Below are 115,343 nucleotides of genomic sequence, written 5' to 3'. Positions count from 1 at the left end.
TTCAGCTTTGACGTAATCAGGTAAAGAATTACGCAAGCGATCGCCATAGAGAGCTAGAGCGTTACCGCCTAACAATAATGCTAGGTGCTCGCGGTCGTACTCAGTGGCTGTGGCTGCATCCTTAACGCAATCCTTGAGGACGCCATCCCAGTGGCCGTAGTCACCAGAGAAGCAAGGAATGTGCTTGCCTGCTTCACCCATTGCCTGAGGCATGTAGGAGGGGCCTGGGTCATCCGACTCATAGGACGCAAAGATCTGCCCCCGTTTGAAGTAGTCCATCGGGTCGCGGTGACGCAGATCGTAGTGCTCATACAGGCTGGCGTCATCAATCTTGGCAGGGTCATGCTCAGCACTCCACAGCAAGTCGAACAGATTTTTTGCCTGGTTGAGCAAATTAACGTTTTGCACACCCCGCTCTTGGATCATCAGTTTGGTGAAGTCCATGAGGGAGGGGCGATATGGGTTCTTAGGATCGAAGTCACGAATTCGCTTCTCCCAGTGCTCATGGAAAGCATGGGCGAGGTCAGGAATCCAGCCGCAACCTCCTTCGAGGAAACCAACCCGTAGGGTGGGGAATTGCTCAAATGCCCCATCGAAGACCATGCGCGCCATTGCCATTTGCTGCTGGTTGCGCTGCACGAAGATGTGGCTTAGGACAAAGGTTTCCATGTGGTCAGCAATGCCGCCCACCATGTAGGAACCAGGACCACCGTGGATGCCCAAAGCAATATCCAAATCCACCGCAGTTTGTAGGAGGGGGCGGAAGTCTGGATGGCTGATGTTCTTGCAGGTGCGGATTTCGGGGAAGGCGTCTGGCGCTTTGGGATGAGGAATGGGCAGGTTGGGAGCCACCGCTATACCGACCATGCCGAGTTCATTGATGCAGCGCTTCATCTCCGCGATCGCAGCGTCTACATCTTGAAGTGGCAGAACCCCAATGGGCTTGAGGCGGTTGTCATAACCACGGCAGTCATCTGCCATGTAGGTGTTATAAGCGCGGCAGAGGGCGATCGCAAAATCTTTATCTAAAATGCTGGAAAAAATCAGATTGAGCGTGCCGTAGATAACTTGGACATCCACACCTTCGCGGTCCATGTGCTCAATGCGGACCCGGTTGAACATGGCACCGAGAGTCGTCTCAGGATGCAGGTTGCGGAAGCCACCTTTGCCTAAGCCTTGGGGCTGGGGGAACATCCGCACATAATCGTTTTTGCCAGTCGCAGGATTAAAGTCAATCAGCTTCGCGCGCTGATCACCCAAACTGTCAATCACTAGACCAATGCGATCGCGATACTGTGGCTCTATATAATCCCGCAGCAGTAGCGGATTTTCGAGCTTGTGGGCATCCGCATCGATTACCAGTAAACCTTGATACATGAACGCTCCTCAGTGGATAGCCTGTAAAGCGGAGACAAAACAGCCAGCAAGTCTGGAAACAGTTGCCGACGTTGGCTCCAACAAACTTTGAATCAAAGAAATTATTGAGTTTGTGTACAAGTGTAAACGCTAAGCCGTCTTGCGCTGTAAGTAAGCCAGAATTTGGCGCAGACCAAACCAATTCTCAAAGGACCAAGTGAAGGAACTGAGAATAGTAATGCCAGGGTACTTGACGAAAGCAGGCTGATTTTTCTCAAAGACAGCATGGCCGCCTAGGGCAAACACTTGGGTGAATACTAGGCAAACTAAGGTCAGCCGCCAATCGTAAAATAGCAAGATTACCGCTGCGATCGCCAAAATATTGGTGAGATGGTGCAGAGCCTGGTTAATGGGGTTTTGATGACTGGCAACAAAGTGGGCTTTCGATTCTTGCAACAACTGTCGAAATTCGCTCAAGGTGGAATCCTCACAGACTAAGAATTCATGCCAGGGATCGGAAACTATTGTTTAAGCAATAAGCAACTGTTTAAGCAACATAGCACTAGGCTTCTGGCTTAGGCGAGGGCGATCGCCAGTTTTTGGCAAAAATCACCCAGTTGGGCTGCTTCTAAGCTAGCGCTACCACCACCGGAGTTGCAGATAACTCCGTTCTGGTTGGTTCAGTTCTTGCTCGCTCAGCCACTCCACAGGCTTGTAAGTGCCAAAAATATGGTCCCACCAATCTACAGCTAAGCCGAAGTTGTGGTCCCACATGCCGTATTTATGATGTACGTAATGCACAGGCATCTTCATCCAGAAGCACTTAGTGGGGTTTTCGTGCTGGAGCTGATGGGCATAAGCTGAGAACGCCGCATAGGCGATCCCACCTAGCAGCCACCCGCTACCCGCAGGGATCGAGACAAAAAACATCAAGCCCAGCACAATAAACGTGCCTCTGACGTAGTCACGGAATTCCCACAAAACGCCTTGGCCTTCGTTACGCCGATGGTGGTCGCGATGGCGCTCGCCCACCCGAGGGGACGCATGCATTAGGCGGTGCATCCAGTACTCCACCAAGCTGGCCAGAATAAAGGCGATGATGAAACAGGCAATGCCGATGGCGATCGGCTCTAAGGTCAGCATGAACTCTCCTTCCTCACACGGTGCCCGCAAAGAACCAATAACGACTATTTTGACATCCTCTTCGTGGCTCAGGAGCTACTAAAGGAGGTTTGTGGCACTGATTTCTAGAGAGTGAGGGTCTAACGAGGCGATCGCTCAGCATAGAATTTAGAGCTTTTTCGCGGCTTGAGAACCATTTGGTGCTGCTGGTGTCTATTTGAACTCCAGCGGTAGATCAGCTTTAATCGAAATCCAATGCATCTGTGCGGATGAGCGTGAGGGGAAGGGGAATGTCGATCTTGTTACCGATTCTGGCGACTGTGAGTCGTCAAGTGAAAAATAGCTTTGTCAAAAAAACTCGGCGCACTTTAGCGGTGCAAGAGCAGTTCCTGAAAGAGTTGCTGGTTGCCTATCAAGACACTGCCTTGGGGCGAGAGTATGGTTTGCGCGACATCAAAACCATTGACCAATTTCGCGATCGCGTCCCAGTTTTACCCTACAGCAGCTACGAGCCTTACACGGAACGCATCGCCCAAGGCGAGCAAAACGTCTTAACTCCCGATCCGGTGGTCTATCTCAACCTCACCAGCGGTTCGACGGGGCAAAAAAAACTAATTCCCGTCACCAAGCGATTTCAGAACTCTCTGCGGCAGGCGAATCTCACCAGCATTGGGTTTTTGAGTGATGCATTACGCGATCGCGGCTCCCAGTTTGGCAAACTGCTTGCTACCAACTCGGTACAGCTTTTGGGTCGCACTCCGGGCGGTATTGAGTATGGGCCTGCCAGTGTTGGCGTGCTGCGGATGGGCAAATTTCTCTACGAACAACTCTTTGCGCATCCCTACGAAACGTTGCTGCCCGATGACAGCTTGACTCGGCACTATCTCTGCCTCCTATTTGCGCTGTGCCAGCCTGAGATGCGGGGTTTAGGAGCTAACTTTCCCATGCTGGTGTTGCGGATCTGCAATTATTTGGAGCAATACGCCGAGGAGCTGATTCACGATTTAGACCAGGGCACGATCGCGCCTTGGTTGAAATTAGCGCCAGACGTGCGCACGAAACTAGAGCGACAATGGTCAGCCAATCCAAGCCGAGCGGCCCAACTCCGTGAGGTCTGGAAGTCGGAAGGGCGGCTGATCCCAAAGCTCGTTTGGCCGCAGCTTTCCTATGTGGCAACTGCACGGGGCGGCACTTCGGACTTCTACTTTGAGCGCTTTCCGCAGTACTTTGGCGACACCCCAGGGTATGGCGCGGTCTATGCCTCTGCCGAGGGCACTTTTAGCATCTATCCGGAACTGGGCCAAGATGGCAGCATTCTGGCGATCGAGAGTGGTTTTTTTGAATTTATCCCGGAAGATCAATGGGAGGCTGAACAGCCCCAAACCTTGCTAGCACCGGAAGTGCAAGTGGGCGATCGCTACCGCATTTTGATGACCAACTACAGCGGTTTCTATCGCTACGACATTGGTGATGTGGTCGAAGTGACAGGCTTTTACGAGCAATCGCCATTGATTGTTTTCCGCCATCGTCGGGGGGGTCTGCTCTCCTCAACCACCGAAAAGACCACCGAATTCCATGTGACTCAAGTGATGCAATCGCTGCAACAAGAGTTCGGCCTGCCCCTAGAAGATTTTTGTGTCACTTTGGCTGAAGATGTGATTCCAGCCCACTATCTAGTAAACATTGAGCTGCTGCCTGGTCAAGCACTCGATAATCCGTCAGCTTTCTTACATCGGTTCGACCAAAAACTGAAGGAAATTCACACTTCCTACGAAGTTAAGCGACGAGATGCTGTGCCCGCACCGCGACTTCGGATTCTGGCTCCAGGCAGCTTTGCGATCGTCCGCCAGCGGCAGCTTAAGAAAGGTGTGCCAGATTCTCAGCTCAAGTTTCCTCACATCAGCGAGGACCGCAGTTTCTTGGCAGGGTTAACCGTGGCCCAGGAAATTCGACTGCCAGAAGTAGCGAATCGGGAATCTTATTAGTGGGAGCCGGCGTCCCAGAGAACAGTTGCCAAACAGTCAGCAGCCACCAAAGCTGTAGAGTTATTAAAGATCCGGAGTGGGTACTCTCAAAGGGTGAAATGATTAGTCATATCCCCCTTTAAGCTGTGGCTAGAGCTTATAGCAGGCACTAACGTAAGGGGCGATCGCTTAAATCGATAGCATCTAGACTCTCACTGTTCATTCTTCATGCTTGACGCTTTCCACTCTCTATCTGAATTCTCTCGGACTCACTGCATCGCCATTTGTGCGTTTTTGGTGCCAGCTAACTTACTCGCCACCATGCTGACTCTGGGACTCACGGCCTTGCGTCGTCCAACGGTGCAAATTCAACGAGCCGTGGGCTTAGCCAGTTGCTTCGCCTTGGTAATGGTGTTGCATGTCTTAACTTGGTTGGCCGTTGGCATCGTGATGCCTCCCACCTTTATTCTGTTTTGGTTGGCTAGCACTTGCCTATTGATTAACATCTGGGCGATCGCGTATCCTGCCAGCCTTAATCGCATTCTGGATGTGCTGCTCGCTTGGTTCAAGCGGAGACAGCCAGAACTTCACCAACCCGAATAGCTACCTCTGCCACAGGCTTCTAGGCAGCATCTTCAGCTTGGGCCAAGGCTCGCTTGGCGACTCGTGTCGTGTAAATCGCAGTAGCTACTGTGGCCAACAGTCCACTAAGTTGCAGTAACAGATTTTGCGGCGAACCCTCTCGACCCATCATCCTGAAGCCAAAAGAGCCGAGGTAAACGTAGAAGGCGATTACGGGTAACATTCCGATCCACGTAAAGATGAAATAGTCTCTAAATTTGACCTTGGTACAACTGAAGCCGTAGTTAAGCACACTCGAAGGCAGCACTGGCGAGAGGCGAGTCAGTAAGATAATTTTCCAACCCTTACGGGCGATCGCTTTGTCAATCTCGAGAAACTTGGGATTTTTAGCGAGCCATTTCTTTATCTGTTTGCGAGCAATGGTTTTACCCACGACATAACAAGCCGTCGCCCCCAAAATATCTGCGATTGAGGCGTAAAGTACTCCTTTACTAAACCCGAACAAAGTACCGGAACCGAGCATCAGCAAGGCATTAGGTAACCCCGCTAGGGTCATGAGGACATAAACAGCAATAAACATCGGAATAGACCACGGTCCTAAAGTCCGCAGCCAGCTCCTCAAATTGATAAACCAGCCCTTAAGAAAGAGCACGCTAATTAAAGTAATTACAGCGATCGTAGCCACGAATAACCAAAACCTTTTACGCCGCAACAATCGCATAATCGTATCCAGAGACCTCGGTGATTTGAAAGCCTTAGGATACGAGACCCTGACTATCGCTCGCATCTCACTACGGGTATGGAACTAGTAAGTGGTTACCACTACTTGTTGCCCGCCCAGGCTACCAAGACAGTCGAGCGATCGCGCCAGCAATTTGATTGAGTCGGTTAAGCGATCGCAGCAACGGCAGACAACAAGCCGTGAAACAATTTCATGCCATCGGTGTTACCTAAGATGGGTTCAGCAGCTCGCTCTGGGTGGGGCATCATGCCTAAAACGTTGCCCCGATGATTACAAATGCCAGCGATGTTGTTGAGGGAGCCGTTGGGGTTGCTGCCATTTTCAGCCTCTCCCGCCGCTGTGCAGTAACGGAACAGCACCTGACCATTGGCTTCAAGCTCAGCCAGGGTGTCGGGGTCAGCGTAATAACTACCTTCACCGTGGGCGATTGGTAGGGTAATCACCTCTCCTGCCTGATATCCCTGCGTCCAAGGCAAATCATTGCGCTCCACCTTAACCGGGACGCGATCGCAGACAAAGTGTAGGTCACGGTTACGGACCAAAGCTCCAGGCAGCAGTCCTGCTTCCGTCAACACCTGGAAGCCATTGCAAATGCCCAGAACTAGCTTGCCCTGCTCAGCGTGCTTGATCGTAGCTTGCATGACAGGAGAGAAACGAGCGATCGCCCCGCAGCGGAGGTAATCGCCGTAGCTAAAACCACCGGGAACTACTACCACATCTAAATCGGAAATGTCGCTTTCCTCATGCCAAACCATGCGCGTTGGCTGCTGAAGTAAGCCTTCGGTAACGGTGGCAACGTCGCGATCGCAATTCGAGCCAGGAAATACAACAACGCCAAACTTCATGCGGTTACCCCTGAGTTGAGGGTGGCTGATTCGGTGAGTTCGAAGCGATAGTTCTCAATCACCGGGTTCGCTAAAAGTTGATCGCACACTCGATCCAACTGCTGTCGAGCTGCGGTTTCATCTGCTGCCGTCAGGGTCAGTTCCACATATTTGCCGATTCGGACTTGCTCCACATTGTCGTAGCCCATGTGGAGCAATCCAGATTGCACTGCCGTCCCAGCTGGATCTAGTACGGAGGGACGGAGGGTAACATAGATTCGAGCCTGATACTTTCGAGTCACAGCAGCGCCTTAACTAAAAGAGTGAATAGACGGTTTGTACATCACAGCCTTCCTATTCTAAGGCTGCGATTTCCCATTTGTGCAGTCTATATGGTTTAGCTTGAAGGAAAGGACAAACTGCGTCCCTACCCAACATAACGCTTGAGAATTGTTTGTATATGAAAGCTCAACGCACCCGCAGTCAGGAGCGTATTTTAGCCCTATTGAAGACCCTGAATCGAGCCGTTTCTGCCCAAGATCTCTACGTGGAATTGCGGGGTCAAAGTCAGAGCATGGGGCTTGCTACGGTCTATCGCTCCCTAGACGCTTTGAAATTAGAGGGTGTGGTACAGGTACGCACGTTAGCAAGTGGTGAATCGTTGTATAGCTGTTTGCAGCAAGATAAGCACCACCTCACTTGCTTACAATGTGGTGCCTCAATTCCCATTCATGAATGTCCGGTACACGAGCTAGAGACGCAGCTCCAGCGATCGCATCAGTTTAAGATCTACTACCATACCCTGGAGTTTTTTGGCCTCTGCGATCCCTGCCAAGCGGCTCACAGTGCTAGCGGGGTGGTTAGTTAGACAGCGATCGCAGGGGTGCTACTTGAGGTTATGAAAGCCCTAGATTAGCAGCAGGATCAAGCTTGGAGTTGTGGTTGTTAGCATGAGTGCTGCCATCCCCCACGATCGATCGCATCCCTTCTAAAGTGGCAGGAATACTCCGTGGGTCCATAAACATCACCTTGCTGCTGCCGCTGCTGCCAATGGTGGTGCCCATTTCTAGATAGTGTTGCGCTAGTAAAAATTGCAGCGCTTCGTGAGCATCGGGGTCAGTTTTAAGGGTTTTGGCCACAATCTGAAGTGCTTCGGCAGTGGCTTGAGCCTTGAGCACTTGCTGTTGCCGCTCCGCTTGGGCTCTGAGGATAATGCTTTTTTGTTGAGCTTCCGCTTCTAAGATGACTGCTTTTTGTCTGGCTTCCGCATCCAACACTTGAGCTTCTGCCTTACCTCTGGCAGAGTTGACGGCTGATTCTCTTTCGCCTTCTGATGTCAGGATAGAGGCGCGTTTCCGTCGCTCTGCGGACATTTGCAATTCCATCGATTCCTGGACGGCTTTGGAAGGCACGATGTCTCGCAACTCTACCCGAGTGACCTTCACACCCCACGGGTCAGTAGCAATGTCTAGCTCCCGAAGCAGCAGTTCACTAATTTGCGATCGCGCCGTAAAGGTGTCGTCGAGTTCCAGCTTGCCCATTTCGGCCCGAATCTGGGTCAGCACCATGTTTACCATTGCCGACTTGAGGTTCTCCACCTTGTACCAGGCCCGCTCCATGTCGATAATGCGCCAGTAGACTACAGCATCCACGGTGATGGATACGTTGTCACGAGTAATGCATTGTTGAGGAGGAATGTCTAAAACCTTTTCGCGGATGGTTTCTTTGAACACCACGCGATCCAAACCAGGAAAGACGAAATTTGGACCTGGTTTGAGTTTTTTGCCGTTGTAGCGTCCCAGGGTTTCAACGAGCGCTTCATTCCCTTGACTCAGAATTCTGACGCCGGAAAGCCCCACACCCCCTAGGGCGAGAACGAGCATTAAGATAAATTGGTTCATTTTGGATTCTCCTGAAGCTTGAAAAAGCAAATCAACCGAATGCAGATTCGGCTCTAGTGATGCAGTAAGTTTTCTGGCATGACCAGCAGAGTCGTGCCTTTACGACCGACTACACAGACTTTTTGCTGAGGCGCGATCGCCAGCGTTTCATCATCACACTGGGCCTGCCAGGAATTGCCTTCGTAGAGCACCCGACCCGTTTTTCCGGGCAAAATCTCGGTTAAAGTTTCTGCCTCTGTGGCATCTGCGATCGCTGAGGCCTTCTGCTTGGGTACCCAACGTTGCACCAAAACTACCAGCGCTACCGAAATGACCATCCAGAGGATAATTTGCCAACTAAGCTGCGGCAAAACCAATGAAATCAGGGCGACGATAAACGCACTCACACCCATCATTGAGGCGACAAATGCAGTCGGCAGCAATAGCTCTACTAAACAAAATCCGACTCCTGCCAGCAACCAAATCACTGTAGGACCGAAAGGCATACCCATATCCTGTGCAGCGCGATAAAGATAGATTCAATTGCACTGATCCCAATTCCAGCTTGGTTGCCGCGATCGCAAATGTCTGGTAGCCCCTAACCCTGCTATGATTGCTGTCTTGTAACTTCAACCTCGGATTCCGCCGCATTAATTGTGCTGCTTGGGGTTGAGTGGGGTGGGTCTCGCCTGCCCCACTCAACCCTGAAAATCTAATTTAGTGAAGTACTAGGCTTAGATAATGATGGGGTAGGCTGGTGGGATTAGTGTTGTCACAACCAATCTATCCCAACCTTTTAGGCCTCTAGCCCTTTGATCCACTTAGCTTTAGGGTGTGCGAACGCATGAGCAATTCTGAGCTAAAAATTTCTTGCCCTAACCTAGCCTGTGCTAACCCGCAGAATTCGCTAGGCCAGAAGCTTTGTGCCCATTGTGAAACACCGCTCATCTATCGCTACCTCTGGGCCAGTGGCAGCAGCGCGACTCAGCGATCGCCACAGGAGTTGGTTCTAGGCAGATACTACGTTTTGACCCCACAGATTTGGCTAGACACCCAACCTGGATTGCTGCCGCACCTCCCTCCTGCCTGGCCAGATGAGTTGCTCGCTTATCTGCATCTCTATCCTCAACGGTTGCATGTGCCAGAGTTGTACGGGTTCGCTTCCAGCCGAGAAGAAGCAACCCAGTGGGATATTGTACTGCTGGACAACGCCGCCATCGACTCAGGCGGGAGCTTACACCCCTCAATGGCCGAAGTCTGGCCGCAAACCACCTCCCTGCGCCAAGTCTATTGGCTGTGGCAATTGCTGCAATTGTGGCAACCGTTAGCTGAGCAAGGCGTGGCCTCCAGCTTAATGATTCCAGAGAACTTACGAGTAGAAGGTTGGCGCGTTCGACTGCGCGAGTTGTATGCCGACCAACCTGAATCAGATGCCCAACCGCGATCGCTCCTCAGCCGCAAGTTGCCTCAGCCTCCCACCCTAGAAGAATTTGGCGAATTTCTCTTTGCCTGGGCTTCGGAAGCTCAAGTGGTCGTGGCTCAACCGCTGCAAACCGTCTTGCACCCGTTACGCACAGCGGAAGCCTCGCTTGCCAGTGTGGTCACGCAACTCAACCAGTTATTGCTAGAACAATCTTCTCAATTGCCGCTCCAGCTCAAGTTACTCGGCGAGTCGGATACAGGTAAGCAGCGATCGCTGAATGAAGATGCTTACTTCCCCACCGTGCCCGACTTGCGCGAAGGCCAAGCCCGCCCCAAAGAGAAATTAGTGCCTCACCTGGCGATTGTGTGTGATGGCATTGGTGGGCACGAAGGCGGGGAAGTAGCGAGTCAGTTGGCAGTGCGATCGCTCAAGCTCCAAATTCGCGCCTTTTTAACAGAGGTAGAAGAACAGGAAGAACTGCTGTCACCAGAGCTGATTATGGAACAGCTAGAAGCAGCCATTCGCGTCGTGAATAACTTGATTTGCGCTCAAAACGACACCCAAGGGCGAGAATCGCGACAGCGCATGGGCACAACCCTAGTCATGGCGCTTCAGTTGCCGCAGCGAGTCAAACTGACTACAGGTGCAACTGCCGACAATGCCCATGAGCTATACATCGCCAATGTCGGAGATAGCCGTGCTTACTGGATCACCCCTCACTACTGCCATTTGTTGACCTTGGACGATGACGTAGCTACCAGAGAAGTTCGGTTGGGCCGTAGTTTGTATCGCGAAGCGCTACACAGACCTGATGCAGGCGGCTTAACACAGGCCCTAGGCACTAGAGATGCCGAATTTCTTCGACCCACTGTGCAACGCTTCATTGTCGAAGAAGATGGGTTGCTTTTGCTCTGCTCCGATGGCCTCAGTGATAACGGCTTGATTGAGCGAGCTTGGGTTGATTACGCCGAACCTGTACTGCGAGGTAAATTGTCTCTGTCAGCCGCAGTTCAAGCCTTGATCGATTTAGCCAACCAACACAACGGCTACGACAACACCTCTGTTGTGTTGATGCACTGTCGAGTCTCCTCCGACTTCCAGCTCAACTGGTTTGATCCCAAACGAGCAACCAATGCAACGAGTGGTTGGCCCGCAGATATGTCCGAAGCCTCCAAAGCGTTGCTCTATGGCGAATCAGATGAAGCCGAAACCCCCGCCACTGCTGCTCCGGTCAGTACAGTAACTCGCAAACGCAACCGCTTTGTCGTCGTCCTCAGCTTATTAATCTTGTTAGCTGGTGGCGGTACCGCTGGTTTAATTGCTTGGTCACAACTCAACCCGCAAGGCTTCCAGCAATTGCGTCAACGTCTACCCAACCCCCTCAACCAAGCTTTACCCCCCGGTTCCCCGACTAATTGATAGGAAAGTGCCACTCTATGTGAAGATAAAAAGGTTGTCTGCAAGCGCTACCTACCGTTGAGCGCTGCATTGGTTCAGGTTGTTGAAGAGGAAACACGAGGATTATGAAAGTTGGCGATCGCGTTCGCGTCAAAGAATCCGTCATTGTGTACCATCATCCTGACCATCGCAATCAAGCATTTGATATCAAAGGTCAGGAAGGCGAAGTAGTAGCTGTCGTCAAGGAGTGGCAGGGCCGACCCGTCAGTGCCAACTTACCCATCCAAGTCAAATTTGACAAAAAATTCCGCGCTCACCTGCAAGAAGTAGAACTAGAAGTAACCGCATAGTTCTGTTCCCAAGAGAAAGCCTCCTACGCCAGCTCAAGCTCAGAGATAAAACTCATCACCTTGCTAACCCCTGATTGATTTGTCATTGCTAGAAACATCAGGGGTCTTTGCTTTTTCCCTTCTCCACCAAAAAATCTTACGAAAACCTTCTGGAGGGAGGCTGGGGAACGCAGCTCTCTCAGCGGGGGTTTGGGGGCAGGTGCGCTCAAGCTCTTGGTTCTAATAGGAGACTGGATACTAGCGGATACCGATACTAGCGATCGCGCCGACTAAACCAGCCAAAAATATTCACATCTCCCCGCATCTTCTCAAACTCGCGGCGGTGAGCAGCAGCCGTTTGTTCGTACCATTCGTAATACTCCTCCAACGCCTCTCGATGTTGTGCTTCCCGATAAAACTCATGGGTGGCTCGATAGACCGCAAAGAATTCAGTGTCGGGTGGAGGAGCTGGGACGACCCAATGTAAAGGCTGAGACATCTAAATAACTAACTCTAGAAGTTTTAATTTACTTTGAATAAATAATTTGTTAACTTTGTCTGAAATTTCTGATAGAGATAAAACCATACTTTTATAGTTTAACCACTCCAGCCCTAGACGACAGGCTCGCTGAGAAAAGCGCTCGTTTACCAAGCCCTCCTCCAATACGCATATTGGCAGACAAAGTTTCAAACTAACTATCTTAGGGCTGAGCAATTACCCGGCTGAAATCAACAAAATGGTAGTCAAAGGTTAACAAAAATTCGATAAGATTTTCCATTCTGATAATTCTTTGAGTTGTAACGAAGCGATATGAAAATCCAGACACCTGTCAGAGCAGCGACCTTGGGGGAATATGCTCATCAAGCCATTCAGCAGCACTTCAAAAAATCTGTAAAGCCCGAAGCAGCAGTACTGCAAGACTCAGAACCAGAGCATTTACATCAAATGCGAGTTGGCATGCGCCGTCTCCGGACTGCCCTACAAGTGTTTGGCCCTGCCTTAGATTTACCCAAGGCAGCTAATATTCCTCAAATTAGTAAAATCGCCAAGAAATTAGGAGCAGTACGAGATTTAGATGTTCTGCAACCAGAGTTAAAAAATCGTTACTATCCCTCACTTAAAAAAGCAGAGCAAAAAGAGTTAGATGCCGTTTTTAGAAAACTACAAAAGCAGCGATCGCACCACTTCGCTGAATTAGAAAAAACCTTACATCGCGGCCACTACCAAAAGTTCAAGAAAGCCTTTTCCCGTTGGGTTAAACACCCTGAGTATCAAGCGATCGCTGAGCAACCTATTCTCAAAGTGCTGCCTGATTTATTACTGCCGCTAATCAGTCAACTGCTGCTGCATCCCGGTTGGCTAGTCGGAGCGAATCTAGCTCAAAATCAATCCTCATCAAAGTCAGATACCAAAGTCATTCAAGCGTTATTGGCAGACCAAGAAACGCAACTGCATGACCTGCGTAAGCAGCTGAAGCGAGTACGCTATCAAACGGAATTCTTCACCGACTTCTATGATCCTGCTTATGCCGCTCAAGTCGAAGACTTTAAAAATATTCAGGAAGTGCTAGGTCAGATTCAAGATTACTCAGTGTTGAGCGAGTTTCTGAGTGCTGAGTTAGAGTCAGACTTAGCGACAGCGCTACCGAGTTTAGATGAGCAAATTCAACAACGAAAACTGCAACTGTGGCAAAGTTGGCAACCCATTCAGCAACGCTACCTCGCTCCTGAATTCCGCAATACGCTGCGGCTGCAAGTAATGTGTCCTGTAGTATCCGACCTCAGTTCTACTTCAGAAGTGGTCGTGACTGTAGGGACTAATGGGAGAGGGTAGTTAATTTGTCACCTACAGCCAACCGCGTAGCCGATAAATTGCTAATCCTAAATACTCCTTCAGGACGCGAGAAGATTGTTGCAGCCGATCAGCATCAGGGATGAGATTGAGCAAGAGTGCTTCTGGGCTGCTCTGTAACTCTTGCATTTCTAGCTCAGTGACCAAGAAGTCAGTGGGTGCAGGAATTGCTTCAATGCCTTGGCGCTGGAAAATGAGTCGCGATCGCGGCATGTGCATGGCCGAAGTGACGAGCAAAACTCGCTTAATCTGGTGCGATTCTAGAATTTGCTTCACATTAACGGCATTCTCATAGGTATTCAGCGATCGCGGATCTTGCAGAATCGCCGACTCAGGCACGCCCCAACTCTTCACTAATGCCGCCATATCCGCTGATTCTGGAGATCCCCCACCCCGCCAGTTAATCCGCCCGCCACTCAGAATCAAAAGTGGCGCTTTCCCCTCGCGATACAGTTGCGCCCCATAGACCACGCGATCGCCTGCTTCACTCAAATCCACGCCAGGTCTGGGTTTGGCAACAGACTTAGTCGCACCCCCTAGCACCACAATCGCATCTGCTTGAGGCAATTCTGCCGCTGGTAAATTTTGCCACTCCAGCGATCGCACTAACTGATTGGCAACCCAACCATTGCCCCCTAACAGCAGAACGGTGAGGGCCAGAGCGATTGCACCAGCTGCAATTCGAGGCCGCTTCCAAAACGTCAACAAGGCCACCACCAACAGCAAGCAACTCAGCCCTAACGGGTATAGGAATAAAGGCAGCAACTTCGACAGAAACAAAAACATAGGCAATCGATTGAATTGATCAGGGCGAAGCCTTGGACAAGCGACCGTGCAACCCTCCAACGAACCTTTGCGAATCTTTGCCCCTAAGAGCGAGGATCTGATTCTGCAGGAGTTAGCTGCATGGGATTGAAATTGGACGGCTCCAGTTCGCGGCCATTGTCTTCTGGAACAGGTTGGAAGCTAATATCTAAAAGACTTTTGATCGAACTGGCAATGGGGACAGCAATCAGGAGACCCAGTAAGCCACCCACTTTTGTGCCAATGACCAAGACAGCAATCACCCAAATGGGGCTTAGACCTGTAAAGCTGCCGATTAATCTTGGCGCGATCGCTTGGTCAATCACTTGATCGACCACCACAGCCACTCCTAACGTTCTGGCACCCAACCAAAAATCGTGCGAAGCCACCAAGAGGCCCACCAGCACAAAACTTAGGACATCGCCAAAGGGAATCAAGGTCATAACGCCGATCCCAAGGCCGAACAACAAGCCGAATTTCAGTCGCAGTGCTAAAAAAGCCAGAGTCATAGCAGTGCCGACGAGGGCCGCAAGCGTAACCTGACCGAGAAAATAGTTTTGAAAGTTTTGTTGGAGCGATCGCTGAATAGGCACCCCAAACCGACTCGGCAAGCGACGAAACAAACCGTTCCAGAGGCGATCGCCATCTAGCAATAAGTAAAACGTCAGCACAGCCGTCAGTAACACATCGGAGACGCTGTTGACGGTGTCCAAAGCTAAGGTAAGCAATTCTTCGGCTAGGGCTTGTACCTCATCTGGGAAGCGATCGGTCAACTGAGTGGCCAAATGACTGAAGTCGATGGGCAAATTGCGAGTCTCTAGCCATTGGTTCAAGCGCTCCAGTTTAGTACTGCCTGAATTAATCCAACTCGGCAAAACTCTGATCACTTCGCTCAGTTGCTCTAGCACAATGGGAATCAGCGTCACCCCCACCCCAATCACCACAAGGAGCGCCACGGAGAACGTTAAGAAAACGGCTCGATTGCGTTTCATGCCGCGTTGATGCAAAAAACGCACGGGGTAGTTTAAGACGAAAGCCAACAAAACACCGAGGCCAACTACGGTCACGAGTGGCTCAAAATACTCAAATACCTGAAGGGCAACCCAAGCATTAAGCACAATTAGCGGAAAAGGCAAGCCCCAGGCTAACCATGGCTGTACTTTATTGGGGGAGTTAGTCATGAGCTTGATTCTACCTTTTGCCAAACGGCCACTTTAATCTGGGGAGACGCCTGCGATGAGTGCCAGTGGCTCGTTGCCATTTTTCAGCGCGGGTCAGGACTCGTTCTGCTTTAGGCTGATTCGCTTGGTTGCCTGCGGCATCTGAAGTTGTCGCAGGTTGAGGATCAGCTTTAGCATTCCACCAATCTGTGATCAAGCTAGTGGCAAATCCTCCCATTGAGGCGAGAAGGACACTAAAGACGGCGGAGTAACCCAGGATGAAAAAGCAGAGCAGAAAGAATAAAGACCACTTCAGTCCTACTGCAAATCCGCCTGAAAACCTAGAAGACTTGGCCACCGTCTTTTTCTCCTATCCCTATGGGGATTGCAGAGCCTGCGTGAGCAAGGATGTTAAGTCCTTCGTGGTGTCCAGGGTGGTCACGAAAGCTTGCTCATCCGCCGTAAAGGGGTCCATCTGCTGTTGAGCGAGTAAATCTGCCGTGGCATCCGCGATGTCGTTGCTGCGTTGCTGCAAGCGATCGCGCAACACAGCTTCTGGAGCCGTGCAATAAAGAATTTGCAGCGGTAATTGATGAGCTTGAGCTTGAGCGATCGCCTCAGCTCGTAAAGCTTGGCGATCGTACTTAGCATCCAGAATCACCGGGAAGCCTTGCGCGGCTAAGGTCGTGCCAAGTTTGAGTAGGCGATCGTAGGTTTTCTGGGTCATCTCTGGCGTATAAAGATCAGCGCCACCCCGTTGCTGGAGGGGAATGCCGCCCAAATGTTTCCGCACCGCATCAGAGCGAATGTGAATACCACCAATTTCACCTGCCACTTGCCGCGCCGTAGTACTCTTGCCAGAGCCAGACAACCCAGACATCAAAATCAATCGCCCCTGCTGCGGTTGGGTATACTGCCAAGCTAAACGGTAATAGCGGGCGGCGGTTTCAGCAGCGGCTTGCTTCTCGGCTTCTGGGACTGCCGGATCACCCAGCAAGAACGAAGTGACTTTGGCCCGGACATAAGATTGCCGACTGAGATAGAAAGGTAGAACTTGCAACCCTTCCCAGTCTCCTGTTTGCTCTACATAAGCGTTTAAGAAAACATTGCTTAAATCGGAGCGATCGCGGGCATCAAGGTCCATGACGATGTAAGCGACATCGAACATGACATCAACAAAGCGAAACGGCTCGTTGAACTCAATGCAGTCGAACAGCAAAATCTTGTCTTGCCACAGGCAAATATTCCGCAAATGCACGTCCCCGTGACACTCACGAATCCAGCCGTTCTGAATACGACTGTCGAACAGAGTTTTCTGTTCTGCAAACAAGCGATCGGTGTAGCTGCGAGTTTCGTCGAGCTGCTGCTGAGTTTGCGGCCCGCCTACATAGCCTTGGGTTTGGTCGTAGTTTTCATCGATCGCCACTCGGATCTGGTCTACCTCACCAAAGCTGCGGATATAGTCGCTACTAGCTGCTTTAGCATGAAAACTTGCGAGTTCTTGGGCTAACTCTACCAAACGGGTTGCGGTTAACTCTCCGCGATCGAACAAGTTCGTGAATAGCGTTTCTTGGGGAAACTGCCGCATCTTGATCACGTACTCGACCGGAGCGCCGGAGCCACCTAGGGTATAGCGATCGCCACTCTGCGTCAAGGGCAGAATCTCGATATACAGCTCTGCCGCACCGCGTTGATTGAGGCGCAGTTCTTCTTCGCAGAAGTGATGGCGTTTTTCCAGCGTATCGAAATCTAAAAAGCCAAAGTTAACGGGTTTTTTGGCTTTATAAGCATAGTCACCCGTCAGCAGTACATAGGAAACGTGAGTCTGAATTAGCTGGATCGGCTCTACGACAGGATGGGGATAAAATCCTGGCTCCAGCATCTGTTGAATAAAAGGGGGAAGAGAAGTGTCTGTCATACTCTCTAATATCCAGTAAATTCAGCCCAAAACAACCTACCCAATCAAAAAGCTCCCACAAAAAAGCCAGGTGTAACCCTGGCTCTTATAACTCTGTTTGGCTTGAAACCTGTATTTCAGACTTATGTGGCGGCAGCTGATTCCGTAGTTGTTGCTTCGTCTTGCTCTGCTGCAGCAGTGCTTCTAGGTCCGATGACGATCATGACTACCTGGGCTGGATCTTCTAGTGCAACGGCACCATCAGGCAATTTTAGATCGCTGATATGTACCATATCGCCCACATGAAGCTCGGAAATATCCACTTCAATAAAGTCAGGAATACTTCCAGGAGGGCATTGGATCTGCACTTCCGTTAAAACTGTATCCAGAGAACCTTGCTCCAGCTTGACTCCTGGGGCTTCACCCGTGGGATGGATAGGTACCTGAACGTGAATGCTAGATTGCGACTCAATCGCAAAGAAGCTGAGGTGATAAATTGACGGCTTCCAAGCGTGAGTTTGAACTTCGCGGAGCAACGTCTTGCCACTCCACCCTAAGCTGGGAATGCTCAGCTGCACCAATGTATTGTTCAGAGTGGCTTTATCAACTAAGCTTTCCGCTACTTTAGCATCCAAGGTTAAGGAAATTGACTCTGCCCCTTTATGTCCATACAAAACAGCAGGAGTCTTGCCAGCACGTCGTAGCGCTCCCGGCTTAGTTCCAGACTCCCGTTTTTGACACTCCAGGTTCAGTAGCATAAAAAAACTGTGCTCCGCTATGGCCCTTTAGGCTAACGCAGAGCACAGTAACTTAAATCCTGCTAACGGCAGGTGTATAGGTGCCCATAAAGTGCAGTCATGCTAGAAAGCGTGTGTTCTAGACCTCAGCAGCAACAGCCGCACCGTTAGCGTAGAGCAAAGCTCGCTTCGGTCCGTGAATGGGGTCTTCCACAATGATGGTTTGGTCGCGACTTGCCCCTAGAGATACGATCGCGATCGGCACTTCCATCAACTCAGCCAAGAATTTCAGGTAATCTAAGGCTTGCTTCGGCAGATCTTCTAAAGAGCGGCAATCAGCCGTTGATTGCTTCCAACCAGGGAGGCTCTTGTAGATAGGTTTGCAGTGAGCAAAGCGACGAGCACTACTGGGGAAGTCTTCGCAGCGTTGACCTTCAATCTCGTAGGCGACGCAAACTTTGATTTCGTCTAGCTCGTCCAGCACGTCTAGCTTAGTGATAGCCAAGCAGTCTAAGCCGTTGATGCGAACGGCGTAGCGACCAATCACGGCATCAAACCAGCCACAACGCCGCTTCCGACCCGTGGTGGTACCAAATTCTGCACCGCGATCGCAGAGCAACTCACCCACTTCTCCATCGAGTTCAGTGGGGAAAGGGCCTTCACCAACGCGAGTTGTGTAAGCTTTCGCCACCCCAATCACGCGATCGATCATGGTGGGACCAACCCCAGCACCCACACAAGCGCCACCCGCCACCGGATTGGAGGAGGTGACGTAAGGATAGGTACCGTGGTCAAGATCCAAGAGTGTGCCTTGGGCACCTTCAAACAAAATATTGCGACGGCGTTGAATCGCATCGTAAATCTTAAGCGAGCAATCAACGACATGAGGCCGCAACCGCTCAGCGTATTCCAGATACTCAGCGATCACTGCTTCTGGATCGAGCGGTGGCAAGTTATACAGCTTTTCTAAAATGACGTTCTTGTAGTTGATCGCCCAATTGAGCTGCTTCCGGAGGGATTCTGCATTCATCAAATCCATCACCCGGATGCCTGTCCGCTCGGACTTATCAGCATAAGTGGGACCAATTCCACGCCCCGTGGTGCCAATTTTGTGACTGCCGCGCCGCTCTTCCGATGCTTGATCAATCAAGCGATGGTAAGGCATCGTTACATGGGCAGTTTCGGAGATCAGCAGATTTTTAGTTGAAACATTCAACTTATCGAGCTGATCCAATTCCTCAATCAAGATTTTGGGATCAATAACCGTACCCGATCCAATAATGCATTCTGTGTCGGGATAAAGGATGCCAGAAGGGATCAGATGCAGCTTAAAAGTTTTGTCCTTAACCACCACGGTGTGCCCAGCATTGACACCCCCTTGGTAACGTACAACAACATCTGCTGATTTGCTGAGCAGGTCGGTAATCTTACCTTTTCCTTCGTCGCCCCACTGGGCCCCAATTACAACTACGTTAGCCAAGGGTTTTTCTAGTGCTAGACTTCACACAAATTACGATTATCGGCAACCAACGTAACAAGTGTCAACCTCAAGATAGAAGTTGAAAAATCTGTTGAGAGCCATTTTAGAAACCCTCCGGTCTCCCATAGATTTGTCTATAGTTGAAGAAGGATTTACACAATTTAATGGCAGCTGCTGACTGGGACCAGAGGGGTGCAGTTAGCTGATTTAATCTAACTGTGCTCTTTATTCCTAAGACAGGCAGGCGATTGTCAACTTATTTTTTGAATGAGGTTGCCGTGTCTTTATATGCTGAGCTACACCGTCACTTAGGCGGTTCAGTTGTCCCCCGGGTGCTCTGGCGCTACTTTCATCGCAGTCAGTCGGATTTAGCTCAACGCTTTCCAGAGTACCCAGAGTTTGAGGAATTCTACACTCGGCCTCGTAAAACCCTAGATGAGTATCTAGAATTACATACGCTGGTAGAAAATGTCCAGAGTGCCAAGACATTGCCTTATTTTATCTACCGCTTGATTCGGGGCGCTTATATCTTTGAGAATCTCGCGTATTTAGAGTTACGCTATACCCCTTATTTGCGAACACCCGACCATTTGCCCCAAACTGAGCGGATCGACCAGATGGCTCAAATTGTCGAGATTGTGGGGCAGGCTAGTCAGCTGAGTGAATACCCGATCGTGACGAGCCAGATCTTGTGTATGCACTCCCGCTTACCCTATGCCGTGAACCGAGCCATTGTGGAATTAGCGGCTCAAAATCACACGTATGTTTGTGGCATTGATTTAGCGGGGGGTGATGCCTATTATGCAGAGCGGCTTGATGAGTTTACGGAGTTGTATGCCTACGCGCGATCGCTGGGACTCAACACTACTGGGCATGTGTACGAAACCACAGATGGCAGTTACCCAGAACTACTACCTTATTTGATGCGGATTGGTCACGGAATTCAGATTCCGCTGCGATATCCAGAACTTTTGCCAGAGTTGGCTCAGCAAAATCAATGCTTGGAAGTCTGTCCGACCACGTATCTCAAGACGGGCACTCTAGAGGACATTCGGCAACTCAAACTAGTGTTCGATCGCTGCTTTGAAGCAGGGGTAGATATTGCTATCTGCACAGATAATGCAGGGTTGCACAATGTTCGCTTGCCGTTCGAGTACGAAAATCTGTTGACCTACGATGTGATTGGTTTTAAGGAACTTCAAGCTTGCCAAGATGCAGCTTTCAAGCACGCCTTTGCTTGGCCCCATCGACAGCGTCCAGCTTCCATCTTGACTGAGGTGCTACGGGAAGACGAGAAGGTTTCTGAGCCTGCTCAAAGCGTCGTCAACTGAAGACTGCCAACTTGGGTTAAACCTGAGAAATCAAAATCGCCTTAGATCCAAAGCCAACTCGGATCTAAGGCGATTTTATAGTGAGAATGAAATGATGCCAAAAATTGCGATCGCGCGACGTTAACTAACGGAAGATCTTAAAATCTGCTGCGAAAGTTACGATGCCAACTGGGTCTGCTGAAGCTGAAAAATTAAGCACCTCGGTTGAGAGCCGTTTCGACTTGGGTCAACTCCTGCTGCAAGCGGTCTCTAAGCTTTTGTGGTAGCGGGCGATTGGGGTAAGAGCTATAGTGCCCTGCCAGAGCATTCAAAGCAGTTCTCATAGTCGTAAAAGAACTCAGCTTGGTTACAGAGTCATCCCGGCGATACCGTGAGGCGAAGTCATTAATTTTCTGGCGAGCTTCTGTTTGAAGAGAGACACGATTGGGAGCGTCTTGAGGCAATTCAATGGTTTCTCGCAAACTGTTAACGAGCGTAAGAGTATCTTGCCGATAGTTGCCGCTGAGCTGGTCGCCACTGCATCCTGCCAGACCAACCGTAACCACTAGAATCAGAGCTAGCAAACGTGACAGATAGCGTTTCATAATGTATTACCGAAAAAGAACAGGATTAAATCAGAAAATTAACGTTAATCCTATCTTGTATCGGTACTAGGGGATCACCTTCCTAAGAGATAGGTATTGAGAGCAAAGACGAAATTGCTCTCAAAAAAAATAATCCAGACAAAAAGGATTGCTGGATACAGTTAAACGCAAATATTTAATCTCGTTAGGGCTGAAGCTTGGCGCTAGCAAGGATTAATGATTACCCGAAACGACCGCTCACGTATTCTTGCGTAATCTGCTGTTGTGGACTTTGGAAAATGATTTCGGTGCGATCGTATTCAACTAGATAACCACTGCGTCCGCCTTTCTCGTTTTCCTCAACGTTGAAAAAAGCAGTGCGATCGGAGGCCCGAGACGCTTGCTGCATATTGTGCGTCACAATTACGATTGTGTATTGCTGCTTCAACTCCTGCATTAAATCTTCGATGCGGAGGGTTGAGATGGGGTCCAAGGCTGAAGCAGGTTCATCCATCAAAATAATATCTGGTTGCACCGCGATTGCACGGGCAATACACAACCGTTGTTGTTGCCCACCCGATAAAGCTAAGCCGCTCTCTCGCAGTTTGTCTTTAACTTCGTCCCAAAGCGCTGCCTGCTTGAGAGATTGCTCAACCAATTCATCCATATCCCCTTTATAGCCAACGAGCCGAGGACCAAAGGCGACGTTGTCGTAAATTGATTTGGGGAAAGGATTGGGCTTCTGAAATACCATGCCAATTCGCCGTCTCACTTCGACCGGATCGACTTCAGAGGCATAGAGGTCTTGAGCGTGGTAGTAAACTCTACCATCGGCCTTAAATCCCTTAATTAAGTCGTTGAGACGGTTGAAGCAGCGCAGCAAGGTGCTCTTACCGCAGCCAGAAGGGCCAATAAGAGCTGTAATTTGGTTTTTGGCAATATCCAAGGAAATATTGCGGAGGGCGCGGAAGCTGCCGTAATAAACGTTCAGGTTTTCTGCACGTAAAACGGTATCCGTCTGACTGGCAATGGGACTATGAGTATGCATAAAGTTAACCCGAATGGATTAGTTCGCCTCTAATTAGTTGAAATGATTCAGAATGTTTCTATTCAAATGCAAGCTAGCAACTTACCTCGCACTGTCAGGCGTTGCCACCAAATGTAGTTATCCAATTAAGTCATAAACTTGAAACCCAAATTTCCGGGTATAGCCAACTCTTAAAGCAGGCGATCGCAAACATTCCTGAGGACGCACAGATATCTTACATTCTATTCAACCTTTCTTTTCGTGTGGCTGAGTAAAATTCATCAATCTGGGGTTAAGCCTTACGTCGAGTCAGCCAACGAGCCAAGATGCTAGTGACTAGTACCAAAGCCACGAGGACTAGGGAGCCTGCCCACGCTAGCTCTTGCTGATTCTTGTAAGGCGTAATGGCATAGTTGAAGATTAGAACAGATAGGGTGGGAGTTGGTTGCATCACGCCCCGCGCCCAATACTGACTAAATAAGGCGGTGAAAATTAGGGGTGCGGTTTCTCCGGCAGCCCTAGCCACCGACAGCATCACCCCAGTCAAAATTGCTGGGATCGCCGCGGGCAAGACGACACGGGCTACAGTTTGAAATTCAGTGGCTCCTAACCCCACAGCAGCCTGGCGAATTTCATTCGGCACTGATTCTAGTGCCTCAGCTGCAGTTCTAACCACGATTGGCAACATTAGAACGGCAAGAGCGACACCTCCAGCCAGGGCAGAGAAAGTGCCTGTAGTCAGCACCACGACACTGTAGGCAAAAACCCCAACCACAATTGAAGGGACACCACTGAGGACGTTGTTAAAGAAGTCAACCCAAGAAGCGAGGGTGGTATCTCTAGCAAATTCTGAGAGAAAGATCGCGCCTAAAATTCCGGCAGGGATGCTAATGGCGGCTCCAATGCCGACAGTGAGCAAGGTGCCCAGAATGGCATTGCCAAATCCGCCGCCTTTGACGAGTGGTGGAGGTGGCAATTGGGTGAATAAATCTAAGCTCAGGCGATCGGCTCCATTGAGAATGACATAGGTCAGCACTGCCACCAAAGGCAATAAGGCGATCGCGGCGGCAATAAACACCAACCCAGTCATGGCGGCGGAGAACAAAGTCCGAGGTGAGGTCCGAGACCGCATCAAGCTGCGAGGCGAAAATGGAGGCGGTGGAGTTGGGAAATCAGCCATATAAGCGACTACTTGCTAGATCTCGATTTTGACTAAATCTTTAAGTGAGCCAATTCAGTCTCAATACTAAAGACTAAAGGCTCTGCCTCATTGAGCGGACCAAGAGTTCAGCCAGAATATTGACTACCAGCGTTAAGGCAAACAAAATTAAGGCGGTATACATCAGTGACGAAATTTGCAGCCCTGATGCCTCAGCAAATTGATTCGCCAAGAGTGAGGCGATCGTGGTGGCTGGAGAGAAAATTGATGGGCTGACCGTGTTGGCGTTGCCAATCACCATCGTGACCGCCATTGTTTCACCCAAAGCCCGACCCAATCCCAGCATCGTCGCCCCAACAATGCCAGAGAAAGCGGAAGGCAGCATGACTTTGAAAATGGTTTCCCAGCGAGTCGCGCCCAAACCATAGGAAGCTTGCCGCAACTCAGAAGGCACCGCCACTAAAGCATCACGGGAAATAGCTGCAATGATCGGCAGAGTCATAATAGCCAGGATGACTCCTGCTATGTACATCCCTGGTCCGCGTGGAGGGGTGCTAAAGAAGGGAACCCAGCCCAAGTGCTGGTGCAGCCAAAGAGCCAGTTTGCCGACCAAAGGAATGAGGACAAAAATGCCCCATAAGCCATAAACAACACTGGGAATGGCTGCGAGTAGCTCAATAAGAAATACCAAAGGCTGCTGGATGCGGGGTGGCAAAAAATCCTCGCTAAGGAACAGAGCCACGCCTACACCGATGGGTAACGATAGCAACAGAGCAATAAAGGAGCTGACTAAAGTTCCGTAGATCGATGGCCAAGCTCCGTACTGATCTTCAACCGGATTCCAGGCGCTAGAGGTCAGAAAACCCAAGCCAAATTGCTGGATTGCAGGCCAGGACTGGTTGGCAACCTGCCAGGCGATCGCCAATAGCGTTAAACCAATTGCCACTGCAAAGAAGCCAGTGAGCCACTTAAAGCCAATATTCACATACCGGGAGATTGGAGACCGTTGATGAATTGTCTCCTGAGAATCTCTGACCAGCAAAGTCATGATTTCCTCTACTAATTAAAGACGTTCCGTAGGTACTGCAGAGCTACCTACGGAAACTAAATAGCACCAAATAGCTTATTGTGCCGGAGTTGCAGCGGCAACCTTAATGGTATCAAGAGTTGCGACAACTCGGTTGGCCAGCTCATCGGGTAGAGGCACATAGCCTAACTCCTGAGCATACTGATCTCCGTTAGAGAGTGCCCACTTGACCATGTTTTTCAACGCATCTGCTTTGGCTGGATCGTCGTACTGGCTGTAAACCAGCAACCAGGTCAAACCATTAATGGGATAAGCGTCTTTAGCTTCTGGATCAGGAATCACCAGAGAAAAGTCTTCTGGAACGGTCACGCCAGCAAATGCTTTTGCAGATGCTTCAGGGCTAGGTGCAATAAATTCACCCCCCTTATTTTGTAGCGTAGCTGATTTGAGGTTGTTCTCTTTGGCGTAGGAGTACTCGGTATAGCCAACTGCACCGGGAGTTTGCTGCACCTGAGCGGTGACACCTTCGTTGCCTTTAGCACCGACAAAACCAGCGGGCCACTGTACAGCTTTAGAGGCACCCGCAGTCCAATTGGGGCAAGCTGCTTTCAGGTGAGTCGTAAAGATGAAGGTGGTACCGCTACCATCAGAGCGGTGAACAAAGGTGATGGGGTTGCTGGGTAGATTTACACCAGGGTTGTCTTGAACAATCTTGGGATCATTCCAGGTTTTAATATCGCCTTGCACAATGCCGCAGTAGGCTTCGCGCGATAGCTTGAGGTTGTCAACGCCATCTAGATTGTAGGCAAAGACAACAGCACCACCTGTCATAGGAATTTGAATGGCTTGGCCCCGCTTAGCCGGAAATCCTTGCCGCTCATCTTCTTTGAGGGGTGCGTCTGATGCCCCGAAATCTACTGTTTCGGCCAAAAACTGCTTAACGCCAGCACCACTACCAACCGACTGGTAGCTGATTTCAACAGTGGGGTTTTGCTTCTTGTACTCAGAGAACCAGCGCTGATACAAGGGGGCGGGGAAGCTAGCGCCAGCACCACTTAAAGCAATGGTTTGACCACCACCTGCATTGCCGTTGGCGGCAGTATTGCCACCAGGTGCGGGGCTGCTACCTTGAGGACCGCTGGGAGGAGTTTGTTGGCAGGAGGCCAAACCGACCGTCAGGGCGATCGCGGAAGTCAGAAAAGCTCGATGAGCAAAGTTAAAGTGAAGCGCCATTGTCAGGTTCTGAGTAATTTTGCTGGACTGCTTATTTAGCAAACGAGAAAAGAATACAACTAAAGCGTAAAGATAAGGTTAACAAGGGGATTGAAATCTCTAGAAGCTTGCGATGGAACTAAAAATCAGCTTTTGTTTTTTGGCCTAGCTGGTGACAGTTGGAGAGTTGTTAGATCTGTGGCTTTTGAATTTATAACTCAGCGAAGGAGTGAGCTAGCCTAAATGAATTTGCTCTTTAAAGATTTCTCTAAAGGGATAAATTGAATTCCGCAACTCAGTGTTCTGGCACAAGGATTCCTAAAATGGTGAATTAATTAATATTGGAACAGATGTGTTGAAATAAAACCAGAAGAATCAAATCCTAGTTAAAGAAAATAATTCCAGTTTAACAAGGATGTAGACAAAGAACTCTTTGATTAATCCTGATGGATTTAGATCTGATTTAAGGCTAGCGGAAAGCTAGGAAATGCGATCGCTTTGACGTGAATCATTTCTTATTTCTAGATCTGTAGAAGAGCTGTAAATTGTTGCTTGATTGGTGCTGGATAGCGTTAAGGAATCACCTTGCCCTTGCACAATATTGCTAGCACAATGCTCTTACAGAAGCTTTGACTGTCAAATTAAGCCTAAAAACATAGAATTTGCCTGTGGTGCTTGTGGCAAAACAGCATTCGTTCCTTGCTCCGATGAAGAATCAGTCTGTTTAGCTGCCACAAGACGTAGTAAAGCCAGTTAAACTAATAAATCTTGGTAATGCTATTTACCTGGCGAGCAGAAATCTTTAAGAAATATTTGTTAACTGACTCAGATTGAGGCGTTTAGTTGAGAGATTGTTAAGCTCAAAGTCGTTACTATAGGCAGCACGATTGAGCTGAAGCTGACGATACATACCCAGTCAAAACTGTCTTCCGCATCCCACTCGCACCTCTTATGCGAACTAGTGAACAAATTCAAGCAGAAATAGAAGAACGGTTAGGTTTTTTTCCACCTTTCTTTGCCGCTGCTCACTCAACCCCTGAGATCCTGGAGACGCTTTGGCAGCAGACTTTGTCTGCCTATCTGAATAATCCTTTGCCGACTTTAATTAAAGAAAAACTTTCAGCTTATCTGTCACGTTACTGTGCCGTACCGTATTGCCTGATTTGCCACAGTTGCAGCTTGCAGCCTTTAGGCATGTCCGCCTTAAATATCCTTCAGTTATTAGAGTCTCCGCCTCCCACAGAAGCAAGGATTCAGTTTTACATTAGTGTTCTAGAAGCCCAGCCTGCGGCTTTAATAACTTGGCCTGATCCAGGCTCATTGTTGGAAGAGAGCATTTTTAGCAGTGCAGTTTATATATTCCTCAGCTTGGATGCTTCTAAGGCTTGCTGCAACCAAATGCAGCGAGTGTTGGGAACTCAGTACTACAACCACTTGAGTGCGTTTTTGGCTTATTTGAAGCTGTGCCATGTTTGGGTAGAAGCGCATCCCGAAGTGACGTATGAGCTTGATCAACGGGCGCAAAAATATTTAGCTGCACTTTTGCAGGACGCTCCCCGCCTGAATCGGTTTTTTCGGCAGTATCGCCAACAGGTCACGACCGAAACCCAAAATCATGAGCAGCAGCTTTTGATCGAGATTACTCAGCGGCAGCGCATTGAGGCGGTGTTACAGGAAACGAATCAGGTGTTGCAGGCCTTGATCCATGCGGCACCCTCAGCCATTATTGCCTTGGACCAAAGGGGAAAGGTAAAGCTTTGGAATGCCGCTGCGGCAGCTATGTTTGGCTGGAAAGGGGCAGATGTTGTAGGTCAACCACTGCCGATTGTGTCTGATGCTGGACAAGCAGAATTTCAACAGCTTTATCAAGATATCTGCCGAGGAAAAACGGTCACCGGGTTACAGGTGCGCCGTCAACGACAAGATCATTCACAGATAGACTTGAGCCTCTCTGCGGGACCGCTTTATGACGCTGAGGGGCAGCTCAATGGGACGATCGCGGTGATTTCAGATGTGACGGAGCAAAAGCGATCGCAGGAGTTGCTAGAACGCCTCAGTCATCAGAACCACTTGATTCTCAACTCAGCGGGAGAAGGGATCTATGGCTTAGATCTGCAAGGTCACGTTACTTTTGTGAATCCTGCTGCTTCCCGAATGGTCGGTTGGGAAGTAGAAGAGTTGATTGGTCAGCCGATGCATGCCACGATTCATCACTCTAAGCTAGATGGCACACCTCATCTAGAGAGTGACTGCCCCATTTATGCCGCTTTCAAGGATGGGATGGTGCGACAAGGCATAGAAGATATCTTTTGGTGTAAGAATGGCACTTCATTTCCGGTGGAGTACACCTCCATGCCCATTCGTGAGCATGAAGTATTGGTGGGTGCGGTAGTTACATTCAAGGACATCACCGAACGCAAACGGGCAGAAGCCCAACTTCAACAACAAACAGAACGCGATCGCCTGCTTGCGGATATGGCTTTGCGAATTCGGCGATCGCTGAATCTAAATGATATTTTGCAGACCGCTGTGGCTGAGACACGAAATCTCCTGCAAATTGAGCGAGCCGCCATTTACCGAATTATTCCGGATCAACCTGGGCAATTTATTGTGGAATCCGTGGCTCCGGGCTGTCTATCCGTTCTGGGGATCGAGCTGCATGATCCTTGTTTTGATGTGGATTACAGTCACCAATATCAACAGGGGCGAATTTCTGTCGTCGATGATGTTTACCAAGCAAGCTATCTATCTTGTTACTTAGAATTTTTAGAACGCATCCAGATTCGAGCTAACCTCCTAGTGCCGATCGTGTCCAACGATCAGCTTTGGGGGCTGCTTTGCGCTCATCAGTGCTCTGCTCCCCGACACTGGGAACCGTTTGAGATTGACTCCCTGCAAAGGCTGGTAACTCAGCTCGCGATCGCCATTCAACAATCGGAACTTTACGAACAGGTGCAACGCTTAAATGCTCGCTTAGAGCAGCAAGTGGTAGAACGCACAGTGCAATTGCAGCAAGCCTTAGATTTTGAAGCCACTCTGAAACGGATCACTGATAAGGTCCGCGATAGCTTGGATGAAGACTACATTTTGAGCACAGCTGTCAAGGAATTAGCGCAAGGCTTAGGGGTGCCCTGTTGTGATACCGGACTCTACAGTGCCGACCACACAATCTCTACTATCAGTCATGATTACAGCCCTGGCCCCTCAGCCGTAGGCCAAGTCATTCAGATGGTTGATCGACCAGAAGTGTACTATCAGCTTTTACAAGGTCAGCATCTTCAGTTCTGTATCTACGAGGGTTTAACGCTACGTCCGATCCAAGTTGCAGCGACCTTGCTGGCTTGCCCGATTCTGGATGACCAAGGAGTCCTAGGAGATCTCTGGCTCTTTCGATCCAGTGGTTCAGTCTTTAATGGGCTAGAAATTCGTTTAGTGCAGCAAGTGGCTAACCAGTGCGCGATCGCCATTCGCCAAGCCCGCTTATACCAAAGATCGCGAACCCAGGTCGCCGAACTGGAAATGCTGAATCGCCTGAAGGATGACTTCCTCAGTACCGTGTCTCATGAGCTTCGCACTCCCATCTCCAACATGAAAATGGCGATTCACATGCTGCGGATGGCCCCCAGCGCCGAGCGGCAAGAACGCTACTTACAAATTTTGCAAACTGAATGTGCCCGTGAAGCTGAGCTGATCAACGATCTGCTAGATTTACAACGTCTGGAAGCTGCGTCTTATCCCCTTTTTGTGGTGGAGTCGATCGATTTGCAACATTGGCTGCCCGAACTTCTAGAGCCATTTCAGACGCGATCGCAGCAGCATCATCAGGTTTTGCGCCTAGAGTTCTTGTCTCAGCCACCTACTTTAATCTCGGACCGAGCCAGTTTAAGCCGAATCATTGCCGAGTTGCTCAACAACGCCTGTAAGTACACGCCGTCCAAAGGCCAAATTGTTGTACAGGTTAACCACCAGCCCCAGCCCAAAAACTTGTCAGCAGGGATCAACGCCAGCGTTACTTTAGCAGTTCGCAACCAGGTAGAAATCCCAGCCGCCGAGCTACCCCGGATTTTTGAAAAATTCTATCGCGTGCCGAATGCTGATCCTTGGAAACAAGGGGGAACAGGTCTAGGCTTAGCTTTAGTACAGCGACTGGCAGAGCGCTTGAAAGGAACGATCCGAGTCGATAGTGGTGGGGGATGGACTACGTTTTTGCTAGAGTTGCCAACCCAGCCTAGCCAGGAAACGGTTGAAAGTATTGAAGGTACTTAAATTTCTTCAGAAGCTTCATGACTAGCGCTTTTACCTTGATGGGCTTTGCGCTCCTGTAGCTTCAAAAGAATCTCAGCGTGAACTTCGCGAGTAATTGGATAAAAATACGCTAACCCTAACCCCAGCAGCAAAAAAGCTAAGGGGAGAGGGCCGACTAAGCAGCGAATGGCAAATAAAGCCGACTCAGGTTGTTGGGGTGCCTCCTGTCCTGCAACGGTGGCAATAAAACCAGAGCCATCCAAGACCTTACCGACCATAAACAAGCCGAAGGCTAAACCGATTTTTTGCAGCAGCACCATAAAGCCGTAGAAGATGCCTTCTCGTCTTTGCCCAGTTTGCAACTCATCGAGTTCAATTACATCTGGCATCATTGACCAAGGAATCAGATAGGCTGTTGAGACGCCAAACCCTGCGAGAAAAGCCAGCACAAACATTAGCGCTGTTTGCCCCGGTTGCAGGAAAAAAAGTGCAACTTCAGCAATGATCCACAAGCTCATGCCCATGAAGTAGACCACTTTTTTGCCTAGATGCTTACTCACTCTGCTCCAGACAAACAGCATGATCAGGGCAGTCACTTGAATGACCAGCACGACCTGAGTGAATGTTTCCTGGGAAAGGCGCATCCAGTGGACGACAAAGTAGGGAATAACCGCGACTGTATTTTGCACGGCGATCCAAGAGCAAAGGTAGATGCCAACTACAAACAGAAAAGGGCGATTGCGAAAGACAATGCCCAGTTGTTCTAAGTAGGGCAGCGGCTCTGTCCCGTCGCTACTCGCTTGGCGCTCTCTCTCAGTAACTGCGACTCGTTTTCGGGTACCCCAAACACACCAATAGAGTGGTAGCACTGACAAAACGGTGCAAACTCCCGCGAGCACAAGATACTGCTGAGCAGGATTTCCTTGAACCACCTTGAAGATGGCCAATGCCAACACTAGCGAGAGAATGCTGCCACCAATAGAGAAGGCAAAGCGGAAACTGTTGAGGTTGGTGCGCTCGTTATAGTCTTGCGTCAGTTCTGGTGTTAGAGCAGTGTAGGGTAGGTTAACTGCTGTATAAAACGTATTGAATAAGATAGAAATGCCCACGTAATACCAGAACAACCCCCACTGGTTGGTCACAGGGTTGCTACTGAAGCGTGGGATCAGCCACTGTAAAAAAAAGAAGATCCCAAAAGGGACGGCTCCAAAAATCATCCAAGGATGCCGACGCCCCCAACGGCTTTTAGTGCGATCGCTCAGTGTCCCTACGACTGGGTCGTTAACCGCATCCCAAACTTTGCCAATCATCAAGATATTGGCAGCCAACCCTGCTCCCAACCCTGCCACACTGGTAAAGAAGTACAACAAAAATACACCTAGTAAATTTGCTGTAATGGCAGGCCCTAAATCTCCCGCTCCATAGGCTAGCTTGGTACTCAAGCTCAGCTTTTCTTCTGCGGGAGTCGCAGCATCGGTAAGGGGAGACGGATCGTTCATAACAGTTGGCACCGACGAGAAAGAGCAACCTTGGTATGGAATAAAACAAGATAACTATCCGAGCACCAAGGGTTTATCAAAACTATCAGAAACTATCAGATTTTCTGCGCTTTGGCACGATAAGTTAACGGTAAAACTAGACCTTTAGTTTTACGAGCGGGTCGCTCTAGGGCTTGGCTGAAGCTCAGTGTCCAAGTTTGAGTCGGAGAAGCTCGATAAATCCACTGAGCGTGAGGACAAACGCGAGATTGCCGAGTGACTATAGTAGACGCTAGCTCAGGAGTATTAAGCGCTTTAGTGTTTAGTACCTTTTGAGTGAATTCCAAATCGAGCATTAAGTAACCTGCGGTTCGCCATTGCTGAGCAAACCCAAACAACATATCTCCACCCTCTCCATTCCAGAGAGCGAGTGAGGTTCCTAAATCGTCATCAAAAGTCCGGGGATTAAAGAGACAAACATTTTGCTGGGGTAAGTCCGTGTAAGCTCGGCGCATTTTGCTAGCCGCATCCAAAGCAGCCAGGCGAAGATAAGGTTGGCGGATCGAGTACCAAAATTGTTGCAGTCCTGCGTGCTCAGGCTTACCTAGCAGACCCGTTCTTCGAATCAAGTCGGCAACTAACCAACTCTCCCAGGTCAATGCTGCTTGAAAAGACTGGCGGTAATCATGCTCCATTAGACGTTGCTGCCAAATGGGTGGTAACTGCTGCATTTTACGGAGGCTACCCGCTTGGATTTTAGTCATGATCAACGCCACGACTTGGCTGTTTAGCTCTGGGCGATCGCGCAAGCCTTGGGTCAACCTCCAACTTGCTTCCAGATTGGCGCTCGCTGCCTCGGTTTGGCCGAGTCGATTCTTCTCTAGAGCATCAATAGCCAGCAGACGTTGTAGCTTCACAAAGCCAGCAAAGTTCGGGCGAACTTGAGTTGCATTGGGGTGGGACATCACTGAGGCCCACTGAGGTACTTCACCTTGTAGCCCTTGCTGACGGATGGCATTCAGGGTATCGGCATGCACCCGTAGATATTTTTGTAAGGACTGGGGCAGCGGCTCCACTGCATCAGTGGCATCTTCTAACTGCTTGTCTAAAAATTCTTGCAGTTCTGCCTGAATCGCCTCAAATTGCTGGATTGCTGTTGGAGTTAGGCGATCGCTTTTGGCACCCAGCAGATTGATGCCTAACTTAGCGCTTAATACCTCTAGCTGCAAAGCCGTACGATTAGGAGCAGAATCAGCAAATCGAGTTGTAAAAACTTGCCACTGTTGCTGCGATTGTTTTTCTTGCTCAGCCGCAACCCAATTGGCAACCCATAGACAGGCGATCGGCAAACTAGCAAAGCCCAAACAAAGCCATAAAAGTATCTTTTTTCGCATCTGTACTTAGCCGTGGGCGAGCAGAAATTTCTGAGAGGTCAGCTTAGGATTCCCAGTGTCACCATTGTCCGTATGCGTCCCAAATTGAATTGTGATGGTAGGGTCGTGGCAAAAGGGAGACTAGCAAGCTCAGAAATTCCTGAGTGAGATGGGGTTAAGAGTTGTATCATGCTCTTCATTCTTACTGCTTAATTGAATCAATCATGGTGGATCTTCACGTTTCTTGGGCCGAGTATTATCAAAAAATTGAAGCATTAGCTGCTCAAATTCATCAGTCAAATTGGCAATTCAATCAGATTATTTGTCTAGCTAAAGGTGGTTTGCGCGTTGGTGATATTCTGTCGCGAATTTATAATCAACCTTTAGCAATTTTGGCCACTTCATCTTATGGTGGGCTGAACAATCAAGTGCGGGGTTCGATTACGTTCTCGCGTGACTTAACTATGACAACTGCCAATTTGGGTAGCCATATCTTACTAGTAGACGACCTGGTAGATTCTGGAGTGACCCTAGAGCGCACCTTAACTTGGCTCGATCGCAAATACGGTTTTTATGTAGAAGAAGTACGAACAGCGGTGCTTTGGTATAAGGCTTGTTCCACCGTTGCGCCGGATTATTACGTAGACTACTTGCTCGACAATCCTTGGATTCATCAGCCTTTTGAAAAGTATGAGCAAATGAACCCTAGTGAACTAGTAACTCCAGCGATCGCGCCTCCGGTTAATCGTCAAGCTCAATAAATGTCAGTAAGTTTCAGGAATTGGAGTTGCGAACTGTGAAGGGGCTACAAACCAGCTTGATAGACTGAAATCACAATGTCAGATAAAAAGCCGGACAAAAGGCCAGACAAAAGCGATCGCTTGGAGAAGCCAGCTGTGCCAGATCACGCGAGTCATATAAAGCGCTTAGGTGGGTACTTAGTCGAAGCTGGCTTGTTGTCACCTGGGCAGATAGATGTGGCCTTGAATGATCAAAAGCTAACTGGAATGCGCTTTGGTGACATCCTGGTGACAAGGGGCTGGGTCAAACAACAAACAATTGAGTATTTGATGCAGAAAGTAATTGTCCCAGAACGCCAAGCTTCATTACAAAGACGCAAGACTCAAACTCACATTTCACCAGATCAGGTAAATAAAGCATCCCAGTCTCCATCAGGCGCACCCAAAGAGAGCCGACGCGAAGTTCCAATTACTAAACCCTTACCAGCCGTCAACAGCAGTGGTGAAGACGTCAGTTGGGTGGGGTAAATGACCCATCCTGCTTAGCTAGCCAAGGCTACTGAAAGAGCCATAACCAAATGGGCAAAGTAAACAAGAGGCCCGTAGAACCCACTGCTAGAGCCGTGACAGCTAAGTCACGATCCAAATCATAGGCTTCAGCAATCACAAGGGTGGCGAAAGCAGGCGGCATGGCCATTTGCAACACAATAACTAACTGAGCAGGACCCTGAACCCCAACCAGCCATAGCCCTAATCCCAGGAGGAATGGCACTACTAACATTTTGATGCCAAGGCTAATAGAGGCAAGACGTAGACTGCGCCAAGAAGACAATTGGCTGAGTCGCATCCCAATCAAAATCAAGGACAGAGCTACATTGCTCCAAGCTGCTATCTGTAAACTTTGCTCTAAAAGCGGAGGTAAGGGCACTGCCCGAAACGTTAACCCCAACCCCAAACTCCAAAGGGCGGGATTTTTGCCGAGAGCTTGCGCTAGCCACCCATAAGGCTGCACCCCCATTCCGTAACGAGCCGCCATGACGACTCCTAGTCCGTAAGCTCCTATCGTGGTTCCTAAGAGATCGTAGAACAATGCCCAAGCAAAGTATTTGGACCCGACCAAAGTTAGGGTGACAGGATAGCCTAAATAACCTGTATTCCCGACCATAGCAGCGAGTATGAAGCTGCCTCGGGTGGGCTTACTCGGATTAGGCTCGTTTAGATCAGGTTTGCTCAGGGCTAGAGCCTGGGATTGTGGTTGGTGTTGCAACCAAAGCCAAGCCAGACCTGCACCCAAAAAAATTGCGGCCCAGGCAGTCACAGGGGCAATCCAAATCGGTCCACTCAAACTAGCGCGCCGCAAAAACGCCACAATGCTAATTGGCACCCCGATCCAGAAGAGAAACTTTCCTAGAATGCCCATAGTCGCTGGAGGTAGCCGCTGACCTAGAGCTAGCCCCAAAAATACCCATCCGATCAGGGGTAAATAAAGTTTTAGCAGGCTGATTCCGAGGCTAGGCATAGCGGGATCAAAGCAAAAAGACTGGACTGTCGATTGATCGGCTCCGGTCTACAATTTTTAATATTGCAATCGGTTTAGTTGTTATGCTGCGACCTCAAGGCAGGAGTTGAAATTTGAATAACCCCGATCTGCCTGGAAAACCACCGCAAGTTCCTGCATCATTGGGCGACATCCCGGAAGCAGTGCGGGAAACCCCAGAGATTCAACCCCAGCCTAAGCTGCCTCGACAATGGCTCATGGGAGCGGCAGGTGGGTTAGGCGCGATCGCGCTCTTAAGTAGTGTTTGGCTCGTCTCTCAATCTCAAAAGCCAGCCCCTTCTAGTCCAGGTGCTAATGCTACAGCCCCCTCACCCCAAACAGAGCCAACTGTCGGTCCGAATGGAGAGACTTTGTTGGGGCATTTGCCTTATCCAGAAGCACCTGCCGCAGAGCTAGAACCTCTGACAATGGATGGCAATATCAAGCTAAGGAAAGCAGCGGCAGCAGCCTTTGAGTCGATGGTAGCAGCAGCTCAAGCAGACGGTGTAGCACTCGTACCGATTTCGGGGTTTCGCTCCCTAGCAGACCAACAGCATGTCTTTTTTGATATCAAGGCAGAACGCGGGCAGGATGCGACCAAGCGAGCCGAGGTAAGTGCCCCACCGGGCTACAGCGAGCACCATACAGGCTATGCCATTGATGTTGGTGATGCTAATGCTCCAGAGACTAACTTGAGTACGAGCTTTGAAGAGACTACAGCTTTTCAGTGGCTCAAAAACAATGCTGTTCGCTATAACTTTGAGATTTCTTTTACCAAAAATAATCCTCAGAATGTGAGTTACGAGCCTTGGCATTGGCGCTTTGTAGGCGATCGCGCCAGCTTAGAAACTTTTTATAAGGCGAAAAATCTAGCACCTGCTCCTAGTAGCACCAGTAGCCCCCAGTAGTCTTGAGTAGTCTTGAGTAGTCCTTAACTTCATGGTTCTGTCAGCCGCATGAATCAAATCACGCTTAACTTGGTTGCTATTTCTGTGTTTACCGTGACGATGACCAGCCTCTTAGGGCCGCTCGTCCATCTCTCGCCCCTGGTGCCTGCGATCGCGGTAGTGGCGCTGATGAGCTTGGTCACGGTGGATCGCTTTGCTTGGCAAGGGACAGGTGGCACCTTGGTAGTAGATTGGTTTGCCAGGCGGTCCCCGGCCCATCGCGATCGCGTGATTCATCACGAAGCAGGACATTTTCTAGTCGCTTATTTGCTCAATATTCCAATCACAGGGTATGCCTTAAGTGCTTGGGATGCTTTTAAGCAAGGCCAAGCAGGTCAAGGCGGAGTCACCTTTGACTGTCAAGAACTAGATGCAGAGTTACAACAAGGCACCCTTTCCGCCCAACTCCTAGAGCGCTACTGTACGGTTTGGATGGCGGGAGGTGTGGCAGAAACACTGGTCTATGGCGATGCCGAGGGAGGCGCAGATGACCTGCGAAAGTTCCGTACTATTTGGGTCCAACTGCGCCGTCCACAGCGAGAAGGGCAAGAAAAAGAACGATGGGCTGTTCTAAAAGCTCGAAATTTATTGCAACAGCATCAAGAAGCTTATACAGCTTTGGTAGAAGCGTTAAAACAAAAATTGAATGTGGCCGAGTGCTACCGCATTTTGGAACAACATCGTCCGAACCTAGAAGCTACAGCGATCAATCCTTAGGTTCTCTGCTAGCTCGCAGCCGCAGCTCTAGTTCTGGGCATGCTAAGCCAGAGTGCGTTCCTGTACAGGTACAGGTATTCGATCGCGAGCGGAGTCATGAATTTAGTCCAACCCAGTCTTTGGAACCAAGCTCAGCAAACTTTAGAAGAGGTTTGGGGGTACTCTGCGTTTCGACCGCCACAAGCTGAAGTTGTGCAGAGCTTGTTGGCACAACGAGATTCCCTGAGCATCATGCCGACCGGGGGTGGCAAGTCAATTTGCTTTCAATTGCCAGCCTTGCTGCAACCTGGGTTGACGTTAGTGGTTTCTCCCTTAGTAGCGCTGATGGAGAACCAAGTACAAGAACTGCAACAACGCCGCCTGCCTGCGGCCCTGCTCCACAGCGAACTGCCGATTCGACAGCGCAAACAAACGCTGTGGGCACTAGAACAACAAAAGCTGCGGTTGCTGTACCTCTCGCCAGAAACTTTGCTGAGTCCCGCTGTCTGGGAGAGAATATGCCAACCAAACTTGAAAATCAATAGTTTGGTACTCGATGAGGCTCATTGTTGTTAGAAATGCAAAATTACATTAAAATCCTTAATCGCTTGTAAGCAAAGGCTTTTTCTATAAGCTAATAGCTTAAGATCGGGTTTAGTCTCGATGGTGTAGCTCATGGCAAGGGCATATCGATTGGTAGCTAGACCTGCGGAAGTGGATCATGGGCATCCGTTTATGGTTTACAACTGCCAGCAGCAGCTTCACTATCATCTGACTCGATTTAGCAAGTTCGCCATTAAGTCTCGTACATTCGCCACAGTCCGGGGCTATCTGTACGCACTTCTACCTTACTTTACCTGGCTCGACACAGATTCCAGACAGGTTCAGGCTCAGCGACACTGGCAAGAGCCTCCAGAGCAAGTGCGCTTTGCCGTGGACGACTATTTAACCCAGCATATGCGGTGCCAGATTGGGGAACACCCTCTTGGCTTTCAAATGGTTTACCGGACAGGAAAGACCCCCGCTGAAGTCCGCACCTTTTTAACCGCCCTCAAGTGCTTCTATAAGCTCATGAAGCTGAACGGGTACTATTCCCATCCCAATCCCTTGATTGACTCCTCAGCCAAGATTTTCGCGGCTCTGGAGGCCGAAAGAGAGGATGCTACCCAGACGCCCCGAATGCCGGACATTAGCGGGGTTGAAAAGCCTTCAACTAGAAAACGCTTAACCGATAGCTATTTCAAGCTGGAAAGCGATGAGTGGGTGCCCCAGGTAATTGATAACCCTAACTTTCACAAACTGATTCTAGAGGCAGGACAACAATTGCCCAATTGGGGTTTAAGGGAGGAGTGCGTTACCCGCATACTTTTTGAATCCGGCGGGCGGATTTCAGAAGTCGTAGGAGTAACCCTAGAAGATTGGATGAAGCTGGGGTTAAAACAAGAAATTAGCACTTTTAGTAAACGTAGCAGAGGCAGGCGGGTTAAAGTTTTAAAGATCTCAAACGACACTGCTAAACGGTTGCGGCGCTACTTTAATACAGAGCGGATTAAGTTTAGTCCGGATCGGTATACACTTTCCGACTATCAAGAGCAGGCAAGGCTGAAACAGGCGGATTTAAGCGAAGTTCCGCTTTTTCTAACCATGCAGCGTACACCATTCAGCCCTCAAAACTACCGCGACAACTACTGGAAGCCCGCTTGCGCTATTGCTGGCATTGAAGCTGATTTACATCAAGCCCGTCATTGGTACGTCACGAGTGCCATCCGACAAATTTATGCGATTGCTGGTGCTAACCACGGGGAAGTGGAACGTCTGAAACGAACACTCCAACAATACATGGCCTGGAGAAGTGACGACACCATTAAAGCTTACGACCACTTCTTTGACAGCCTTGCCCACGCAAAGATTCAAGACGCGGTTCATCAGCAAATGGATTGGGATCTTAACCAGCACTTAGATTCCGCAAAAACTGAACCGCCTCAATCCTTTGAAGTCCATACACAGGTTTCCGTACCCGTTTCATCGAATCCACCGCAAGATGAAGACTTCGATTATCTTCGCAGGATAGGAGGCTAGGCCAGAATGGTTGATTCAAAGCTCGACGATCAAACGGATGCTTGGCAACGCTTAGCGGGTAAAATCTCCCCGCTTATTCTACAAGCACCCAAAACGGGGGGAGACCCACTAGATAAGTGGACTAAGGTGCATGACAAACTGGTGTGCTATCTAGAGCGCAATGCTCTGGGCAAACCTTGGGCCGATCACCTGGCACTGATAACTGCTGTCATGATGGCTCATCATCTACAGGTCAATACCATTCTGGGTGCATTGAGATCCCTGAATAGTCGTTGGGACAACCTCTTTCCAGCTCTAGGGTTGCAAACCCTAGCGGATTGGGAGGGCAAGAAGCACATGCGGATGTATTTAGAGGTAGAAGTTCTACCTGAAGATAGCCCAGTCACCCGTGTAGGATTCTGGAGAAATTACAGAACGGCAGTTAACCATACCCATCGCTGGTTAAAGTCTCTCCCTGAGGCTGTTCAAGAGAATTATCGTCCCTTTATCCTGCCCTATATAGACTCTAGAGAGGTTGAAGGTCTCACCAGGGATAAAGAAATTCAAGAACGTCAACGGCAGAAGCGCAAGTCAGAAACCGATGCCCTAATGCCTCATTTCTTACGAATTCGTGCTCAGGCACATCTTCGCTACAACAAGATGTGTCGTCTTCGCTCCTGCTGGTTTCAAGCCCTTCAGACTATCGCTGAACAGAATTTGCCATTCCCCTTCGCCTTTTCCTACGAAGAGGGACAAGAGCGATTGCATTTTAAGGTATGGGATCGCCGCAGTTTTGTAATGGCCCATGCCTCTGATTACCATTCAAGAAGCGTTTGGAAGGCTGCTGAAGGAGTGGCAGCGTTTGCGGATGAACGGAATAGACCGTTCTTAGAATTTATCAAGGCAGAGCGTTTGAGTGATGAAGCTTCACCAGAAGGATTGTGGTTCGAGGACATGCTCCGTGTTGGGGTTGTTGGGCAGGCTGGACAACGGATTGAAGATCAAGAACTTGCAGAGAAACGGCAGTCTTGGCTGAGAAATTGGGGTTACGGGGAGGAAGGTTCGGATAAAATGTCCGCCCCGTTTAGAGTATCGGTTTCTGAAGTTCTGAGTTGGAGCCACAAGGATGCTGTATTCATTGCTCAGGCACAAATAAAAGCGAAAGGGGTTTTCATTCCTGTAGAAGCCTTTTATGTAGCTGCTGTGTTTGGGCTTCTAGCAGTGGAGTTATTCACGACAACCGGAATGCGTATCAATGAGCTTCTACAAGTTCGTCTCAGCAAAGATGCGTTTACCCGTGTCGAGATTCCACCGACTGCGGCGGGACAACCCCCTTCTTTTCGCCATGTCTTTCACTTAATTCCCAAGGGTGAACGTACAGACAAGCCACACGACTACTTCATTGCTCAAGAGACAACGCGCTTGCTGGTGAAAGTTGCCAAAATGTTGCAGGAATACTATGCGATCAACCTGGACAACGGTGAAAGTTTACCTGCTGTGCCGTTTAATCCTAGTCATAGCAGATCTCACCGATTCAGGGACGCACCCTACCTATTTCAATACAACTACACCCATTTCAGTGATCGCGACATTACCGCCTGTATTCGATTTCTGCTACATGGAATGGTATTCAAAACTAGGGAGGGCAAACTAGTTGTCTTGAAGGCACACTTACTGCGACACGGCTTTGCCAACCATGCCGTTCAGGTTGAGAAGGTGGCCATCGACATTGTAGGAAACTGGCTGCATCAGAAAAATCCAGACATCACTTGGTACTACGCACAGGCAACCGAAACCCAAATTTCAGAAGCTTCTGACCTGTTCTTGGCACGGCTATCTAGCTATTTCAACTTAGGAGAATTTATTACCCGCTCTCCGGAAGAGTTGCGGCAGCAGCGGGAAGACGCCCTTAAGCGGATTGGAACGCTAAACCCAGTAAACGGTGGAGACTGCACGTTTCATTCCCCTTGCATCCACGGGTTAACTTGCAACGGTTGCGTTCACAAAGTACCAGATCCCTCTAAACGCTATCAAGTGGAGAAAAAACTCAGCTGGGCACGAGAAGAATTGGAATTTTGTAACAAGGAAAATCTACGTCCTGAAGCTGAGCAACTGAAAGAGCTTATTCGTAGGTGTGAAGTTGAACTTCTAGAGATGGATCAAATTGAGCACTACCAGGAGGACGAAAACCGTGATGCTACCATCTGCATCGAGTAGTGAAGAATCGGAAGCTCCCCAGTGGTTACAGGAAAAGGTCTACAGCCCCAAGATGGAGCGTACTGTCCGGTTGGTTAAAGCCAGTGTGGACGCGCTAGTTCAAGCGAAACAAACGGTTTCTAAGGCTACTGTCGTGGCAAAGTCAAAAGAGCTTGACCCGGAAGGGCAAGGTGTATGTGCTAGCGCCATTAAACGTAATGCGGATGCCTTTGCTTATTACGAGAAACACCGGAGTTACAAGGAGCCTCAAGGAAGGCGTGTAGTTCCTGCAAAAGAATCCATTGAAACAGACTCGCTCCGGATTAAGCCTAATCGGGATGAAAACCGAGCACGGCAACGCTACTTAAAACTCACTAAAGAGCAGTTAGTAGCACGCCTCATTGTGGTCGAGAATGCCTTCGCTCAGCAGCAGGAATGCTGGAATCAAAATAATGACGAGCTACTCAGCCAGCTCTTAAAAGAAGAGGCCGAGATGAATGAGGAGTTTGACGAGTCTCAAATCGCTACTTCAGACGAAGCAACTCAAAAGCTGATTGCTGAGAATAAGCAGCTGAAAAGTGAAAAAAGAAAATGGCAGGCTGAGAAGAGAAAATTACAGGATCGCCTGCTGGGACAGGAGTCGCTAGAGGCTGAAAATGATGGACTAAAGCAGAAGAATGCTTTTTTGATGAATCAGTTGACTATTGCCACTGCTGAGCAGAGAGAGCGTGATGCCCAGCAATTCTCCAAAGCGCTCAAGGCATCTAAACAAGATAAACAAGTAGGAGCGGCGGAAATTTCGGATATACCCTTTTGAGTAACCGGATTAAGTGATCCGGTGGTAATACCCTTGAAAAGAATTTTGGGGTAAGATGCCCTTTAAGTGCAAAAGCGACCCCCTGTAAGGTTGGTCGCCTTGCATAGCTCAGTATCCCGGTAGCTCTATAGAGCAGGTTCTTGGCGGTTCCGCGCTCGAATACGAGCTACCTGGGTTACATCTACTCCAAATAATTAGGAGGCGGACTAGCATGATTATGCCTAGCCCCACGCTTGCCAGCATAAATGGTGCGGCTTTTGAGCGTCAAGGGGTACCATTTCTGCGTACTTTGGATACTTCCAGCGAGCTTGACGAGGAAGAATCAATTATCGCAACGCTAGAACCCAAACAGAGACTTTCAAGCCTTAGCGAGACTCGGCAGCGTGTCGTCAAAATTGTTCGTAAATTCCCAGGGATCGACGCTAAGACGCTTGGCGGCATCTTAGGTATATCAAGGTATGCTGCCCTTGCGCATCTAAAGAGTTTGGCCAACCCCGATAAAAATGTCCTTCAATCGGAAGAAGGCAATAAACCTAAGTCTGGGGCGAAAGCAACGCTTTATTTCTTCCTAGCAGAAGATATTTCAGCCGAACTAGTAGATGTTGTTCTGGGTGCAGGAGCCGTGGAATCCAATTTAGACATGGATGCTGGAAATTCTCAGCCCTTAAAGCCACGTACCCGTCCAGGCAAAAAAGTAATCTATGACTCCAGCGATCCTGCTTCATCGTTCGCAAACATGCTCCCTCCTACACAAGAGTTAGCTATAGCGATTGCAAAAGCTGGAGATAAGGGGAGTACTGTCAATGAACTTGAAAGTAGTACTGGACAAAAGACAAAAAGGCTTTATGAACGATTGAAGTTCTTGATGGAGCGTGAGCTAGCGAGTCGCAAAACCCTTCCTGGTTTCAGGAATCGCTATGCCTATATTGCTACTTCAACTCTCAAAACAATAGTTGAGCAGCTCCCCCAGGAACAGACAGACCTTCACCAAGCTACGCCTTCTTCTAACGTCGATACATGCGATCAGCCTTTAAGCCGTACTATGACAGTCCAATCATCCGAACCTTCTTCGATCCAAACCCCTGAAGATACTCTGTCTCAACTACAGCAAGACAACCAAGAAATATTTGAGGTTATGGCTGAGATGGCAAAGAAGCTCAAGGAGCTAGAAAATCGCTTTGAGAGCCTTGAGAGCGCTCTACGAAGTAAGCGTACTTTAAAGTCCGCAGACATTCGGGCGATTTTGAATTCCAATCCGAAACCTCTGAGCTAAACGGTGAGGCCAAGCTAATCTCACGTTTGCCTTTTCATAGGCGACAATGGCCCTCTACACCCCTTAGTCGGTGAGGAGGGTCATTGTTCACTCATTTGTATCAAGACGCTAATACATGGACTTAGACCCTAGCCGATACTCTAGTCAGTAAAGAGCTGAGCAATTGATATATCTAGTGCTTTTGCTAGCCTATTTATCATGTCTAGAGTAGGGTTTGCGTCGCCCCTTTCAAGATTAGAAATGTAAGTGCGGTGGAGTTCAGCTAGCTCTGCTAGCTTCTCTTGAGTAATATCTAATTCTCGCCGCCGTCGCCGGATGGCTTTACCAAAACGTTGCCGGATTTCTTGATCATTTTGCGTCACCGCATAATGCTGCTAGACGTTGCTCTAGTTTTCCACAGTCAGGCGACCAACTTTTGTCTGATTCAGTCTACAATTGACATATTCTCTTGCAACTGAGAAATGACTGCGGCGCGATCCTATTCGGCACGACTACTGCCAGAGGGTTTTCCTCATCAGATACCCCAGCCAAAGCTGAGGATCGGGGATCGTGTTAGCTGGCGACCCTTGCCAAGCCAGGACTTTGGTACTGTGACAGGGCTGCAATATGCCCCAGCAGAACACTTAAAGTCCTGGGCTTGGCGTTACTTAATTTGGCTTGACCCTCAATCACCTTCCTTCGCTTGGACTTGTACAGATACCGCTTGGGAAGCAGACTTAGAACTACTGGCTACCGCTCAGCGCAACACCACGATTGAGGTGGGGCAGGAGTGAGCCTACGAGACTTGGGACAACGAGAGATCGCTTTGCTGAAGCTCTACACTCGCTGCCAGTTGGGAATGTCACCGCAAGAGTTCTACGCCAAGTGGAGCGTGACCCATGCTCAGATGGCCCAAATCTGCGGTTGCTCTGAACCTACCGTTGATCGCTGGTTTGCCAGAGCTAAGAATTACCGTCCACCCGAAGCACTCTACCTGAGGCGACTGGCAGAAATGGATTTGCTATGGGAGTCATATGAGCAAATTCCTCCAGCATTGAGACAAGTGCTCTGCCCCCCAACCTCCGACAATGGACAAGAACCATCACCGTGATAGCAAAGGTTTGTCTGGGCTAGCTACAGCATTTACTGTGAGAACAGTCTATGGATTTCTAGTTCTCCAGTACCAATGACTATTCAAATCACCTTGGAGCATCGCCTGCTCCAGTTATCTCAGGAAGAACAGTCTATCGCTAAGATTGCGGCGACTCGGCACGCATCGCGGCTGCGATTTAAGGCGCTCTTAGCTAATCGGCGGTTTGCCTACACCCCAGTCGGTTCTTTCCAGCTTCGCAGAGACACTCTGAGGCGGATGGTGAGCAAGTACTCAGAGCAATTGGTGTACCGACCCCTCGAAGAAATGCAGTACTGGTTTACCTACTCCAGTGGTGCCTTCTTAGAGCCTGGGTATCCACCCTTGTTCTACAGCAGGACTGAACAGCGGCGCATGACGGCTAATAAGAGCGCCGTGGCAGGGATTGGTGAGGGGATCGCCGGATTCCTAGCTCAACGGTACTACCAATGTCGCAAGTTGGCCCGCCCTAACCATGACTACCCAGATATTGTCATGCAGGGGAATGGAAATACTTACCTGATTGAGGCGAAGGCAACCACTGACTCAACTCTAGGAATCAAACAGGTGCTAGAGGACGAGCTGGTTCGGATGGCAGGTTACATTTCTGCTTGCGCTGAACTAGACACTCGGCCTGTGGTGGGGATTTTAGTCGGCACCGCTTTGATGAGTGAGACAGACTACCGCTGCTACATTACTGAGGTGGCTTTATGAGATTCAAACTGCTGTCTCAAGAAGAGTTCATCCTACAGAACGTCGTAGACCTGATTCAAAGCTCAGTGGTACGAGAATCGCAAACGTGCAGTAGTGCAGTTGAGTTTGGCTTAACTGAGCTAGTCAAAGAGCAGATGCGTCGGATCGCGCAAGAAAACAACACCCAGCGCTGGGGCGATGCCTTAGAGTTGGCAATCCTAGATGTTCGCCAAAAAGTAGAGGGGCGTTTAGCTGAGCGCCACATTCGCTTTGACCTCAAACCCCATCTTGGGGGAATAGAAACTGCCCTGAAGTATCCAGGTAAAGAAATCACTTACCTCCAAGACAGGCTGGCCCAGTCTAGAAGAACGAACAGAATTGGAAAGCGCAATAGGATTGCTGAGGCAGCTCAGACTCCGTTTGAGATCACAGAGGTCGGGCTGCAAAATTCAATAGAGGCTCTGATCGCTGCTCCAGTGGGCAAAGTGTACGAGTTGAATCTGGAAGAAGTGAGGCGATCTTATGAGGTAGAAGGGGAGTGGTTCCCCTTTCAGGTTGCTGTTGAAGAGTTTGAATTTGTAGTTGATGATGACGGGACAGTTTTTATCTCGACTGAGAACTTTCCTGAAAAGCTTGTTCTAGAGGCACGAGAAATGCTTGTAGGTTTGGCAAAGCGATTATATATACACTCAGCCTAAGTTGTTCAACTTAGCATTTCTTTTGAAAGGTAATTGCCCCTCAAAGTACATTGAATATACTAAATTTACTTTGTCAGCGAGATTTACTGCGTTTGTTCAGATGAGGAAGCAACTTCTTGTATCTGCATCTCATTTGGAAGCTGAAATTTAGGTCAAACTAAACCTATTCGATTTCTGATTTAGCAAAAAGGGATAACTGTACATGGTTTTTTAGGAAGGGTCTGTTACCGTCTGGAAGATACTCTTCACTGTCCCAAGTTTCTACAGTTGGTCTATGCCACCAGTAGTTTAAGAGTGATTCATTAACAGCTCCGGTTAAATCTCGGTCTGGCCATATGTGAAGGCGATCTATGCAACCAACTCTTTCTGCTGCCTCTTCAATATCGCCCCATTGCCTAATAAAGTACTCTACCCAAGGCCCTCTACCCATCACAGACTGAGCAAATTCCAAACCAGCTGCTAGCATTCTTTTTCCATTTGTCCCACGGGCATTAATAGGTTCCCAGAAAATAACTTCGGGATTGATCGCCATAACTTTGTCAAGATGCTGGACAAAATTTTGGAGGGTCATTTCTGGTGGTGTAGGGGCAACAGCGACATATAGTCGGCAACCATGCTTAGCTCCCTCTAGAAGTGCCTTGTAACGTGCTGTTGGTGGAGGAGAATTAGGCTCAATCTGGCGGCTTAGCTCATCCTCTATGTAGGGAAGGCTCATACCTATAGTGACGTTAGGGTTGGCTAAAACATCTAGATCATTTAGCCAGAGAGGACTACGAGTCAGAAGCCTTACCCGTTTTCCGTATTTGAGTAGAATCTCTATAGTTCTGCGGGTAATAGCTCCTACTTCCTTATTTTGGTAAGGATCGGTTCCTGAGCAGAGTAAGACTACTCCCCGACCAGCAGGTGTTTCATACCAAGTTCTCTTTCGACTTAACTTTTCTTCTAGCTTTTCAGGTACTCCCTCACGGATTAGAAGGTACTTACCCCAATCCATCTGGGGGTTATCTATTCCACTTTCCTTAAGATGAGACTGTCTTGCTCTAATAACTGGAGTCGAGGGTACGTAACAAAATGTACATCCGTGTAGACAACCTGACGCTACGTTAATGACATAGTCACACAGACCTTTCTTACTAAGGGCGCTTTCTTGGAGTGGATTAACAACCTTTTCAGTGCCTCTTATAATAGGCATAAGTAGTACATTGATACCATGGGTTAATCTTAGTTTAAACCTTTAAAGAATACCAGGTTTAAGATCTGTAGAATTCAATCTAAGAGATGAACTTTACGGAAAGTCTAAAAATAAGTATCAAAACTGCATCTATACTTAACAGAACTGTTCTCTAATTCTATTATTTGCGATTAGAATCGTATACAACTGAAGTGTTATTTCAGTTTGAGTACTAAATCTTACTTAAAACTAGACTTTTATTAGAATCTTATTCTTCTTGGAATTAAGTAAATATTAGTTGACACATCGGCTCTACATATAGACTACTTACGGAAAGGTTGAATGAGTAAGGAGAACAACTGTTATTGGAGTGCTGATGGTAGCCACTTACCTAATGTGCATGCACATACCAAGGTTAAGCACAGAGTACTAGAGAACTATGTTCAGAACTGGATAGAAACTCTAACTGGCCATGGAGCACACGGCGCTAAAACTGTGACTCTAATTGATGGTTTTTGTGGCGGAGGGATGTACAAAGATGCAGACGGCCTTTGGGAAGGTTCGTCAATACGCATGCTTCAAAAAGTTCAAGAGGGCTTAGATAATGTAAGGCTTCGTAAGCCATGGCATGAACTAGATGCTGAATTTATATTTATTGATAATAAAAAAGCTCATACTAAGTGTTTAGAACTGCAACTAAAAGATGCTGGATTTGAGCATCTTTTAGTTAATGGCAAATGCAAAATATTAACTGGAAGATTTGAAAAGCATTTGGAATATTGCTTAAATCGAGTAAAGGAGAGGGGAGGATACTCATTCTTTTTCTTAGATCCTTTTGGCTTAGATATTTCTCCATCAATTGTTAGAGAAATTCTTCGCCTGGGACGCTCAGAAGTGCTTTTTAATCACATGCTTTCTGGCTTGGTTCGAATTCTCAAGAGAAGAGAAGATCGGTATAAAAACTTTTTTGAAGATTTTGAAGCGGATGAATACTACCGAGATATTGCTGATCAGGACGATTTTAGGTTAAAGCAAGCTTATCTTAGAAATGAAGCACTGAACATTTTTAGAACTGAGGGAGAAGCTAAGTTTGCTCATACATTTGCTCTAATGTCTAATCCTAAGAGTGTCCTTTATTATCTTATTCATCTTTCTGGAAATCCAACTGCCTTGAGTGTTATGAGGAACACGACCTGGCTGCAAAATAACTTAGAATATCAATTTCATTATGGAGTTTATGGACTTGGGTACAGAACTCTAGATGACATTGCTAATAACCTAACAATTTATAATATTGAAGAACAAAACGTTAGGCTTTGTGTTGATAGGCTTGCTAATCAATTAATGGAGTTTATCACTGAGGAGGGTGATACTGCTTTTAACAAGTTGTATTGCTCGACAATACAAGAAAATCCTGCAACTAAGCAGCTGTACTTTCAAGCAATAAATCTTTTGCAGGATGAAGGCGATCTTATAGCCTTTAGAGAAGGAAAACACACGGATAGCAGAAGAATTGAAAACAAGGATATTATCAAGCGAGCTAGATTTAAGCAGACTTTTCTTCTGGATAACCAATACAAACAGAAGAGTGCAAAACAAAAAAAATCTCGCGTAAACTCTCAAAAGTCTGAAAAAGTTATTGTGATCCCTGACCAAGAGCAATTAAAGCTTCTTGATCTCTAATTTTTTTAAGAAGCACAAGAACACAAATCAGTTTAGCTCTATAAGAGGTGGATAGGAGGTGTCAGCAGCCAGCATTAGTAGCTATGAGGTTGCGATCAATCGGGTCAATCTTTTAGTTCAAGCCGCCACCACCTCATCAAGTTCCTTTTATATTGAGTCATCCTTCCAGTCACAGAGCGGACAGTCCCAATGAACTTTTAGATCTTCGTAGGGAATGCTGATCTCGCACTGTGGGCATCGGCCTGTAAAAAGTGGATGCGTATCGAGTAGAGCTAGCTTTTCTAAACGTGACCATCGCTGTTGTGGAGTCACAACCAGCTCGCCGTTATAGTAGCTAGCTCCTTCTGGTTCCCAAAGTTCTTCTGGTTTTGCCATAGGATCGCGTTGAAAGTCGAGACAAGAATTACTGCTCACACCCCCTGGATGCAAAGTGCAGACTAAGAATGGGGTATGGGCATAGAAAATGCAGCGATCACATTCTGGTAGCTTACACCTGATAGTGAGTTCACTCATGCTACGACTCCAGCTTTTAAGCTTGAATAACGTCAGAACTTGCTCCAAGATGCCCCAGCATCACGCTCTAAAAACATTAGTGTCCAACGTGATTGCTTCAACACCGTATGTCAAGCGTTTAAGGATTTATGGATTGCTGAGGCAAAAGCTCTTACCTGGCTTGAGAAACTTTGGTGTTGTCTTTTAGCCTGACAGGTCAACCCATCCAAAAACAGGCCAAGCTGCTTGATAGGTAGTCAAGAACTATGCCGTCAATAGCACTTTGTAAAGTGAACAAAAGCTATCAAGGACTTTTAGCTGAAAATTCTGTAATTTCCAGTCTGGCTTGGCTTGAAGGAAGTTAGAGAGTGGGTCGCACTATGAAATCGATATACTACAATAAGCGTTAGGTTGCATTCCTCTCAAGGAACTGTTCAAGCAACTGCAAGATAAGAAAGTGAGTTATGACGCTAGAGCTTGACTGGTAAAACGCTATATCTAGCGTGGTATTCACAAAGTCTCTTGGAATGCTTACACTAGAGGAAACTGTACCACTACTGTACCAACTCAATTGGAGGGCTTGCTCACTTGCCAAAGGCTTGTGCTACTGTAAAAAATTAAGGCGACTGAAACCAGATGAGAAATCAAAAGGAATCAGCCGCCTTGATATAAATCTTTAGATTTGAGTGGCTCATAGCAAACCAATGAATGCGCCGAGCTGGGAAACTTGGGAACGCAGTTTTAGGTTTTGCTAGAGCCTTCTACCCCTTCTAAGCTAAAGGAGGCAGTTTTACTGCATCAATTTTAAACACAAAGCGAACTCAGGGTCAATTCGCAAAACGTCATACCGCAGACCTGTTATCCCTGAGAAACAGGCAGAGAAGGAGCCAAGAATGTCCCCCGAATCTTCTCAGAGTAAGGCTCCCAACAAATCTATACTCCGCACAAAACTCTCGGTTTTTGGTGAAACCACTCTAAAAGTGCTGTTATATATCAGTGAATCTGAGGGAATTGGCACAACCGAACTCAGCAAAGCAATACCACTCTCTAGAGGGCAAACCCGTAAGCATGCTGGAAAGCTCGAAGAATCTAGCTTCATAGTTCGACAAGAGATCCCGCACCCTAATAAGGGAATGCCTCCCAAATACACCTACTGTCTCAATCCTGATTTAAGTAGGAAGCAACTCCAAGAAGTTGTACGTGAAAGGCTTACTGAATTAGCAAGCAAAGCAGCAGTTAAACCTGTAAAGCTGGGCGATTCCAGCAAGGTATCAACACTAATGGGTGAATCTAAAGCACCAGAACCGAATAAAAACAAGCCTATTCAACCCGCTGTTGCTCCAGATCTAGCAGTGGAGGATTCTTCAATGCGTTCGACTGCAAAGCGACTTCTAGACAACTATCCTGCTTTTGATTCTTTGTGGTCTCAAGAAGTTCAAGAGAAGTGGTTCAGCACTCTCGAAACTCTTACTAGGGTAGCTTCCTTAGAGCAGAACGAATCAGAGTCTCTCTAGAGCAGCAAGGTAAAAGGACCACGAAGTTTCAATCACTCTGGAATAGAGCAATTTCTATATCCTTGCTTTGCGCTGTCCAAAAATGTTCTAAGCACACCTGAAAAATCGTTATTAATTTACGAGGGCTGAAATGGGTAAAGCTGAGCGATGCCAAATCATGCAAAAAATCCAGAATGAGCGCAATTCTTTTGTGATTTCGTATGTCACAAGCACTCGTCAGGGTTTAGAAGTCCAAATGGCTATGGATTCTGTTAGAAAGATTTATGAGCATCTCCGCCTGATTACAACTCCTAAGTCTGAAACGAAAATTGATTTATTTCTTTATAGCAATGGTGGTGATGGGACTGTACCTTGGCGGTTAGTAACTCTTATTCGGGAGTACACGAATAATTTTTCTGTTCTCATTCCGCATCGTGCTTTTAGTGCCGCCACACTTACGGCGTTGGGTGCTGATAAAGTTTTGATGCATCCAATGGGTATGCTAGGCCCCACCGATCCAACGGTAGTCAATCCTTTTAATCCGCGTGACCATCTGAATCAGCCACTTGGAATTAGTGTGGAAGATGTGACTGCCTATATCGCACTTGTTAAAGAAGATGTAGGAATTCACCACGAGGATGAGTTGGTTCAGGCATTCAATAAGTTAGCGGATCAAGTACATCCGTTAGCTCTTGGAAATGTTAAACGTTCGCTCTCGCAGTCCAGAATGATGGCAAAAAAGTTGCTGTACCTTCATATGGACTTAAAAAAAGATGAACATAAGATCAATGAGATCGTTGACGGATTAACATCCAAGCTCTTTTTCCACGGGCACCCGATCAATCGCAACGAAGCCAAAGAGCAAATCGGATTACCAACTATTGAGTTTCCGTCTTCTTCTTTAGAGGAGCTAATGTGGGAGCTTTACTTAGACTACGAACATGAAATTCACATGGAGGAACCTTTCAACCCAGCTATGGAGTGGAGTACTCAGTTCCCAACAGCTCAGGCTGGACACCTACCAGTTTTGACTACGAAGGAAACGGCAAAACTGGTTTACGTTGAGAGTGCTGCACGTACAGATATATACACCTGCGATTATCAAATAGTTGGACAGAAATCACCTGAAGGCATTGTTCAAGCTACATTTCTTCTTCAGAACGGCGGTTGGTCTGTTGAATAAAGTTTAGTTGAGCTAAAATTAAAGACTTGATAGACTCTACCTTGTGGTCTTGACCCTCTCCTCCACAAAAGCTATCTTTAAGTGAGAGAAGGGACTCCTATGCTTGTATTACAACAGTCGGTTGATAACCACACTTCATTTACTTTGATGCCTGTAACCAATACTGGCAAAATTTCTTCCTCTGTTGTGCCTGAACGGTTTAGCAGCACTTCAAAACCACAGCAAACTTCGATCTTAGCTTCTGATTTCAGTTCCACTAGTCAGCCTCGTCTGTCTACTATGGTATCTTGCGAAACTCGAATCAAGCATTAATGTTAGCCAATTAGGCACAGCTGCATTTTTGTTCATGCCTTTTATTACAGCAGGTAGACTAGTCTACCTGCTGTTTTGGTTTCTTAGCTTTAGTAGAGCTAGACCTACTGCTGCTTAACAACTTTCTTACTCAGCCTCAACAAGTTGTTAAGTCAATTTTAAGATCGCCCAATAGTAGACCTACTAAAGCATCGCTCTCCTCATCCATGAGTGAGAGAGCCTTGAGTCCCTTCATGGCAGCGGTCAGTCAACCCGGTTCGGTAGGGGTTGACGGATGAAAAATGCCGTGCGATTACAATGCAGCTAGGGTGAGGGGCAGAGGTTGCTGCTTCCCCTCCACTCGCTTCGTTTCGCCCCTCGCCCTTCAAGGGGTTCAATCTGCACGGCATTTTTCAAGCGGCGCTATCGACCTGAGTGGGGTAGGGCGAGTCGCCTTGGCTAACTCAATTGTTGAAATCTTCTAAGTGCTGACAAACCTGAAGCTCTTTTTGGCTTGAAACTGACAAGCCATGTAGGTAGTCTCTACCTTGTGCTGAGTCTGACTGAGACTACAATAGTTAGTATCAAAGAGAAACGCTGCCCTTTAGTTCATTGTAGTGAACCTGACCAGCGCTTCCCCTACTTGCATCGGTTTGACGATCCTTCACTTCAGAACACGCCCTCTACAGCAGTCTGGAATGGTCGGTCATCGGTTTAATGCAAGTATTTATACCTATTGTATGTTTAGAACACAATATTGATACTTTGTTCCCTCAACCAAGTAGGTGAGTTATTCCATTGGGGCGGGTTGGGGGCAATTGTGTCATAACTGCTTGACACACTGCGAGAAGCTGAAGCTATTCCTAGAGGCGAGAGAAGCTGCTCAGACTAGGGGCATAGAGCTTTTGTAGCCACTCTCCCTGCATACAGACGTATACCTATCATCGTTTTCTTCTAAAAGGCAGGCTGAGCTCTAATTGCTATTAAGCCATCATTGGAGTGAGAGCGCTTGAGATTGGGGGGGGGAATGATTTGTCTTCTGACAGACTTAAGTTTCAGAACTGCAAGATTTTGGTAGTAGATGACGAGAAGCCACTTGTAGAACTCGTAGATATTATCCTGAGTTCCTATGGGGCTGAGGTGATAGCTACAACCTCGTCTGATGAAGCTTTGAGGCTTTTCATTGAAAGGAAGCCCGATCTAGTGGTTAGTGATATTGCTATGCCTGGAATGGATGGTCATGATCTTATCCGGTGTATCCGAAACTTAACTCCAGATCAAGGAGGGCAGGTACCAGCATTGGCCCTAACAGCATTTGGAGATTCTAGAACTAAGCAGAAGGCACTCACGGCGGGTTTCCATAACTTCCTAGTGAAGCCAGTTGATCTATATGTCTTAGTGAGTGTTTGTTCAGGACTGATAAAAGTTTCACGCTAGGCTAGAGCCTTATTCGTTTTTCTTGATGGCACGCTAGGTGTCAAGACTAAAAACTTCCTTACTATATAGCTAGGTACTTGACCCGCATATGCCCTCCTTCTTCAAGGGGTAAATCCGTACAGCATTTTTCGAGCAGCGCTGCCAGACGAGACCAAGGGGTTCCTGAGCTGAGTGTTTTATATCTTTCTGTGTTGGCTTGATGTTTTTTACTCCAGAAAGTAAACTTTCAATCAAGTGTAATGTTTTATACACAGTGTCCTTAAGAATTAATAAAGAATGAGACTGTGACATCAGAGGTTTCACATGTACCCCCTAGTGCTATCTCACGACCTTGTTCAGTCGTTCAAGTTTTGGTATCAAAACGAAATCCATGAGGGAATGTGTTCCGACAGGGAAATGTACCGCCTTTGCATGGCATACAAGGCTGAAGGTAGGCAAAAAGCTTTTTCCTTGGCGGTTTCCTTGGCGGAGCATGGTGCTCAAGTTTGCGTCACTTGTAGAAGAACTGAGTACAAGGTGTGGGTCAGCTTAAGAACCTTGCCTAGCACTACACTGGCTCCCTTAGAAGAGGCGCTCTCTGCCGTTTAAGGAAGGTTTTGAAATGTGAACCACTGAGTTAAGACAGCTCACTGTAGGCTTGGCTTCTCTCAAAAGCGGGCTATATTACGTGACTCGGCTACTTGATCAATTAGTCTGACCACTGCTCCAGTCACTAGCGTTGGAAAATTCGTTACGTTATGGCCCACAGTTAGAAACCGGATTGCTACATCTTCCCGCAGGGCTTTTGCTAAAGCCTTTGAAACACCGTATTGCTGGTATGCCAACTCTAAATGCTGCCTTGCTTGTTGCAACTTCTCAGAGGACGGCAAGTAATGACGTTTGACCCGCGAGTTAAAGTCGGGATCAGCAGGCACTAAATTCCAGAGTTCGTTGATTGGGTAGATTGATACGGGCACCAAATGGTCTAGGTCGTAGCTCACACCACTTCGGATTCGCCGCTCTGTCCAAGGGCAAACAAACTCGTACCCCTCCACTAGCAGCAAATCAATATTGTTGCGTTCCCAAGTCAGAGGTCGGCGGTTGTCAGGGCGATCAGTTAGCAGACGGTAAATGTCACCGCGATCAACTTGTTGAGTGCTCCCCTGCTCCACACCCTCTGAAAATAGGCACCACTCATGAATGCAGAGTGCCTCAACCCATAACGATAAGGTCTGAAACGACTGCCATAGCTCAGCCTGGATAACTAGGCACTTGTCGTTGTTCTGCGTTCCAGGTACAGGAACAGCTAGCCCATCAAGTTCTTCGTACCTAACAGGCTGTGAGAATACTGTCCAATGACCAGGGCCAGCGTAACGGATTGGCATTTCCAGGGTTTTGCTAATTTCTCTAATAGCCTTTTGGTAAGCTTTTAAGAAATCTTGAGAGTACAAAGCCCGCTTACGGGCAACTCGCATCTCATTGATGACGAAGAAGCCATCTGAAGGGCGGGAAGCGGTTTCTAATTCTTGTTCCCACCGTAAGCGAAGCGCAGCTAGGGTTGGTCGAAACGCCATATCGTTTTTTGGTTTACCATTCAGCTCTGCCCGTTGCCCCTGAAAGATTGGCTTGTTCGGCTCAACGAACGGCCAGTAATAAGCAACCCAATGCTCTGATAAAACCTTGAGCGGAACTGCAACATCTTGGTTGTAGTTCCTCAAGTCTGGAAAGGACAGCACGACATCATTGATCGCTCTCAGCAGCGCGATCTTGTAGCTGGTCGCTTTCGCCTCATGCTTGAGAATCGTACTAATGACTTTCCCTGATCCAATTCGATTCATTGGCCGAATCTAGCTGCTAATAGTGAGCTAAAGCTGATGTAGCCAACTTCAAGAGGTGAAATCGGCCCGAAGTTTCTCAAGCGGCGATACTGAGCCAAATTGTGGCTCTAATAAGCAACATTTTTGGAACGAAAACACTATATAGCCCAGGTGGAACCGAATACTGTACCAGCCCAGTACCTTAACTTAATGGAGTAAGTAATTGTTGCCCCATGTTGAAGTTTGAAACTAAGAACTCAACGTAGGACTTTTAAGTTTCATTTGCTTCCAGGCAAGAAATTCCAAAATATGTAAACTATTCGGCTAATCACCCAGAACATATACGCTCCAAAAACCAGCCATCCTAAAATTTGCAAGAAAGGGTTTTTGGATAGGCGTGTTACTACTACAAATATGACAACTGCTAATAGTGCAGCTATTTGAGCCGGAGGAATAGGCATTGGTTTTATTGGATATTGCAACAGACTTCAATATCACCCAGAGTATAAAAGTCTGAGCGTGAAATATTTAACTGGAAATTGCTTACTCCTCACAGCCGATCCCATCCTTATCCCTATCAAATTTGTGCGGGTCAGGTTGCAAAACTTTGAAGTTGCGGTAGGAAACGTCTTTACAATCTAGGTCTGGTGACGGTGGTGGGATGCATACGTCTGGATAAGCAGGATCGCAGTTACTTTGAGCTAGGGACTGGGGTTGAAAAGTAGCGAATCCAAGTAAAGCCATGACAAGGGCAGCGCCTAGGACGGCAACTGACAGACGGACCGTTTTGATCATTTAGTATTAGCGAGCGAACCTCGCTGAAAATTCTCTTACACACCGAGTTATAACCACTCAACAGTGAAGTAGCCATAAACAGGCTATGAAGAGTTGATTTGCAATAAATAGTTGCTGTGAGGCTTAGTGGGGCTTGAGTGAACGCTTTTGATTAGTGCTCTACTCTTACTCAATAAGTCCATGAATCTGAAATGGTTTGCTGACAGATGGTATGCCCTGCTTACTACTATCTGTTCAGTTATTTTGACAACAGCTACGCTACTGGCTGTTTACCCATTTGACTTCAATAGATTTGGCGTTTTGGTGCTTACGGCTGGACTCTCTTGGAACTTCTGGTATATAGGTCATAGTGCTCGCTCTAGCGAGAAAAAGAAGAAGCAGTTACTTCAGTCTTATCAAAAAGGCTCTGGTGAGTGGATTACTGATCCTGATCTTGTCAAAGAGGTTATTTCAGCCTTCAAAGAGCGCTCTCCTAAGGAAGTAGAAGATTTTTACAGAGACCTACAGTACAAGATGCACTCACTCATTAAGGAATATAGATTGGGAAATGTTAGAACGGGATTTGTAGAAGTGACCGAAGCTTATTTTCAAGTTGTTCGTCCAAATGTAAATCCTTTGCTCGCTCGCCAAAGAGCACTGGATGAGCTTGACTCCTATAAATAGCAAGAACAACTAAACTTGGGTCGCGCGGAGTACCTTAACCAATTCAATTGTTGAATCTTCTAAGTGCTGATGAACTGAAGCTCTTTTAGGCTTGAAAATAGCAAGCCATGTAGGTAGTCTCTACCTTGTGCTGAGTCTGACTGAGACTACAATAGTTAGTACTAAAGAGAAACGCTGGCCTTCAGTTCATTGGGGTGAACCTGACCAGCGCTCTCCTAATTACATTGCTTTGACGATCCTTCACTTCAGAACACGCCCTCTACAGCAGTCTGAAATTGTCGGTCATCGGTTTAATGCAAGTATTTATACCTATTGTATGTTTAGAACACAATATTGATGCTTTGTTCCCTCAACCGAGTGGGTGAGTTATTCCATTGGGGCGGGTTGGGGGCAATGGTGTCACAACTACTTGACACACTACGAGAAGCTGAAGCTATTCCTAGAGGCGAGAGAAGCTGCTCAGACTAGGGGCATAGAGCTTTTGTAGCCACTCTCCCTCCGTACAGACGTATACCTATCATTCTTGACTTATCACAAAAGATGATGGTCTACAGTTCTATTGATCCGCCATGTTGCCTTTAGTTTTGTCCCATGAGCTAGTACATCCGTTTAAGTTTTGGCATCGCAACGAGATTTGTGAGGGTATGTACTCCGGTGCCGAGCTGTACCGCCTCTGCACGACACACCAGGCTGAAGATAGACAGAAAGCTTTTTGCTTAGCCCTCAGTTTGTCGGAACACGGTGCTCAAGTTTGCATTACTGCCATGAGAAATGAGTACAAAGTTTGGGTAGGACTAAGAAATTTGCCTACGGCTGCACTAACTCCCTTAGAGAAGGCGATCACAGCTTAAGCTTTGGTCGTGAGATCGCCACAAACGCAATGCACTGCTCACAGCGTGAAATGCTGTCCTAACTTAATCTGTGATTTAGGCTACCTAAGCGGATTCAAGCTGAAGCATTTTAGGTCAGCCAAAGCACTAATCACTTCACTGGTTTGTGGTCCGAGTTGAGGATTCATTCTCCTTTCGTCGGTTTGCCCTTTGGTAATCTTCCAAAGTCACCTCGTTCAGGTTCGCACCATGCTGAGCCATAACCCGCTTAAACTGCTCCCAGTGCTTCCGTTTCTCAAACCACTCCTGGCAAACCTCTTCAACCAGGGCTGTGTCACTACTGCTTAGCTTTTCGTTGGGAATATTTAAGGCCAAAATTCTAGCAACCTTGATTGCTTTTTCAAACTCGATTCCCCACTTAATGAGTTCAGTGCGGAAGAGCTGTTCTTGTTTTTGGGTGGGTGAGAACTTTTCTTCCACAAGGGCTCCGCATTAGCAACCTATCTATTAAAGTAACTTTAGATACATATAAAGGCCAACCACAGACGGTGTTTCTGGAAGTACTGTGACTGGATGCAAACAGACCTAAAGTACATAGAAAAAGCACCCCTAGAAGTGCTGCTCTAGAGGTGACTGCTGTGCCCTGTAAAACTTGAGGCTGCGATTCTGTATAGGAGATTAGCGTAGTACTTTTATAATTTTTTAAAGTTTATGCTTCTATCCACTACTAGAAATCTGCTGAAAGGCTGAGTATTAATGCTTAAATACATTGAAGCAAACGTAAAGCACCTGTCTATAGGGGGAAAGTATGAGTCCGCTGGCTTTACCACCAGGTCAGCGAATACTTGTGGTTGATGATGATATTGATACTCTTTTCTTGCTGGCTTTTACGCTAGAAGAATGTGGAGCAAAGGTCGCTGCGGCACCGTCAGTTTCAGAGGCCATCGAGCTATTTAAGGAGTTGCACCCTACCCTGCTAATCAGTGACATTGGCCTCCCTTTTGAGGATGGCTTCTCACTCATTCGAGAATTACGCATATTGGAGGCAGAGCTAGGATGGCGGGTGCCAGCTATTGCTTTGACAGGTTATGCAAGCAAAGAAGCGCGGGAGCGAGCGCTAGAACTGGGCTTTCAGCAATACCTCACGAAGCCGCTCCTACCGGATGCATTGATAGAAGTCATCGTTCAGGTTCTAGGGCAATCCGATAGGTAATGGATTGACGGAGCAAGAAACAAGCGGGTAAATCCCCCCATAGGCAGAAATTCCATCTTTTGCAAGAATAGAGAGTATAAAAGCCGTCAGCTAGCCTTTAATACCCGAAGCAAATATTAAAACTGTTAGCTGGCATTTAATATTCAAAGACAAGCCTCGATCTAGGAATCGGGGCTTCGTTGTTTTATGGCTGAGATACTTAAGCTTTGAGCGTCAGCCAAATGGCCCGCTGAGCGACATAAATTGAATCAATGTAAGTAATCGTGGGCCTATGCCTAGCCAACCTGATTCATCTCAGCTCAATAATGGGTCGTCTGCGCATCGTACCCTTTCTGGTGGGGGTGAAATGGGTGCTCTGATGCGGACGATTGACTGGGCAAAAACACCTGTCGGCCCAGTTGAGAAGTGGCCCCATAGCCTAAAGACCGCTGTTCGTATCCTGCTAGACTGTCGGCTACCCATGTACATCGCTTGGGGAAAGGAGTTCACTCAGTTCTACAACGATGCCTATCGCTCTATTGTAGGGAATAAGCATCCAGCCGCTATGGGGATCAGTGCTCAGGAAACTTGGCCTGAAATTTGGAGCACGATTGGCCCCATGTGGGTAGAGGTATGGCAAGGACAGTCCTTTGGCTTTGACAACTTCAAGCTCACCATTGAGCGCTTTGGTTATCCTGAGGATTGCTACTTCGATTTCTCCTATAGCCCTGTTCCCGATGACACGGGAAATGTCGCGGGTGTCCTTGTCACCTTCACAGAGACGACGGAAAAAGTGCTGCTTCAGCAACGGCTGCAAGCTAGCGCAGACCAACTCACCCGAATTTTTGAGCACGCACCTGTCGGGATTGCTTTATTGAGTGGCCCAGAGCTGGTATACGAGTTCGTCAATGAACCTTACCTAGAATTAGTTGACCATAGACCTGTGATTGGTAAGCCCTTGCGAGTTGCGTTGCCTGAACTGGCGGGTCAAGGCATTTATGAAAGCCTCGCACAGGCTTACGAAACAGGGCAACCCTACATCGGCAGGCCCCAGATGTTGTTAAAGCGAGGACAACCGCCTACGCTTCAGCATTGTGCCTTTGAAGTGGTTTATCAACCCCTTCCAGACCAGCAAGGGCAAACGGAGAGTATTGTTGTCATTGGCTTTGAGGTCACTGAACTTGTCAAGGCCCAGCGCGAAGCTGAGCTGGCAAACCGAGCCAAGGACGAATTCCTGGCAATGCTAGGTCATGAACTCCGCAATCCTCTTGCCCCGATCCTGACGGCTCTAAACCTGATGCAACTACGTGGCACCTCAGAGGTAGAGCGGGAAAGAACCATCATTGAGCGCCAAGTGCGTCATCTGGTTGCTCTAGTAGATGATTTGCTGGATGTATCACGACTAGCACGGGGCAAACTCACGCTCAAAAAACAACGCATTGAGTTAGCCGAGATCATTGCAGAAGCAGTCGAGCAATGCAGCCCTTTGCTTGAACAACGGCATCACCAACTTGAGTTGCAAGTACCTAACACGGGTCTAACCGTTGAAGCTGATCCGAGACGGTTGACGCAAGTGATCGCGAACTTACTCAATAATGCTGCCAAGTACACCGAGCCAGGGGGAAAAGTTACTATCCTAGGGGAGCGCTTAGATGATGAAGTCTTGCTATGGGTGCGTGATAATGGCAGCGGCATTGAGCCTGAACTCCTGCCCAAAATCTTTGATTTGTTCTACCAAGAACAGCAGTCTATGGAGCGCTCTCAAGGTGGCTTGGGTTTAGGATTAGCAATTGTCAAAAACCTAGTGGGATTACACGGGGGACGAGTCACCGCAGCCAGTGCAGGCAAGGGCCGAGGGAGCGAGTTCTCGGTGTGGTTGCCCTTCGCGCTTGCAACCCAAGCTGAAGAAACGCTGGAAGTAATCCCGAATTTATCTCAACCCGGTCAGCTTCGTATATTAATCGTTGATGACAATATGGATGGAGCCGAGATGTTGGCAACCTCGCTGAGCCTCTATGGTCATACGATTCAAGTGGCTCATGATGGGCTAGAAGGACTAAAAGCTGCACAGTCTTTTCTGCCGGATGTTGCCATCCTCGATATTGGACTGCCTACAATAAACGGCTATGAACTCGCCCGTCGCATCCGACAGCTACCGGAGTTGCAGAAGATTCGTCTCCTGGCAGTGAGTGGGTACGGCCAGCAGGAAGACCGGGAGCGTTCCCTTGAGGCAGGCTTCGATTTGCACTTGGTCAAGCCAGTCGATTTTGTAGATTTAAACACTGCTTTATTTGAAGAGCAACCTTGAGATGAGAGTGATCGCTAACAACTCACTCAACCTCACTTAAACCACCCCACCCTCCTAAACAGCCTTACTCCCTCCCACACCTTTGGTAACCCGCCCCTGAAAGCTACCCTCAGACAACTCAAAAGGGATATAAGCTTATAGCTCATACGGAAAGCCTTACCAGGAGAGGATTTGAGGCTATTTTGAAAACATAAGTTAAAATCTAGCTCAGTGGGGAGACAGCTTTCGACCTGCTTACTACCGCCTCGGTGCCGTCCGGCCAGCGCTGCTCCGAACAAAGCCACCGGGCACTCGAATCGCGATCGCAGCTTTTACCGCTACGGCTGATCCCCAAGCTCAAAAAACTATTCAACACATTCTGCAACTGCGACAACCACAGGTATTTCGTTGCAATCCCTACCGCGATAATTTGCACTTGTTGGTCAAGACCGCTTGGACTCCCAGAGGCCGCAAACAGCAGCTCTTGCAGTTTATTCAAGCAAGACCGCAGCAAGCAGGTTTAGTTTACGTGCGGACTCGGCGCGACAGTGAGAGCTTGGTCACTTGGCTACAGCAAGAAGGCTATGCCACCGCTGCTTATCACGCCGGGTTAAGCCCAGAGGAGCGTCGCGCCATTGAGCAAGCTTGGTTGCACGGACACACCCAATTTGTGATTTGCACCTCTGCTTTTGGCCTGGGGATCAACAAGCCAGATTGTCGCTGGGTAATACATTTTCACGTTCCCTTCTTGCTCTCGGAATATGTGCAAGAGATTGGTCGAGCGGGACGGGACGGGGAGCCCGCGATCGCCTTGACCTTGGTGAGCGAACCCACGGGATGGCTGGATTCAGGAGATAAACAGCAGCGTCAATTTTTTGTTGATAAGCTGCGATCGCAACAGCAAATTGCTAGCCAATTAATCCACAAACTTCCTCGCCAAGGCACCGTAGAAGCTGTATCACGTCAGTTTCCCGATGGAGCGATCGCCCTCTCTTTGTTGCAAGCTGCTGGGCAACTGCGTTGGCAAGATCCGTTTCACTATGCGATCGCCTCTACTAATCAAAGTTCCATCACTTTGAACCAGCTCCAGACTCAAGCGATCGCTCAAATGACGGATTTCCTGGGTACTCGGCAATGTCGCTGGCAGTTTTTGTTAAGCGCTTTTGGCTTCGCCGCAGAGGCAACTAATTTTCGATGTGGGCACTGCGATCGCTGCCAAGGTTGACTTTCATTCCGCTTCAGAAATTAAGGCATCTGCCATCACAGGTTCAAGTTTTGCTTTGCAAAGCGTAAAACTTTGTATTTTGTAGCAGAAGTGACTGTTACACCTCCCACTGGCTGGCTTAGCATTTGACAACTTAGAGAAAACCTCTAGGCGGGTGCCGCTGACTGTGCGCAACCCTAGTTAGACAATTCACTCTCTAGAATAGGAGTAAGAGACGTAAGTGATTGCTCACACCTAAGTTACGACACAGGGTAGAAGCGGCAAATTTTCTTCCGACTGGCTGTTAATAATCACAAAAGCGAAGAAGCAGGCGCGCAGTCGGTTGAAGCGGGATTCGGACAGCGATCGCTACCTGGGTCGTGAAACTGTGAATACTTTTATCTCAGTTTCTGTAGTTTACCTAAAGTCAGATTTCAGTTTGGGAATCCCTCTCTAATATAGAAGGCAGAAATAGCCAGGTTTTGAACTCAGTGAGTTCTTTACTAACACTCACTAGATCAGGAGGAGAAGACGTGGTTGATGCTCAACAACCTTTGGTACAGGGAGAACGTAGCCTGGACCGCGATTGCACGACTTTATCCCGCCACGTATTACAGCAATTACATAGCTTTTCTGCCGATGCTCAAGACTTGAGCGCGATTATGGGTCGGATTGGCTTAGCGGCGAAGCTGATTGCTCGTCGTCTCAGTCGCGCTGGGTTGATGGAAAATGTCCTGGGGGTTACAGGAGACATCAATGTCCAGGGAGAAACGGTCAAGAAGATGGATGTCTATGCCAACGAGGTCTTCATCTCTGTGTTTAAGCAGAGCGGACTGGTTTGCCGCCTCGCATCTGAGGAGATGGAGCAGCCTTACTACATCCCAGAAAACTGTCCTATTGGTCGCTACACGCTCCTTTATGACCCAATTGATGGTTCTTCCAATGTAGACATCAACATCAATGTCGGTTCTATCTTTGCCATTCGCCAACAAGAAGGGGAAGATGATGGTACCGCTAGTGACCTGCTCCAGAACGGACGAAAGCAGATTGCTGCGGGTTATGTGCTCTATGGCCCTAGCACGATGTTGGTTTACTCAATGGGAACCGGAGTGCATGCGTTCACACTTGATCCCAGCTTAGGCGAGTTTATTTTATCAAACGAAAACATTCGCATTCCTGACCACGGCCCTGTTTACAGCGTCAACGAAGGTAACTTCTGGCAATGGGAAGAATCAATTCGGGACTATATCCGTTATGTGCATCGCCATGAGGGATATACGGCTCGTTATAGCGGTGCTTTAGTCGGAGATATTCATCGCATTTTGTTCCAAGGCGGTGTCTTTCTCTATCCGGGCACAGTGAAGAAGCCAGAAGGTAAGTTACGCCTCCTGTATGAGACTGCTCCGCTCGCTTTTTTGATAGAGCAAGCAGGGGGAAGAGCCAGCGCTGGCACTCAAGACATTCTTGATGTAGTGCCTAACAAACTGCATGCTCGTAGCCCCCTAATTATTGGCAGTAAAGAAGATGTGACGCTAGTTGAATCTTTTATTCAGGAGCGCGATCGCGAACAAGACGAAAGGCTGATGGCAGCCAAACGATAACTGGCTACTCTGCAACAAAACTGAGTTGCGTTGTTGCTACCGCAAGAAATTTAAGGAATTAAATAAGGACTGTTATGACCACAAACCATTTACTAGAAATCAAAGATCAAGGCCAAAGTATCTGGATGGATAACTTGGCCCGTGATTTGATTCAATCCGGTGAACTGAAGCGGTTGATTGAGGAGCAAGGGATTCGCGGACTCACTTCCAACCCAGCCATTTTTGAGAAAGCGATCATCGGCAATGCCATGTACGACGCTGATATTGAAGCGGGAGTGCGGGCTGGCAAACCGCTCCAAGAGATTTATGAATCTTTGATCTTTGATGACATTCGGAATGCTTGCGATATCTTTCGCGCCGTGTACGACGAGTCGGGTGGTTTGGATGGCTACGTCAGCATTGAAGTGCCTCCCACGATCGCTAACGATACGCAAAAGACGATCGAAGAAGCTCGCCGCTACTACCGTGAAATTGGTCGTGAGAACGTCATGATCAAGATCCCTGGAACCGCAGAAGGTCTACCTGCTGTTGAGCAGGTGATCAGCGAGGGGATCAACGTCAACGTGACGCTGCTGTTCTCAGTTGACAGCTACATCGAAACCGCTTGGGCTTACATTCGGGGACTCGAAAAGCGAGTTGCTGACGGTGGTGATATTAGCAAACTAGCTTCAGTTGCCAGTTTCTTCCTCAGCCGCATTGACATCAAAGTGGACGAGGCCATTGATAACCAACTGAAGGCAGGGGTCGATCGCCTCGAAAAAGAAGCCAAGCTGAGAGCGGTGAAAGGTAAAGTGGCGATCGCTAATGCCAAGATTGCTTATCAAGAATACAAAAAGATCATCCAAACTGACCGTTGGAAAGCCCTGACTGAAAAGGGTGCGAATGTGCAACGTCTGTTGTGGGCGAGCACCGGGACCAAGAACCCCGACTATAGCGATGTCATGTATGTAGATGGTTTGGTGGGGCCAGATACCGTCAACACCCTACCCCCCAGCACCATTGATGCTTGTGTGGATCACTGTGATGTCGCCAGTCGCATCGAAACTGACGTGGATCATGCATATACCCTGATTGAGAATCTGAAAGATCCCGACATCAATATCGACCTCGATCAGGTCATGACTGAACTGTTACACGAGGGGCTTGATAAGTTCGTTCAACCCTTCCACTCGCTGATGCAAGCCTTGGAAGAAAAAATCAATCTTCTCTCTCCTGTGTAGAAAGCGCTGGCGGTTGGCTTCTAGGAGTTTTTGACGATTGGCGGTTCGCTGTGGGCAATTACCTAGAGCGATCGCCTGCTTGCTCCGTTTAACCAGGGCACTCCATCAGCCTCTCGGAAGCCTCTCGGATTATCGGGAGTGTCTCAAGCTAATAACCAACCGCTAAGCGCTAACCACCAACCCGCTAGGTGCTAACCGCCAACCGCTAACCACTAACTCTTAACTCATTAATTAATCACAAATTCTAATATGGTGACTTTGCTCGAAAATCCCCTGCGCGTTGGTTTGCAGCAGGAACGAATTCCTGAACCCCTGATTATGGTGATTTTTGGTGCCTCAGGGGATTTGGCGCAGCGCAAGTTAGTGCCTGCTATCTACCAACTCAAGCGAGAACGGCGGCTACCCGCTGAAATGACCATCGTGGGAGTGGCTCGTCGGCCTTGGAGTCACGACTACTTCCGCGAACAAATGCGCGAAGGAATCGATCAGTTCTCCGATGGGGTGGGCTCAGAAGACGCTTGGCAAGATTTTGCTCAAGGCTTGTTTTACTGCTCTGGTGACATTGATGATCCAGACAGTTATCTTAAGCTCAAAGAATTTTTAGGGGAGCTTGATGGCAAAAGAGGCACCAGAGGCAATCGCGTCTTCTACTTAGCGGTTGCTCCCAAATTCTTTGGGGAGGCAATTCGGCAGTTGGGCACAGCCAACATGTTGACCGATCCCCAGAAAAGCCGCTTGGTGATCGAAAAACCCTTTGGGCGGGACTTAGGCTCGGCCCAATCTCTCAACCAGGTAGTACGCCAGGTTTGCAAAGAAGAGCAGGTCTATCGCATCGACCACTACTTGGGTAAAGAAACCGTTCAAAACCTCCTTGTGTTTCGCTTTGCCAACGCCATTTTCGAGCCATTGTGGAATCGTCAGTTTGTCGATCACGTACAGATCACAGTTGGCGAGACGGTAGGGGTTGAAGATCGGGCGGGCTACTACGAAAGCTCTGGGGCGCTGCGAGATATGGTGCAAAACCACCTGATGCAGCTGTTTTCACTCACGGCAATGGAAGCTCCCAACTCCCTTGATGCCGATAGTATCCGCACTGAAAAAGTCAAAGTTATTCAGGCGACGCACTTAGCCGACGAGCATAACCTAGAGTTTTCCGCGATTCGGGGGCAGTACACCGCCGGATGGATGAAGGGTAAGCAAGTGGCGGGCTACCGAGAAGAGCCAGGAGTTGATCCGAACTCGACCACGCCGACCTATGTCGCCATGAAGCTAGTGGTAGATAACTGGCGCTGGCAAGGAGTGCCCTTCTACCTGCGAACTGGGAAGCGGTTGCCGAAGAAGGTGACGGAAATTGCCATCCAGTTTCGGGAAGTGCCATTTTTGATTTTTCAGTCGGCTACGCAGCAAGCAAACCCCAACGTGCTGGTGCTACGAATTCAACCGAATGAAGGGATTTCTCTGCGCTTTGATGCCAAAATGCCAGGGCCGAGCTTGCGGAGTCGCTCAGTGGATATGGATTTCCAGTACGGCTCTACCTTCGGTGTTTCCAACGCTGATGCTTATAATCGCCTATTGCTGGATTGCATGATGGGGGATCAAACCCTATTTACCCGTGCGGATGAAGTGGAAGCAGCTTGGCGAGTCGTGACTCCCGCCCTGACAGTTTGGGAATCTCCCACTGATCCCACCTCAATCCCTACTTACGAAGCGGGTACGTGGGAACCAGCCGAAGCCGAATTGTTGCTGAACCGCGATGGTCATCGTTGGCGGAGGCCGTAGTTTTTTGGTAGCCAGCACATCGAGGGCACTGAACTACATCTCTAACCCCAAAACGCTGATTCCTGAACCCAAACTACCCCAATAAATCCTATGGCTAAACAGTCTTCTCCTGTTGTTTCTCTGCAAGCTCCCAAAGATGTCTCGCTCAGCGAAATTGATGGAGAACTTGGCAAAATTTGGCAAAGTTATAGTGCTACAGGTGATGATGGCTCCTTTCCTGTGGCGACGAGAGCTGCTACTTTCAGTTTGATCGTTTATGAGCCGGAGGAAACTCAGCATTTGCTGGCTGATCTTGGTTTTTATACGGGGCCGATTGATGGCATTACTGGCCCTCGTATGGAAGCCGCTCTGAGGACAGCCCAGGAAACCTATGGTTTACCTGTTACAGGCAAAGCTACTTCCGAAATACTGCAAAAGTTGCAGGAAGAGCTCACCAAAAAGCGTACCGCTGCTGCCAGTGACGAATCTTCCCCGATCAGTCCTTCTTATGCCAGAGATGCTAGAGGGGCGGGGGTGGCAGATGCGATCGCCAGCCAAAATCCTTGCCGCATCATCGCTCTATTCCCAGTTTCTGGGGAAGATGAAGGGGTAACAGCTCAAGTTTCTGCTTACTGCCCCGTGCAAAAGCAAAGTCGCAGTACTTTGATTTGTTGTGAGTACATTACTCTGCGGGGCACAGAAACAGCGCTAGACCGAGCTAGTAGTTTGGTTTCTTCTCTATTGATTAGTGACCTGCCAAAGTTTTTGTGGTGGAAAGCAACCCCTGAGCCTAATCAAGACTTATTCAGGCGGTTAGCAGGTTTTTCTACCTGTGTCATCGTAGACTCCAGCACTTTCTTGGAAGCAGAAACTGGCCTGCTCAAAGTCCAAAGCCTTCTGGAACAAGGAACTCATGTTGCTGACCTGAACTGGCGACGGTTGGCCCCGTGGCAGGAACTAACTGCGGAGGCTTTTGACCCCCCAGAGCGTCGGGCTGCCTTAACAGAAGTCGATCGCGTCACAATTGACTACGAGCAAGGAAATCCGACCCAAGCTTTAATGTTCCTAGGTTGGTTAGCAAGTCGGCTCCAGTGGCATCCTGTCTCTTATGAGCATGAAGGAGGTGACTACGATTTGCGGCGAGTGCGGTTTGTCGCGGCTGATCAGCGCCCGATCGAAGCAGAATTAGCAGGAATGCCCACGGCTGATTATGGGGATGTGGGGGGTGACTTGATGGCCTTGCGTCTGACTTCGACGAATCTGAATGCTGATTGTTGTACAGTGCTTTGCTCTGAAACCTCTGGTTGTATGCGGATGGAATCGGGGGGTGGTGCCCAATCCTGCCGAATTCAGCAGGTTTCATCTCTATTGGACCAGAAAGCAGAGAATCTGCTCAGTCAACAGCTCCAAAGTTGGGGTCGGGATGCACTGTACGAAGAAAGCTTAGCTGTGTCAGCTCAAATTGCTAAACTGCGGGACCACTCAGCCGAGTAAATACCTGAGTTAGTTTATTAAGGTGTTAGCAAGATCATCATGGGGTGATTTTTGGCTAGCACCTTATTTTTTATGGTTCAGTTATGGCTTTGGCGATCGCGGGTGAGAGAAGTGGGGTTGGCAAGACCACGGTGACTTTAGCGCTGTTGGCGGCGTTGCAGCGCCGAGGGTTGCAGGTGCAATCGTTTAAGGTCGGCCCAGACTACATCGACCCGATGTTTCACACGCAGGTAACGGGTCGGGCTTGCCGCAATCTTGATCCTGTCCTGACTTCAGAAGCCTATGTGCAAGAATGCTTTGCTCGCCATACCGCTGGGGTTGACTGTGCTTTAGTCGAAGGCGTGATGGGTTTATTCGACGGTGCCACGGGAGCAGAGGATTGGGCTAGTACCGCTCATATTGCCCGCCTGCTCAATATTCCAGTTTTGCTGGTGCTAGATTGCAGCCGTTTGTCACGCTCTGCGGCAGCGATCGCCCACGGCTATCGTTCTTTTGATCCGCGCCTTCAATTTGCTGGTGTGGTGTTGAACCGAGTTGGCAGCGATCGCCATCTAGAACTCTTGCAGTCAGCTTTAGAGCCGCTCAATTTGCCAATTTTGGGTGTGTTACGCCGCCAAGTGGAAATCACAATTCCCGATCGTCATCTCGGTTTAGTCCCAACCGGAGAACTAGATCAGTTCCACTCCTTGATCGACCGCCTCGCTGACTTAGGTGAAGCCTGCTTTGATTGGCCCCAATTGTTACCGTTACTTGATGCGCCACCTCGTCAGCCTTCTAAACAATTTTCTAGTCAAAACTTGTTGATACAGTCTCCAGTGCGAATTGCTGTGGCTCGCGATCGCGCCTTTAACTTCTACTACGCCGACAACTTAGACTGCCTGGAGCAATTAGGTGCGGAACTCGTTTCTTGGAGTCCTCTCAGCGATCCCCATTTGCCAGTAGATGTACAAGGGCTTTATTTGGGCGGTGGTTTTCCTGAAGTCTTTGCCGAGCAGTTGGCAGATAACGCTAGCGGACGAGATGGGGTACGACGGGCAATTCAAGCAGGGCTACCCACTTACGCCGAGTGTGGCGGGTTGATGTATTTATGCCAGCAGATTCAAGGGTTTGATCAACAATCTTGGCCGATGGTTGGGATTTTGCCGACTACTGCTGTGATGGGGGCTCGTCTAACTCTGGGTTACCGACGGGCGATCGCGCAGCAAACCAGTTCCTTAGTAGCAGCGGGCACTACGGTTTGCGGTCACGAGTTTCACCGCTCAACTCTGACTAAAACTACGCCCCAACCCTTATTTCAAACTTGGCGCTACGACCCATCGTCGCAGGAAGCACCCAGTCTAGAAGGCTGGCGATCGCAGCAAGTGCATGCCTCCTATTTACATTTGCACTGGGGGAGCCGACCTGAACTAGCCGCTCGATTTGTGCGATCCTGTGCTCAGTTTCAACAACCCATCGCGAAATTTTAGTAGGAAGATGGCAAGCGGCTGTCCTCCCTGCTATTCATGTGGCGGTTGTAGAACGACAATAGTTTTTGATTTTCTACGTCTTGGGCATTAATTCTCTGATTTAGTTCGCGAATCCGGCGGGACAGCAACCGAATGATATTGAGCGCAATGCCAGGAGTCTCGTCAATGGCATCGTAAAGCTGCTGCTGCGTTAGGACCAGACACTCACAATTTTCTAGCGTGCTTACCGAAGCCGACCGTGGCTCAGCATCAAACAAAGACATTTCCCCAAAGCAAGCGCCTTTCTCTAGCTGCGCCAGCTCTTGGTTGCTCAGGTGGACGCGGACTCGACCAGACACCACAATATAAAGCGATCGCCCTTCCTGCCCTTCCTTAAAGATGGTGTGCTTCGCCGGAAAAGATAGCTCATCCATAATCGAAGCTAATCTCACGAGAAAATCATCCCGTAGCTCTTTAAAGATAGGCACTCCTCGAACAAAAAGTAGGCGATCGACGCTAGTTAGCATAGAGTTTAGGGTGCAAATAAGCTCATATCAGTCCAATTTGAAGCAGAAACGCAGTGAGAGAACGAGGATTTAAAGAACGGGTCTAAAAGTCACCGTGGTTTAGAGCGCAACGCTGGAGCGTTAAATAGTTTCTAAGCCTGCGATATCAGAGAAATTAGCAGCGGGGCCCGGTGGTTTAGAGCCGTTGGGTTGAGGTCTGGAATGCTTTAAGCCCAATTCTGCCATCATCTGCTGCACTTGCGCGGCTACCAATCGGTCTGGATCATTGATGAGCTTGGGCAAAAGCTCCTTGAGTGCTCTTGGAGAGGCAACTTTCAAATAAGTCAGCACTGCCTCCCGGACATACCCTGTGGGGTAGCGCAGACAAGCTAAAATCTGCTCGGACGTCAAGCTCCAGCGAGCTTGGCGGGCTAAGTGAAAACAGCATGCTAAAGGCCAGTCGGGTAGAAAGTAGCGCAAATCTAATAAGTAGCGCAGGCGATCGCTGGCATTCATCGGTTCATAGGTCACCATATCAGAGAGGCTTTGCAATTTATCTAAGTCTGGACGGCGATCGAGCACACTGAGTAGAGCCCGCTTGTTAGCAATATCTAAAGTATTGTCTAGAATTTCCAGCCCCTGAGCCACGCTCGATGGTGAGGCAGATTGTAGATTAATCGAAGCTGCCTGAATTGCTTCTAAAGGATAAAGTACCTTCATGAGCAAAAATAAGCGCTCCACGGCATCAGTTTGCACATCCGCCAAGGCCCGGCGCAGTAAATCCGCTTCTGCCCCTAAAACTTGTTCCCAGCTGAGATCGACTAAGGCAGCGTAAAGCTGACCAATAAACAGAATTTCTTGATCGATTAGGGTTTCAACCCCACTTCGTCCCAAGCGATCGGATATGGCATCAATTCCGAGTTCATGGGGCATTTTCAACAAGATTCGGAGAACATTGCGTCGGTTGGCCCCCCAAGCCGTCATCAAATGAGCCACAAGTACATCTAAGGCCTCTCGACTCGCAATCTGCCCAATGGCGCTCCAAGCTTGCATCCGGACTAGATCGGGCTTGTGAATATCTTCTGCCAGCTCTACTAACAGCGGAATCGCCTCATTGTCTAGTCTGACGAGTGCCCGCATAGCAGCTTCACGGGTGGATTTGTAATGCAAGCCCCGCAGCAGAGAAGGATAATATTCTTCTAAATGAGTGGCTGCGATCGCCTCCAGTAAAGCACAACGCACTCGCAAAGATTCATCTTGCAGCAAAGTCGGGATGTAAAGCCGCAGCGCTTGCAAATAAACAGCTTCTCCTAAAGCACGACACCCCATCACCCGCTCCCGCTCTTGTTTATGAGTGAGCATTTGTCGCAAGGTGTTGGTAGCCTCCGCTTTTTGTCGAGGTGTGCCCCGGCGCAACATGAGAGAGGCAGCCGTGCCTCGTACCACCGCATCAACCTCTGGGCGCAAGTAAGGCCGCAACTGACGAATGTCAGGCTCTCGCTCTGTGAGCCAGATATAGCGCAACGCTACTGCCAACACTTCTGGAAACAGAGGTTGTTCAATTAAGGCTCTAACTGGGTTTACGTAAGATTCACTGGGATGCACCAACATCGCCTCTAAACTCTGTCGCTGCAAGGCTGGTGGCAAATTAGCTAACAATGGAGCTAGCGCTTCCCCTACATTTTGGAGATCGATCTGGCTGAGTAATTCAATGCAAGAACGCTTATCTGCTTCTGTACCTGGACGATTGAGTGTCTCAATTACAGCTCGCTTTAGCTCCCGCAAATCGACATCTGAAATACTCAGTTGTCCCCGTTCTGCACCTACCACCAGTAGCCCAACATATCGGCTCCGCAACAACCAAACTGTGCATAACCAAATCGTTGCCAGAAGAATAATTTGGGCCAAAAAGATCCAATCTTGTAGCTGTACGCCTATCTGCGTGTTCCGACAAAACCAAATAATCCCTAAAATGCTGAGTCCAGTTAAACCAGTGGCGATCGGTTCAGCCACACCTCGGACCAAAGATTGCAGCCCACTGCGGACGCTTTCCGGTAACGGTTGAAAAAGCACAGGGCCAGTGCTGGTAAATAAGGTGTAGTGCAGTAACTCATCTAAAAACTTAAGAATCACTAACCCAACAAAAAGCGGCACGAGACCTGTCATTGAAAAAGAGCCTAAAGCAATAATTGCTATTGGCAAAAACATTGCGGTCGTAAACACCCCAATGCGCTCAATAACTCGGCTAGAGGCAAACCACTGCGTTGCTAGCTCAAAAATGCCAAGGACACCATTAAAGAGACCTAAAAAGCTAGCAATCCCACCGACCAATCCTTGCCCTTCTAATTGCTGGTTCTCCAATTGGCTCAGAAATTGAAAATCTACCAGCAAGAACAAGACCTGCGCCATCATAAAGAAGGCAAACAACAAGATGACATAACGGCGTAACGGCCCTTTGAGGCGACGGGCAATCAGGTGATCGGGATGCGCTTCTTCCAGACGTCTGCGTGGAGCCTCTGGAAAAAACTGGTTGTAGCTTTGGCTGAGATAGAACAAAACCCCTGCCCCCAAAGCCATGACGAGGCAAGAAATTAGAATGACATCAGAAAGCTTGATGAACGAGAGGAGAAATGGCAGCGAAAACCCGCTAATGACATCTGCCACTAACACACCACTACTAATTAATGGAAAAGTTCGTTTAATTTCTCGGATATTAAAAAGTTGATTGGCGGTAATGGAGGTATTGAGGTCGTTGAGAACATAGATAGCTTCTAGCCACAGCCGCATCAACAGAACGGTCAAACTTAGAACCGTAAGGCTGCCAATTGTGGCCCCGCCTGCTGCATCAAGGCCAAAGCGAAACAAGAGCAAGGGAACTGCCATTAATAACGCAGTTAGAACAATCACTCGACGCAACGGTAGAATTCGCTGCATCCAAGAGTAGATAAACCCTAGACTTGAGCCAATACCAGCGCTAGCAATATAAATCCAGGGCAGCTTATCGGCTCCGTATTCCTTCAAGAACAGGGCGACTGTACTTGCTTCTAACCACAGCAACCCTATAGAGGTTGTGGTGTAAAAAGCAAACATCAACATGGTACGTTCGCTTTCTTCCGGGCGGAGGTTGACCCATCGCAGTAGCTTTTGGCCAAGGCTATCTTTAGCAAGCCACCGATTTTTTAGCGTCATGTAGCGTTGATTTCCTCTATCGCAGCCTGGTTGAGTTGCTTCTCATCTAAACATGATTTCTTCCGCTCGTCGCACTCAGTCTATTAATGAGTTCGGCTTACCGCAGGTTTGCAAGTGGCGACTTGAGAGTGAAAACCTGCTTCGAGCTCACAAAACAGAAGCCAATGTCAATTGATGACACTTTCTGAACAGGATTCTGCACCAAATTAGCTTCCTGGGGCTACGCTGGGCTGGCTGTGTCTACTTAAACAGCAAAATTACTATAGGAGAACAGTGCTGAAGCAAATCTAAGCAGAACCTTGCTTTTTTAGCGTTCCCAACCTTGACTCTGTTTTAGTAAGTACAGGCAGCTCGAATCTTTGTATCGTTCTATCGATAGAGTGATATAACGCAAAAGAACAAGGCTGCTTTGTAGTCAACCTTGTTCTTGAAAATTTTTAATATTGTTTGAGACGTTACGAAGAGGTGGAGATGTGTTGATCCACATCTAGGTTTCGCGATCGCCTCTGCCTCAGCCTTATGACTGAAACCGTAATAATCGCTAAGGAAGCTGTGAGGCTTGCTGGAGACTGACTATATGGATGCTGATGACTTAGGCTTTTTTAGGCGCAAGCAACATCATCATATTGCGTCCCTCTTTTTTAGGAAATTGCTGAACTTCAGCCATTTCCTGCAAGTCTTTCGCCATCCGCATCAACAGAGTTTCAGCCAAGTCGCTATGTTGAATCTCACGGCCTCGAAACATAATTGTCGCTTTGACCTTGTCTCCTGCCTTGAGAAAACGCTCGGCCTGGTTAATGCGAACGTTGTAATCGTGTTCTTCGATTTTGTAGCGCATCTTTACTTCCTTCACGTCAGAAGTATGCTGCTTCTTTTTAGCTTCTCTAGCTTTTTTCTCTTGCTCAAATTTAAATTTGCCGTAATCCATAATCCGGCAAACCGGAGGATCGGCTTTATCACTAACCAGTACGAGATCTAGTTCTTTTTCCTCTGCAATTTGCAGCGCTTCACGAGGGGTAAGAATACCTAGTTGTGCACCATCAGTATCAATTACCCGAATCTTAGGAAATCGAATGCGCTCGTTGATTTGGGGTAAATCACGATTTTGCTTTTTCTCGATTAAAGGTGCTCTGGTTGACAACTCGGTTTTGACCTACTGCTAAAGGATAATGAGGTTGAAGAAGTGTAAATTACGGCTCAGCTTGGGTGCGATTAATCCTCGCCCTGAGGGGGTTTGGTTTAAATGCTGCACTTGATATTTGCTATTTTACTCAGTCTGTTTAAATTTCTAGCTACTTGTTAACTTAATTTCTGAAATGGCCCTTTCTAAGTTCACTTCTGCGGGTCTAAGGTTGCTGTGATGGAGGTGGCACTCGGTATTGCTGAGCAATGTAATAGAAGAAGCGGTAGTAGTCGTCGAACTGCTGACTGGGCGATCGCGCTTGCCAGTGGTAGCGAATGTCGCCTTGCTGTAGCGCTAGTGTCATTGAGCTGATTTCGGGTCCAATGTTGACATTAAGCGCCCCAGATAAACCTTGAGCGGTAGTGAAGTTTGCCTTTGATGAGGGTACAGGAGCCGTTTGCTGCTGAGCTTGCTTAGTAGTAATGGGCTTAACTTGATGTCCTGCCCACCCTCGAATTTCAGCTTGAGGATTTTTAGGGTCGCGAAAAGCCTGTCCATCCTGATTGTCGGGGGGTGGCTCGGCAGTCCAACTGCTGGGATACGGAAATTCAAAGTTATAGCGCGGGTTATGGTAAGTCTTCCATGTCCCTGCAAGTGGCATCTCAGAAGTACGACAACTTGTTAGGAGAACCAAGCTAGCCAATAAACTAGCCAAGGCAGACAACCTGGCTGCTCTAGGGTCAGTTACAGAGCGATAAGGTTTCACGGTCTGATTCGTTCTCATTCGTTGAATGGCTAGCCCTGTTTTGTAAACAAAAGTAACAATAATGCTGTCATGACGTCTTGCCATCTTGACAGCAAATATCAGACTCGATATTCTGACAGATACATACCCGGGTAGAACTGGAAGTTATATGCAAGAGAAGCAAAAGGTTACGTTGTATCTTTCACCGGAGCTGCATCGAAAGTTGAAAATTCGGGCAGCAGTCGATGCAGAGCCTATGTCAACAATTGTTGAACGAGCTGTTGTCTTCTACCTGGCTCACCCAGAGTTGGTAGATGAGGTGGAAGCATCCTACGGCCAATCTCATCAGGTCTACAACTGTCCAGAGTGCACTAGCTCGGTTGTGGTCCAGAACGGAGAAATGCTTGCTCTCAAGAATCAGCCAGGGGTGTTAGATGAAGCTGGACAATCTTTGCCAGTTCAGCAAGCTCAAAAGGTTGGTTCTAATCCTAATCAGCCGGGCGAGGAACTCGTTCCTTGTTAAGGCTCCAACCTGTAGGTTAATGCTAGCAAGGGTGCCGCATTAATTTCAGGTCGGGTGAACTCGGATCTAGCAATGTCTGCACCGTCTCTAGTAGGTCGATGGTCATGCAAGAAGAGCTCAATATTTTAATTCAAGCTCAATACCCTCTTATCTATCTAGTTACCTCTGAAGAGGAACGGGCTGAGCAGGCAGTTGCCGCAATTGTTCAAGCTAGGTCACCCCAGCGGCCTCAGTTATTCATCTGGACAATGACTGAAGGGATGGTAGGGCACGAACAGTCCCGTAGTCCTGTGCAAAACAACACTGTTTCTCCAGAAGCAGCGATTGATTGGGCCATTCGGCAACCATCTGGCGTGTTCCTGTTTAAGGATTTGCACCCCTTCAAAGATTCTCCAGCAGTTACACGACGTCTTCGAGATGCGATCGCCCGATTTAAGGGAACACAAAAAACTATTATTTTGATGTCTCCCGTGCAGCAAGTTCCGATCGAGTTAGAAAAGGAAGTTGTAGTCCTCGATTTCACTCTGCCAACAATGGCTGAGTTAAATCAAGTGCTATCCAACCAACTAGACCAACTACCTCGCAACCGTCGGATTACAACCGAAGCACGAGAAAAACTCCTAAAAGCGGCTCTGGGACTTACCCGAGATGAAGCCGAAAAAGTTTATCGTAAAGCCTTAGTTACAGCGGGTCGCCTGACTGAAGCAGAAGTAGACATTGTCTTATCTGAAAAGAAGCAACTTATTCGCCGTAACGGAATTTTAGAGTACATCGAAGAAGACGAGACGATTGATTCTGTTGGCGGTTTAGAAGAACTCAAGCATTGGCTCAAGCAGCGCTCTAACGCCTTTACAGAAAGAGCCAGAGAATATGGTTTGCCTCAACCAAAAGGCATGCTGATCTTAGGGGTTCCAGGTTGCGGAAAGTCGCTGATCGCTAAAACCACTTCTAGGCTCTGGGGTTTGCCACTGATTCGTCTAGATATGGGCCGAGTTTACGACGGCTCAATGGTAGGTCGCTCTGAAGCCAACTTGCGTAATGCCTTAAAAACCGCTGAATCGATCTCTCCCGCGATTTTGTTTATCGATGAGATTGATAAAGCATTTGCAGGTAGCACTGGGTCTGCGGATTCGGATGGCGGCACCTCCAGTCGAATTTTTGGTTCATTCTTGACCTGGATGCAAGAGAAGACTTCTCCGGTGTTTGTGATGGCGACTGCTAACCGGGTAGAACGTTTACCAGGAGAATTTCTGAGAAAAGGGCGCTTTGATGAAATCTTCTTTGTTGATCTGCCGACTAAAGAAGAGCGCAAAGAGATTTTTAGTATTCACTTAAGCAAGCGGCGGCGTGAAATTGCTCGGTTTGATTTGGACCAGCTCGCGACTGTTTGCGATGGTTTTTCCGGGGCAGAAATTGAACAGGCGTTGATTGCAGCAATGTATGAAGCATTCGCCCAAGAACGGGAGTTTACTCAGCTCGACATTATTGCTGCGATTAAGTCAACATTGCCCTTGTCTAAGACAATGAACGAGCAGGTAACAGCCCTAAGAGACTGGGCAAGGCAGCGCGCGCGACCTGCTGCATCTTCCGTCGCAGAATATCAGCGACTGGAGTTCTAAAGGCTTTCACTCCTGCTCCCAACAGGAGGAAAGGCTAGCAAATGGTTGCTAGCAGTTTGACAAAATACCGTGCCACCATCGCGGTAAACCTCTCATCACATCAAACGTTGTCGTTTCTCTCAATCTCTCCAGGAGGAAATCCGAAATGTCTCACTTCAGCACTCTGCGCACCAAGATCACTGATGCCGAAATCCTGAAGGCTTCCTTGCGTGATTTGGGTATCTCGGTCAAGACTGAAGCTGATGTCCGTGGCTACAACGGTCAAAGAGTTCGTTCTGATATCGTTGCTGTTCTCGAAGGTGAATACGACCTAGGCTGGTCTCGCAATAGTGATGGTTCTTTCGATCTCATTGCTGACCTTTGGGGCGTTGCTAAGAAGCACAACCAAACTGAACTCATCAACTCCATTAATCAAAAGTACGCAGTTAATAAGACTCTGGCAGAAGTTAAGCGGCCTGGTCTGCAAAATGCCAACGTTAAACTAGTTCTGCAAAAGTAATTTCTCTGCGCGTTCCCAAGCTTACGGGTTAACCACTAAAACGGGTTAGCCCGTTTTTTTATGCCAATCGTGTAGACTTACGGGAGTGACTTCCAAGATAGATAGTCCCAACCCCGTTGCGATCGCCTGCTATGCCCTTGCCTTCTACTGAACAAGATCAAAAAATTCGCCAAGTGATTCGTAGCTGCGGCTTGCAAGTAGAACGGCTGGCGAAAGAGCATTTCCAAGTTTCTCAAAAGGGTCCGGATGACTACGTAACGAATGTCGATCGCGCCTTAGATCAAGAATTGACGAAAGCTTTCTCAAATTTATTTCCTCACGATGGTCTGATTACTGAGGAGAACACTCAATCAAGACAAGCCTTTGGAGATCACTACTCGCAGCTTTGGCTGATTGACCCGCTAGACGGCACTGAGGATTTTATTAAAGGCAACGCAGAGTTCGCCATTATGGTCGGCCTGTTGCAGGAATACCAGCCGATCGCGGGTTGGGTCTATGCACCAATGCTGAACCAAATGTATTATGGCGGCTGCGGTTGGGGACTATTTCAAGAAAAACCAGGACAGGATAGCGAGCTGTTAGAGCCTGTAGAGCCACCACCACCTCAATCTGGGTTTTGCCCGATGATCATCGGCACAAAAGATCAAAACAACTTTGGGGAAGCGATCGCAAAGCTAATTCCAGATGTACAGTTCTACACGCTAGGCAGCTTTGGCCTTAAGGTCATGGAAGTAATTTGTGGCCGAGCAGGGCTTTATGTTTATTTCAATGGGCGCGTTAAGCTCTGGGATACGACGGGTCCTTTAGCGATCGCTAAAGCCGCAGGATTAGTTTGTTGCGACCTAGAAGGGCAACCAATTCGCTTTACTCCAGACGCCCTTGATCCAGATACGCTAGCCCACAAGCAACCCATTTTGGTTGGCTGGCCTTCTTATATAGAGCCGCTACTTCCCAAACTGCAAAAAGCGATCGGGATGTTACGGCTCCAAAGATAGGGTTGCAGTGTTTAGTTAAAGGTCGAAAATTTCAACCTTAACCTTCGCCGCCTTCACCACCCTCACCGCCAGGAGAGGGAGAAGGAGAAGTGGTTCCTTCTTCGCCACCTTCACCGCCCTCGCCACCTTCACCAGCACTGCCTTGAGCATCTGGGGAAGGAGAAGTGGTGGTTCCTGCCTCACCACCTGCTCCACCCGTCTGCTCAACAGGGGGAGCAGTTTCGTTCTCTGTGCCACATCCTGTTACGGGAGCGATCAAACCTAGAAGTAGTAGTAGTCCAGCCGACTTTGCACGCATTGAGTATTTCTCCTCAGTTCTTTATGTACTTTATAAATAAGTCGCCCATTCTACAAGTTTTTGAGTTCGTCGCAGGTTAAAACTGCCAGAACTGATTAAGCTAGAACTCGGCCAATTTATGGTTTGTTTCTTTTTTTGATTACTGCTGTTCGAGGTTGCTTGCAATGATGCTGACCATCCCTGATGTCCTGTCAACGGAAGAACTCAATTCTGTCGTTTCTAGCCTCGATGCATCTGATTTTGTCGATGGCAAAACTACAGCAGGTTGGCACGCAAAGTTGGTGAAACAAAATACCCAACTCAAAAATGAAGCTAATTACAGCCAAGAGCTGAAAGAAACAATCAAAAATGCTTTAAGGCGCAATCCCCTCTTTCAAATTGCTGTCCAGCCTCGACTGATTCACTCAATGCTGTTTAGTCGCTATGAATCAAGCATGTCCTACGGCAGCCATATTGATAACGCCCTGATGGGAGGTCAGGAGTTTTGGCGATCGGATGTTTCCTTAACGCTATTTCTCAGTTCTCCCTCCAGCTATGGTGGCGGTGAGCTAGTGATTGAGGGAGTTGAGGGAGAAACTACATTTAAGCTAGAAGCAGGCTCAGCCGTTGTTTATCCTTCTTCTACCCTGCATCGGGTCAATCCTGTGACTGAAGGGGTGCGATTAGTCGCTGTAGCTTGGGTACAAAGCTTAGTGCGTGACCCCCACAAACGCGAAATTTTATTTGATCTCGATGTGGCTCGTCGAGCTTTGTTTGAAAAGCAGGGCAAGACGACAGAGTTCGACTTAATTTCTAAAAGCCACGCTAATTTGCTCCGTCAGTGGGCCGATGCCTAATGCCCAGTCAAATACTCAATCTCAACCATGACGGGCAGATGTAGCTCGCCCATCACGGCTCCACAACTCTCACTTAGTGATGAACGCCTAGGCAGGGGAGGAGAAGCTGAGCTTACTAGCTTGAGCTTTCTCTAGCCACTGAACGACTTGATGGCCTACACGAGATTGGTTCAGGCGATCAATTTCGCGGATACCTGTAGGGCTAGTGACGTTAACCTCTGTGAGGTAGCCACCAATCACATCTATCCCTACAAAAATTAGCCCATCTCGCCGCAGCACTGGAGCCAGTTGAGCACAAATTTCTCGTTCTCTGGGGGTGATATCCACTGACTCAACCCTGCCGCCAACTGCCATGTTGCCCCGGAATTCATTACCTGTGGGCACGCGGTTCACGGCTCCAATTGGCTCTCCGTCTAGCAAGATAATTCGTTTGTCACCTGCTTTCGCTTCCGGCAGGTAAGTCTGAATCATGATCGGCAGTTGCCCTTGGAAGGTGCTGATTTCGATCATGGAATTCAGGTTGCGATCGCCCGGTTGCAAGAACAAGATGCCTTCCCCCGCTTTACCACCTAGCGGCTTGAGCACCGCAGCTCCTTGCTCCTCCACAAACTGACGAATCACCTGCTTATCTTGAGTCACGATCGTAGTGGGGATCGCCTCGGTAAACTGGAGGGCATACATCTTTTCGTTAGCCGCTCGCAAACCGCTAGGGGAGTTGACGACTAAGGTTCTAGCGGGGTCGATGTAGTCCAGGATATAAGTAGCGTAGAGGTAAGCCGTAGTCACCGGCGGGTCGGTTCGCATAAATACTACGTCCATCTCCTCTAGCGGCTGTAGATTGCCGAAACTCTTAGCCTGGGTGGAATCTTGCAAGGAACTCCCTAGGGAATACCAAGATTCAGCAGCCACCCAGTGGCCATCTACTAACTGAATGGGCGTCAACTTGACCCGTTCTAAAATTGCCCAGGCTTTACCATTCACCACACTCAATAAATTCGCTTGAGTTACCCATACCTCATGACCCAGTTCTTGTGCTGCTTCCATGAGGGCAACACTCGTGTCATGACAGGGATCAAGTTTTTGAATGGGGTCAATAATAAATGCGAATTTCAATGAATTACCCTCTGCAACGGTGTGGCTACTTTTGCACTAACGAAACAACTGAGTGGAAATGCGATCGCTTTTGGCGTTACACGATGTACTAGCTAACTTATAAGTAGTTAGCTAGCAGTCTGCAAAAGCTGATCAAGCTTGCCTTGAGCGTTTAAGGCATGAATGTCGTCACAACCACCAACATGCTGGTCGTTAATGAAAATTTGGGGCAGAGAACGTTTGCCATTAGCACGTTGGGACATTTCAGCGCGGGCTGCTTCATCACCATCGATGCTGTATTCGGTGTATTCAACTCCTTTTTTGTCTAAGAGTGCTTTAGCCCGGATACAGAAGGGGCAGGTTTGCCAAGTGTAAATTTCAACTTTAGAAGCCATAGCAACCTCAATCGTTAAGCAATGTTTCTTGATCTTAGTTTAGCCCCAGGAAGAAACCGCATAGTCCACAAGTTGAGCTAGTCGCCGACGTAAGGTTTCTAGCCCCAGGCGATCGCTGGCCGAGAGAAATACAGCTTGAGGAAATTCTTCTTGAGCGAGGGCTAAAGTATCTCCGTCCACCTGGTCAATTTTGTTGAAAGCCACTAACGCGGGTCCCGGCGTGATGGGCATCTCGGACAAAATCTTCATGACTGAACGAATTTGGTTTTGCCAAGCTGGATGGGAGAGATCCACCAAATGCAACAAAGCATCTGCTTCTGTGACTTCCTCCAAAGTGGCTCGGAACGCATCCACTAACGACGGCGGTAGCTCATGGATAAAGCCAACCGTGTCAGTCAGCAAAATAGAGCGGGGTTCCTGAGTCACAGCATCTTGAATGATCAGGCGTCGGGTGGTAGGGTCAAGCGTCGCGAAGAGTTGATCGGCGGTATACACTTCCGCGTTGGTCAATGTGTTTAACAACGTAGACTTACCAGCATTGGTATAACCGACGATCGCGATCGATGGAACTTCGCGATGCTGGCGTCGTTGCCGCAACCGAGAACGGTGAGCTTGTAACTGGTTAACTTCTTGCTGCAACCGAGAAATCCGTCGCTGGATGCCACGACGCTCGGTTTCTAGCTTGGTTTCACCAGGGCCTCTGGTGCCAATCCCACCGCCCAAGCGTGACATAGCTTGTCCCCGCCCGACCAGACGCGGCAGCATGTATTCCAACTGCGCCAACTCGACCTGGAGTTTCCCGGCTCTAGACTGAGCCCGTTGCGCAAAAATATCTAAAATTACTTCAGTGCGATCGACCACCCGAATGCCGATTTGAGTTTCCAAGTTACGCACTTGGGCTGGGTGTAAGTCGCGATCGAAAGCAATTAGGTTTGCGCCCACTGTTTGAGCGGCGAGCGCAATTTCTTGAACTTTTCCTTCGCCAACCACGGTCTGTGGGTGGGGGCGAGAGCGCTTTTGAGTTAGGGTTTCTACCACAGTGCCGCCCGCAGTTTCCACTAGGCGAGTTAGTTCGACTAAGCCATCTTGGAAGCGTTGCGATTTTCGTTCATCGGTCATCAAGCCTACAATCAACACCTGATCGTGGTCGCGATCGACTTGTTGAGCGACGTATTCGCGCTCAAATTCTGCTTCTAAATTTTCTACTAAATCCAGAAAATCTTGAGCCGCTAAATCATCCAGGTCGGTTGGTGGTGAAACAGTCCAGTTCGCTTCTGGATGCGGGACTAGGTGTGCTAAGTAAGCGTGCTTAACATAGCCCGTTGCTCCACCCCCACGCCGCTCAAATCCTGCACCTGACAAGGTAATCATTACCAAGCTATCGAGCCGCTGAATTGCCATAGCCGTCAAAGCAGCTTCGTTGGGTGGTTCAATTTTTAATTGGGTCGCCAAACAGCGAATGCCGCTGAGACGTTCGGCCCCGTAACGCGGTAGTTCTAGAGGTGGAATCTGAGTTTGACGGGGCGTGCCCACTCCAACCCGGATAACCTGACCGCGCCGGTTTATGTAGACACAAACAGGCTGGTTGAGATCTGTACTAATAGCAGCTAGTCGTTGGGCGAATTCAGATGTGGTGAGGCAATCGCCCGGTAGCCGTTGATGGTACAGACGTTGCAGCTGCTTAAGCTGACTAGATTTTAGACCTTGAAGATTGCCGTAGATCGTTTCTATAGACTTGCTTAACCAGAGACCTGGCCCTCAAATTCACTAGCTTCTATTCTACTAACTCTATAAAAACGTCAGTGTTTGCAGTCAGCGTTTGCAGTGTTACTGCCGAAACCAACCGAAAATTCTGGAGATCCGGTTCAGCCAGTTAGCAGGTCTGCGAATTCCCAGGGCATGGTCGTAGCTAGCATAAGCTTCTCTGTAGCGGTTGAGATAACGTAGTGCTACCCCTCGGAATAACCAAGCTTCTGCATGGTGAGGCTGAATCGCTAAAGCTGTATTGCAACTAAGCAAGGCTTCTTCGTAACAATTTAAGTGAATGAAAGCCACAGCCCGAAACACTAGAGCGGCAGCATGATTAGGCTGGCTCCTTAGCGCTTGGTTAAAACTGGCGATCGCTTCATTGTAGGCTCCCAAGTTGGCTTGAGCCTGTCCCCGTTGGTACCAGGCGCTCACATCATCACCTTTTCGGGCGATCGCTTGATCACAACGGGCGATCGCGTCTTCATACTCCCGCCGTAGCCGAGGGTCAATATCAGCTTGGCGGCGAACTTGAGGTCTGCTCCGCACTGAATTGACTGGAGGAAAAAGTGGCTGAACCTGGGATGACTGAAATGACTGGGTCATAGACATAGTCAGACAGGGAACAAATAAAGTAGCGCAGATCCCTAGAGTGCCCTGAACCAAGAAAGGACTCGCGGCTATAGCGAGCAACATTAGGTTTTCTTAATCTGAGAGTACTCGCTGTTCTGACAGATGAGCTGCCAGCTTCATCAGTTTTTACAGAAATCGGCCATTAAGCTTCGTTAAAGTACACGTTTCGCCACAATTCAACGAATAATTTGACCCTAAAGACGAGTTACTAGCGAAAATCCACCAAATTTTGATCGAACCATGGCAATTGACGGCTTCCGCTCTCAGTCCGTAAGATTAAATTCAAGTAAACAAGTGTAAAGATAAATAGGTGAGCGCTGTCCATTTTTAGCCTCACTCATAGCATCCACTTATTAGATTTAATCTAGCGTTGCAAATGCCATACCTTTCTCCGCGACGGCTTCTTACTTTCCTTGCTGCCTTCTGCTTAGCGTTGTCAATGTGGGCGATCGCACCAGCAGCCCAAGCCTACGAAAACCCACAACTGCTGCCCAGTGAACCAACGACGGTCATTGATCTAGCAAAAAATCTTACGGGCATTCAAGAAGAATCCTTGGCCAAAGACTTAGAAACTTTTGAAGCAGAAACAGGTTGGAAACTTCGAGTTTTGACTCAATTTGATCAAACTCCAGGGCGAGCGGTGAAAGACTTTTGGGGCCTAGATGAAAAAAGCCTGCTGCTAGTTGCGGATGCACGGGGCGGTAATATCCTCAACTTTAGTGTTGGCGATGCCTTTTATGAGCTGATGCCACGCACCTTCTGGATTGAACTGCAAACCCGCTATGGTAACCAATTCTTTGTACGCGAAAATGGTGAAGACCAAGCCATCATTCAAGCCTTAGAGTCCGTCAAAGCCTGCTTACGTAAAGGTGGGTGCCAAGTGGTGCCCGGTTTACCTCAAGAACAGTGGATTCTTACTCTAATTACTTCACTGGTTGGCGGCGTAATCTTCGGCTTTGCCGCTCATCCTCGTAAGGAAGGCCAAGTCTTCGCTTGGCAATGGGCTTTGATTTTCTCGCCTCTGTGGGGAATTTTATTTATTGCTTTTGGTGTTGGTCCGGTTGTGACGCGCACCTCAGAATGGCTACCTCTGTTTCGAAATGTGGTGGGATTTATGCTAGGAGCTTTAGTGGCTTATCTTTCACCAATGTTTACTCAGTCTTCCGCCCCTGAAAGTTAACCAGTGATAACTTGAATGCAGGCAAAATTTCCTCAAGACTGAATTTCAATCCGCTGAGGATAGAACCAACGCGATCGCCTAAAGTGCAAGCAGTCCTATAGCAATTACGCTGTATGACTGCTTAGGAGTGTATAACTATCTCAAACCCCAAGAACGCATTTGAGGGACAAGTTAGGCATGGAGTGGCATATTACGGACGCTCAGAGTTTAGGAATCATTGACCGAGAAATGGGTGAACACACGTTTTCCCCGGCTGAATATGAAATTGTGCGTCGAGTGATTTATGCCACTGCTGATTTTGAGTACAAATCCTTGATTCGCTTTTCTGAGCAGGCACTACAAGCGGGAGCCGCAGCTTTAGCAGCCCGCAGCACTATTGTGGTAGATGTGCCGATGGTACAAGTTGGTATTACTTCAAATATCCAAAACACCTTTGCCAATCCGGTATATTGCAGCATGGACGCTTTGACTCGGCCTCAAAGAGATAAAACTCGCGCTGCTTGGGGTATTGAAACCCTGGCACGTCGCTATCCAGAAGGCATTTTCGTGATTGGTCAAGCCCAAACTGCCCTATCGGTCATTGTGGATTTAATTGAAGCAGAAGAAATTCGCCCCGCCTTAGTGGTGGGCACTCCCTCTGGATTTGTCGATATTGAAGTTGCAAAACACCGCTTACAGGATTCATTGGTGCCCCATATTCGCATTGAGGGGCGTAAAGGGAGCGCTGTTGTCGCCGCTGCAATTATGAATGGCTTAGTAGATTTGGCTTGGAAAGCCTACGGTCAAGACAGCCCTGGTATGGGTTGAGTTTAGAGATGGGCTCAGCGACTTACATGTCCATTGCAGCGCGGCGACGAGGGGATTTGCGAGGCTTAGGCTGAGAGCTTAGTCGTCGGCTAACTTCCAAGAAATTATCCCGCTGCACTTGTGGGTAGTCGCTCACCCAAATATTCTGGCTAGGAATGTAAATGTCAGAGATTTTGGCAATGCGACTCAGATCTGGCAAATGCGACATCACCACCATATGAGCGACTTGGTCTGGGCGAATGGCTTTATGCTCCCGACGCAGCGGCACTTGGACGGGAATTCTAAATCCGCTTTCGTCGCCTACTTCTAAGTTCAGCCGTCGTTCGCGGTTTTCTACGAGGACTAACTCTCCCCGCTTATTCACGGTTTCTTCTGTTCCGATCAGTTCTTCACTGACGTAGGCATCTAAGACACGGCCTTGCCAAAAACCGCTATGGCGTGGTTTGCGAGCTTCTAGGTTTCGGAGGGTAGCCCAGAAAACAGGAGCCCAGAGCCAATAGAGACTGGTTGCAACTCCTAGGAAAAAGAGGATGAGTCCACCTGCGCTGCCTTCTCCAAGAACGGAGTAGGCGATGGTAACAACTACCCCTCCCACAACAGAAATGAGAAGTCGCTTTAAGAAGTCAGAAACTTTTCCCCAGTGATATTTATACTGAGGAAAAGTGGCAACGAGGGGAACCAGTTGTTCGAATTTCTCGCGAGTCAATGGAACTAGCATTAGTACAAGTTTATATACTCTTGAGTTGGCAATAGTTTGTGGGCGATCGCTTTAGTATTATGAGCCTAGCATTGTGAAGTTTTTAAGGGAAGAAATTTTGGCGGCAACTCGAACCCACGACGCTTTATTTACTAATGCTAGACTTGCCTATAGATTATTGGCTATAGACTAGCAGTTTGCTCAAAGGCACTGCCCTAGTGGTTGTCAGGTCGCTTCATTTCTTTTTATTCCTCTGTTTATGAGTTTAACTTTAAATAAGAGGAGAGTAATTCTACGGATTTGAGCACAGAAAATTCAATCTCTACTGTCTAAAAGTTGCGTAGTTGCCTCGAAGTTTTTATAGGGCAAAAGTAGCAGAATGAATTTAATTCTGAATAAGGCGTTCAGAAAGACTAAACAAGTAGGGGGCAACTAAATTTGTTTGGTTTTTCTGGTTAGGAAAGCGTCTTTACAGGTGAATTGCCTGACCCTGGGGGCTTGTAGGGTCAGGCAATTTTTTTGGTAATTTTGCTGGGCCTAAAGGATTTTTTCTAAGCCATAGACCAGCGACTTTAGCTGAATCACTTTGCGAATTGAAAGCAAGACTCCGGGCATGTAGCAAGCGCGATCGCTCGTGTCGTGCCGCAGGGTATAAATTTGCCCGGCTGCGCCAAAAATGACTTCTTGATGAGCAATTAAGCCGGGTAAACGCACACTGTGAATACGAATTCCTTCATCGGCTAAAGCTCCTTTGGCTCCTGGTATTTTTTCGGTTTCCTCAACCGTTGATGGGTTAAAGCTTTTACCTAGCTCGGCTAGCATTTGCGCTGTTTGTAGCGCTGTTCCGCTTGGAGCATCTGCTTTTTGGTTGTGGTGTAGTTCAATGATTTCGACATGGTCGAAGTGCTGGGAAGCTTGGATTGCAGCCTGTTGCAGCAGCACCATACCAATGGAGAAATTAGGAATGATGAGACAACCTGTACTGGCTTTGTCAGCAAATTCGGCTAATTCTTGAATCTGCTGGGGGCTTAAGCCAGTCGTGCCGACAACGGGACGAACACCATAGGCGATCGCGGCTCTCACGTTGTCATACACACCGTCTGGGTGAGTGAAATCGACCATCACTCCTAGCTGCTTCTCTTGCCCAGCCATCGCTAGGACTGGCTCAAAGTCGTTAAGGATTGGCACTTCTAAAGGACCGCATCCAGCCACTTCCCCTACGTCTTCACCTATGTATTTGGGATTGCGATCGACAGCCCCAATTAGGGTCAGATCAGATGCTTGGGCGACAGCCTTGACGACTTCGCGGCCCATTTTTCCCGCGGCCCCATTAACAACAACCGGAATGGGAAGTTGACTTGTCATGATCTAATATCGTGTCTCTGGACGGAATAAGCGCATTTTAAACGAGTGGCAGTGATTCGATTGCTTAGCTACGCTGGGTTAGTCATGTAGAGCTGTTAGAGTTTGGTAAAAGTCTGCTTGTTAATGCTCTAGCCAATGGCTGACCTCTGTGATCTCTAAACTGGCGCATCAAATCCGTTTTACACGGCCTAGCTTAGAACGCTGGCGCAAGCTGATACCGATGGTGACTCAACCCGCTCTGGTGACGAGCGTGATTGTCACAGGTTTGGTGCTGGGAGTGCGGCAAGTGGGAGGATGGCAACTGCTGGAGTTAGCGGCTTACGATCGCCTGGTGCAACTGCAACCTGATTTGGAGCCTGACCCTCGATTACTTGTAGTTGCCATTACCGAATCAGATATTCAAGCTCAAAATAGGTGGCCAATTTCGGATCAGGCGATCGCTCAAGCCTTGGCAGAACTACAGCGTTACCAGCCCGCTGCCATCGGTTTAGATATCCTGCGGGAAATTCCCCAGCCACCGGGGCGCACGTCCCTGCTGCAACAATTACAAGCACCAAATGTAGTCACAATCTCGACCTTGGGGGACACAGCCAACAACAAGACTAAGGCTCCGCCGGGTGTGCCAAGTGCGCGGGTGGGATTTAACGATATTGTCTTCGACTCTGACAACGTGATTCGGCGCAATTTTCTCTTTGGCGAAACTGATAACGCTGAATTTTCTTCTTTGTCGTTGCGGTTGGCATCAAAGTATCTAGCCCCTCGAGGAATTACCCCGCAACAGCCCTGGAAAAGTTACCAGGCAGTCCGCTGGGGTGAGGCCGTGTTTACGCCGTTACAACCAAATTCCGGTGGTTACATCGATGGTGATGCTGGCGGGTATCAGGTCTTATTGAGCTACCACTCAAATCAGCGAGTGGCTCGTCAGGTGACATTAACGCAGGTATTGCAGCGTCAAGTGAATCCAGTTTGGATCAAAGACAAAATTATTTTGATCGGGACGACAGCTCCTAGTATCAAAGATTTGTTTCCTACTCCCTACAGTGCGATCGAGCAGGGCAACCCGGAAATGCCAGGAGTGCTGATTCATGCTCACATGGTTAGTCAATTTATCAGTGCGGCGTTGGGCCAGCGATCGCTAGTTTGGTTTTGGCCTGAGTGGGCTGAAGGATTGTGGATTTGGGGTTGGTCGGCGGTAGGGGCCTTGTTGGCTTGGCGAGTTCGGCATCCGGTCTACCTGGGTTTGATAGGAATTGCTGCCGTTGGTGGTTTATACCTCGTTTGCTATGGCTGGTTTACGCAATCTGCTTGGATTCCCTTTGTACCGCCTGCGATCGCCCTACTCACGACAGCGGGTAGCTTGGTTTCTTACTTTGCTTATCAGGCGTATCAAGAGCGTAAAACGATCGCTGAACAAGTTGAAGACCAAGAAAAAACGATTGCCCTGTTGCAAACCTTGTTAAGTGGGGATCCAACCATTGCTTTAACTAGCGCTCCGACCAGTGCTGCAAGTGGTGACACCACCTTAATCCCGACCCAGAGTACCAAGCGGAGTGTCACCACCCAGGTGCCGACTAGTAGCACCAAGTCTAATGATGCAACTGAGGCCATTAATACCCGCACTTATTCAGATCAGCATGTTGCTAATGACCTTGAAGACCCAATCAGCGATCGCCCTCGCTTCTTGTTGAGTCGGCGCTACAAAATTGATCGTGTCCTGGCATCCGGTGGGTTTAGCTTGACCTATTTAGCCCAAGATACTCAGCGGCCTGGTAATCCGCTGTGCGTGGTGAAGCATTTAGTGCCAGCCCGGAGTGATGCGCGCTTTTTGCAAACTGCTAGACGTTTATTCAAAACTGAAGCTGAAATTTTGGAAAAGCTGGGGAAACACGATCAAATTCCGCAACTTTTGGCTTCATTTGAAGAAAACGCTGAGTTTTACTTAGTAGAGGAATTTATAGCGGGGCACCCTCTCAGCGAGGAATTACCTGCCGGCAAGCGGTTGTCAGAAGCTCAGGTTGTAGGGTTACTCAGGCCCATCTTAGAAGTCTTAGCATTTCTGCACGAACGGCATGTGATTCATCGGGACCTCAAGCCCAGCAACATCATGCGTCGCCAACTCGATCAACAACTAGTGTTAATTGATTTTGGAGCTGTGAAACAAATGCAGCCCCAAGACTATAGTGCTTCCCGCCAAAGCGCCCAAGAAGAAGGATTTACTGTTGCGATCGGTACCCGTGGCTATGCTCCCCCAGAGCAGCTAGCTGGATACCCTGGGCTCAGTAGCGATATTTATGCGCTGGGAATGATTGCCATTCAAGCCCTAACGGGGTTCTTCCCCTACCAACTGTCACCGGATCCTGAAACGGGCACTGTGATTTGGCGAGAGTTTACTGAGGTCAGCGATCAATTTGCGGCGGTTTTGGATCGCATGATCTGCTACTACTTCAACGAGCGATACCAATCTGCTGGTGAGGTTTTGCGGGATCTTAAAGCGCTAGAGACTTGATACGAGTACTGGGAGTGCATTTAGCTCTAGGCTGTATGGCAAAATGAGAGACAGTCATCAAATATTCTTAAGATCTAGGTAATCCTGTGAGTCTGACTGCCCAAGCTAGCCCAAATTCAAAATCAGCTACTCGCCGCCTGGTGTTTCCCTTCACAGCCATTGTGGGTCAGGAGGAAATGAAACTGGCCCTGCTGCTGAACGTAATTGACCCTAAGATTGGCGGTGTCATGATCATGGGCGATCGCGGCACAGGTAAATCCACCACCATTCGTGCCTTGGCTGACCTGCTACCTGAAATTGAAGTAGTAGCAGACGACCCCTTCAACAGCCACCCCATCGATCCGGAGCTGATGAGCGATGCCGTCAAACAACTGGTAGAGCAGCAGGGTGGTGTTAAAGTTGCCCAGAAAAAAGTCATCATGGTTGACTTGCCGCTTGGTGCGACTGAAGACCGAGTTTGTGGCACGATCGACATCGAAAAAGCCTTGTCAGAAGGGGTAAAAGCGTTTGAACCTGGCCTGTTGGCCAAGGCAAACCGAGGCATCCTGTATGTCGATGAAGTTAACCTGCTGGATGACCACTTGGTAGACGTACTCCTCGACTCTGCCGCCTCTGGTTGGAACACAGTTGAGCGGGAAGGTATTTCGATTCGACACCCAGCTCGTTTCGTGTTGGTTGGTTCCGGGAACCCAGAAGAAGGCGAACTCCGCCCCCAACTGCTCGATCGCTTCGGAATGCACGCGGAGATTCGCACCGTCAAGGAGCCATCTCTACGGGTGCAAATCGTCGAGCAACGCACTGAGTTTGACCAAAACCCTCAAGCTTTCCTAGAGCAATATCAGACGCAGCAAGATGAGCTACAAGAGCGCTTAGTGGGAGCGCAAGAACGCCTCAAATCTGTCAGCATGGACTACGATCTGCGCGTGAATATCTCTCAGGTTTGCTCTGAGTTGGATGTAGATGGTCTCCGAGGTGATATTGTCACCAATCGGGCTGCCAAAGCGATCGCAGCTTTGGAAGGTCGCACCGAAGTCACTGTCGATGACATTCGCCGAGTTGTCACGCTCTGCCTGCGTCACCGCCTCCGCAAAGACCCTCTAGAATCCATTGATTCTGGCTACAAAGTGGAAAAAGTGTTTAATCGCGTATTCGGCTTAGAAGAGGCAGAAACTGAAGCGGTGGCTGCGACTAACGGCACTGGAGCCAGAGCTCGCTAAACTAGAGGCTCGCTAAACGACAATGGAAAAACGTGTCCTAGGCTTAGACCCCGGATTGGCGATCCTAGGCTTTGGCATTATTTTGGGTAGGGACGAGGGTAACCACGCTCCTACCCTGCTTGATTTTGGGGTGATCCAAACTCCAGCTCATACAGAAATGGGCGATCGCCTCTGCACCATTTATGACGACCTGCATACGCTGCTAAACGAATGGCAACCCGATCTAGTGGCGATCGAAAAGCTGTTTTTCTACCGCATGGGCAACACGATCGCCGTTGCTCAAGCCCGTGGCGTGTTGATGTTGGTCCTAGCGCAGCACAAAGTACCTTTTGTGGAATTTACTCCAGCTCAGATCAAGCAGGCTTTAACGGGCTACGGTGGAGCCGACAAGCAAGAGGTGCAGCAAGCCGTGGCACGGGAACTTAACTTAGATGCCATCCCTAGACCCGATGATGCGGCAGACGGCCTAGCAGTGGCCTTAACGGCTTGGTTTCAGCGCTGATGACACGTCTTTGTAGATTCAGAGTTGAGTGAGGTTCTGTGACCCTTCCGGAGGTAGATGTAAGCAGTTATAGAAGCGCCGTAAGGTTATGGGCGATAAAACAATGCAAATTCAAACTAATTTATTCCCTGTTGTTAAACGATCATGCAGGAAAAGCTTTTAATATCTCCTAAGCAAAAAGAAGAGTTATTCCATACCGAACTAGTCAAGCATGGAGTTCCTTTTTACAAAGCTGCAAAAGTAGCCAATATTTTAGTTTCTGCGCCCTCAGATGAGACTTTGACGGAGGAAGAGATTCAGCTAGCCAAAGATGCTTGCAGAGAGTGGCTAAAGCAGCGTAAACGTCTTGATTTGGTGCTGCGGACTGTAGAAACTGTTAACCTAAACAGGAATAAGCGCAGCAGCTGAACAGCATCAAGGTCTAAAGCGATCGCCAGCTTATTGCCAGAAGCGATCGCTTTAGTACAAAGAAAAATTTGCCTTAATTTAAACTTTTCTAGAATGGCTCAGGCGGGATTTGAACCTGCGACCTTGGGCTTATGAGTCCCCTGCTCTAACCACTGAGCTACTGAGCCGAGCTGCATCCATCAGTGCTGACTGATTTCGCTTTATTAAAATAGCATAAAAAAGTTAGCGATCGCTATCCTTATCTGAAAAAAAATCTAAAAAATATAGGCTAGCGGTTACAGATATAAAAGCAATCGGGGAAGCCAAAGACCTCCCCGATGCTCGATTTCGATTAGATTAAGTAACGCTTGAGCTGATTAGCGGCTAGCGAGGTACTTCATCGGGTTCACAGCACCTTGCCCAGCAGCATGGAGCTCGAAGTGGGAGTGAGGACCTGTGCTATAGCCAGTGCTACCCATTTCGGCAATTTGCTGACCTTGGTCAACTTGCTGGCCTGAACGCACCAAAATTCGGTTGTTGTGAGCGTAGAGAGTAACGCTACCGTCGGGATGCTGAATCTCGACTAAGTTGCCGTACCCGCCCTCATTCCAACCAGCAGTGATCACAACACCAGAAGCTGCTGCCACAACAGGAGTTCCTACAGGAGCCGCAATGTCGATTCCTTTGTGCATCCGACCCCAGCGCCAGCCATAACCTGAGCTTAAAACTCCCTTCGCGGGCCAAATATAACCCTTAAAGCTAGCTGCGTTTTCTGGCAGATAGCGATCGGCTGCTGCCAAAGGTGGCAAATCAGGGGACACGGTTTGTCCCACTAAAGGCTTCACTAGAGGATCATAGGAGTCTGAACCTAGGGGAGCTGCCGCAACCAACTTTTGGCTAGCTTCTGGTTTAACCGTACTAGACGCTGTAGGAGCTGAAGATTGCCCAGACTGACGCTTTTGCTGTAGCGTCCGAATTTCGGCTTGTAGAGCTTCCGTGTAGCGGCTAGGGCTGAATTCTGGATTGACCTGCCGAGCGGTTACAGGGCTAGCGTTAGTCTTCTGAGATGGAGCAGCGCTAATAGAAGGCACGGTCTTCAGCACATTGGCCTGAGTAGCAGTGGCTTTAGATGACCCAGTAGCTCGGTACTTCTCACGCAACTTGATAATCTCGGATTTCAAGTTGTTGATGTAAGGGCTGTTGCTTTCGTCTGGGTTAAACGAGGCTCCTGAGCTGCTTGGTTTCTCAGAGAAAGGTGCATTGCTCAGTGGAGCTGTTGCTACCTTGGTACCCTCTTGGCCTTCAGCTGCCTTCTCCGTAGCGATCGCTTGCTTGGGTACTGCTGCGATCGTGCCTCGGAATTCAGCGGATTTAGCGCCAGCAGCAGAGGTGCTAGGTAGGCTAGCTCCCACAACTGGAATGGTGGGAACAGAAACACCACTGGTCGAAGCGACTAAGGTTGGTGCCGTTCCGTTGGCGACATCAGCCGTAGTAGCGACTTGGAAAGTGCCCTCTTTGACTTGAGGAATTGTGAGCACCTGATTAACTCGGATGTAGTTCGGATCGCTGATTCGGTTGGCTTGAATCAGTTCTGCTCTAGAAATGCCATGATTCCGAGCGATCGCATCCAAGGTGTCCCCAGGGCCAACCCGATAAGCGCTTTGCTCAACCGCTGTTGGAACCTGAGGCTCACTCATGGCCTCCGGAATCACTACAGGGCTGGGGGCGGGAACTACCTGAGGCTCGATAATGACTTGAGTCTCAGCTTCTGGTTTCAAAGCTTTCGTGCCCTGAGCGGTCGCTACTACAGAGCTGGACTCATTGGTTTTGGACTCAATTACCTTAGGCTCCAGAGTCGGAGTAGGTACTTGAGCAAGTTCAGCGAGGGTGACCACTGGTTTTGCTTGTGGTACTTCGGTCGCTGCAACAACTTGAGGCTCTTGAGGTTGCGTTTTTTGAGCCACCTCTGCGGTTACCAATGGAGTTTCAGGAGATGCAGTGGCAGTTACTTGGCTTGCTGCACCATCGACATCAGACTCCTCAGCGAAAGCTGTAGCAACCTGATTGCTATTAACTAAACTTTGACCTTCCTCAGACCGTAACTCCGCCAGACTATTTTTCAGCTCATCTCGCTTTTGCTTTAAGCGATCGAGAGCAATGTCTTGCTGTTCCTTCAAAACCTCAGCTTGATCTACAGAAGCAATGCTGGGTTCGTTTACTTGTAGCTCAGCCGTGGGATCAAGCGTGGGGCTTGACTCTAGCTGGGATGAAGCAACCTCGTAAGAGGTGGAAGTAGAGGAGACAGAAGGAATCTGTAGAGTCTGACCAACCTCTAGGGTGGTGCTAGGGGCGATACCATTAGCGGTAGCGATCGCGGTAGCATCAACTTGATAGAGTCGAGCAATTTGCCACAGGGTCTGGCCTGGTTGCACACTGTGCTTGATAGCAGAAGACTCTGGCACAGGCAGTGTAGCTGCTGGCTCGATTTCTGGGGTAGCTGAGAGAGCTGCAACTTCGTAAGCCGGAACGGTTGCAACCGATGGTTCAACAGTCAACGGTTCTGCTGCCACAGCTCGATCGTTTTGCCGAGGCAGTAATAAACTGGACGCACCCATCGAGATTGCTAATCCAATCATGGCAGCAGAGGTGCAAGCCTTACGATTGACCTCGGTTGGCCCCTGCTTGCTTTGTTCATCAGCCACATCACTTCCTGGTGTGTGGGAAAGAACAGACTTGACCTTCTGCGGAAATGCTCGTTTCAAAGAACGACCTCCTAATGACCAGCGCTTAACTGTCCTCAATTCACTCGATCCGTCGTCAGTCAATGATGCAAATCACATTGAAAACAGACGAAGATCACTGACGGCAATTACACCTAGGCAAGATTACCCTGCTTTTTTGGTTTAGACAAGCTTACACTACTTAACAAAAAATTCAAGAGTCGATTTTTGAGTCCAGCTCAAGGGGTTTTGCTGTCTCAGAAATTGAGTTGCAGTTTCTCTTGAAGAGCTAATCAAACTGAAGTTTAACGCACTTCTCTCATTTGCTAAATCAAGTGCAGATTTCAGATTACTTGCCCAAAAACTAGTGTTTGTCATTGCGTCAGTAACGGTTTTTTTCAGCCGTCTCAGAGCTGGGGTACAGGATTCAACTTAACTACAGACGTGACTCTACGTGAAGTTTTGGTGAACATCAACCGTGGAATCATGCACCCAGATTAAGGTAACTAAAAATTTGGGATTTAGGTTCCCAAGAGCAAACCCGTCTGTTTTGATCGCTACAGCAGTTTTCGGATGGAACAGGATAAGACCATGACAAAGTGATCAAAATTCACAGCGTAGATTGGGTGATCTCATCGAATTTTTTATAGGAATTTCTTATTGCTTCCGGATAGATTTTGTATTTTGTGCGACGAAATAATTTTATCCAACTGTAACTGCCTACCACAGAACTACTTTCTGATTTTCCATTTCTAATAGAGAGTTGAGTCACTGAATATAAATGACTACTCAATCGCAATATAAGAATTAAGCGATCGCCTACCTAAAATGAACTTGTCAAGGCTGATCAGACTTAACGCTAAGATCACCCAATTGACGGCGGGCTTCAAATAAACCAACGGCTGCACTCACGGACAAGTTAAGGCTACGAACGTGAGGCTGCCCCATAGGAATATAGAGTACTTGATCACACATGTCTAAAACTTCTGCGGGCAGACCTTGAGTTTCACTGCCAAACAGCAGCCAATCATCGGCTTGATATTGGCATTCAATATAACTACAGCTTCCTCTAGCGCTAAAGCCTAACCAGCGGCCTCCTTTAGGTCGGGAGTAAGCCTGAAAAATCTCAACAGAACCGTGATAGTGCAGCTTAACGTAGGGCCAATAGTCCAGACCTGCTCGCTTCAGATAGCGATCGGTGATTTCAAAGCCTAGAGGAGCCACTAAATGCAGTTCTGTACCCGTAGCAGCGCAAGTTCTGGCGATATTGCCCGTATTTTGGGGGATTTGGGGATGAACTAAGACAACTTGGGGCATAAAGAGTAATTCGTGCTGATACCACTCGCTGAAAACACAAAAAAGTCTACCTTTTGGTAGACGAACCTATATATTTTTTTAATAGTTCCAGAAAAAAAGCAAGGTGATTAAAGATCCTGATCAATCAATTCACTCATGATTCGGATCTTCGATAGTTTAATACCCCTGTTTTGGCATTCAGGGCTACAAACAATTTCTTTTGGTCTTCAGCCAGGATTATTTTGCTAAAAGAAGAATCTCTAAATCTGGCAGTCCTGGCTTTTAGAAGCTGAAATGTTCCTTGATCAATTACTACGGTGAAAAATTAAAGGAGCTAAGTTCAGAGCTGCAATGCCTCAGGTAAATAACTACGCGGCGATAGGCTGGCATAACTCAAGTTCTAAAGCTCGCTCCTGCTCTGCCATTGCTTGAATAGCTTGACCAATGACTGTGCGGCTATCTATACCTGATTCATGCAGCTTCAGCCATTGTTGCGCTTCATTACCTTCTCGTAAGATTTTTTTCAGCGGTAGGAGAAAGCAGCTAAATCCCTGCTGTTTAGCGATCGCCCATACTTCTTGATAGAGCTGCTCAATCCAATCTCTAGCCAAAATTGTTCTGCCGTCTTGCCAGTGTCTCAGTTCTGCATCTAGGCTGTTTCGAGATACCGCAGCTTCGTTGGCATTCGTCAGTTCAATTAAATCTTCAGCGCGAGTTGTAGCGGGTAAGGTGCTGGCTGTGAGCGGATCAAGATTGGGGTCAGCAATGAGTTGTTGCAGGCGAGCTTCTAAGAGCGCGGTAATGGCTAGCAGAGCGATCGGATCGGAAACTAAATCACAAATTCTGAGTTCCAGGCGATTGAGATTATAAGGACGGCGGTCGCCATTCGGTCGGACAGAATCCCAAAGGTGCCGTACATTTTGCATCGTACCTGCTACGAGCTGAGCCTCCGTCCACTGAATGAAATGAGCATGACTCTCAAACAGAGGCACATGAGCGGGAGTTTTAGGAAAGAGTCCCCAACGAGTAGAGTGGTAGCCTGTCGCCTGACCATCTAAAAAAGGAGAGGACGCACTGAGGGCCAGGTATAGAGGAGCTTCTAATCGAATCAAGCGGCAAGCTCGCATCAACAGCTCTGGCTCAGCAATGCCGATGTTGATATGGATACTGGCTGTGACGACCTTAGTGCCATAAGTGCGCTCAATATAGCCGTGATAAGGATTGCCTGGATCGGAGCGGCAGAAGCGATCGCTCCCTCCCAAAGACAAAGTGCTACCAGGTAGCAGGGTATAGTCTCCCAACTGCTTGAGATAGCGTCGTAGTGCCACGCGAGGACGCACTAAGTCACAGAGTAAGCGCTCATAGCGGCACAAGGGAGCAGTGGTGTACTCAACATTGCGGCTATCAGGCTCGCGCACAAACCCATCTAAGGTTGCCACAATCTTGTCGGACAATCCCACGATGTCGCCCTGGGGGGTTCCTGTGTACAGCTCTACTTCAAAACCTTTTGATAGCAGCACGGCTTTTCCTCAATGGAGCTAGGCAGTCTTCTTTATCTAGTATCAAGGAAAGCGGAGAAATGCAGCGATACCTAGCTAAAAACAGCAATTTGTACGGTAGAGCCGCTGACTATTCCGCTCTACCGCAAATTACGATTATTTTGCATCCTCGGAAGGGCTAGGACCACGCTCAAGAGCCGCAGGATTGGTCTCTTCTTCTCCCTGGCCTTGGGCATCAAAAGGATAACCTTCTGGTTGGTCAAGGATTGCTTGAGGGTCTACTCCTGGATTACTCGCATCATCCATGACACCGTTAGCATTTGTATTAGGTTTGATCGAAGCGCCTTTGTGGCTAGCATGACCGCCGGGCATAAATGTTTCCTCAAGTAAAACAATTTTGGTATGCCCCAGCTTAGACTCGGTCTGCCTGAGGAATCCCTATCTCAGGGCTTAAATGTAGTTAGGCGAACAGGATAACCTTTTTACTAACGTACTAAGTAGAAAAAGTGCTGTTGATTTATTTTGGCAAAAACTTATTCGATATCAGCTAGAGCTTGGCTTGTCGAAGTCTTTACAAGATTTCTCTACTTGCTATGAAATTAATGAACGTAGTAAAAATCACAAATATTTATTAAAGGGTTACTGATATAGTGCTGAGCAGATTTTCTCGTAACTCAGCATTATTGGGGTCAGCTATGCGTCATTGGGGTTACTTAGGTACGACAGCACCTCTCAGCGGGTTAGTAGCACTTGCCGCAGCGACACCTGCCTTGTTAATCCTTGGGCAATTCATCCCAGCGATTGCTGAAACTCCTTTCCAAGTCTTACCGAACACCCCTACGCATCTTGCTCAAGCGCTTCCTAGCTCAACTGCTCTAGCTCCAGAAGTGCTAGCAGAAATTAACCGCGTTCGTACCAATCCCACGGGCTATGCAACCTGGCTAGAAGGTTTAAGCCAATACTATGGCGGTCAAGTTTTAGCCTTACCCGGAGAAGATCCAATCCGCACTCGTGAAGGTGTGGGAGCTTTGCAGGAGGCGATCGCTACTCTGCAAACCATGCCACCGATGGCCCTATCAGCAGGAATGTCCCAGGCTGCTGAAGATCATGTAGCTGATACGGGTGCTCAGGGTGTGGTAGGTAGCGTTGGCACTGATGGCAGCAGTCTAAGCGATCGCGCTAAACGTTATGGCACCTTTAAAGGTGGATTTGTCGAGCTTCTCAGCTACGGGAAAAAAACATCTGCTGCTGTAGTTTTGCAGTTGGTCATTAATGATGGCGACCCCAATCGAGGTTTGCGAGGAGAATTGCTTAATCCGAAGAATCGCTTCATCGGTATAGCCTGTGGCCCTCATGCCAGCAGAGGCGCAATGTGTGTGATTGAGTCGTCAACGGAATATGCAGAGAAATCTGGAACAGTTGCAACATCCAAGGCTCAACCCGCAACAAACCCTAAGCACAATAATGCTTCCCAAGGGCAGTCAGCCAAGACAACACCAAAACCAGTAGCGCAGGTAGATAAGGCGATCGCGGCTCCAACGAAGCCAAAAACAAAATCTCAAGCTGTTGCCAAGACACTTCCTGCTTCGACCCCAACGACGCTTGGGTTTCCACAGAGCTATCTATCGCCAGAAGAGCAAGCAATTTTTGAGGAAACCAATAGAGTTCGATCGAATCCTGCTACCTATGCTGTTGAGCTAGAAAATTTGAGGCAATATTTTGAGGGCAAACTGCTGAAGCTGCCAGGGCAAACTCCGATGGAGACGGAAGAGGGTGTCAGCGCTGTGGAGGAAGCAATCCAAGCCCTGAAAGCTACTAAACCAATGTCCGTTTTGAGTTTCTCTAAAGGAATGTCTTTGGGGGCAAAAGACCATGTGAACGATTTAGGGCCTGCTGGAAAAGCTGGACACTATGGCACTGATGGCAGCAAGCCAGACAAGCGGATTAGTCGCTATGGTGCCTGGAAAGGACTGACAGGCGAAAACATCAGTTACAGCCCAATGAATCCTGCAAAGTGGCATGTCATCCAACTGTTGATCGATGATGGAGTCAAAGATCGCGGCCACCGCAAAGCCATTCTCAAACCCGATTACCGCATGACAGGGGTAGCCTGTGGTTCTCACGCTGTCTACACGACTATGTGTGTGATGGAGTATGCCACTGAATATCAAGAAGGACGCTAAAGGTTGAGAGGAGCGATCGCGCTTTGGAGAGATAGAGGGGCAATCGCACGCATTAAACCTTTATCCCCTCCAGTTCTTCGTCAGTGAGTTCATAGAGTTGACGGAGTTGGGCGAGTTTGTTGGGGTCTGGGTTCCAGAAACCACGACCGTTGGCTTCTAGCATCCGGGCAACGATGTTGCGGAAAGATTCGGGGTTGGCTTGGCGGAGTTTTTCGGCCATCTCAGCGTCAAGAGCGTAGGTATCGGCGGCTTGGTCGTAGACCCAGGATTCTTGGAAGTCGGCGGTGCCAGCCCAACCAATCAGAGCGGTCATGCGTTGGGAGATTTCAAACGCACCACCAGAACCTTGATTTGCCATTGCTTCTGCCCACTTAGGGTTGAGGAGTTTGGTGCGGTATTCTAGCCGCAACAGATCCTCTAAACTTCGAGGGGTACTGTCTTTCGAGAAACTTTCCACAAAGCTTGTGGTGACTTTCTTGCCCCGTTTTTGTTCGGCAGCTCGTTTCAAGCCGCCCGTGTTGGCGTAGTACTCTTGAATGTCGGTGAGGCCGTATTCTAAAGAGTCAATTTCTTGAACCACGCGCTCGGTGGTTTTCAGTAGCGTGTCAAGAATTTCGGGACGGGCTTGGCCCTTGTCTTGGCGACCATAACTAAATGTGTTGCGATCGCGCCAGGTATCCCCTAGTTCATCCCCTGATTCCCAATTACCATCCACCACGCGATCGTTGACTAAGGAACCAAAGTCTCCGGCTGGATTGGAGAACAAACGGGCGGAGGCATTTTCGACACCTTGGGCTTGCAAGGCAATCGCGTGTTTGCGAATAAAGTTTTGGTCTTCGGGTTCGTCGGCTTCAGCGGCGCGACGGAACAAGTCATCGAGCAGTTCAATAATGTTGACGAAGCTATCGCGGAAAATGCCAGAGAGGTTAGCGAGTACGTCAATACGGGGATGACCGACTTCGGCTAAAGGCTTGAGTTCGTAGCGGACAATCCGACCCGTGCCTTCTTTAACGGGCTCGGCTCCGACGAGTTCTAGCAAGATACCCAGTGATTCGCCTTTGGTTTTGATCGCATCTAATCCCCAGAGCATCACGGCGACGGTTTCAGGGTAGGCGTGGTGTTCTTGGAGATGTTGGGCAATGATTTGTTGGGCGATCGCTCGGCCTCGTTCATAGGCAGCAGGTGAAGGCATCCGGTAGGGGTCGAGGGCGTGGATGTTGCGGCCTGTGGGCAAGACACCAGGGCCATCCCGCAGCAAGTCACCACCGGGAGCGGGAGGAATATATTCCCCGTTTAAGCCTCGCAATAAGTTGATTAGCTCATCGGAGGTTTGGGCCAATAAGTCTCGAACTTGTACCGCTGCTTCGAGTTTGGGAGTTTTGCCGTTGAGGTCAAATTGTTGGGTCAGCGATTTGAGGTCAGCACCAACAGAAACTTGAGCGATTGCCTGTTCTGGCAATTCTTTGCCTAAATAAGCGTTCAAGTAGCCTTCTATGATTTCAGCGTTCGGCACTTCTCCTAACGTATGCAGCCCCGTGGAGAAGAGGCGGTTTTCTAAAACTTGCAGATACTCGTACAGCTTTAGCAGGTAGCGATTGAACACCTCAGCGCTGAAGAGTTTGGCGTTTTCGGGAGTGAGGGAGATACCCAGCTTCCTCGCTGCGTCGCAAGGACAGTCGGCATCTAAGCCAGTGTCACCAATCTTTTTCAGGATCGCTTCCTTGAGCACGTAGTTTTTGGTGGGGTCTTCGCGATATTCGGCGATTAAGTCCCGTAGCGTCACCAATTCTTTGTAGAGTCCGGCGCGACCATACGGTGGCACATTATGAGAAATCAGTACGCCGTAGCCCCGCCGCTTTGCCAAAATCGACTCAGACGGATTGTTCGCTGCATATATATATAGATTGGGCAGGTTGCCCAGGAGAATATCTGACCAAGAATAGCCTGTATTGCCTAGGGGCGAACCTGGCAGCCACTCCACGGTGCCATGCATCCCGAAGTGGACGATCGCGTTAGCTTGAAAGTCGTGTTGTAACCACTGGTAGAAAGCGGCGTACTGCGGGTGGGGTGTGAGGTCGCGCTCAAACATCAGACGCATGGGGTCGCCTTGGATGCCGAGTGGGGGCTGTACCCCAATCCAAATATTGCCGAGTTGAATGCCACCTAAGCAGAACTGATTGCCACAGGTTTTAATGCCGCTATCCGTCAGCGACTTCCACTGTTTCTCAATGCGGCTAGTTTTTAGGAAGCCCAGCCATTTCTCTAGTTGGCGATCGCTCACCAAGGTAATTGGAGTATCCTCCTGATCGCTAAAGACTTCATCGGCGGCTTTGACCTGACGAATTAGTTCCTCGCCATCTTCCGGCAAGTCCCCGACCGTATAACCTTGGTCTTTCAAAGCTTGCAGGAATTTCAGCAGCGATCGCGGCACATTCAATAAAGCAGCCGTGCCAACAGCACCATATCCGGGTGGAAAGCCATAGAGAATGATGGCTAGCTTGCGATCGCTGGGTGAAGTGCGTCTCAGTTCAATCCAGCGTTTCAAGCGTCCCGTTAAGCGTTGGACTCGCTCAGGAATTAGATAAATGTCTTCACCGACCAAACCACCCAACGGCACCGGATCGATCGCACCATCAAGTTCTGGTAAGGAATACAGCACCACACTTTGCAGCCCACCAATTCCCTGCCGCGTCCAAGAATGAATATCTTGAATCAGTAAGGGAGCCGCGACGATATAGGGGACATTTTTGGCACTGAGAATCCGCTTCGCCACTTCTACCTGTCGTCCTGCTTCCATCGAGCCAGCAGGACCACCCACTAACGGGAAGCCAATTGTAGAAACGATCGCATCCACTGCTACAGCCTCTTTAGAGAGGGATAACGTTTCGGTATTGCCTTGCGATCGCTGGGCTTGCTCGTAAGCAGTTGTCATCCAGTCTCTTACGGCTACATGCCCTTCTACTCCATTGATGAAAATTGGCAGCGGAATTAAACCTGCCTGCTCAAAGTGGCGAATCAATTGTGGAATGTAAGGTTGTTTGGTGACAACGTGTTTGCGATACAGCAGGATGCCAACAACAGGGAGAGTAGCGTTTGTAGGAACGGGTTTTGTAGAGAAAGAATTGCTAGCCGAAGATTCGGTGCTAAACCCACCCTTACTGGAAGGGATAGATCCGCGATCGCGATACCAATCTAGATATTGTTTGGGAGACTCGAAATAACCTACATAGTCAGGATGCAACAGCCCCATATTTGGAGTTTCGATCGGGGCAGGAATTTCACCGATCGCCAAACCGAGATATTTTTCCGCGATCGTCCAGAACATCGACGCTACGTTCTCTGGGCCGCCTGCGTTCCAGTATCCGTAAATAATCAGCCAATTGCGTAAATCTTGAACTTTTTGAATCGGGACAAATTTGAGGAGTTTCGGCCCCACTTTCAAAAAGCTGAGGTAGCCTGCGAGTTTGTCTTCTTCCTTGCCGCTGCCAAATTTGTCGAGAATAAACTTGACAGGCTTGGGCATACCTTTAGGTTTGTCGCCAATGGCGAATTCTCCCAACTTGGTCAGGCTCATCAATTCCAGCGCCGACTCAAACACCAAACGGATCGGAATTTGCTGCACGCGATCGCGCAACCACAACACTTGGTCGTAGTCGAACAACAAGCTACCAAAGAAGACATCTGCCCCTTCAAGCGCCGCTGTGATCGCTTCTGCTTGGGTGGTGAGGTCGCGATCGCTAAACACAGAGATCTCTAACTCTGGACAACGAGCTTGCGCCAGTTGAGCAGCTTTGCGGTACAGGTCCGCATTAAAAGACTCAAACCCAGCCATCAATACAATGCGTTGCATGCCCAAAGTTAACCAGTGAACTCCTCCCCTTGATCATAAAAGCCCTATTCAGTTTGAGGTTGATTAAGTAGAGCCGTTCTAGGGGAATTCGCGATCGCTTGTGATCAATTTTTAATCGTCTGAAGTTTTATCAAAGGAGTGCAGTAGAGTTGAACGCATATTTATAGATGACAACCTTTGGATTGCCTAGCGTCCGGTGAAATTTATGACATTTAATATTGCTGCTTTAGGATTACCTGTACTCCAGAGCGGGTCTGAAGGGCCAGCAGTGGGGGCTTGGCAAAGCTTTCTCAAAGGAGCCCAGTTTGCGCTCGGAGCAGTAGATGAAGACTTCGGTGCGTTAACCGATACGGCAACTCGCAACTATCAACAAAAAAATAATCTGCCTGTCACAGGAGTCGTGGACAAGGCTACTTATGCTCTAGCACTCCAGCAAGGCCTGTTATTTAAAGTGCCGAATTTCTCTGCTTCTCTGCTGCTGGATTACCTCAACTTTGGCATAGCTGAGGTCAAGGATTTGCAAAAGAGCCTCAACGCGATCGTCCAACTGAATCCTCCCCTCACCGTGGATGGCGATTTTGGAGCTTTGAGCAGCAAAGGCTTAGCCCAAATCTATAAACAAAGGGATGTCCGGTTTCGCGATGACTTGCAACAGCGGTTAGCAGCCACGACCCAGCAAAAACTGGGGACAGATCTCAATGCGGCGATCGCTTTGATTGATGACTATGCCAAAAAGTTGCGCTTTCGCTTGAGCGGACCCCATTGGGTGAAGTTTTTCTTGGCAACTAATTCTATAGAGGATTTAGCTTCGCCGTTTCGACAGCGGGTTCAGGCCTTTGAGAAAGCCTTGCGAGTAGCAGGGGCAAAAATGGAGATTACTAATACGCTGCGTCCCCCAGAGCGAGCTTACCTGATGCATTTTGCGGCCAAAATTAGCCGCTCTCAAATTCGGCCTCAAGATGTGACCACCATGTTGGGGGTAGATATTGACTGGGTACATTACACCAATGCTGGCTCTGTGCAAGCGGCTCAGCAAATGATTGATGCTTACGGCATTGGTACTAACCCTGTAGCTTTGCGATCGCTGCATACGCAAGGCTTGGCGATCGATTGGTTCATTAGTTGGGAAGGGACACTGCAAATTAGAGACAGCAGCGGTCAACTAGTGAGTATTGCTGCTCCTCGCGATGGCGAGAATCCCGCTTTGATGAAAGTCGGAGCTTCTTATGGAGTGTATAAGCTGCTAGGCGACCCGCCGCACTGGTCGGTCAACGGCGGCTAGACCGCAGAGATAAATTAAGTCAGAAATAAATCAGCTGTTAATCCGAAACCGAAATAACCATTAAAACTTTAGTCAATCTAGCTAAAGTATGTTTCGTATGCGGATGCTTTAAATTGTTCCTATACCCTAAGATAGATGACACTGGTTTCACCAAACTGAAAGGGCACTTCAAAGGCTGCATTGAGTATGTAAAATTACGGGAATGGGTCACTCACTATAAAGTGCCCTCAATCTCAGCCATACTATTGCATCGCTCCTCTACATCCCTGACAGGCAAAGCTGAAGGCAGTAATGTCAGCTCACCTAATCTCCCCTGGAAGCGCATTAATGGAGAAGTCTTCAAGTCCTGTACAGGCATGGGAACAGCACCGCAACCAAGCGATCGCTTGCTACGGTAAAAATCAATTTCGAGAATACCTAACCCTCTCTGAGCAAAACCTGGAATTAGCCAGAACTTTGGGTGACATGCCCAAGGAAGCGATCGCTCTGAATCAAGTCGGGTTAGCGCATATTCGGTTGTGGCAACCGCAGCAAGCTTTGCAATTTCTTCAGCAAGCTTTAGTGCTGCAACGCGCCTTAGGCCAACCCCAATTGGAAGTCCAAGGAGAGTGTTTTCCGCAAACCGTGGTTTTACCTTTGTTTGGCCAAGCGACCACGCTCAACAATATTGGCTCTGTTTATAGCCAGCTAGGAGAACCCCAACGAGCTTTAGAGTTTTTCAACCAAGCTCTTGCGATCTTTCGAGAATTGGGCGATCGCCGAGTTGAGGCAGTTACCTTGAACAGCATTGCCTTGGCTTACATTCGCTTGGGTCAGCCGAAGCAAGCTTTACTGTTATGCAACCAAATCCTACCGATCCGGCGTGAGTTGGGTGATCGCGCTGGAGAAGCAGCAACGCTGAATAATGTCGGCTTGATTTACAGTGACTTGGGTCAGCCCCGCAAAGCATTGCAATATTTCAAGCAAGCACTCCTAATTCAAAAGGAATTAGGCGATCGCACTGGAGAAGCGACAGCCCTCAACAACATTGGCTCTGTCTATAGCGATTTGGGTGAGCCTCAGCGAGCTTTGCTGATTCACAATCAAATTTTGCTGATTCGACAAGACTTGGGCGATCGCTTTGGCGAAGCTACCACACTTAATAACATTGGCTTTGCCTATCGCGATGCAGGTCAGTTACACCAAGCTTTAGATCTCTATCACCAAGCCCTTGCAATTCGGGAAACCCTAGGCGATCGCCCAGGGCAAGCCACCACCCTCAACAATATTGGCTTTGCCTACCGAGACCTGAAACAACCTCAGCGATCTTTGGATTTTTACAATCGAGCCTTGATCCTCTACCGAGAATTAGAGGATCGCCCAGGTGAGATTACAACTTTGGCGAATATTGGGGCAATTTGGGCAGAATTGGAGCAGTCAGACTGGGCCAAAGACTTCTATCAAGAAGCCCAGACACTGGCAGAAAAAATTGGCAATCTTTTCTTACTCGATTGGATTCAGGTGCTCAGAGCAGCCAATCCCTAACCGGACTCAGCAGAGGCATGGTGACACATGCCTCTATGGCTACCACCGATACTGTCTCTAGTTATACCGACTTGCTCTATGCCTAAGGCTAGTGGCAGGTCAGCACTTATAATTAATAAAATTTACTAAAGAATCACATTTGGTGCCTAGTCTGTAAATTAAGATACAGAATATAGTTACGTTCATCTCTCTTGGTGTCTCATTTATTGCTGAGTTGGCTATTTCGCCATCGAGAGGGACGGAAGTAGGGAGCCATCCCGAAGGAACGCGCCTCATCCTAACCCCATTAAGCAACGAAGTTAGAGGCGAAAAGCATGAGACTGTCATACCGTGGTGCTCAATACGAGTCTGAGCTACCTACCTTTCAGATGATGGAAGGAGATGTCGTAGGAAAATATCGTGGACAAAACCTGCGGCTGCAATATCCTTATCCGAAGCACATTCCCGTGCCTCAAACTCCTTTGGACCTAAAGTATCGAGGCGTTGCCTACTCCACTCATCGCCCAATGCAAGTGGAAGATTTGATTGCATCCCAGTCCGTAACGGCTGCTAGTCAAGTAAACCCTGTGCAAAATGTACGACAGCGAGTACTGAAGGAAGTTGAAGAGACGCATCGGACAAATATTTACCGTAGCCTAGAGCGACGCTTGCAAGTTGCTAAAAATCTAGGAGATCAAAGGTTGATCGGTATGTTAGAGTCTGAACTCCAACAAATCGTTTAACCAATTTTGATCCGAATCAATCAGAGCCTGGAGTGTGCAGCTTCAGGCTTTTTTAGTGGGTGCTCCATCAAGCCAGGTTCTTGATCGCAGCCTGAGCTTCTCGGCGTAACCCTGTAGCAATCCTGAATAACTCCTGCCCCGTGTGTAAGTAGTGGTCGTCGTAATTGAATGTAAACCGCTCTAGCTCTTCTAAACCGTCACTCACCTGGTTTAAGCAGTGATAGAGATGCGCCGCTACACCCGCTACGTTAGGAGGATTGGGCATGGAGCGAAAAGTTCTCTGAGCTTGGCTCAAATCAGTATGGGAATCTTCCAAATACTCTTGGAATCCTTCCATCAATTCATCATCAAAAGGATCAGCTGATAGCTCATCTATTTCTTCAGCTAAAGCTCTGAGAATTCGAGATAGCAGTCGATTCACAGGTGCATAAACCTGATTTAGCCATAGCTGTAGGTGTTCATCCGCCGCTTGGCCAGTGGGGTACTGTTCTCGATAACGCTTCTGTACTTCGGCAGCTCGTCTTTGGCGATCGCCAGGAGACATTCCCTCAGTGTCAAACCTGGTGCCGTATAACCGATGAGCTAGCTCTTGATCATAAGACTGACGACGCTGCGGATCGCTAAGAACTTCATAAGCGGCGTTGATCCGACTAATCTGCTCGTGGTCAGTGACAGCCCGATTACTATCTGGATGAAATTGCTTCGCTAGGCGGCGATAGGCTTGCTTAATTTCTACCTGAGTCGCCGCCTGAGGAATATCCAGCGTGTCGTAGTGATTGGAATTTCCCATAGGGCTATTTTAGCTTGTAGCCCTACATTGCTTGGGATGTAACTGGAGCCAAAAAAACAGCTCAAGTGGCTGCTGTCGAGAGACTGGGTTCCAAGTCTTGAAATAGGGGTGTGCTCAAGTAGCGCTCTCCAAAGCTCGGTTGCACCATGACGATTAAGCGTCCTGCATTTTCCGGTCGCTTGCCAATCTGAATTGCTGCGTAGAGAGCCGCTCCACTAGAAATTCCTGACAACAAACCTTCTTCGCGAGCTAAACGGCGACCATAAGCGATCGCATCCTCATCAGCAACTGCAACCACTTCATCAATCAGGTCAACTTTGAGGACTTGAGGTACAAAGCCAGCCCCAATACCCTGAATTTTGTGTGGACCTGGTTTGCCTCCAGACAAAATAGCACTATTAACCGGCTCCACCGCGATCGCCTTAAAACTGGGTTTGCGCTGTTTAATCACTTCTGCGACACCAGTCAAAGTACCACCTGTACCAATCCCAGACACTAGGAAATCTATTTCGCCATCTGTGTCCTGCCAAATTTCTTCTGCGGTGGTTTCCCGATGAATTTGAGGGTTCGCAGGATTGCGAAACTGCTGCAACATATAGGCATTGGGTGTAGAGTCAACAATCTGTTGCGCTCGGCGAATGCAACCACCCATCCCTTCAATACCAGGTGTCAGCTCTAATTCCGCTCCATAGGCTCGCAGCATGGCTCGTCGCTCCGAGCTCATGGTTTCTGGCATGGTCAAAACTAATCGATACCCTTTAGCGGCAGCTACCATCGCCAAAGCAATACCCGTATTTCCCGAAGTTGGCTCAACTAAAATAGTTTTGCCCGGTGTAATTAATCCTTCCCGTTCTGCTGCGTTGATCATATTGACGCCAATCCGATCCTTCACAGACGACGCCGGGTTCATGCCCTCCATTTTGACCACAATGCGAGCTAGGCATCCCTCGGCTTGAGGAACACGGTTGAGTTGCACTAGAGGAGTGTGACCAACCAATTCTGTAACATCATGAGCGATACGCATGGCTTGACTCTGGGGTTGACGTAGGAGTGGACTGAAGGACTGAAGTAGAAAGAGCAAATATTAGCAGTGCTAACCTGGATAACTCAGCAAAGCAATATTCTTGACTAAAGCTTGAATTAAGCTTTTGGCTTTATTGCCTGAAGTAAGCAATAAGAGCTTCTGTAGAGTTTTAGATGTAATACATAATGTCCAATTGCTGCCGCGAATCTCGCCGTTCAGCCAAGTCTTGAAGGGTATAGCCGTGGAGCACAGCGTCAGCAGCCTGCCGCGATTCTTGCCAAATGTCCCAGATGACTGAACTTTCCACGGTTTTGGTTGTAGAACCATTCTCCATGGGTTGAGTGTCCAGCCCTTCAATGCAGTTTAAGGCCTCTAAAAGTGTAATCTTCCAAGGTTCACGAGCCAGTAAGTAACCTCCCTTGGCTCCTCTTTGACTGCGAACTAGGCCACAACGTCTAAGGGTTGCTAACAATTGTTCCAGGTAGCGATCGGGAATGTTTTGCTGAGCTGCAATCTGCCGAATCTGTAAAGGCTCACTACTACCGTAATGAGCTGCTAGTTCCAACAAAGCTAGCAAGGCATATTCACTTTTACACGAGAGTTCCACAAGCAAAGTAGGAATAGAGAGCGACTAACAAGGCTTAATATTCTTACATTATACCCCGGTTCTCCAGTGGGGTTTAGAGGTTTAAGTAATTGCAATAAAAAGGCCCCGCATATCAGCGAGGCCACTCAAAAGAATTTCAGCCTACCCAGGAATTACTAGAACTTAAAGGTAGTCCGAAGCGTACCAACATAGATGGTATCGTTAGCATCGTTGTGCTCAGGATTAAAGATCACAAGCAAACCAGGAGTGATGTCGATATTGTCGTTGACAGGATAACGATACAGCGCCTCTAGATGGAGAGAGGTGTCGGCATCGTCAGCGCGATTGCCATCAACATCGGTTAGCTTAGGTGGCATACCAACAATGACACCAAGCAGTGACCCTTCTTTACCTAAGTCAGTGAAACCTACATTCGCTGCCCAGTTCCAGATTTCTGCATCGCTACCCTCAAGCGCACCAGCTTGGGCATGAGCTTCAGTGTAGCCAACCCAACCCCCTAGAGAGATTTTAGAACCAAGACGGAAGTTAGCTTCAACGCCAAAGTTGTCAGTTGCAGTGGCAACGTTACCAAAAGGTCTTCTCGCAAGGCGGCTACCTGTTGAAGAAGTGACGTTAACTAGTGGTACCAGCTCACCGTTTTCATCAAGTTCGACTCCAAATCCTGGGTCGTAGGCCCGAACATAGGTAAACCCTAAACTCAGGGCCTCAAAAGGACGGAACGCAACTTGAGCCAATGCTGCATTAGGACCGTCAAATAATCCTGCCTTTTCACTAGGAGTTTGAGGATTATCTGCTAGGTAACCCAGTGATACAGACACTGCTTTACCAAAACCGGTGTTTACAGTAAGACCTGCTCCACCCGACCCTTGGCGGTAAATTGGGTTGAAGCGCCCAAACCGAGAGATCGAACCACTACCACTGCTGGTAAACAGGGGGTTAATGGTGTCGATGTTCTCATAGAACTCAGCACCTGTAGCGTCAAGAATAACGTTCGTGTTGTCTCCTAGAGGGAAGCGGTAGAACAACTTTTGAATGTTAACATCATTTTCTCCTTCACCATCAAAGCCCAAACGGGTCATGTTGGTGCCAGTTCTATCAGTGCCGTATTCGGGCACGTTAACTGCTTGCAAACGAGTTCTTAGGCGATCCTTACCAGTAAAGCTAGTATCTAGGTTGAGACGAACGCGATCGCTCAGAGCAGTTTCGTCATCTAGCTCTGCACCACCTGGCCCTTGATCACCAAAAGCATTGGTGACAGCGAAAATAGCTTCTCCAGTGAGCTTGGTAGTGGTGGAGAACTGGTTCGCTTCTAGTTCAGCCGTGCGAGCTTCCAATGCATCTACCCGACCACGCAACGTAGCGAGTTCAGCAGAGAACTCCTCTTGCAACCGCTGTAGAGTCGCTAAATCTTCTTTGCTAACCAGGTCAGCGGTACCTGCCGCAATCAATTCATTGATCCGGTCTAAGCAAGAATTAACACCAGCTGCAAACTCATAACGAGTCAGGGCGCGATTACCCCGATAGGTGCCATCAGGATAGCCAGCGATACAGCCATACCGCTCAACCAAGGATTGCAATGCTTGGAAAGCCCAATCAGTAGGTTGGACGTCAGAGAGCTGAGATACTGAAGTAACCTGAGCCAGCCCGTTATCGCTGGTTTCTACAGCGATGGGTTGATCCAGAGAAGATACAGAGGTAGGGGCAGTCGGTGCTTCAGAAGCGATCGCAGAAAGAGAAGCGACCAAGGTAGCACCCAAAACTGCTGGAGCAATCAATAAAGAATTCCAGAAAATTTTAGACATCAACTTCCACGTCCTCACACCAAATTAGAACGGTCTCAGTAGACCAAGCAGAACTCTAAGAGCAAAATTAGCACTCTTAGATTGATTTTTATGTTCTTTAAAGCACATCCACACTTAGAGACCACTTAATCTAAGTAGCCTATCTAAGTACTCTACCACTAAAGGTAGATTAGTAAAGTTTGGAAGAAGACATAAAAAAGCCCCACTAGCAGTGGGGCCGAATCATTAGCTGATTAAGAGAATGAAAACTTCTCTTCTTCGGCTTAGAACTTGAAAGTGGTTCTTACAGTACCGATGAGGATGTCATCGTTAGCTTCGTTTTGACCAGGAGCCGTAATCCAGATTACACCTGGGGTAACGGAGATGTTGTCATTCAACTGGTACTTGTAGAAACCTTCTAGGTGCAGGGAGGTGTCATCTTCGACATCATTGTTCTTGCTACCCAAGTAAGGTTCAACACCAGCAACTAGGCCGAGGAGGTTGCCCTTCTTACCAAAGTCAGGCAGAGCCAAACCTAAACCGTAGTACCAAACATCACGGCTATTTTCCTGTAGGTTGATCACATTGGTGTAACCGAAGAAGCCGTTGATAGCCAAGGCATTACTAACCTTAAACGAGGCTTGCGCACCATAGGAGTTGGTAACTCTGGGGCCACCATCAGATCCACCACCGTTTGCCAGGGCATTACCTGTGACGGTTTGGGTAGCGCTACCCAAGTTGAAAATAGGTGTTCCGGTGTTGTGATAACCGTGAACATAGGTTAAGCCCAACTCCAGATTGTCGCCAGGGGAGAAGGTTAACTGACCCAGAGCAGCATAGTTACCATCGAACAAGCCGTTCTTCTCAGAGGGGTTAGCAGCATCAGGACCACCTAGGTAGCCAAGGCTAAGAGCGATAGCATCACCAAATTTGGTGTTGATACCGACACCTGCTCCTCCACCAATCCGGTAGATGGGGCTTTCTTGACCAAAGGCAGAGAGCGCACCATTACCGCCGTCATAGTCTTCTAAGTAGGGATTGGTAGTGCTGTAAACATAGTCACTGTGAATTCCACCCGTACCTGCTAGGTAGACATTGATATTGTCTCCTAGAGGGAAGTAGTAAGACAGCCAGTCTAGAACGATGTCATTGTTGCCAGTGTTACCGATGTTAAACTGCTGTGTTCCCTCAGCTGTAACGGTGTCAGGAACGCCATTGTTGTCGAAGTCTGTTGAGAAACCAGTTGCATTACCAGCAGCGAGACGGGTGTGGAGGACATCTCTACCTGTGAAGCTGCTTTGCAAGTCTAGACGAACCCGATCTTGCAGAACAGGGTTGTTAGAAAGATTTTGGTTGAACTCATCGGTGACTGCAAAAATTGCTTCACCAACTAGCTTGGTAGTGGTGGAGAACTGATTAGCCTCCAATTCAGCCGTGCGAGCTTCTAGGGCATCTACACGGCCCCGGAGAGTGGCTAGCTCGGCAGAGAACTCTTCTTGCAGGCGTTGTAGGGTAGCTAGGTCTTCCTTGGTAACTAGGTCAGCAGTACCAGCCGCAATGAGTTCGTTAACGCGGTCCATGCAGGAATTCAGACCAGCTGCAAACTCATAACGAGTCATTGCCCGGTTGCCACGGTAGGTACCATCGGGATAACCAGCAATACAGCCATACCGCTCAACCAAGGATTGCAGTGCTTGGAAAGCCCAATCGGTGGGTTGAACGTCAGATAGCTGAGAAACAGAGGTAACTTGAGCAACAGAATTCTGTTTGCCCTCGTTGGTGTACTTGTTAACTTGATCGAGGGAAGAAGTGTTGGCTGGAACTTGCGCAATCTGAGTAGGCGCTTGCGCTTGGCTAGGAACAGTCGCAAAAACGGGGCTTACTTCTGCTTCTGGAGCTGCTGGCTGAGCAGAAACAGCTACGGGAGCCAAATCTTGAGCTGCTGTAACTTGGGGTTGAGCTGCTTCAGCAACTACTCCAGCTTCTGCGGCGATCGCACCTGAAGAAACTGCTAAAACGGTACCCAAGAGCGCAGGGCTAACCAATAATGATTTCCACAGAATCTTTGACATTCTTTTTATTCTCCTCACACCTGCTGTAGGACGACTAAGCTAAGCCATCTATCTACTAGTCTACGATAGAGACTCACGACGTTTCGTAATTGTTCCCAAGTATTTTGAAATTAGATCTACCAGATCTCTCAAAATGGTTGAACAAGGACCTCGATCGTGTGTCTTAGCTTACAGTTTTAGCAAAAACCAGCGGATTCTTCAATTCAACGTTAACTTTATCAGCCGAAAATTGTCGAGAACTTTTGAAGATTCCCTAACTTGATATGGGAAGACGCCTAGGCAGCTATGAATTACTACTAAAAAATATAAGCAGTTAAGACGGTAGATTAAATGCGAGAAATCTGTTGAGCTAGATCAAAATCCTTCTGAGTCAGCCCACCTGAGTCATGAGTTGTTAGGGTGATTATGACTTTGTTGTAGGAGATTTCCAGGTCTGGATGATGACACGCTGTTTCAGCCGGCTCAACCAATTTATTCACAAAAGCGATCGCCTCAACAAAATTTTTGAACTTACGAACAGACTGAAGAGTTTTTCCCTCAACGGCCCAACCAGAAAGTAGATGAGCCTGTGCTTGAATCTCTGCTTGGCTTAGTAGTGGAGCCATACCTAACTCCTCGTAATGAGAAATTTGCTAGTTTTCAATAAAACCGCTCTAAGATTTTAGACAAGTTAAACAAAAGATTTACTTCAGCAAAGTCGGGTTATGTGTCGCTGCGTTCCAAACTTTGCAATACTAAGCTGCGATCGCAAAAACTTAGATCTAAAAAACTAAATAACCCTTTAAAAAACTATCCGCTCTCACTAGGTAGGCGCTTTGAGAAACTCATTGCAGCCGTAGAGTGAGAGCGGTGTAGCGGGTCTTCAGATTGAAACCAGACTGCCGGGAGGGACTCCCTGTCAGCCTAGTAACTAAAGTTACTCAGTTTTTCTAGAGACTAGATCAACTGTGGCTAACTGTTAGAGAACAGCCCCGGCGCGCAGCCGGCTAACTTCAACCTGACGACCCAGGCATTTACTACTATCTTGCATGGGCATCACCTCCTTTGGTCCCTAAGCGGATTAATTCTTAGAAGGCAGAGCTTAAAGCTCCGGGTGCATTCACCTTTAGCTAAGATAACACACGAATTCAGAGATGTGTGTCTACAAAAAAGCCCTTATCTAATTAAAGATAAGGGCTTCGGTTTAGCTAGACCAAAAACGGCTCAGCTAGCATTCAGAAACACAATTACAGAGCATTACCACGAGGTAGTACTTCTTCAGGGAAGACAAAGTTTTCGTGTGGCTGATCTTGAGGTGCCATCCAAGCGCGGATGCCCTCGTTCAGCAAGATGTTCTTCGTGTAGAACGTCTCAAATTCAGGGTCCTCCGC

The 115,343-nt window shown here is 48.4% G+C and carries 101 protein-coding genes, 1 tRNA gene, 1 pseudogene and 1 riboswitch (1 of these 104 running past the window's edge); of the genes and pseudogenes, 51 read left to right on the top strand and 52 right to left on the bottom strand.

Annotation, left to right across the window (positions count from 1 at the left end):
• From H6F90_RS25945 to H6F90_RS25935, 3 genes are all read right to left on the bottom strand, one after another.
• Positions 1-1,377, bottom strand: partial view of an amidohydrolase family protein gene (locus H6F90_RS25945; protein WP_190433529.1) — the 5' portion only. Its footprint begins 21 nt before the window's first position; 1,377 of the gene's 1,398 nt are visible here — the first part of the coding sequence; it begins with the start codon at positions 1,375-1,377; the stop codon falls past the left edge of the window.
• A 129-nt stretch (positions 1,378-1,506) separates the two neighbouring features.
• The gene (locus H6F90_RS25940; RefSeq protein ID WP_206755558.1) at positions 1,507-1,833 is read right to left on the bottom strand and encodes an Mpo1-like protein; all 327 of its coding nucleotides are present in this window, start codon (positions 1,831-1,833) and stop codon (positions 1,507-1,509) included.
• Between the two features lie 162 nt (positions 1,834-1,995).
• Positions 1,996-2,499 carry a sterol desaturase family protein gene (locus H6F90_RS25935; RefSeq protein ID WP_190433528.1) on the bottom strand — a complete coding sequence of 168 codons (504 nt, stop codon included), beginning with the start codon at positions 2,497-2,499 and terminating at the stop codon, positions 1,996-1,998.
• A gap of 269 nt (positions 2,500-2,768) precedes the next feature.
• On the opposite strand from H6F90_RS25935, the gene H6F90_RS25930 reads away from it, so the two are divergent.
• Positions 2,769-4,463, top strand: coding sequence for a GH3 auxin-responsive promoter family protein (locus tag H6F90_RS25930; protein WP_190554932.1), 1,695 nt, complete (start codon positions 2,769-2,771; stop codon positions 4,461-4,463).
• Positions 4,464-4,670: 207 nt separating this feature from the next.
• Positions 4,671-5,045, top strand: coding sequence for a hypothetical protein (locus tag H6F90_RS25925; RefSeq protein WP_190554931.1), 375 nt, complete (start codon positions 4,671-4,673; stop codon positions 5,043-5,045).
• Between the two features lie 19 nt (positions 5,046-5,064).
• Here the strand turns inward: H6F90_RS25925 and H6F90_RS25920 are convergent, their stop codons facing one another.
• The 3 genes from H6F90_RS25920 to purS all read right to left on the bottom strand — a co-directional run bounded on the left by H6F90_RS25920 (position 5,065) and on the right by purS (position 6,892).
• Positions 5,065-5,745 (bottom strand): TVP38/TMEM64 family protein, encoded by a 681-nt coding sequence (locus H6F90_RS25920; RefSeq protein ID WP_190433525.1) that lies wholly within the window; start codon positions 5,743-5,745, stop codon positions 5,065-5,067.
• A gap of 167 nt (positions 5,746-5,912) precedes the next feature.
• On the bottom strand, positions 5,913-6,611 hold the full coding sequence (gene purQ, locus H6F90_RS25915) for a phosphoribosylformylglycinamidine synthase subunit PurQ (RefSeq protein ID WP_190554930.1): 699 nt from the start codon (positions 6,609-6,611) through the stop codon (positions 5,913-5,915).
• Positions 6,608-6,892: a phosphoribosylformylglycinamidine synthase subunit PurS gene (gene purS / locus H6F90_RS25910; protein WP_190554929.1), complete on the bottom strand. Its 285-nt coding sequence runs from the start codon at positions 6,890-6,892 to the stop codon at positions 6,608-6,610. Before purS ends, purQ begins: the two co-directional genes overlap by 4 nt.
• Before the next feature lie 158 nt (positions 6,893-7,050).
• Here purS and H6F90_RS25905 point away from each other — a divergent pair, with 158 nt between their 5' ends.
• Complete coding sequence (locus H6F90_RS25905) at positions 7,051-7,458, top strand: Fur family transcriptional regulator (protein ID WP_190554928.1); 408 nt, start codon at positions 7,051-7,053, stop codon at positions 7,456-7,458.
• A 28-nt stretch (positions 7,459-7,486) separates the two neighbouring features.
• On the opposite strand, the gene H6F90_RS25900 is transcribed toward H6F90_RS25905, so the two are convergent.
• On the bottom strand, positions 7,487-8,491 hold the full coding sequence (locus tag H6F90_RS25900; RefSeq protein WP_190554927.1) for an SPFH domain-containing protein: 1,005 nt from the start codon (positions 8,489-8,491) through the stop codon (positions 7,487-7,489).
• A 53-nt stretch (positions 8,492-8,544) separates the two neighbouring features.
• Complete coding sequence (locus tag H6F90_RS25895; RefSeq protein ID WP_190433515.1) at positions 8,545-8,976, bottom strand: NfeD family protein; 432 nt, start codon at positions 8,974-8,976, stop codon at positions 8,545-8,547.
• Between the two features lie 338 nt (positions 8,977-9,314).
• Here H6F90_RS25895 and H6F90_RS25890 point away from each other — a divergent pair, with 338 nt between their 5' ends.
• Positions 9,315-11,312 carry a PP2C family serine/threonine-protein phosphatase gene (locus H6F90_RS25890; RefSeq protein ID WP_190554926.1) on the top strand — a complete coding sequence of 666 codons (1,998 nt, stop codon included), beginning with the start codon at positions 9,315-9,317 and terminating at the stop codon, positions 11,310-11,312.
• A 104-nt stretch (positions 11,313-11,416) separates the two neighbouring features.
• Positions 11,417-11,641, top strand: a complete 225-nt coding sequence (locus H6F90_RS25885) for a ferredoxin-thioredoxin reductase variable chain (protein ID WP_190433512.1) — start codon at positions 11,417-11,419, stop codon at positions 11,639-11,641.
• Between the two features lie 253 nt (positions 11,642-11,894).
• On the opposite strand, the gene H6F90_RS25880 is transcribed toward H6F90_RS25885, so the two are convergent.
• Positions 11,895-12,119, bottom strand: a complete 225-nt coding sequence (locus tag H6F90_RS25880; protein ID WP_190554925.1) for a hypothetical protein — start codon at positions 12,117-12,119, stop codon at positions 11,895-11,897.
• Positions 12,120-12,431: 312 nt separating this feature from the next.
• On the opposite strand from H6F90_RS25880, the gene H6F90_RS25875 reads away from it, so the two are divergent.
• Positions 12,432-13,454 (top strand): CHAD domain-containing protein, encoded by a 1,023-nt coding sequence (locus tag H6F90_RS25875; protein ID WP_190554924.1) that lies wholly within the window; start codon positions 12,432-12,434, stop codon positions 13,452-13,454.
• Positions 13,455-13,466: 12 nt separating this feature from the next.
• Here the strand turns inward: H6F90_RS25875 and H6F90_RS25870 are convergent, their stop codons facing one another.
• The 6 genes from H6F90_RS25870 to H6F90_RS25845 all read right to left on the bottom strand — a co-directional run bounded on the left by H6F90_RS25870 (position 13,467) and on the right by H6F90_RS25845 (position 19,550).
• Entirely contained in the window at positions 13,467-14,258 is a 792-nt protein-coding gene (locus tag H6F90_RS25870) for a YdcF family protein (RefSeq protein ID WP_190554923.1), read from the bottom strand.
• A gap of 83 nt (positions 14,259-14,341) precedes the next feature.
• Positions 14,342-15,457 (bottom strand): AI-2E family transporter, encoded by a 1,116-nt coding sequence (locus tag H6F90_RS25865; protein WP_190554922.1) that lies wholly within the window; start codon positions 15,455-15,457, stop codon positions 14,342-14,344.
• Positions 15,458-15,467: 10 nt separating this feature from the next.
• A complete protein-coding gene (locus H6F90_RS25860) occupies positions 15,468-15,794 on the bottom strand; it encodes a hypothetical protein (RefSeq protein WP_190433502.1) in 327 nt (108 codons plus the stop codon).
• Between the two features lie 18 nt (positions 15,795-15,812).
• Positions 15,813-17,354, bottom strand: a complete 1,542-nt coding sequence (locus H6F90_RS25855) for an AAA family ATPase (protein ID WP_190554921.1) — start codon at positions 17,352-17,354, stop codon at positions 15,813-15,815.
• Positions 17,355-17,476: 122 nt separating this feature from the next.
• Positions 17,477-18,091 (bottom strand): 50S ribosomal protein L25/general stress protein Ctc, encoded by a 615-nt coding sequence (locus H6F90_RS25850; protein ID WP_190554920.1) that lies wholly within the window; start codon positions 18,089-18,091, stop codon positions 17,477-17,479.
• Positions 18,092-18,209: 118 nt separating this feature from the next.
• Positions 18,210-19,550, bottom strand: a complete 1,341-nt coding sequence (locus H6F90_RS25845; protein ID WP_190433497.1) for an adenylosuccinate synthase — start codon at positions 19,548-19,550, stop codon at positions 18,210-18,212.
• Positions 19,551-19,828: 278 nt separating this feature from the next.
• Here H6F90_RS25845 and H6F90_RS25840 point away from each other — a divergent pair, with 278 nt between their 5' ends.
• Entirely contained in the window at positions 19,829-20,881 is a 1,053-nt protein-coding gene (locus H6F90_RS25840) for an adenosine deaminase (protein ID WP_190554919.1), read from the top strand.
• Positions 20,882-21,072: 191 nt separating this feature from the next.
• On the opposite strand, the gene psb27 is transcribed toward H6F90_RS25840, so the two are convergent.
• The 5 genes from psb27 to pstS all read right to left on the bottom strand — a co-directional run bounded on the left by psb27 (position 21,073) and on the right by pstS (position 25,890).
• Positions 21,073-21,465 (bottom strand): photosystem II protein Psb27, encoded by a 393-nt coding sequence (gene psb27 / locus H6F90_RS25835; RefSeq protein ID WP_190433494.1) that lies wholly within the window; start codon positions 21,463-21,465, stop codon positions 21,073-21,075.
• A 220-nt stretch (positions 21,466-21,685) separates the two neighbouring features.
• A complete protein-coding gene (gene pstB, locus H6F90_RS25830; RefSeq protein ID WP_190554918.1) occupies positions 21,686-22,492 on the bottom strand; it encodes a phosphate ABC transporter ATP-binding protein PstB in 807 nt (268 codons plus the stop codon).
• Between the two features lie 271 nt (positions 22,493-22,763).
• On the bottom strand, positions 22,764-23,651 hold the full coding sequence (pstA, locus tag H6F90_RS25825) for a phosphate ABC transporter permease PstA (protein WP_190554917.1): 888 nt from the start codon (positions 23,649-23,651) through the stop codon (positions 22,764-22,766).
• A 73-nt stretch (positions 23,652-23,724) separates the two neighbouring features.
• Positions 23,725-24,678 (bottom strand): phosphate ABC transporter permease subunit PstC, encoded by a 954-nt coding sequence (gene pstC / locus H6F90_RS25820; protein WP_190433491.1) that lies wholly within the window; start codon positions 24,676-24,678, stop codon positions 23,725-23,727.
• A 75-nt stretch (positions 24,679-24,753) separates the two neighbouring features.
• Complete coding sequence (gene pstS, locus H6F90_RS25815; RefSeq protein WP_190554916.1) at positions 24,754-25,890, bottom strand: phosphate ABC transporter substrate-binding protein PstS; 1,137 nt, start codon at positions 25,888-25,890, stop codon at positions 24,754-24,756.
• A gap of 930 nt (positions 25,891-26,820) precedes the next feature.
• On the opposite strand from pstS, the gene H6F90_RS25810 reads away from it, so the two are divergent.
• Entirely contained in the window at positions 26,821-30,135 is a 3,315-nt protein-coding gene (locus H6F90_RS25810; RefSeq protein ID WP_190554915.1) for a PAS domain S-box protein, read from the top strand.
• On the opposite strand, the gene H6F90_RS25805 is transcribed toward H6F90_RS25810, so the two are convergent.
• Positions 30,132-31,613: an MFS transporter gene (locus H6F90_RS25805; RefSeq protein WP_190554914.1), complete on the bottom strand. Its 1,482-nt coding sequence runs from the start codon at positions 31,611-31,613 to the stop codon at positions 30,132-30,134. The two genes, H6F90_RS25810 and H6F90_RS25805, sit on opposite strands and share 4 nt — an antisense overlap.
• Before the next feature lie 95 nt (positions 31,614-31,708).
• Positions 31,709-32,986, bottom strand: a complete 1,278-nt coding sequence (locus H6F90_RS25800) for a hypothetical protein (protein WP_190554913.1) — start codon at positions 32,984-32,986, stop codon at positions 31,709-31,711.
• Positions 32,987-33,189: 203 nt separating this feature from the next.
• Here H6F90_RS25800 and H6F90_RS25795 point away from each other — a divergent pair, with 203 nt between their 5' ends.
• Positions 33,190-33,726, top strand: coding sequence for a phosphoribosyltransferase (locus H6F90_RS25795; protein WP_190433484.1), 537 nt, complete (start codon positions 33,190-33,192; stop codon positions 33,724-33,726).
• 75 nt (positions 33,727-33,801) lie between these two features.
• Entirely contained in the window at positions 33,802-34,233 is a 432-nt protein-coding gene (locus tag H6F90_RS30900; RefSeq protein WP_242024634.1) for a hypothetical protein, read from the top strand.
• Positions 34,234-34,261: 28 nt separating this feature from the next.
• Here H6F90_RS30900 and H6F90_RS25785 read toward each other — a convergent pair whose 3' ends face one another.
• Positions 34,262-35,224, bottom strand: coding sequence for an AEC family transporter (locus tag H6F90_RS25785; RefSeq protein ID WP_190554912.1), 963 nt, complete (start codon positions 35,222-35,224; stop codon positions 34,262-34,264).
• Positions 35,225-35,337: 113 nt separating this feature from the next.
• Between H6F90_RS25785 and H6F90_RS25780 the strand changes: the two genes are divergently transcribed.
• The 7 genes from H6F90_RS25780 (at position 35,338) to H6F90_RS25750 (ending at position 43,229) form a co-directional block, all read left to right on the top strand.
• The gene (locus H6F90_RS25780; RefSeq protein ID WP_242024633.1) at positions 35,338-36,150 is read left to right on the top strand and encodes a D-alanyl-D-alanine carboxypeptidase family protein; all 813 of its coding nucleotides are present in this window, start codon (positions 35,338-35,340) and stop codon (positions 36,148-36,150) included.
• A 48-nt stretch (positions 36,151-36,198) separates the two neighbouring features.
• Positions 36,199-36,906: an ATP-dependent Zn protease gene (locus tag H6F90_RS25775; RefSeq protein ID WP_190554911.1), complete on the top strand. Its 708-nt coding sequence runs from the start codon at positions 36,199-36,201 to the stop codon at positions 36,904-36,906.
• A 96-nt stretch (positions 36,907-37,002) separates the two neighbouring features.
• Positions 37,003-37,461, top strand: a complete 459-nt coding sequence (locus H6F90_RS25770) for a DEAD/DEAH box helicase (protein WP_190554910.1) — start codon at positions 37,003-37,005, stop codon at positions 37,459-37,461.
• 99 nt (positions 37,462-37,560) lie between these two features.
• Positions 37,561-38,964, top strand: coding sequence for a site-specific integrase (locus H6F90_RS25765; RefSeq protein ID WP_190554909.1), 1,404 nt, complete (start codon positions 37,561-37,563; stop codon positions 38,962-38,964).
• A gap of 6 nt (positions 38,965-38,970) precedes the next feature.
• Complete coding sequence (locus tag H6F90_RS25760) at positions 38,971-41,160, top strand: site-specific integrase (RefSeq protein WP_190554908.1); 2,190 nt, start codon at positions 38,971-38,973, stop codon at positions 41,158-41,160.
• The gene (locus H6F90_RS25755; RefSeq protein ID WP_190554907.1) at positions 41,135-41,956 is read left to right on the top strand and encodes a hypothetical protein; all 822 of its coding nucleotides are present in this window, start codon (positions 41,135-41,137) and stop codon (positions 41,954-41,956) included. Before H6F90_RS25760 ends, H6F90_RS25755 begins: the two co-directional genes overlap by 26 nt.
• A 217-nt stretch (positions 41,957-42,173) precedes the next feature.
• Positions 42,174-43,229: a hypothetical protein gene (locus H6F90_RS25750; protein ID WP_190554906.1), complete on the top strand. Its 1,056-nt coding sequence runs from the start codon at positions 42,174-42,176 to the stop codon at positions 43,227-43,229.
• Positions 43,230-43,369: 140 nt separating this feature from the next.
• On the opposite strand, the gene H6F90_RS30895 is transcribed toward H6F90_RS25750, so the two are convergent.
• Entirely contained in the window at positions 43,370-43,591 is a 222-nt protein-coding gene (locus H6F90_RS30895; protein WP_190554905.1) for a helix-turn-helix transcriptional regulator, read from the bottom strand.
• Between the two features lie 204 nt (positions 43,592-43,795).
• Here H6F90_RS30895 and H6F90_RS25740 point away from each other — a divergent pair, with 204 nt between their 5' ends.
• The 4 genes from H6F90_RS25740 to H6F90_RS25725 all read left to right on the top strand — a co-directional run bounded on the left by H6F90_RS25740 (position 43,796) and on the right by H6F90_RS25725 (position 45,728).
• Positions 43,796-44,002, top strand: a complete 207-nt coding sequence (locus H6F90_RS25740) for a hypothetical protein (protein ID WP_242024632.1) — start codon at positions 43,796-43,798, stop codon at positions 44,000-44,002.
• A complete protein-coding gene (locus H6F90_RS25735) occupies positions 43,999-44,319 on the top strand; it encodes a helix-turn-helix domain-containing protein (protein ID WP_190554904.1) in 321 nt (106 codons plus the stop codon). The genes H6F90_RS25740 and H6F90_RS25735 overlap by 4 nt, the downstream gene beginning before the upstream one ends.
• A 75-nt stretch (positions 44,320-44,394) precedes the next feature.
• A complete protein-coding gene (locus tag H6F90_RS25730) occupies positions 44,395-45,051 on the top strand; it encodes a hypothetical protein (RefSeq protein WP_190554903.1) in 657 nt (218 codons plus the stop codon).
• A complete protein-coding gene (locus H6F90_RS25725; protein WP_190554902.1) occupies positions 45,048-45,728 on the top strand; it encodes a hypothetical protein in 681 nt (226 codons plus the stop codon). The genes H6F90_RS25730 and H6F90_RS25725 overlap by 4 nt, the downstream gene beginning before the upstream one ends.
• Before the next feature lie 163 nt (positions 45,729-45,891).
• Here H6F90_RS25725 and H6F90_RS25720 read toward each other — a convergent pair whose 3' ends face one another.
• Complete coding sequence (locus H6F90_RS25720) at positions 45,892-46,920, bottom strand: radical SAM protein (protein ID WP_199296178.1); 1,029 nt, start codon at positions 46,918-46,920, stop codon at positions 45,892-45,894.
• Positions 46,921-47,241: 321 nt separating this feature from the next.
• On the opposite strand from H6F90_RS25720, the gene tcmP reads away from it, so the two are divergent.
• Positions 47,242-48,582, top strand: coding sequence for a three-Cys-motif partner protein TcmP (gene tcmP / locus H6F90_RS25715; protein WP_190554901.1), 1,341 nt, complete (start codon positions 47,242-47,244; stop codon positions 48,580-48,582).
• 147 nt (positions 48,583-48,729) lie between these two features.
• On the opposite strand, the gene H6F90_RS25710 is transcribed toward tcmP, so the two are convergent.
• Positions 48,730-49,095, bottom strand: coding sequence for a hypothetical protein (locus H6F90_RS25710; protein ID WP_190554900.1), 366 nt, complete (start codon positions 49,093-49,095; stop codon positions 48,730-48,732).
• Between the two features lie 872 nt (positions 49,096-49,967).
• On the opposite strand from H6F90_RS25710, the gene H6F90_RS25705 reads away from it, so the two are divergent.
• The 4 genes from H6F90_RS25705 to H6F90_RS25690 all read left to right on the top strand — a co-directional run bounded on the left by H6F90_RS25705 (position 49,968) and on the right by H6F90_RS25690 (position 54,066).
• On the top strand, positions 49,968-50,588 hold the full coding sequence (locus H6F90_RS25705; protein WP_190554899.1) for a hypothetical protein: 621 nt from the start codon (positions 49,968-49,970) through the stop codon (positions 50,586-50,588).
• Between the two features lie 130 nt (positions 50,589-50,718).
• The gene (locus H6F90_RS25700; protein WP_190554898.1) at positions 50,719-51,750 is read left to right on the top strand and encodes a hypothetical protein; all 1,032 of its coding nucleotides are present in this window, start codon (positions 50,719-50,721) and stop codon (positions 51,748-51,750) included.
• Positions 51,751-53,112: 1,362 nt separating this feature from the next.
• The gene (locus H6F90_RS25695; protein ID WP_190554897.1) at positions 53,113-53,478 is read left to right on the top strand and encodes a response regulator; all 366 of its coding nucleotides are present in this window, start codon (positions 53,113-53,115) and stop codon (positions 53,476-53,478) included.
• Between the two features lie 411 nt (positions 53,479-53,889).
• Positions 53,890-54,066, top strand: a complete 177-nt coding sequence (locus H6F90_RS25690) for a hypothetical protein (RefSeq protein ID WP_190554896.1) — start codon at positions 53,890-53,892, stop codon at positions 54,064-54,066.
• 59 nt (positions 54,067-54,125) lie between these two features.
• Here the strand turns inward: H6F90_RS25690 and H6F90_RS25685 are convergent, their stop codons facing one another.
• Entirely contained in the window at positions 54,126-55,295 is a 1,170-nt protein-coding gene (locus tag H6F90_RS25685; RefSeq protein ID WP_190554895.1) for a hypothetical protein, read from the bottom strand.
• Between the two features lie 954 nt (positions 55,296-56,249).
• On the opposite strand from H6F90_RS25685, the gene H6F90_RS25680 reads away from it, so the two are divergent.
• Positions 56,250-56,732, top strand: a complete 483-nt coding sequence (locus tag H6F90_RS25680; RefSeq protein ID WP_190554894.1) for a hypothetical protein — start codon at positions 56,250-56,252, stop codon at positions 56,730-56,732.
• A 569-nt stretch (positions 56,733-57,301) separates the two neighbouring features.
• Positions 57,302-57,583: a hypothetical protein gene (locus H6F90_RS25675; protein WP_190554893.1), complete on the top strand. Its 282-nt coding sequence runs from the start codon at positions 57,302-57,304 to the stop codon at positions 57,581-57,583.
• Positions 57,584-57,718: 135 nt separating this feature from the next.
• Here H6F90_RS25675 and H6F90_RS25670 read toward each other — a convergent pair whose 3' ends face one another.
• On the bottom strand, positions 57,719-58,042 hold the full coding sequence (locus H6F90_RS25670; RefSeq protein ID WP_190554892.1) for a hypothetical protein: 324 nt from the start codon (positions 58,040-58,042) through the stop codon (positions 57,719-57,721).
• A gap of 328 nt (positions 58,043-58,370) precedes the next feature.
• Between H6F90_RS25670 and H6F90_RS25665 the strand changes: the two genes are divergently transcribed.
• The 8 genes from H6F90_RS25665 to H6F90_RS25630 all read left to right on the top strand — a co-directional run bounded on the left by H6F90_RS25665 (position 58,371) and on the right by H6F90_RS25630 (position 69,784).
• The gene (locus H6F90_RS25665; protein WP_190554891.1) at positions 58,371-58,775 is read left to right on the top strand and encodes a response regulator; all 405 of its coding nucleotides are present in this window, start codon (positions 58,371-58,373) and stop codon (positions 58,773-58,775) included.
• Positions 58,776-59,046: 271 nt separating this feature from the next.
• Complete coding sequence (locus H6F90_RS25660; protein ID WP_190554890.1) at positions 59,047-61,062, top strand: ATP-binding protein; 2,016 nt, start codon at positions 59,047-59,049, stop codon at positions 61,060-61,062.
• Between the two features lie 415 nt (positions 61,063-61,477).
• A complete protein-coding gene (locus H6F90_RS25655; RefSeq protein WP_199296177.1) occupies positions 61,478-62,266 on the top strand; it encodes a helicase-related protein in 789 nt (262 codons plus the stop codon).
• Between the two features lie 512 nt (positions 62,267-62,778).
• Positions 62,779-63,846: a class 1 fructose-bisphosphatase gene (fbp, locus tag H6F90_RS25650; protein WP_190554889.1), complete on the top strand. Its 1,068-nt coding sequence runs from the start codon at positions 62,779-62,781 to the stop codon at positions 63,844-63,846.
• Positions 63,847-63,920: 74 nt separating this feature from the next.
• Entirely contained in the window at positions 63,921-65,066 is a 1,146-nt protein-coding gene (gene tal / locus H6F90_RS25645) for a transaldolase (protein ID WP_190554888.1), read from the top strand.
• Between the two features lie 249 nt (positions 65,067-65,315).
• Positions 65,316-66,845, top strand: coding sequence for a glucose-6-phosphate dehydrogenase (zwf, locus tag H6F90_RS25640; RefSeq protein ID WP_190554887.1), 1,530 nt, complete (start codon positions 65,316-65,318; stop codon positions 66,843-66,845).
• Positions 66,846-66,935: 90 nt separating this feature from the next.
• The gene (opcA, locus tag H6F90_RS25635; RefSeq protein ID WP_190554886.1) at positions 66,936-68,318 is read left to right on the top strand and encodes a glucose-6-phosphate dehydrogenase assembly protein OpcA; all 1,383 of its coding nucleotides are present in this window, start codon (positions 66,936-66,938) and stop codon (positions 68,316-68,318) included.
• 83 nt (positions 68,319-68,401) lie between these two features.
• Entirely contained in the window at positions 68,402-69,784 is a 1,383-nt protein-coding gene (locus H6F90_RS25630; protein WP_190554885.1) for a cobyrinate a,c-diamide synthase, read from the top strand.
• Here the strand turns inward: H6F90_RS25630 and H6F90_RS25625 are convergent.
• The 4 genes from H6F90_RS25625 to H6F90_RS25610 all read right to left on the bottom strand — a co-directional run bounded on the left by H6F90_RS25625 (position 69,781) and on the right by H6F90_RS25610 (position 75,431).
• Complete coding sequence (locus tag H6F90_RS25625) at positions 69,781-70,290, bottom strand: Crp/Fnr family transcriptional regulator (protein ID WP_190433465.1); 510 nt, start codon at positions 70,288-70,290, stop codon at positions 69,781-69,783. The genes H6F90_RS25630 and H6F90_RS25625 overlap by 4 nt on opposite strands.
• Positions 70,291-70,410: 120 nt before the next feature.
• Positions 70,411-73,458 (bottom strand): HEAT repeat domain-containing protein, encoded by a 3,048-nt coding sequence (locus H6F90_RS25620; protein ID WP_190554884.1) that lies wholly within the window; start codon positions 73,456-73,458, stop codon positions 70,411-70,413.
• Between the two features lie 592 nt (positions 73,459-74,050).
• The gene (infC, locus tag H6F90_RS25615; RefSeq protein WP_190433461.1) at positions 74,051-74,599 is read right to left on the bottom strand and encodes a translation initiation factor IF-3; all 549 of its coding nucleotides are present in this window, start codon (positions 74,597-74,599) and stop codon (positions 74,051-74,053) included.
• Positions 74,600-74,804: 205 nt separating this feature from the next.
• A complete protein-coding gene (locus H6F90_RS25610; protein WP_199296176.1) occupies positions 74,805-75,431 on the bottom strand; it encodes a hypothetical protein in 627 nt (208 codons plus the stop codon).
• A 151-nt stretch (positions 75,432-75,582) separates the two neighbouring features.
• Here H6F90_RS25610 and H6F90_RS25605 point away from each other — a divergent pair, with 151 nt between their 5' ends.
• The 4 genes from H6F90_RS25605 to H6F90_RS25590 all read left to right on the top strand — a co-directional run bounded on the left by H6F90_RS25605 (position 75,583) and on the right by H6F90_RS25590 (position 78,962).
• Positions 75,583-75,849 (top strand): hypothetical protein, encoded by a 267-nt coding sequence (locus H6F90_RS25605; RefSeq protein WP_242024631.1) that lies wholly within the window; start codon positions 75,583-75,585, stop codon positions 75,847-75,849.
• A gap of 104 nt (positions 75,850-75,953) precedes the next feature.
• Complete coding sequence (locus tag H6F90_RS25600; RefSeq protein WP_190433457.1) at positions 75,954-77,468, top strand: AAA family ATPase; 1,515 nt, start codon at positions 75,954-75,956, stop codon at positions 77,466-77,468.
• Between the two features lie 145 nt (positions 77,469-77,613).
• A complete protein-coding gene (locus H6F90_RS25595) occupies positions 77,614-77,967 on the top strand; it encodes a DUF1257 domain-containing protein (protein WP_190433455.1) in 354 nt (117 codons plus the stop codon).
• A gap of 131 nt (positions 77,968-78,098) precedes the next feature.
• Positions 78,099-78,962, top strand: coding sequence for a 3'(2'),5'-bisphosphate nucleotidase CysQ (locus H6F90_RS25590; protein ID WP_190554882.1), 864 nt, complete (start codon positions 78,099-78,101; stop codon positions 78,960-78,962).
• A 37-nt stretch (positions 78,963-78,999) separates the two neighbouring features.
• Here H6F90_RS25590 and H6F90_RS25585 read toward each other — a convergent pair whose 3' ends face one another.
• Entirely contained in the window at positions 79,000-79,260 is a 261-nt protein-coding gene (locus H6F90_RS25585; protein ID WP_190554881.1) for a hypothetical protein, read from the bottom strand.
• A gap of 164 nt (positions 79,261-79,424) precedes the next feature.
• Between H6F90_RS25585 and H6F90_RS25580 the strand changes: the two genes are divergently transcribed.
• A complete protein-coding gene (locus tag H6F90_RS25580; protein WP_190554880.1) occupies positions 79,425-80,096 on the top strand; it encodes a Fe2+-dependent dioxygenase in 672 nt (223 codons plus the stop codon).
• An 87-nt stretch (positions 80,097-80,183) separates the two neighbouring features.
• Here H6F90_RS25580 and gshB read toward each other — a convergent pair whose 3' ends face one another.
• The 4 genes from gshB to H6F90_RS25560 form a co-directional block, all read right to left on the bottom strand.
• Complete coding sequence (gene gshB / locus H6F90_RS25575; RefSeq protein WP_190554879.1) at positions 80,184-81,209, bottom strand: glutathione synthase; 1,026 nt, start codon at positions 81,207-81,209, stop codon at positions 80,184-80,186.
• Between the two features lie 107 nt (positions 81,210-81,316).
• Positions 81,317-81,583: a glutaredoxin 3 gene (grxC, locus tag H6F90_RS25570; protein WP_190554878.1), complete on the bottom strand. Its 267-nt coding sequence runs from the start codon at positions 81,581-81,583 to the stop codon at positions 81,317-81,319.
• Between the two features lie 39 nt (positions 81,584-81,622).
• Complete coding sequence (gene hflX / locus H6F90_RS25565) at positions 81,623-83,116, bottom strand: GTPase HflX (protein WP_370588094.1); 1,494 nt, start codon at positions 83,114-83,116, stop codon at positions 81,623-81,625.
• Between the two features lie 294 nt (positions 83,117-83,410).
• Positions 83,411-83,941, bottom strand: a complete 531-nt coding sequence (locus H6F90_RS25560) for a tetratricopeptide repeat protein (protein ID WP_190554877.1) — start codon at positions 83,939-83,941, stop codon at positions 83,411-83,413.
• A gap of 397 nt (positions 83,942-84,338) precedes the next feature.
• Between H6F90_RS25560 and H6F90_RS25555 the strand changes: the two genes are divergently transcribed.
• Positions 84,339-85,142 (top strand): TPM domain-containing protein, encoded by an 804-nt coding sequence (locus H6F90_RS25555; RefSeq protein ID WP_190554876.1) that lies wholly within the window; start codon positions 84,339-84,341, stop codon positions 85,140-85,142.
• A 177-nt stretch (positions 85,143-85,319) separates the two neighbouring features.
• The gene (locus H6F90_RS25550) at positions 85,320-85,949 is read left to right on the top strand and encodes a precorrin-8X methylmutase (RefSeq protein ID WP_190433444.1); all 630 of its coding nucleotides are present in this window, start codon (positions 85,320-85,322) and stop codon (positions 85,947-85,949) included.
• A gap of 22 nt (positions 85,950-85,971) precedes the next feature.
• Here H6F90_RS25550 and H6F90_RS25545 read toward each other — a convergent pair whose 3' ends face one another.
• The gene (locus tag H6F90_RS25545) at positions 85,972-86,667 is read right to left on the bottom strand and encodes a phosphate ABC transporter permease (RefSeq protein ID WP_190554875.1); all 696 of its coding nucleotides are present in this window, start codon (positions 86,665-86,667) and stop codon (positions 85,972-85,974) included.
• A 516-nt stretch (positions 86,668-87,183) separates the two neighbouring features.
• Positions 87,184-88,011, bottom strand: coding sequence for a 4-hydroxy-tetrahydrodipicolinate reductase (gene dapB, locus H6F90_RS25540; protein ID WP_190554874.1), 828 nt, complete (start codon positions 88,009-88,011; stop codon positions 87,184-87,186).
• Between the two features lie 148 nt (positions 88,012-88,159).
• Between dapB and H6F90_RS30890 the strand changes: the two genes are divergently transcribed.
• The 4 genes from H6F90_RS30890 (at position 88,160) to H6F90_RS25520 (ending at position 92,644) form a co-directional block, all read left to right on the top strand.
• Entirely contained in the window at positions 88,160-90,517 is a 2,358-nt protein-coding gene (locus H6F90_RS30890; protein ID WP_370588093.1) for a CHASE2 domain-containing protein, read from the top strand.
• An 86-nt stretch (positions 90,518-90,603) separates the two neighbouring features.
• Positions 90,604-91,734, top strand: a complete 1,131-nt coding sequence (bchI, locus tag H6F90_RS25530) for a magnesium chelatase ATPase subunit I (RefSeq protein ID WP_190554873.1) — start codon at positions 90,604-90,606, stop codon at positions 91,732-91,734.
• 22 nt (positions 91,735-91,756) lie between these two features.
• Complete coding sequence (gene ruvC, locus H6F90_RS25525) at positions 91,757-92,236, top strand: crossover junction endodeoxyribonuclease RuvC (RefSeq protein WP_190433440.1); 480 nt, start codon at positions 91,757-91,759, stop codon at positions 92,234-92,236.
• Between the two features lie 144 nt (positions 92,237-92,380).
• The gene (locus tag H6F90_RS25520; protein ID WP_190433439.1) at positions 92,381-92,644 is read left to right on the top strand and encodes a hypothetical protein; all 264 of its coding nucleotides are present in this window, start codon (positions 92,381-92,383) and stop codon (positions 92,642-92,644) included.
• 94 nt (positions 92,645-92,738) lie between these two features.
• Here the strand turns inward: H6F90_RS25520 and H6F90_RS25515 are convergent.
• From H6F90_RS25515 to H6F90_RS25495, 5 genes are all read right to left on the bottom strand, one after another.
• Positions 92,739-92,811 (bottom strand) — tRNA-Met (locus H6F90_RS25515).
• A gap of 189 nt (positions 92,812-93,000) precedes the next feature.
• The gene (locus tag H6F90_RS25510) at positions 93,001-95,385 is read right to left on the bottom strand and encodes a peptidoglycan DD-metalloendopeptidase family protein (RefSeq protein WP_190554872.1); all 2,385 of its coding nucleotides are present in this window, start codon (positions 95,383-95,385) and stop codon (positions 93,001-93,003) included.
• 795 nt (positions 95,386-96,180) lie between these two features.
• Complete coding sequence (locus H6F90_RS25505; protein ID WP_190554871.1) at positions 96,181-96,660, bottom strand: tRNA (cytidine(34)-2'-O)-methyltransferase; 480 nt, start codon at positions 96,658-96,660, stop codon at positions 96,181-96,183.
• Positions 96,661-97,007: 347 nt separating this feature from the next.
• Complete coding sequence (gene gshA, locus H6F90_RS25500) at positions 97,008-98,159, bottom strand: glutamate--cysteine ligase (protein ID WP_190554870.1); 1,152 nt, start codon at positions 98,157-98,159, stop codon at positions 97,008-97,010.
• Positions 98,160-98,294: 135 nt separating this feature from the next.
• Positions 98,295-98,510, bottom strand: coding sequence for a hypothetical protein (locus tag H6F90_RS25495; RefSeq protein ID WP_190433432.1), 216 nt, complete (start codon positions 98,508-98,510; stop codon positions 98,295-98,297).
• Between the two features lie 323 nt (positions 98,511-98,833).
• On the opposite strand from H6F90_RS25495, the gene H6F90_RS30250 reads away from it, so the two are divergent.
• Positions 98,834-100,321, top strand: coding sequence for a CAP domain-containing protein (locus tag H6F90_RS30250; RefSeq protein WP_199296175.1), 1,488 nt, complete (start codon positions 98,834-98,836; stop codon positions 100,319-100,321).
• A gap of 52 nt (positions 100,322-100,373) precedes the next feature.
• Here the strand turns inward: H6F90_RS30250 and bchH are convergent, their stop codons facing one another.
• The gene (bchH, locus tag H6F90_RS25485; RefSeq protein WP_190554869.1) at positions 100,374-104,171 is read right to left on the bottom strand and encodes a magnesium chelatase subunit H; all 3,798 of its coding nucleotides are present in this window, start codon (positions 104,169-104,171) and stop codon (positions 100,374-100,376) included.
• Positions 104,172-104,376: 205 nt separating this feature from the next.
• Between bchH and H6F90_RS25480 the strand changes: the two genes are divergently transcribed.
• The 3 genes from H6F90_RS25480 to H6F90_RS25470 all read left to right on the top strand — a co-directional run bounded on the left by H6F90_RS25480 (position 104,377) and on the right by H6F90_RS25470 (position 107,699).
• The gene (locus H6F90_RS25480) at positions 104,377-105,453 is read left to right on the top strand and encodes a peptidoglycan-binding protein (protein WP_190554868.1); all 1,077 of its coding nucleotides are present in this window, start codon (positions 104,377-104,379) and stop codon (positions 105,451-105,453) included.
• A gap of 327 nt (positions 105,454-105,780) precedes the next feature.
• Entirely contained in the window at positions 105,781-106,977 is a 1,197-nt protein-coding gene (locus H6F90_RS25475) for a tetratricopeptide repeat protein (RefSeq protein WP_190554867.1), read from the top strand.
• A 177-nt stretch (positions 106,978-107,154) separates the two neighbouring features.
• Positions 107,155-107,249, top strand: a riboswitch (Glutamine riboswitch).
• Positions 107,250-107,291: 42 nt separating this feature from the next.
• Positions 107,292-107,699 carry a DUF4278 domain-containing protein gene (locus tag H6F90_RS25470; protein ID WP_190554866.1) on the top strand — a complete coding sequence of 136 codons (408 nt, stop codon included), beginning with the start codon at positions 107,292-107,294 and terminating at the stop codon, positions 107,697-107,699.
• A gap of 67 nt (positions 107,700-107,766) precedes the next feature.
• On the opposite strand, the gene H6F90_RS25465 is transcribed toward H6F90_RS25470, so the two are convergent.
• The 7 genes and pseudogenes from H6F90_RS25465 to H6F90_RS25435 form a co-directional block, all read right to left on the bottom strand.
• Entirely contained in the window at positions 107,767-108,489 is a 723-nt protein-coding gene (locus tag H6F90_RS25465; RefSeq protein WP_190554865.1) for a J domain-containing protein, read from the bottom strand.
• Between the two features lie 61 nt (positions 108,490-108,550).
• Positions 108,551-109,513 carry a cysteine synthase A gene (gene cysK / locus H6F90_RS25460; RefSeq protein WP_190554864.1) on the bottom strand — a complete coding sequence of 321 codons (963 nt, stop codon included), beginning with the start codon at positions 109,511-109,513 and terminating at the stop codon, positions 108,551-108,553.
• Between the two features lie 169 nt (positions 109,514-109,682).
• Entirely contained in the window at positions 109,683-110,120 is a 438-nt protein-coding gene (locus H6F90_RS25455; protein WP_190433415.1) for an Rrf2 family transcriptional regulator, read from the bottom strand.
• Between the two features lie 155 nt (positions 110,121-110,275).
• Positions 110,276-111,922 (bottom strand): iron uptake porin, encoded by a 1,647-nt coding sequence (locus tag H6F90_RS25450; RefSeq protein ID WP_190554863.1) that lies wholly within the window; start codon positions 111,920-111,922, stop codon positions 110,276-110,278.
• 263 nt (positions 111,923-112,185) lie between these two features.
• Positions 112,186-113,973, bottom strand: coding sequence for an iron uptake porin (locus H6F90_RS25445; RefSeq protein ID WP_190554862.1), 1,788 nt, complete (start codon positions 113,971-113,973; stop codon positions 112,186-112,188).
• Between the two features lie 326 nt (positions 113,974-114,299).
• On the bottom strand, positions 114,300-114,578 hold the full coding sequence (locus tag H6F90_RS25440; protein ID WP_190554861.1) for a 4a-hydroxytetrahydrobiopterin dehydratase: 279 nt from the start codon (positions 114,576-114,578) through the stop codon (positions 114,300-114,302).
• A 621-nt stretch (positions 114,579-115,199) separates the two neighbouring features.
• Positions 115,200-115,343, bottom strand: a pseudogene (locus H6F90_RS25435) (photosystem II protein D2); the annotation flags it as partial.

This window comes from Trichocoleus sp. FACHB-591 (genome assembly GCF_014695845.1).
Classification (GTDB): Bacteria; Cyanobacteriota; Cyanobacteriia; order FACHB-46; family FACHB-46; genus Trichocoleus.
The sequence above is the reverse complement of the archived record's forward strand: the minus strand, read 5'-3'. Positions and strand labels throughout refer to the sequence as shown.

What these genes read in the sequence shown, in the direction of transcription:
- H6F90_RS25935 (WP_190433528.1), bottom strand. Translation starts at nt 2,499, where the DNA reads ATGCTGACCTTAGAGCCGATCGCCATCGGCATTGCCTGTTTCATCATC.
- H6F90_RS25930 (WP_190554932.1), top strand. Translation starts at nt 2,769, where the DNA reads ATGTCGATCTTGTTACCGATTCTGGCGACTGTGAGTCGTCAAGTGAAA.
- H6F90_RS25925 (WP_190554931.1), top strand. Translation starts at nt 4,671, where the DNA reads ATGCTTGACGCTTTCCACTCTCTATCTGAATTCTCTCGGACTCACTGC.
- H6F90_RS25920 (WP_190433525.1), bottom strand. Translation starts at nt 5,745, where the DNA reads ATGCGATTGTTGCGGCGTAAAAGGTTTTGGTTATTCGTGGCTACGATC.
- purQ (WP_190554930.1), bottom strand. Translation starts at nt 6,611, where the DNA reads ATGAAGTTTGGCGTTGTTGTATTTCCTGGCTCGAATTGCGATCGCGAC.
- H6F90_RS25905 (WP_190554928.1), top strand. Translation starts at nt 7,051, where the DNA reads ATGAAAGCTCAACGCACCCGCAGTCAGGAGCGTATTTTAGCCCTATTG.
- H6F90_RS25900 (WP_190554927.1), bottom strand. Translation starts at nt 8,491, where the DNA reads ATGAACCAATTTATCTTAATGCTCGTTCTCGCCCTAGGGGGTGTGGGG.
- H6F90_RS25895 (WP_190433515.1), bottom strand. Translation starts at nt 8,976, where the DNA reads ATGCCTTTCGGTCCTACAGTGATTTGGTTGCTGGCAGGAGTCGGATTT.
- H6F90_RS25890 (WP_190554926.1), top strand. Translation starts at nt 9,315, where the DNA reads ATGAGCAATTCTGAGCTAAAAATTTCTTGCCCTAACCTAGCCTGTGCT.
- H6F90_RS25885 (WP_190433512.1), top strand. Translation starts at nt 11,417, where the DNA reads ATGAAAGTTGGCGATCGCGTTCGCGTCAAAGAATCCGTCATTGTGTAC.
- H6F90_RS25880 (WP_190554925.1), bottom strand. Translation starts at nt 12,119, where the DNA reads ATGTCTCAGCCTTTACATTGGGTCGTCCCAGCTCCTCCACCCGACACT.
- H6F90_RS25875 (WP_190554924.1), top strand. Translation starts at nt 12,432, where the DNA reads ATGAAAATCCAGACACCTGTCAGAGCAGCGACCTTGGGGGAATATGCT.
- H6F90_RS25870 (WP_190554923.1), bottom strand. Translation starts at nt 14,258, where the DNA reads ATGTTTTTGTTTCTGTCGAAGTTGCTGCCTTTATTCCTATACCCGTTA.
- H6F90_RS25865 (WP_190554922.1), bottom strand. Translation starts at nt 15,457, where the DNA reads ATGACTAACTCCCCCAATAAAGTACAGCCATGGTTAGCCTGGGGCTTG.
- H6F90_RS25855 (WP_190554921.1), bottom strand. Translation starts at nt 17,354, where the DNA reads ATGACAGACACTTCTCTTCCCCCTTTTATTCAACAGATGCTGGAGCCA.
- H6F90_RS25850 (WP_190554920.1), bottom strand. Translation starts at nt 18,091, where the DNA reads ATGCTACTGAACCTGGAGTGTCAAAAACGGGAGTCTGGAACTAAGCCG.
- psb27 (WP_190433494.1), bottom strand. Translation starts at nt 21,465, where the DNA reads ATGAAACGCTATCTGTCACGTTTGCTAGCTCTGATTCTAGTGGTTACG.
- pstB (WP_190554918.1), bottom strand. Translation starts at nt 22,492, where the DNA reads ATGCATACTCATAGTCCCATTGCCAGTCAGACGGATACCGTTTTACGT.
- pstA (WP_190554917.1), bottom strand. Translation starts at nt 23,651, where the DNA reads ATGGCTGATTTCCCAACTCCACCGCCTCCATTTTCGCCTCGCAGCTTG.
- pstC (WP_190433491.1), bottom strand. Translation starts at nt 24,678, where the DNA reads ATGACTTTGCTGGTCAGAGATTCTCAGGAGACAATTCATCAACGGTCT.
- pstS (WP_190554916.1), bottom strand. Translation starts at nt 25,890, where the DNA reads ATGGCGCTTCACTTTAACTTTGCTCATCGAGCTTTTCTGACTTCCGCG.
- H6F90_RS25810 (WP_190554915.1), top strand. Translation starts at nt 26,821, where the DNA reads ATGCGAACTAGTGAACAAATTCAAGCAGAAATAGAAGAACGGTTAGGT.
- H6F90_RS25805 (WP_190554914.1), bottom strand. Translation starts at nt 31,613, where the DNA reads ATGAACGATCCGTCTCCCCTTACCGATGCTGCGACTCCCGCAGAAGAA.
- H6F90_RS25800 (WP_190554913.1), bottom strand. Translation starts at nt 32,986, where the DNA reads ATGCGAAAAAAGATACTTTTATGGCTTTGTTTGGGCTTTGCTAGTTTG.
- H6F90_RS25795 (WP_190433484.1), top strand. Translation starts at nt 33,190, where the DNA reads ATGGTGGATCTTCACGTTTCTTGGGCCGAGTATTATCAAAAAATTGAA.
- H6F90_RS30900 (WP_242024634.1), top strand. Translation starts at nt 33,802, where the DNA reads ATGTCAGATAAAAAGCCGGACAAAAGGCCAGACAAAAGCGATCGCTTG.
- H6F90_RS25785 (WP_190554912.1), bottom strand. Translation starts at nt 35,224, where the DNA reads ATGCCTAGCCTCGGAATCAGCCTGCTAAAACTTTATTTACCCCTGATC.
- H6F90_RS25775 (WP_190554911.1), top strand. Translation starts at nt 36,199, where the DNA reads ATGAATCAAATCACGCTTAACTTGGTTGCTATTTCTGTGTTTACCGTG.
- H6F90_RS25770 (WP_190554910.1), top strand. Translation starts at nt 37,003, where the DNA reads ATGAATTTAGTCCAACCCAGTCTTTGGAACCAAGCTCAGCAAACTTTA.
- H6F90_RS25765 (WP_190554909.1), top strand. Translation starts at nt 37,561, where the DNA reads ATGGCAAGGGCATATCGATTGGTAGCTAGACCTGCGGAAGTGGATCAT.
- H6F90_RS25760 (WP_190554908.1), top strand. Translation starts at nt 38,971, where the DNA reads ATGGTTGATTCAAAGCTCGACGATCAAACGGATGCTTGGCAACGCTTA.
- H6F90_RS25750 (WP_190554906.1), top strand. Translation starts at nt 42,174, where the DNA reads ATGCCTAGCCCCACGCTTGCCAGCATAAATGGTGCGGCTTTTGAGCGT.
- H6F90_RS25730 (WP_190554903.1), top strand. Translation starts at nt 44,395, where the DNA reads ATGACTATTCAAATCACCTTGGAGCATCGCCTGCTCCAGTTATCTCAG.
- H6F90_RS25725 (WP_190554902.1), top strand. Translation starts at nt 45,048, where the DNA reads ATGAGATTCAAACTGCTGTCTCAAGAAGAGTTCATCCTACAGAACGTC.
- H6F90_RS25720 (WP_199296178.1), bottom strand. Translation starts at nt 46,920, where the DNA reads ATGCCTATTATAAGAGGCACTGAAAAGGTTGTTAATCCACTCCAAGAA.
- tcmP (WP_190554901.1), top strand. Translation starts at nt 47,242, where the DNA reads ATGAGTAAGGAGAACAACTGTTATTGGAGTGCTGATGGTAGCCACTTA.
- H6F90_RS25710 (WP_190554900.1), bottom strand. Translation starts at nt 49,095, where the DNA reads ATGAGTGAACTCACTATCAGGTGTAAGCTACCAGAATGTGATCGCTGC.
- H6F90_RS25705 (WP_190554899.1), top strand. Translation starts at nt 49,968, where the DNA reads ATGTCCCCCGAATCTTCTCAGAGTAAGGCTCCCAACAAATCTATACTC.
- H6F90_RS25700 (WP_190554898.1), top strand. Translation starts at nt 50,719, where the DNA reads ATGGGTAAAGCTGAGCGATGCCAAATCATGCAAAAAATCCAGAATGAG.
- H6F90_RS25690 (WP_190554896.1), top strand. Translation starts at nt 53,890, where the DNA reads ATGGCATACAAGGCTGAAGGTAGGCAAAAAGCTTTTTCCTTGGCGGTT.
- H6F90_RS25685 (WP_190554895.1), bottom strand. Translation starts at nt 55,295, where the DNA reads ATGAATCGAATTGGATCAGGGAAAGTCATTAGTACGATTCTCAAGCAT.
- H6F90_RS25680 (WP_190554894.1), top strand. Translation starts at nt 56,250, where the DNA reads ATGAATCTGAAATGGTTTGCTGACAGATGGTATGCCCTGCTTACTACT.
- H6F90_RS25675 (WP_190554893.1), top strand. Translation starts at nt 57,302, where the DNA reads ATGTTGCCTTTAGTTTTGTCCCATGAGCTAGTACATCCGTTTAAGTTT.
- H6F90_RS25665 (WP_190554891.1), top strand. Translation starts at nt 58,371, where the DNA reads ATGAGTCCGCTGGCTTTACCACCAGGTCAGCGAATACTTGTGGTTGAT.
- H6F90_RS25660 (WP_190554890.1), top strand. Translation starts at nt 59,047, where the DNA reads ATGCCTAGCCAACCTGATTCATCTCAGCTCAATAATGGGTCGTCTGCG.
- tal (WP_190554888.1), top strand. Translation starts at nt 63,921, where the DNA reads ATGACCACAAACCATTTACTAGAAATCAAAGATCAAGGCCAAAGTATC.
- zwf (WP_190554887.1), top strand. Translation starts at nt 65,316, where the DNA reads ATGGTGACTTTGCTCGAAAATCCCCTGCGCGTTGGTTTGCAGCAGGAA.
- opcA (WP_190554886.1), top strand. Translation starts at nt 66,936, where the DNA reads ATGGCTAAACAGTCTTCTCCTGTTGTTTCTCTGCAAGCTCCCAAAGAT.
- H6F90_RS25630 (WP_190554885.1), top strand. Translation starts at nt 68,402, where the DNA reads ATGGCTTTGGCGATCGCGGGTGAGAGAAGTGGGGTTGGCAAGACCACG.
- H6F90_RS25625 (WP_190433465.1), bottom strand. Translation starts at nt 70,290, where the DNA reads ATGCTAACTAGCGTCGATCGCCTACTTTTTGTTCGAGGAGTGCCTATC.
- H6F90_RS25620 (WP_190554884.1), bottom strand. Translation starts at nt 73,458, where the DNA reads ATGACGCTAAAAAATCGGTGGCTTGCTAAAGATAGCCTTGGCCAAAAG.
- H6F90_RS25610 (WP_199296176.1), bottom strand. Translation starts at nt 75,431, where the DNA reads ATGGCAAGACGTCATGACAGCATTATTGTTACTTTTGTTTACAAAACA.
- H6F90_RS25605 (WP_242024631.1), top strand. Translation starts at nt 75,583, where the DNA reads ATGTCAACAATTGTTGAACGAGCTGTTGTCTTCTACCTGGCTCACCCA.
- H6F90_RS25600 (WP_190433457.1), top strand. Translation starts at nt 75,954, where the DNA reads ATGCAAGAAGAGCTCAATATTTTAATTCAAGCTCAATACCCTCTTATC.
- H6F90_RS25595 (WP_190433455.1), top strand. Translation starts at nt 77,614, where the DNA reads ATGTCTCACTTCAGCACTCTGCGCACCAAGATCACTGATGCCGAAATC.
- H6F90_RS25590 (WP_190554882.1), top strand. Translation starts at nt 78,099, where the DNA reads ATGCCCTTGCCTTCTACTGAACAAGATCAAAAAATTCGCCAAGTGATT.
- H6F90_RS25585 (WP_190554881.1), bottom strand. Translation starts at nt 79,260, where the DNA reads ATGCGTGCAAAGTCGGCTGGACTACTACTACTTCTAGGTTTGATCGCT.
- H6F90_RS25580 (WP_190554880.1), top strand. Translation starts at nt 79,425, where the DNA reads ATGATGCTGACCATCCCTGATGTCCTGTCAACGGAAGAACTCAATTCT.
- grxC (WP_190554878.1), bottom strand. Translation starts at nt 81,583, where the DNA reads ATGGCTTCTAAAGTTGAAATTTACACTTGGCAAACCTGCCCCTTCTGT.
- H6F90_RS25560 (WP_190554877.1), bottom strand. Translation starts at nt 83,941, where the DNA reads ATGTCTATGACCCAGTCATTTCAGTCATCCCAGGTTCAGCCACTTTTT.
- H6F90_RS25555 (WP_190554876.1), top strand. Translation starts at nt 84,339, where the DNA reads ATGCCATACCTTTCTCCGCGACGGCTTCTTACTTTCCTTGCTGCCTTC.
- H6F90_RS25550 (WP_190433444.1), top strand. Translation starts at nt 85,320, where the DNA reads ATGGAGTGGCATATTACGGACGCTCAGAGTTTAGGAATCATTGACCGA.
- H6F90_RS25545 (WP_190554875.1), bottom strand. Translation starts at nt 86,667, where the DNA reads ATGCTAGTTCCATTGACTCGCGAGAAATTCGAACAACTGGTTCCCCTC.
- dapB (WP_190554874.1), bottom strand. Translation starts at nt 88,011, where the DNA reads ATGACAAGTCAACTTCCCATTCCGGTTGTTGTTAATGGGGCCGCGGGA.
- ruvC (WP_190433440.1), top strand. Translation starts at nt 91,757, where the DNA reads ATGGAAAAACGTGTCCTAGGCTTAGACCCCGGATTGGCGATCCTAGGC.
- H6F90_RS25520 (WP_190433439.1), top strand. Translation starts at nt 92,381, where the DNA reads ATGCAGGAAAAGCTTTTAATATCTCCTAAGCAAAAAGAAGAGTTATTC.
- H6F90_RS25505 (WP_190554871.1), bottom strand. Translation starts at nt 96,660, where the DNA reads ATGCCCCAAGTTGTCTTAGTTCATCCCCAAATCCCCCAAAATACGGGC.
- H6F90_RS25495 (WP_190433432.1), bottom strand. Translation starts at nt 98,510, where the DNA reads ATGCCCGGCGGTCATGCTAGCCACAAAGGCGCTTCGATCAAACCTAAT.
- H6F90_RS30250 (WP_199296175.1), top strand. Translation starts at nt 98,834, where the DNA reads ATGCGTCATTGGGGTTACTTAGGTACGACAGCACCTCTCAGCGGGTTA.
- bchH (WP_190554869.1), bottom strand. Translation starts at nt 104,171, where the DNA reads ATGCAACGCATTGTATTGATGGCTGGGTTTGAGTCTTTTAATGCGGAC.
- H6F90_RS25480 (WP_190554868.1), top strand. Translation starts at nt 104,377, where the DNA reads ATGACATTTAATATTGCTGCTTTAGGATTACCTGTACTCCAGAGCGGG.
- H6F90_RS25475 (WP_190554867.1), top strand. Translation starts at nt 105,781, where the DNA reads ATGGAGAAGTCTTCAAGTCCTGTACAGGCATGGGAACAGCACCGCAAC.
- H6F90_RS25470 (WP_190554866.1), top strand. Translation starts at nt 107,292, where the DNA reads ATGAGACTGTCATACCGTGGTGCTCAATACGAGTCTGAGCTACCTACC.
- H6F90_RS25465 (WP_190554865.1), bottom strand. Translation starts at nt 108,489, where the DNA reads ATGGGAAATTCCAATCACTACGACACGCTGGATATTCCTCAGGCGGCG.
- cysK (WP_190554864.1), bottom strand. Translation starts at nt 109,513, where the DNA reads ATGCGTATCGCTCATGATGTTACAGAATTGGTTGGTCACACTCCTCTA.
- H6F90_RS25450 (WP_190554863.1), bottom strand. Translation starts at nt 111,922, where the DNA reads ATGTCTAAAATTTTCTGGAATTCTTTATTGATTGCTCCAGCAGTTTTG.
- H6F90_RS25445 (WP_190554862.1), bottom strand. Translation starts at nt 113,973, where the DNA reads ATGTCAAAGATTCTGTGGAAATCATTATTGGTTAGCCCTGCGCTCTTG.
- H6F90_RS25440 (WP_190554861.1), bottom strand. Translation starts at nt 114,578, where the DNA reads ATGGCTCCACTACTAAGCCAAGCAGAGATTCAAGCACAGGCTCATCTA.